120 protein-coding genes, 1 tRNA gene and 26 pseudogenes (3 of these 147 running past the window's edge) are annotated in these 111,314 nt (G+C 70.5%); 50 read left to right on the top strand and 97 right to left on the bottom strand.

The window, feature by feature from the left end:
• The 7 genes and pseudogenes from G5V59_RS34285 to G5V59_RS34250 all read right to left on the bottom strand — a co-directional run.
• Window positions 1-818: the 5' end (the start) of an Ig-like domain-containing protein gene (locus G5V59_RS34285; protein WP_278260241.1), read on the bottom strand. 871 nt of this gene lie to the left of the window's left edge; the window shows 818 of its 1,689 coding nt (coding positions 1-818); the start codon lies at window positions 816-818; its stop codon lies beyond the left edge, outside the window.
• Between the two features lie 366 nt (window positions 819-1,184).
• A complete protein-coding gene (locus tag G5V59_RS34280; protein ID WP_278259422.1) occupies window positions 1,185-1,595 on the bottom strand; it encodes a calcium-binding protein in 411 nt (136 codons plus the stop codon).
• On the bottom strand, window positions 1,592-2,335 hold the full coding sequence (locus tag G5V59_RS38360; RefSeq protein ID WP_341351101.1) for a class I SAM-dependent methyltransferase: 744 nt from the start codon (window positions 2,333-2,335) through the stop codon (window positions 1,592-1,594). The genes G5V59_RS34280 and G5V59_RS38360 overlap by 4 nt, the downstream gene beginning before the upstream one ends.
• A gap of 121 nt (window positions 2,336-2,456) precedes the next feature.
• Window positions 2,457-2,759 (bottom strand): annotated as a pseudogene (locus tag G5V59_RS34265) (class I SAM-dependent methyltransferase); the annotation flags it as partial.
• A 296-nt stretch (window positions 2,760-3,055) separates the two neighbouring features.
• Window positions 3,056-4,321: an FAD-binding protein gene (locus tag G5V59_RS34260; RefSeq protein WP_278259421.1), complete on the bottom strand. Its 1,266-nt coding sequence runs from the start codon at window positions 4,319-4,321 to the stop codon at window positions 3,056-3,058.
• 89 nt (window positions 4,322-4,410) lie between these two features.
• A pseudogene (locus G5V59_RS34255) lies at window positions 4,411-5,026 on the bottom strand (response regulator transcription factor).
• A complete protein-coding gene (locus G5V59_RS34250) occupies window positions 5,023-5,229 on the bottom strand; it encodes a hypothetical protein (RefSeq protein ID WP_278259420.1) in 207 nt (68 codons plus the stop codon). Before G5V59_RS34250 ends, G5V59_RS34255 begins: the two are co-directional and overlap by 4 nt.
• Before the next feature lie 71 nt (window positions 5,230-5,300).
• On the opposite strand from G5V59_RS34250, the gene G5V59_RS34245 reads away from it, so the two are divergent.
• Entirely contained in the window at window positions 5,301-5,531 is a 231-nt protein-coding gene (locus tag G5V59_RS34245; protein ID WP_278259419.1) for a hypothetical protein, read from the top strand.
• Between the two features lie 18 nt (window positions 5,532-5,549).
• Here G5V59_RS34245 and G5V59_RS34240 read toward each other — a convergent pair whose 3' ends face one another.
• The 10 genes and pseudogenes from G5V59_RS34240 to G5V59_RS34195 all read right to left on the bottom strand — a co-directional run bounded on the left by G5V59_RS34240 (window position 5,550) and on the right by G5V59_RS34195 (window position 14,240).
• The gene (locus G5V59_RS34240; RefSeq protein ID WP_278259418.1) at window positions 5,550-6,137 is read right to left on the bottom strand and encodes a hypothetical protein; all 588 of its coding nucleotides are present in this window, start codon (window positions 6,135-6,137) and stop codon (window positions 5,550-5,552) included.
• Window positions 6,138-6,147: 10 nt separating this feature from the next.
• Window positions 6,148-6,675, bottom strand: a complete 528-nt coding sequence (locus tag G5V59_RS34235) for an ABC transporter permease (protein ID WP_278259417.1) — start codon at window positions 6,673-6,675, stop codon at window positions 6,148-6,150.
• The gene (locus G5V59_RS34230) at window positions 6,618-6,899 is read right to left on the bottom strand and encodes a hypothetical protein (protein ID WP_278259416.1); all 282 of its coding nucleotides are present in this window, start codon (window positions 6,897-6,899) and stop codon (window positions 6,618-6,620) included. Before G5V59_RS34230 ends, G5V59_RS34235 begins: the two co-directional genes overlap by 58 nt.
• A gap of 30 nt (window positions 6,900-6,929) precedes the next feature.
• Window positions 6,930-7,724 (bottom strand): ABC transporter ATP-binding protein, encoded by a 795-nt coding sequence (locus G5V59_RS34225; protein ID WP_278259415.1) that lies wholly within the window; start codon window positions 7,722-7,724, stop codon window positions 6,930-6,932.
• Window positions 7,725-7,878: 154 nt separating this feature from the next.
• Window positions 7,879-8,760, bottom strand: coding sequence for an HAD family acid phosphatase (locus G5V59_RS34220; RefSeq protein ID WP_278259414.1), 882 nt, complete (start codon window positions 8,758-8,760; stop codon window positions 7,879-7,881).
• A gap of 1,333 nt (window positions 8,761-10,093) precedes the next feature.
• A complete protein-coding gene (locus tag G5V59_RS34215) occupies window positions 10,094-11,185 on the bottom strand; it encodes a hemolysin family protein (protein WP_278259413.1) in 1,092 nt (363 codons plus the stop codon).
• Complete coding sequence (gene ybeY, locus G5V59_RS34210) at window positions 11,089-11,769, bottom strand: rRNA maturation RNase YbeY (protein WP_278260239.1); 681 nt, start codon at window positions 11,767-11,769, stop codon at window positions 11,089-11,091. The genes G5V59_RS34215 and ybeY overlap by 97 nt, the downstream gene beginning before the upstream one ends.
• A 174-nt stretch (window positions 11,770-11,943) precedes the next feature.
• Window positions 11,944-12,916 (bottom strand): annotated as a pseudogene (locus G5V59_RS34205) (PhoH family protein); the annotation flags it as partial.
• Between the two features lie 101 nt (window positions 12,917-13,017).
• Window positions 13,018-13,770, bottom strand: a complete 753-nt coding sequence (locus G5V59_RS34200; protein WP_278259412.1) for a hypothetical protein — start codon at window positions 13,768-13,770, stop codon at window positions 13,018-13,020.
• 122 nt (window positions 13,771-13,892) lie between these two features.
• Window positions 13,893-14,240 (bottom strand): HIT domain-containing protein, encoded by a 348-nt coding sequence (locus G5V59_RS34195; protein WP_278259411.1) that lies wholly within the window; start codon window positions 14,238-14,240, stop codon window positions 13,893-13,895.
• Window positions 14,241-14,270: 30 nt separating this feature from the next.
• Between G5V59_RS34195 and G5V59_RS34190 the strand changes: the two genes are divergently transcribed.
• The 3 genes and pseudogenes from G5V59_RS34190 to G5V59_RS34180 all read left to right on the top strand — a co-directional run.
• Entirely contained in the window at window positions 14,271-14,897 is a 627-nt protein-coding gene (locus G5V59_RS34190; RefSeq protein ID WP_278259410.1) for a sigma-70 family RNA polymerase sigma factor, read from the top strand.
• Window positions 14,898-15,191: 294 nt separating this feature from the next.
• A complete protein-coding gene (locus G5V59_RS34185; protein WP_278259409.1) occupies window positions 15,192-16,679 on the top strand; it encodes a Gmad2 immunoglobulin-like domain-containing protein in 1,488 nt (495 codons plus the stop codon).
• 80 nt (window positions 16,680-16,759) lie between these two features.
• A pseudogene (locus G5V59_RS34180) lies at window positions 16,760-17,668 on the top strand (crosslink repair DNA glycosylase YcaQ family protein); the annotation flags it as partial.
• Between the two features lie 67 nt (window positions 17,669-17,735).
• Here G5V59_RS34180 and G5V59_RS38355 read toward each other — a convergent pair.
• The 4 genes and pseudogenes from G5V59_RS38355 to hrcA form a co-directional block, all read right to left on the bottom strand.
• Window positions 17,736-18,185 (bottom strand): RsmE family RNA methyltransferase, encoded by a 450-nt coding sequence (locus G5V59_RS38355; protein ID WP_341351100.1) that lies wholly within the window; start codon window positions 18,183-18,185, stop codon window positions 17,736-17,738.
• A 154-nt stretch (window positions 18,186-18,339) separates the two neighbouring features.
• Window positions 18,340-18,480 (bottom strand): annotated as a pseudogene (locus G5V59_RS38350) (RNA methyltransferase PUA domain-containing protein); the annotation flags it as partial.
• Between the two features lies 1 nt (window position 18,481).
• Window positions 18,482-19,659 (bottom strand): annotated as a pseudogene (gene dnaJ, locus G5V59_RS34170) (molecular chaperone DnaJ).
• Between the two features lie 18 nt (window positions 19,660-19,677).
• Window positions 19,678-20,686, bottom strand: a pseudogene (gene hrcA, locus G5V59_RS34165) (heat-inducible transcriptional repressor HrcA); the annotation flags it as partial.
• A 157-nt stretch (window positions 20,687-20,843) separates the two neighbouring features.
• On the opposite strand from hrcA, the gene G5V59_RS34160 reads away from it, so the two are divergent.
• Window positions 20,844-21,449, top strand: a complete 606-nt coding sequence (locus G5V59_RS34160) for a hypothetical protein (protein ID WP_278259408.1) — start codon at window positions 20,844-20,846, stop codon at window positions 21,447-21,449.
• On the opposite strand, the gene G5V59_RS34155 is transcribed toward G5V59_RS34160, so the two are convergent.
• Window positions 21,422-21,574, bottom strand: coding sequence for a hypothetical protein (locus G5V59_RS34155; protein WP_278259407.1), 153 nt, complete (start codon window positions 21,572-21,574; stop codon window positions 21,422-21,424). The genes G5V59_RS34160 and G5V59_RS34155 overlap by 28 nt on opposite strands.
• 106 nt (window positions 21,575-21,680) lie before the next feature.
• On the opposite strand from G5V59_RS34155, the pseudogene G5V59_RS38345 reads away from it, so the two are divergent.
• Window positions 21,681-22,883, top strand: a pseudogene (locus tag G5V59_RS38345) (DUF3097 family protein); the annotation flags it as partial.
• A gap of 103 nt (window positions 22,884-22,986) precedes the next feature.
• Entirely contained in the window at window positions 22,987-23,451 is a 465-nt protein-coding gene (locus G5V59_RS38340) for a DUF3097 family protein (RefSeq protein ID WP_341351361.1), read from the top strand.
• Here the strand turns inward: G5V59_RS38340 and G5V59_RS34140 are convergent.
• The 13 genes and pseudogenes from G5V59_RS34140 to G5V59_RS34075 form a co-directional block, all read right to left on the bottom strand.
• Entirely contained in the window at window positions 23,433-23,705 is a 273-nt protein-coding gene (locus G5V59_RS34140; RefSeq protein ID WP_278259406.1) for a hypothetical protein, read from the bottom strand. The genes G5V59_RS38340 and G5V59_RS34140 overlap by 19 nt on opposite strands.
• Window positions 23,702-24,109: a hypothetical protein gene (locus G5V59_RS34135; protein ID WP_278259405.1), complete on the bottom strand. Its 408-nt coding sequence runs from the start codon at window positions 24,107-24,109 to the stop codon at window positions 23,702-23,704. The genes G5V59_RS34140 and G5V59_RS34135 overlap by 4 nt, the downstream gene beginning before the upstream one ends.
• A 6-nt stretch (window positions 24,110-24,115) precedes the next feature.
• On the bottom strand, window positions 24,116-24,271 hold the full coding sequence (locus G5V59_RS34130; RefSeq protein WP_278259404.1) for a class I SAM-dependent methyltransferase: 156 nt from the start codon (window positions 24,269-24,271) through the stop codon (window positions 24,116-24,118).
• Complete coding sequence (locus G5V59_RS34125) at window positions 24,268-25,287, bottom strand: hypothetical protein (protein WP_278259403.1); 1,020 nt, start codon at window positions 25,285-25,287, stop codon at window positions 24,268-24,270. Before G5V59_RS34125 ends, G5V59_RS34130 begins: the two co-directional genes overlap by 4 nt.
• On the bottom strand, window positions 25,284-25,709 hold the full coding sequence (locus G5V59_RS34120; protein ID WP_278259402.1) for an adenylyltransferase/cytidyltransferase family protein: 426 nt from the start codon (window positions 25,707-25,709) through the stop codon (window positions 25,284-25,286). The genes G5V59_RS34125 and G5V59_RS34120 overlap by 4 nt, the downstream gene beginning before the upstream one ends.
• Before the next feature lie 57 nt (window positions 25,710-25,766).
• The gene (locus G5V59_RS34115) at window positions 25,767-26,144 is read right to left on the bottom strand and encodes a TM2 domain-containing protein (RefSeq protein WP_278259401.1); all 378 of its coding nucleotides are present in this window, start codon (window positions 26,142-26,144) and stop codon (window positions 25,767-25,769) included.
• A 24-nt stretch (window positions 26,145-26,168) separates the two neighbouring features.
• A pseudogene (hemW, locus tag G5V59_RS34110) lies at window positions 26,169-27,375 on the bottom strand (radical SAM family heme chaperone HemW).
• A gap of 29 nt (window positions 27,376-27,404) precedes the next feature.
• A complete protein-coding gene (locus G5V59_RS38335; protein WP_341351099.1) occupies window positions 27,405-28,658 on the bottom strand; it encodes a hypothetical protein in 1,254 nt (417 codons plus the stop codon).
• 216 nt (window positions 28,659-28,874) lie between these two features.
• Window positions 28,875-29,702 (bottom strand): AMP-binding protein, encoded by an 828-nt coding sequence (locus G5V59_RS34100; RefSeq protein WP_278260238.1) that lies wholly within the window; start codon window positions 29,700-29,702, stop codon window positions 28,875-28,877.
• Window positions 29,699-30,172 (bottom strand): AMP-binding protein, encoded by a 474-nt coding sequence (locus G5V59_RS34095; protein ID WP_278259399.1) that lies wholly within the window; start codon window positions 30,170-30,172, stop codon window positions 29,699-29,701. The genes G5V59_RS34100 and G5V59_RS34095 overlap by 4 nt, the downstream gene beginning before the upstream one ends.
• A 47-nt stretch (window positions 30,173-30,219) precedes the next feature.
• A pseudogene (locus tag G5V59_RS34090) lies at window positions 30,220-30,701 on the bottom strand (MOSC domain-containing protein).
• Between the two features lie 211 nt (window positions 30,702-30,912).
• Complete coding sequence (locus G5V59_RS34085; RefSeq protein ID WP_278260384.1) at window positions 30,913-31,158, bottom strand: hypothetical protein; 246 nt, start codon at window positions 31,156-31,158, stop codon at window positions 30,913-30,915.
• 206 nt (window positions 31,159-31,364) lie between these two features.
• Window positions 31,365-31,742: pseudogene (locus tag G5V59_RS34075) on the bottom strand (aminoglycoside phosphotransferase family protein); the annotation flags it as partial.
• Window positions 31,743-31,879: 137 nt separating this feature from the next.
• Here G5V59_RS34075 and G5V59_RS34070 point away from each other — a divergent pair.
• Complete coding sequence (locus G5V59_RS34070) at window positions 31,880-32,539, top strand: hypothetical protein (protein WP_278259398.1); 660 nt, start codon at window positions 31,880-31,882, stop codon at window positions 32,537-32,539.
• 9 nt (window positions 32,540-32,548) lie between these two features.
• On the opposite strand, the pseudogene lepA reads toward G5V59_RS34070, so the two are convergent.
• Window positions 32,549-34,429 (bottom strand): annotated as a pseudogene (lepA, locus tag G5V59_RS34065) (translation elongation factor 4).
• 146 nt (window positions 34,430-34,575) lie between these two features.
• On the opposite strand from lepA, the pseudogene G5V59_RS34060 reads away from it, so the two are divergent.
• The 3 genes and pseudogenes from G5V59_RS34060 to G5V59_RS34050 form a co-directional block, all read left to right on the top strand.
• A pseudogene (locus G5V59_RS34060) lies at window positions 34,576-34,791 on the top strand (PhoD-like phosphatase N-terminal domain-containing protein); the annotation flags it as partial.
• A gap of 136 nt (window positions 34,792-34,927) precedes the next feature.
• The gene (locus tag G5V59_RS34055) at window positions 34,928-35,704 is read left to right on the top strand and encodes an alkaline phosphatase D family protein (RefSeq protein WP_278259397.1); all 777 of its coding nucleotides are present in this window, start codon (window positions 34,928-34,930) and stop codon (window positions 35,702-35,704) included.
• A complete protein-coding gene (locus G5V59_RS34050; protein ID WP_278259396.1) occupies window positions 35,631-36,218 on the top strand; it encodes an alkaline phosphatase D family protein in 588 nt (195 codons plus the stop codon). Before G5V59_RS34055 ends, G5V59_RS34050 begins: the two co-directional genes overlap by 74 nt.
• Here the strand turns inward: G5V59_RS34050 and G5V59_RS34045 are convergent.
• Window positions 36,143-36,712, bottom strand: a complete 570-nt coding sequence (locus tag G5V59_RS34045; RefSeq protein WP_278259395.1) for a hypothetical protein — start codon at window positions 36,710-36,712, stop codon at window positions 36,143-36,145. The two genes, G5V59_RS34050 and G5V59_RS34045, sit on opposite strands and share 76 nt — an antisense overlap.
• Before the next feature lie 23 nt (window positions 36,713-36,735).
• Between G5V59_RS34045 and G5V59_RS34040 the strand changes: the two genes are divergently transcribed.
• Complete coding sequence (locus G5V59_RS34040) at window positions 36,736-37,686, top strand: hypothetical protein (protein WP_278259394.1); 951 nt, start codon at window positions 36,736-36,738, stop codon at window positions 37,684-37,686.
• 163 nt (window positions 37,687-37,849) lie between these two features.
• Window positions 37,850-38,110, top strand: coding sequence for a 30S ribosomal protein S20 (gene rpsT / locus G5V59_RS34035; RefSeq protein WP_278259393.1), 261 nt, complete (start codon window positions 37,850-37,852; stop codon window positions 38,108-38,110).
• Window positions 38,111-38,468: 358 nt separating this feature from the next.
• On the opposite strand, the gene G5V59_RS34030 is transcribed toward rpsT, so the two are convergent.
• From G5V59_RS34030 to G5V59_RS33990, 9 genes and pseudogenes are all read right to left on the bottom strand, one after another.
• On the bottom strand, window positions 38,469-39,170 hold the full coding sequence (locus tag G5V59_RS34030) for a hypothetical protein (RefSeq protein WP_278260236.1): 702 nt from the start codon (window positions 39,168-39,170) through the stop codon (window positions 38,469-38,471).
• A gap of 29 nt (window positions 39,171-39,199) precedes the next feature.
• The gene (locus G5V59_RS34025) at window positions 39,200-39,544 is read right to left on the bottom strand and encodes a hypothetical protein (RefSeq protein WP_278259392.1); all 345 of its coding nucleotides are present in this window, start codon (window positions 39,542-39,544) and stop codon (window positions 39,200-39,202) included.
• Between the two features lie 199 nt (window positions 39,545-39,743).
• Window positions 39,744-40,457, bottom strand: a pseudogene (locus G5V59_RS34020) (ComEC/Rec2 family competence protein); the annotation flags it as partial.
• Window positions 40,453-41,010: pseudogene (locus tag G5V59_RS34015) on the bottom strand (ComEC/Rec2 family competence protein); the annotation flags it as partial. The pseudogenes G5V59_RS34015 and G5V59_RS34020, both read right to left, overlap by 5 nt.
• Window positions 41,011-41,540: 530 nt before the next feature.
• Window positions 41,541-43,391 carry a DegV family protein gene (locus tag G5V59_RS34010; RefSeq protein WP_278260235.1) on the bottom strand — a complete coding sequence of 617 codons (1,851 nt, stop codon included), beginning with the start codon at window positions 43,389-43,391 and terminating at the stop codon, window positions 41,541-41,543.
• 99 nt (window positions 43,392-43,490) lie between these two features.
• Window positions 43,491-45,895: pseudogene (gene leuS / locus G5V59_RS34005) on the bottom strand (leucine--tRNA ligase); the annotation flags it as partial.
• Between the two features lie 43 nt (window positions 45,896-45,938).
• Complete coding sequence (locus tag G5V59_RS34000) at window positions 45,939-46,598, bottom strand: ATP-binding cassette domain-containing protein (protein WP_278259391.1); 660 nt, start codon at window positions 46,596-46,598, stop codon at window positions 45,939-45,941.
• 213 nt (window positions 46,599-46,811) lie between these two features.
• Complete coding sequence (locus tag G5V59_RS33995) at window positions 46,812-47,153, bottom strand: ABC transporter transmembrane domain-containing protein (RefSeq protein WP_278259390.1); 342 nt, start codon at window positions 47,151-47,153, stop codon at window positions 46,812-46,814.
• Window positions 47,150-47,575 (bottom strand): ABC transporter transmembrane domain-containing protein, encoded by a 426-nt coding sequence (locus G5V59_RS33990; protein ID WP_278259389.1) that lies wholly within the window; start codon window positions 47,573-47,575, stop codon window positions 47,150-47,152. Before G5V59_RS33990 ends, G5V59_RS33995 begins: the two co-directional genes overlap by 4 nt.
• Before the next feature lie 385 nt (window positions 47,576-47,960).
• Here G5V59_RS33990 and G5V59_RS33985 point away from each other — a divergent pair, with 385 nt between their 5' ends.
• From G5V59_RS33985 to G5V59_RS33975, 3 genes are read left to right on the top strand one after another with little or no spacing between them, the layout of a single operon-like run.
• Window positions 47,961-48,614: an SDR family oxidoreductase gene (locus G5V59_RS33985; protein ID WP_278259388.1), complete on the top strand. Its 654-nt coding sequence runs from the start codon at window positions 47,961-47,963 to the stop codon at window positions 48,612-48,614.
• Entirely contained in the window at window positions 48,566-48,838 is a 273-nt protein-coding gene (locus G5V59_RS33980; protein ID WP_278259387.1) for a hypothetical protein, read from the top strand. The genes G5V59_RS33985 and G5V59_RS33980 overlap by 49 nt, the downstream gene beginning before the upstream one ends.
• Window positions 48,754-49,593 (top strand): chromate transporter, encoded by an 840-nt coding sequence (locus G5V59_RS33975; RefSeq protein ID WP_341351360.1) that lies wholly within the window; start codon window positions 48,754-48,756, stop codon window positions 49,591-49,593. The genes G5V59_RS33980 and G5V59_RS33975 overlap by 85 nt, the downstream gene beginning before the upstream one ends.
• A 76-nt stretch (window positions 49,594-49,669) precedes the next feature.
• Here the strand turns inward: G5V59_RS33975 and G5V59_RS38330 are convergent, their stop codons facing one another.
• The 6 genes from G5V59_RS38330 to G5V59_RS33950 form a co-directional block, all read right to left on the bottom strand.
• The gene (locus G5V59_RS38330; RefSeq protein WP_341351098.1) at window positions 49,670-49,897 is read right to left on the bottom strand and encodes a hypothetical protein; all 228 of its coding nucleotides are present in this window, start codon (window positions 49,895-49,897) and stop codon (window positions 49,670-49,672) included.
• Between the two features lie 231 nt (window positions 49,898-50,128).
• Window positions 50,129-50,428 (bottom strand): GNAT family N-acetyltransferase, encoded by a 300-nt coding sequence (locus G5V59_RS33970; protein ID WP_278260233.1) that lies wholly within the window; start codon window positions 50,426-50,428, stop codon window positions 50,129-50,131.
• Between the two features lie 74 nt (window positions 50,429-50,502).
• On the bottom strand, window positions 50,503-50,664 hold the full coding sequence (locus tag G5V59_RS38325) for a hypothetical protein (protein ID WP_341351097.1): 162 nt from the start codon (window positions 50,662-50,664) through the stop codon (window positions 50,503-50,505).
• Between the two features lie 21 nt (window positions 50,665-50,685).
• Window positions 50,686-52,281: a peroxidase family protein gene (locus tag G5V59_RS33960; protein ID WP_341351359.1), complete on the bottom strand. Its 1,596-nt coding sequence runs from the start codon at window positions 52,279-52,281 to the stop codon at window positions 50,686-50,688.
• 189 nt (window positions 52,282-52,470) lie between these two features.
• The gene (locus G5V59_RS33955; RefSeq protein ID WP_278259386.1) at window positions 52,471-52,740 is read right to left on the bottom strand and encodes a hypothetical protein; all 270 of its coding nucleotides are present in this window, start codon (window positions 52,738-52,740) and stop codon (window positions 52,471-52,473) included.
• A 23-nt stretch (window positions 52,741-52,763) separates the two neighbouring features.
• Complete coding sequence (locus G5V59_RS33950; RefSeq protein WP_278260232.1) at window positions 52,764-53,159, bottom strand: Fur family transcriptional regulator; 396 nt, start codon at window positions 53,157-53,159, stop codon at window positions 52,764-52,766.
• Between the two features lie 122 nt (window positions 53,160-53,281).
• Between G5V59_RS33950 and G5V59_RS33945 the strand changes: the two genes are divergently transcribed.
• The 3 genes from G5V59_RS33945 (at window position 53,282) to G5V59_RS33935 (ending at window position 54,088) form a co-directional block, all read left to right on the top strand.
• Window positions 53,282-53,464 carry a hypothetical protein gene (locus G5V59_RS33945; RefSeq protein ID WP_278259385.1) on the top strand — a complete coding sequence of 61 codons (183 nt, stop codon included), beginning with the start codon at window positions 53,282-53,284 and terminating at the stop codon, window positions 53,462-53,464.
• Between the two features lie 29 nt (window positions 53,465-53,493).
• Window positions 53,494-53,850, top strand: coding sequence for a 1-acyl-sn-glycerol-3-phosphate acyltransferase (locus G5V59_RS33940; RefSeq protein ID WP_278259384.1), 357 nt, complete (start codon window positions 53,494-53,496; stop codon window positions 53,848-53,850).
• 91 nt (window positions 53,851-53,941) lie between these two features.
• On the top strand, window positions 53,942-54,088 hold the full coding sequence (locus G5V59_RS33935) for a hypothetical protein (protein ID WP_278259383.1): 147 nt from the start codon (window positions 53,942-53,944) through the stop codon (window positions 54,086-54,088).
• On the opposite strand, the gene G5V59_RS33930 is transcribed toward G5V59_RS33935, so the two are convergent.
• The 4 genes from G5V59_RS33930 to G5V59_RS33915 all read right to left on the bottom strand — a co-directional run bounded on the left by G5V59_RS33930 (window position 54,053) and on the right by G5V59_RS33915 (window position 57,874).
• Complete coding sequence (locus tag G5V59_RS33930; protein ID WP_278259382.1) at window positions 54,053-55,231, bottom strand: glycosyltransferase 87 family protein; 1,179 nt, start codon at window positions 55,229-55,231, stop codon at window positions 54,053-54,055. The two genes, G5V59_RS33935 and G5V59_RS33930, sit on opposite strands and share 36 nt — an antisense overlap.
• Before the next feature lie 79 nt (window positions 55,232-55,310).
• Window positions 55,311-56,570, bottom strand: coding sequence for a DUF692 family multinuclear iron-containing protein (locus G5V59_RS33925; RefSeq protein ID WP_278259381.1), 1,260 nt, complete (start codon window positions 56,568-56,570; stop codon window positions 55,311-55,313).
• A 9-nt stretch (window positions 56,571-56,579) separates the two neighbouring features.
• Complete coding sequence (locus G5V59_RS33920; protein ID WP_278259380.1) at window positions 56,580-56,723, bottom strand: hypothetical protein; 144 nt, start codon at window positions 56,721-56,723, stop codon at window positions 56,580-56,582.
• Between the two features lie 251 nt (window positions 56,724-56,974).
• A complete protein-coding gene (locus tag G5V59_RS33915; RefSeq protein WP_278259379.1) occupies window positions 56,975-57,874 on the bottom strand; it encodes an alpha/beta fold hydrolase in 900 nt (299 codons plus the stop codon).
• 119 nt (window positions 57,875-57,993) lie between these two features.
• Between G5V59_RS33915 and G5V59_RS33910 the strand changes: the two genes are divergently transcribed.
• The 5 genes from G5V59_RS33910 (at window position 57,994) to G5V59_RS33890 (ending at window position 60,224) form a co-directional block, all read left to right on the top strand.
• Window positions 57,994-58,440: a hypothetical protein gene (locus G5V59_RS33910; RefSeq protein ID WP_278259378.1), complete on the top strand. Its 447-nt coding sequence runs from the start codon at window positions 57,994-57,996 to the stop codon at window positions 58,438-58,440.
• A 154-nt stretch (window positions 58,441-58,594) separates the two neighbouring features.
• Complete coding sequence (locus G5V59_RS33905; RefSeq protein ID WP_278259377.1) at window positions 58,595-59,086, top strand: hypothetical protein; 492 nt, start codon at window positions 58,595-58,597, stop codon at window positions 59,084-59,086.
• Window positions 59,083-59,214, top strand: a complete 132-nt coding sequence (locus tag G5V59_RS33900) for a helix-turn-helix domain-containing protein (protein ID WP_278259376.1) — start codon at window positions 59,083-59,085, stop codon at window positions 59,212-59,214. The genes G5V59_RS33905 and G5V59_RS33900 overlap by 4 nt, the downstream gene beginning before the upstream one ends.
• Window positions 59,215-59,400: 186 nt before the next feature.
• Entirely contained in the window at window positions 59,401-59,742 is a 342-nt protein-coding gene (locus tag G5V59_RS33895; RefSeq protein ID WP_278259375.1) for a hypothetical protein, read from the top strand.
• On the top strand, window positions 59,655-60,224 hold the full coding sequence (locus tag G5V59_RS33890; protein WP_278259374.1) for an alpha/beta hydrolase: 570 nt from the start codon (window positions 59,655-59,657) through the stop codon (window positions 60,222-60,224). The genes G5V59_RS33895 and G5V59_RS33890 overlap by 88 nt, the downstream gene beginning before the upstream one ends.
• On the opposite strand, the gene G5V59_RS33885 is transcribed toward G5V59_RS33890, so the two are convergent.
• From G5V59_RS33885 to G5V59_RS38320, 4 genes and pseudogenes are all read right to left on the bottom strand, one after another.
• Complete coding sequence (locus G5V59_RS33885) at window positions 60,221-61,033, bottom strand: methyltransferase domain-containing protein (RefSeq protein WP_278259373.1); 813 nt, start codon at window positions 61,031-61,033, stop codon at window positions 60,221-60,223. The two genes, G5V59_RS33890 and G5V59_RS33885, sit on opposite strands and share 4 nt — an antisense overlap.
• 9 nt (window positions 61,034-61,042) lie before the next feature.
• Window positions 61,043-61,276, bottom strand: a complete 234-nt coding sequence (locus tag G5V59_RS33880; RefSeq protein ID WP_278259372.1) for a hypothetical protein — start codon at window positions 61,274-61,276, stop codon at window positions 61,043-61,045.
• 115 nt (window positions 61,277-61,391) lie between these two features.
• Window positions 61,392-61,802: an SDR family NAD(P)-dependent oxidoreductase gene (locus tag G5V59_RS33875; protein ID WP_278259371.1), complete on the bottom strand. Its 411-nt coding sequence runs from the start codon at window positions 61,800-61,802 to the stop codon at window positions 61,392-61,394.
• Between the two features lies 1 nt (window position 61,803).
• Window positions 61,804-62,973: pseudogene (locus G5V59_RS38320) on the bottom strand (acetyl-CoA C-acyltransferase).
• 90 nt (window positions 62,974-63,063) lie between these two features.
• On the opposite strand from G5V59_RS38320, the gene G5V59_RS33855 reads away from it, so the two are divergent.
• From G5V59_RS33855 to G5V59_RS33845, 3 genes are all read left to right on the top strand, one after another.
• Window positions 63,064-63,267 (top strand): hypothetical protein, encoded by a 204-nt coding sequence (locus G5V59_RS33855; protein WP_278259368.1) that lies wholly within the window; start codon window positions 63,064-63,066, stop codon window positions 63,265-63,267.
• A complete protein-coding gene (locus G5V59_RS33850; RefSeq protein WP_278259367.1) occupies window positions 63,264-63,506 on the top strand; it encodes a hypothetical protein in 243 nt (80 codons plus the stop codon). Before G5V59_RS33855 ends, G5V59_RS33850 begins: the two co-directional genes overlap by 4 nt.
• A 102-nt stretch (window positions 63,507-63,608) precedes the next feature.
• Window positions 63,609-63,860, top strand: a complete 252-nt coding sequence (locus G5V59_RS33845) for a hypothetical protein (protein ID WP_278259366.1) — start codon at window positions 63,609-63,611, stop codon at window positions 63,858-63,860.
• Between the two features lie 1,630 nt (window positions 63,861-65,490).
• On the opposite strand, the gene G5V59_RS33840 is transcribed toward G5V59_RS33845, so the two are convergent.
• The 3 genes from G5V59_RS33840 to G5V59_RS33830 form a co-directional block, all read right to left on the bottom strand.
• Complete coding sequence (locus tag G5V59_RS33840) at window positions 65,491-66,285, bottom strand: hypothetical protein (protein ID WP_278259365.1); 795 nt, start codon at window positions 66,283-66,285, stop codon at window positions 65,491-65,493.
• Between the two features lie 362 nt (window positions 66,286-66,647).
• Window positions 66,648-66,905, bottom strand: a complete 258-nt coding sequence (locus G5V59_RS33835) for a hypothetical protein (RefSeq protein WP_278259364.1) — start codon at window positions 66,903-66,905, stop codon at window positions 66,648-66,650.
• Complete coding sequence (locus G5V59_RS33830; protein ID WP_278259363.1) at window positions 66,902-67,108, bottom strand: hypothetical protein; 207 nt, start codon at window positions 67,106-67,108, stop codon at window positions 66,902-66,904. Before G5V59_RS33830 ends, G5V59_RS33835 begins: the two co-directional genes overlap by 4 nt.
• Window positions 67,109-67,687: 579 nt before the next feature.
• Here G5V59_RS33830 and G5V59_RS33825 point away from each other — a divergent pair.
• From G5V59_RS33825 to G5V59_RS33805, 5 genes are all read left to right on the top strand, one after another.
• Complete coding sequence (locus G5V59_RS33825) at window positions 67,688-67,987, top strand: hypothetical protein (protein WP_278259362.1); 300 nt, start codon at window positions 67,688-67,690, stop codon at window positions 67,985-67,987.
• 330 nt (window positions 67,988-68,317) lie between these two features.
• The gene (locus G5V59_RS33820; protein WP_278259361.1) at window positions 68,318-68,452 is read left to right on the top strand and encodes a hypothetical protein; all 135 of its coding nucleotides are present in this window, start codon (window positions 68,318-68,320) and stop codon (window positions 68,450-68,452) included.
• On the top strand, window positions 68,449-69,030 hold the full coding sequence (locus G5V59_RS33815; protein ID WP_278259360.1) for a hypothetical protein: 582 nt from the start codon (window positions 68,449-68,451) through the stop codon (window positions 69,028-69,030). The genes G5V59_RS33820 and G5V59_RS33815 overlap by 4 nt, the downstream gene beginning before the upstream one ends.
• Before the next feature lie 231 nt (window positions 69,031-69,261).
• Window positions 69,262-69,486 carry an endonuclease NucS domain-containing protein gene (locus G5V59_RS33810; protein ID WP_278259359.1) on the top strand — a complete coding sequence of 75 codons (225 nt, stop codon included), beginning with the start codon at window positions 69,262-69,264 and terminating at the stop codon, window positions 69,484-69,486.
• A 120-nt stretch (window positions 69,487-69,606) separates the two neighbouring features.
• Window positions 69,607-70,650: a hypothetical protein gene (locus G5V59_RS33805; protein ID WP_278259358.1), complete on the top strand. Its 1,044-nt coding sequence runs from the start codon at window positions 69,607-69,609 to the stop codon at window positions 70,648-70,650.
• Window positions 70,651-70,838: 188 nt separating this feature from the next.
• On the opposite strand, the gene G5V59_RS33800 is transcribed toward G5V59_RS33805, so the two are convergent.
• The 8 genes from G5V59_RS33800 to G5V59_RS33765 all read right to left on the bottom strand — a co-directional run bounded on the left by G5V59_RS33800 (window position 70,839) and on the right by G5V59_RS33765 (window position 77,039).
• Complete coding sequence (locus G5V59_RS33800; RefSeq protein WP_278259357.1) at window positions 70,839-71,015, bottom strand: hypothetical protein; 177 nt, start codon at window positions 71,013-71,015, stop codon at window positions 70,839-70,841.
• Window positions 71,016-71,071: 56 nt separating this feature from the next.
• Window positions 71,072-71,455 carry a hypothetical protein gene (locus G5V59_RS33795; protein ID WP_278259356.1) on the bottom strand — a complete coding sequence of 128 codons (384 nt, stop codon included), beginning with the start codon at window positions 71,453-71,455 and terminating at the stop codon, window positions 71,072-71,074.
• 52 nt (window positions 71,456-71,507) lie between these two features.
• Window positions 71,508-72,170, bottom strand: coding sequence for a serine/threonine-protein kinase (locus G5V59_RS33790; protein ID WP_278259355.1), 663 nt, complete (start codon window positions 72,168-72,170; stop codon window positions 71,508-71,510).
• Between the two features lie 439 nt (window positions 72,171-72,609).
• Complete coding sequence (locus G5V59_RS33785; protein ID WP_278259354.1) at window positions 72,610-72,849, bottom strand: hypothetical protein; 240 nt, start codon at window positions 72,847-72,849, stop codon at window positions 72,610-72,612.
• Window positions 72,850-72,962: 113 nt separating this feature from the next.
• On the bottom strand, window positions 72,963-74,159 hold the full coding sequence (locus G5V59_RS33780; protein WP_278259353.1) for an N-6 DNA methylase: 1,197 nt from the start codon (window positions 74,157-74,159) through the stop codon (window positions 72,963-72,965).
• Between the two features lie 556 nt (window positions 74,160-74,715).
• Entirely contained in the window at window positions 74,716-75,513 is a 798-nt protein-coding gene (locus G5V59_RS33775; RefSeq protein ID WP_278259352.1) for a carboxypeptidase regulatory-like domain-containing protein, read from the bottom strand.
• Window positions 75,431-75,871 (bottom strand): hypothetical protein, encoded by a 441-nt coding sequence (locus G5V59_RS33770; RefSeq protein WP_278259351.1) that lies wholly within the window; start codon window positions 75,869-75,871, stop codon window positions 75,431-75,433. Before G5V59_RS33770 ends, G5V59_RS33775 begins: the two co-directional genes overlap by 83 nt.
• Window positions 75,864-77,039 (bottom strand): DEAD/DEAH box helicase family protein, encoded by a 1,176-nt coding sequence (locus G5V59_RS33765; RefSeq protein ID WP_278259350.1) that lies wholly within the window; start codon window positions 77,037-77,039, stop codon window positions 75,864-75,866. Before G5V59_RS33765 ends, G5V59_RS33770 begins: the two co-directional genes overlap by 8 nt.
• A gap of 571 nt (window positions 77,040-77,610) precedes the next feature.
• On the opposite strand from G5V59_RS33765, the gene G5V59_RS33760 reads away from it, so the two are divergent.
• Both G5V59_RS33760 and G5V59_RS33755 read left to right on the top strand, forming a co-directional pair.
• Window positions 77,611-77,934: a hypothetical protein gene (locus tag G5V59_RS33760; protein WP_278259349.1), complete on the top strand. Its 324-nt coding sequence runs from the start codon at window positions 77,611-77,613 to the stop codon at window positions 77,932-77,934.
• Between the two features lie 296 nt (window positions 77,935-78,230).
• Window positions 78,231-78,548: a ribbon-helix-helix protein, CopG family gene (locus G5V59_RS33755; protein ID WP_278259348.1), complete on the top strand. Its 318-nt coding sequence runs from the start codon at window positions 78,231-78,233 to the stop codon at window positions 78,546-78,548.
• A 938-nt stretch (window positions 78,549-79,486) separates the two neighbouring features.
• On the opposite strand, the gene G5V59_RS33750 is transcribed toward G5V59_RS33755, so the two are convergent.
• Window positions 79,487-79,840 carry a hypothetical protein gene (locus G5V59_RS33750; protein ID WP_278259347.1) on the bottom strand — a complete coding sequence of 118 codons (354 nt, stop codon included), beginning with the start codon at window positions 79,838-79,840 and terminating at the stop codon, window positions 79,487-79,489.
• Here G5V59_RS33750 and G5V59_RS33745 point away from each other — a divergent pair.
• A complete protein-coding gene (locus tag G5V59_RS33745; protein ID WP_278259346.1) occupies window positions 79,830-80,219 on the top strand; it encodes a PIN domain-containing protein in 390 nt (129 codons plus the stop codon). The two genes, G5V59_RS33750 and G5V59_RS33745, sit on opposite strands and share 11 nt — an antisense overlap.
• On the opposite strand, the gene G5V59_RS33740 is transcribed toward G5V59_RS33745, so the two are convergent.
• The gene (locus G5V59_RS33740; protein WP_278259345.1) at window positions 80,179-81,099 is read right to left on the bottom strand and encodes a hypothetical protein; all 921 of its coding nucleotides are present in this window, start codon (window positions 81,097-81,099) and stop codon (window positions 80,179-80,181) included. The two genes, G5V59_RS33745 and G5V59_RS33740, sit on opposite strands and share 41 nt — an antisense overlap.
• 794 nt (window positions 81,100-81,893) lie before the next feature.
• Here G5V59_RS33740 and G5V59_RS33735 point away from each other — a divergent pair.
• Window positions 81,894-82,517: a site-specific integrase gene (locus tag G5V59_RS33735; protein ID WP_278259344.1), complete on the top strand. Its 624-nt coding sequence runs from the start codon at window positions 81,894-81,896 to the stop codon at window positions 82,515-82,517.
• 104 nt (window positions 82,518-82,621) lie between these two features.
• A complete protein-coding gene (locus G5V59_RS33730) occupies window positions 82,622-82,960 on the top strand; it encodes a hypothetical protein (RefSeq protein WP_278259343.1) in 339 nt (112 codons plus the stop codon).
• A gap of 174 nt (window positions 82,961-83,134) precedes the next feature.
• On the opposite strand, the gene G5V59_RS33725 is transcribed toward G5V59_RS33730, so the two are convergent.
• Complete coding sequence (locus G5V59_RS33725) at window positions 83,135-84,013, bottom strand: hypothetical protein (protein WP_278259342.1); 879 nt, start codon at window positions 84,011-84,013, stop codon at window positions 83,135-83,137.
• A 255-nt stretch (window positions 84,014-84,268) separates the two neighbouring features.
• Between G5V59_RS33725 and G5V59_RS33720 the strand changes: the two genes are divergently transcribed.
• Window positions 84,269-84,355, top strand: a complete 87-nt coding sequence (locus G5V59_RS33720; RefSeq protein WP_278260231.1) for a helix-turn-helix transcriptional regulator — start codon at window positions 84,269-84,271, stop codon at window positions 84,353-84,355.
• Window positions 84,356-84,519: 164 nt separating this feature from the next.
• On the opposite strand, the gene G5V59_RS33715 is transcribed toward G5V59_RS33720, so the two are convergent.
• A complete protein-coding gene (locus tag G5V59_RS33715; RefSeq protein WP_278259341.1) occupies window positions 84,520-85,179 on the bottom strand; it encodes a hypothetical protein in 660 nt (219 codons plus the stop codon).
• A 1,126-nt stretch (window positions 85,180-86,305) separates the two neighbouring features.
• Here G5V59_RS33715 and G5V59_RS33710 point away from each other — a divergent pair.
• A complete protein-coding gene (locus G5V59_RS33710; RefSeq protein ID WP_278259340.1) occupies window positions 86,306-86,467 on the top strand; it encodes a hypothetical protein in 162 nt (53 codons plus the stop codon).
• A gap of 347 nt (window positions 86,468-86,814) precedes the next feature.
• Here the strand turns inward: G5V59_RS33710 and G5V59_RS33705 are convergent, their stop codons facing one another.
• The 7 genes and pseudogenes from G5V59_RS33705 to G5V59_RS33675 all read right to left on the bottom strand — a co-directional run bounded on the left by G5V59_RS33705 (window position 86,815) and on the right by G5V59_RS33675 (window position 90,585).
• Window positions 86,815-87,093 (bottom strand): hypothetical protein, encoded by a 279-nt coding sequence (locus G5V59_RS33705; RefSeq protein WP_278259339.1) that lies wholly within the window; start codon window positions 87,091-87,093, stop codon window positions 86,815-86,817.
• Between the two features lie 655 nt (window positions 87,094-87,748).
• Window positions 87,749-87,824, bottom strand: a tRNA-Ala gene (locus G5V59_RS33700).
• Between the two features lie 102 nt (window positions 87,825-87,926).
• On the bottom strand, window positions 87,927-88,238 hold the full coding sequence (locus G5V59_RS33695) for a histidine phosphatase family protein (protein WP_278260230.1): 312 nt from the start codon (window positions 88,236-88,238) through the stop codon (window positions 87,927-87,929).
• Window positions 88,192-88,428 (bottom strand): histidine phosphatase family protein, encoded by a 237-nt coding sequence (locus G5V59_RS33690; RefSeq protein ID WP_278260229.1) that lies wholly within the window; start codon window positions 88,426-88,428, stop codon window positions 88,192-88,194. Before G5V59_RS33690 ends, G5V59_RS33695 begins: the two co-directional genes overlap by 47 nt.
• Window positions 88,429-88,528: 100 nt before the next feature.
• Window positions 88,529-88,708 (bottom strand): RsfS/YbeB/iojap family protein, encoded by a 180-nt coding sequence (locus G5V59_RS38315; RefSeq protein WP_341351358.1) that lies wholly within the window; start codon window positions 88,706-88,708, stop codon window positions 88,529-88,531.
• Between the two features lie 201 nt (window positions 88,709-88,909).
• Window positions 88,910-89,520 (bottom strand): annotated as a pseudogene (nadD, locus tag G5V59_RS33680) (nicotinate-nucleotide adenylyltransferase).
• Between the two features lie 699 nt (window positions 89,521-90,219).
• Entirely contained in the window at window positions 90,220-90,585 is a 366-nt protein-coding gene (locus G5V59_RS33675; RefSeq protein ID WP_278259338.1) for a hypothetical protein, read from the bottom strand.
• Between the two features lie 368 nt (window positions 90,586-90,953).
• Between G5V59_RS33675 and G5V59_RS33670 the strand changes: the two genes are divergently transcribed.
• Window positions 90,954-91,721: a hypothetical protein gene (locus G5V59_RS33670; protein WP_278259337.1), complete on the top strand. Its 768-nt coding sequence runs from the start codon at window positions 90,954-90,956 to the stop codon at window positions 91,719-91,721.
• On the opposite strand, the pseudogene G5V59_RS33665 reads toward G5V59_RS33670, so the two are convergent.
• From G5V59_RS33665 to G5V59_RS33615, 9 genes and pseudogenes are all read right to left on the bottom strand, one after another.
• A pseudogene (locus G5V59_RS33665) lies at window positions 91,696-92,950 on the bottom strand (glutamate-5-semialdehyde dehydrogenase). The gene G5V59_RS33670 and the pseudogene G5V59_RS33665 overlap by 26 nt on opposite strands.
• A 109-nt stretch (window positions 92,951-93,059) precedes the next feature.
• A complete protein-coding gene (locus G5V59_RS33660) occupies window positions 93,060-93,953 on the bottom strand; it encodes a hypothetical protein (RefSeq protein WP_278259336.1) in 894 nt (297 codons plus the stop codon).
• Window positions 93,954-93,973: 20 nt separating this feature from the next.
• Entirely contained in the window at window positions 93,974-94,141 is a 168-nt protein-coding gene (locus tag G5V59_RS33655; protein WP_278259335.1) for a hypothetical protein, read from the bottom strand.
• Between the two features lie 257 nt (window positions 94,142-94,398).
• Window positions 94,399-95,365 (bottom strand): annotated as a pseudogene (locus G5V59_RS33650) (electron transfer flavoprotein subunit alpha/FixB family protein).
• Between the two features lie 26 nt (window positions 95,366-95,391).
• A pseudogene (locus G5V59_RS38310) lies at window positions 95,392-96,193 on the bottom strand (electron transfer flavoprotein subunit beta/FixA family protein).
• A gap of 171 nt (window positions 96,194-96,364) precedes the next feature.
• Window positions 96,365-96,535: a hypothetical protein gene (locus G5V59_RS33630; RefSeq protein WP_278259334.1), complete on the bottom strand. Its 171-nt coding sequence runs from the start codon at window positions 96,533-96,535 to the stop codon at window positions 96,365-96,367.
• Complete coding sequence (locus tag G5V59_RS33625) at window positions 96,489-96,737, bottom strand: hypothetical protein (RefSeq protein WP_278259333.1); 249 nt, start codon at window positions 96,735-96,737, stop codon at window positions 96,489-96,491. The genes G5V59_RS33630 and G5V59_RS33625 overlap by 47 nt, the downstream gene beginning before the upstream one ends.
• A 3-nt stretch (window positions 96,738-96,740) precedes the next feature.
• Window positions 96,741-97,361, bottom strand: a complete 621-nt coding sequence (locus G5V59_RS33620) for an enoyl-CoA hydratase-related protein (RefSeq protein ID WP_278260228.1) — start codon at window positions 97,359-97,361, stop codon at window positions 96,741-96,743.
• 1 nt (window position 97,362) lies between these two features.
• Window positions 97,363-97,455, bottom strand: a pseudogene (locus G5V59_RS33615) (enoyl-CoA hydratase/isomerase family protein); the annotation flags it as partial.
• A gap of 196 nt (window positions 97,456-97,651) precedes the next feature.
• Here G5V59_RS33615 and G5V59_RS33610 point away from each other — a divergent pair.
• The 3 genes from G5V59_RS33610 to G5V59_RS33600 are packed head-to-tail and all read left to right on the top strand — an operon-like array spanning window position 97,652 to window position 101,281.
• Window positions 97,652-98,782, top strand: a complete 1,131-nt coding sequence (locus G5V59_RS33610; RefSeq protein ID WP_278259332.1) for an alpha-amylase family glycosyl hydrolase — start codon at window positions 97,652-97,654, stop codon at window positions 98,780-98,782.
• 23 nt (window positions 98,783-98,805) lie between these two features.
• Window positions 98,806-99,759: a hypothetical protein gene (locus tag G5V59_RS33605; protein ID WP_278259331.1), complete on the top strand. Its 954-nt coding sequence runs from the start codon at window positions 98,806-98,808 to the stop codon at window positions 99,757-99,759.
• A gap of 46 nt (window positions 99,760-99,805) precedes the next feature.
• A complete protein-coding gene (locus G5V59_RS33600) occupies window positions 99,806-101,281 on the top strand; it encodes a S28 family serine protease (RefSeq protein WP_278259330.1) in 1,476 nt (491 codons plus the stop codon).
• A gap of 46 nt (window positions 101,282-101,327) precedes the next feature.
• Here the strand turns inward: G5V59_RS33600 and G5V59_RS33595 are convergent, their stop codons facing one another.
• Complete coding sequence (locus tag G5V59_RS33595) at window positions 101,328-101,591, bottom strand: hypothetical protein (protein WP_278259329.1); 264 nt, start codon at window positions 101,589-101,591, stop codon at window positions 101,328-101,330.
• Window positions 101,592-102,187: 596 nt separating this feature from the next.
• Between G5V59_RS33595 and G5V59_RS33590 the strand changes: the two genes are divergently transcribed.
• Entirely contained in the window at window positions 102,188-102,556 is a 369-nt protein-coding gene (locus G5V59_RS33590; protein WP_278259328.1) for a hypothetical protein, read from the top strand.
• Between the two features lie 215 nt (window positions 102,557-102,771).
• Here G5V59_RS33590 and G5V59_RS33585 read toward each other — a convergent pair whose 3' ends face one another.
• Genes G5V59_RS33585 through G5V59_RS33565 form a run of 5 tightly spaced genes read right to left on the bottom strand, consistent with a single transcriptional unit; the run spans window position 102,772 to window position 105,388 of the window.
• Window positions 102,772-103,074, bottom strand: coding sequence for a hypothetical protein (locus G5V59_RS33585; protein WP_278259327.1), 303 nt, complete (start codon window positions 103,072-103,074; stop codon window positions 102,772-102,774).
• Window positions 103,075-103,088: 14 nt separating this feature from the next.
• Window positions 103,089-103,640 (bottom strand): glycogen/starch/alpha-glucan phosphorylase, encoded by a 552-nt coding sequence (locus G5V59_RS33580; protein WP_278260227.1) that lies wholly within the window; start codon window positions 103,638-103,640, stop codon window positions 103,089-103,091.
• Complete coding sequence (locus G5V59_RS33575; protein WP_278259326.1) at window positions 103,535-103,864, bottom strand: hypothetical protein; 330 nt, start codon at window positions 103,862-103,864, stop codon at window positions 103,535-103,537. The genes G5V59_RS33580 and G5V59_RS33575 overlap by 106 nt, the downstream gene beginning before the upstream one ends.
• The gene (locus G5V59_RS33570) at window positions 103,858-104,469 is read right to left on the bottom strand and encodes a hypothetical protein (RefSeq protein WP_278259325.1); all 612 of its coding nucleotides are present in this window, start codon (window positions 104,467-104,469) and stop codon (window positions 103,858-103,860) included. The genes G5V59_RS33575 and G5V59_RS33570 overlap by 7 nt, the downstream gene beginning before the upstream one ends.
• Window positions 104,390-105,388, bottom strand: a complete 999-nt coding sequence (locus G5V59_RS33565) for a DUF3417 domain-containing protein (RefSeq protein WP_341351096.1) — start codon at window positions 105,386-105,388, stop codon at window positions 104,390-104,392. The genes G5V59_RS33570 and G5V59_RS33565 overlap by 80 nt, the downstream gene beginning before the upstream one ends.
• 176 nt (window positions 105,389-105,564) lie before the next feature.
• Here G5V59_RS33565 and G5V59_RS33560 point away from each other — a divergent pair, with 176 nt between their 5' ends.
• Window positions 105,565-106,653, top strand: coding sequence for a hypothetical protein (locus G5V59_RS33560; protein ID WP_278259323.1), 1,089 nt, complete (start codon window positions 105,565-105,567; stop codon window positions 106,651-106,653).
• Between the two features lie 39 nt (window positions 106,654-106,692).
• A pseudogene (locus G5V59_RS33555) lies at window positions 106,693-107,301 on the top strand (maltotransferase domain-containing protein); the annotation flags it as partial.
• A 131-nt stretch (window positions 107,302-107,432) separates the two neighbouring features.
• Window positions 107,433-108,835: pseudogene (locus tag G5V59_RS33550) on the top strand (alpha-1,4-glucan--maltose-1-phosphate maltosyltransferase); the annotation flags it as partial.
• 53 nt (window positions 108,836-108,888) lie between these two features.
• A pseudogene (gene treS, locus G5V59_RS33545) lies at window positions 108,889-110,373 on the top strand (maltose alpha-D-glucosyltransferase); the annotation flags it as partial.
• Between the two features lie 210 nt (window positions 110,374-110,583).
• Window positions 110,584-111,314: pseudogene (locus G5V59_RS33540) on the top strand (hypothetical protein) (its annotated part continues 19 nt past the right edge of the window); the annotation flags it as partial.
• Window positions 111,306-111,314 carry the beginning of a hypothetical protein gene (locus G5V59_RS33535; protein WP_278259322.1) on the top strand. Its footprint extends 684 nt past the window's final position, so only the first 9 of its 693 coding nucleotides appear in the window; it begins with the start codon at window positions 111,306-111,308; its stop codon lies off the right edge, out of view. The pseudogene G5V59_RS33540 and the gene G5V59_RS33535, both read left to right, overlap by 28 nt.

The raw sequence follows: 111,314 nt of genomic DNA, 5'->3' as shown, positions 1-111,314 counted from the left end.
GTCGCCGAGGCGTCCTCGGCGACCGTCACCGTGTCGTCGTGCGCGACGGCGGCGTCCACGACGCAGGTGACCGCGACGCTGACCGTGGCGGTGGAGCCGCCCGGGGCGAGGGTGTAGGTGAAGGTCTCGGGGTCGGTGCCCGGCGGGGTGTTGCAGTAGTTCGCGTCCGGCACGTAGCTGAGCCCGGTGCCGCCGCCGGTCACGACGACGTCGCCGTGGGCGGGCTGGGTGATCTCGTCGACGGCGATCGCCCCGCCGTCGACGTCGGTGTCGTTGGCGAGCACGTCCAGCGGGGTGGCCGCGTCGTCCTCGTCGAGCAGGTAGGAGTCGTTCACCGCGACCGGCGGGTCGTCGACGCAGGTGACCGCGACCGAGACCGTGGCCGCGGGCTCCAGCGGGTCGAGGCGGTAGGTGAACGTGTCCGGGCTGGTGCCCGGAGGGGTGTTGCAGTAGTTCGCGTCGGGCGTGTAGCGCACCACGTCGGCGACGACCTGGGCCGTGCCGTGCAGCGGCTGGGTCGCGATCGCCGGGTGCAGCGCGTCGCCGTCGGCGTCGCTGTCGTTGGCGAGCACGTCGAGCGCGACGGCGGAGGCGTCCTCGGTGACCGTGACCGCGTCGTCCACCGCGACCGGGCCGTCAGGGACGCAGGTGATGTCGAGGGTGACGTGGCCGGTGTCGCGCAGGCCGGTGGGATCCTCCACGACGTAGTCGAATCCGCCCGAACCCGCGCCGCAGAGGTTCGCCGCCGGGGTGAACCGGACCGTGCTGCCCCCGACGATGCCGACCGCTCCACCGGTCGCGCCGGAGACCGCCACCACCCGGAGGGTGCCACCGTCCACGTCGGTGTCGTTGGCGGCCGGGCTGCCGGCACCGGTCGTGGGCACCTCCAGGCTGGGTGTCCTCGACGGCGGTGAGCAAGTCGTCGACCGCCACCGGGGCGTGCCGGGTCACCGGCGGCGTGGGCGGCTTCGGCGGGCGCGGGGCGAGGACGGTGCTCTCGCAGCCTCGGCGGACGTCGCTGCGGTCGGCGAAGACCCGGTCGCGGCCGAGGCCGCACACCAGCAGACTCGCTCCACGCGGCGGTGTCGATGCCCCGCAGCACGTCGTCGCCGGCATCCCCTGCGAGGGTGTCGCGGCCGGCGCCGCCGACGAGCACGTCGTCGCCGCTGCGGCCGCTCAGCCGGTCATTGCCGTCGCCGCCCTCGATCCGGTCGCTGCCGGGGCCGCCGAGGATCCGGTCGGCGCCCGCGTCGCCGTAGAGCCTGGTCGTTGCCGGAGCCGCCGCGGATGATGTCGTTGCCGCCGCGGCCGTAGATCTTGTCGTTGCCCGGACCGCCGCGCAGGACGTCGTTGCCGCCCTGGCCGTAGATCCGGTCGTTGCCGGGACCGCCGCAGATGACGTCGCGGCCGGGCGTGCCGACCAGCAGGTCGTTGCCGCGGGTCCCGACGATCGTGCACGCGGGCCCGTCAGCCGCCGTGCGGACGAGAGGGACGGAGCCCGCCCCCGTGGTGAGCGCGAGCAGGGCCACCGCGCCCCAGACTCGCCGTACGCAGGAACCAGCTTGCTCCGAGACCTCGACATCGACTTCCCTCACGCCACGACGTAAGAGCGCCTCACGACGCTCCTCCCCCGTCGGTCACTGTGGCAGGCGGAGGAGGAGCGCGGAGGCGAATGCCGAAAGTTTTGACTCAGAAGTCGTGGCGCAGCGGGTAGCCGCTCTCGCCGTCGACCGTCTTGGTCGCCAGCACGTGGTGCAGCCTGGATCTCGTTGCGCTCGAAGGCGATCCGCGACCCGGCCATGTAGAGCCCCCACACCCGCGCGGTGCCCTCGTCGGTCTCCGCGACGCAGGCGTCCCAGTTGTCGGCGAGGTTCTTCGACCAGCCCGCGAGCGTCTTGGCGTAGTGGAGCCGGAAGTTCTCGTGGTGCTGGACCTCGAGCCCGGCGTTCTCCACGGCCTCCACGATCGTGCCCGAGCCGGCAAAGCTCGCCGTCGGGGAAGACGTAGCGGTCGATGAAGGCGCCGGTGGAGCGGTCGACGTTGTCGTAGCGGGTGATGCAGTGGTTGAGCACCCGGCCCTGCGGCTTGAGCCTTGCCGTTGATGAAGGAGAAGTACGCCGGGTAGTTGGCGATCCCGATGTGCTCGGTGAGCCCGATCGAGCCTGACCGCGTCGAAGTCGCCCTCCTCCACGTCGCGGTAGTCGCTGTGCCGCACCTCGGCGAGGTGGTCCAGGCCCCGGCGCTTGATCTCCTCCTGGGCCCACGTCGCCTGCTCGCGCGACAGGGTCACGCCGAGCGCCTTGACGCCGTAGTGCTTCGCCGCGTGGCGGACCATGCCGCCCCAGCCGCAGCCGATGTCGAGCAGCCGGTCGCCCTCCTTGAGTCCGAGCCTTGCGGCAGATGAGGTCGTACTTGTGCTCCTGCGCCTCCTCCAGCGTCGCGTCCTCGGTCGGGAAGACCGCGCAGGTGTAGGTCATCGAGGGTCCGAGGACGTGCTCGTAGAAGGTGTTCGAGACGTCGTAGTGGTGGTGGATGGCGTCCGCGTCGCGCTCCTGCGAGTGCCGGCTCCACTTGCCGAACGGGATGCTCAGCGAGCGCAGCCCCTCGAGCCGGTGCCGCCAGGCCGGCAGGTGCTCCTGCGGCGGCGGGGGCGGCGGGACGAGGTGGCTCACACCGAGGGCGCGGATGATGCCGACCAGGCTCGGTGGCCTTCGGCACGCCGAAGTCGGTGTTGTCCTTGAGCAGCGAGAACGCCGCATAGGGGTCGCCCGGGTGGGCGCCGTGCAGCACCAGGTCACCGGCGACGTACGCCCGGGCCAGGCCGAGGTCGCCCGGCGCGGTCATGATGTAGGACAGGCCGCGCTCGCTGACGAGCTCCAGGCCGTACGGCTGGTCGAGCGCACCGGCCTCGCTGCCGTCGTAGGCCTTGAGCCACAGCGGGAGGCCGCCGGGGAACAGGGACGCGATCGTGGGGGCGATGCCCTTGCTGGTCATCGGCTCTTCACCGCCTTGTCGTAGAGGGTCGTCAGTCGGTCGTCGGGGTCGTGCTGCCGCTTCACTGCGGCCAGGTGCGTGGTGTTGTAGAGCGCGTCGAACGTCTCGCGGTCGTAGAACGCCTCGGAGTAGAGCGACTTGTGGCCGCCCAGGCTCGGTGACCTTCTGCTCGATCGCCCGGTTCTTCGGGGCATTCGGGGCGTCCGCGCCGACGTGGACGGTGCCCCAGAACCCGACGTTGACGTAGAGCCGGCCGGCCTCCAGCGGGTAGAGCGGCCAGGCCCGCGTCGCGACGAGCGGGCACAGCCAGACCGGCCGCATCCCGATCTCCTCGTCGAACCACTCCAGGAAGGCCGGCAGGTTCTCCACCGGCACCTCGATGTCCTGCACGACGCGCTCGCGCAGCGGCCGGCCGGCGCGGCGGTCCAGCCTGTCGGCGATGCCGAAGCGGCGGTCGAGGTGGAGCAGGCGCATGTAGACGTCCGAGCGCCGCAGCGACCGCGGCCAGAGGCGGCGGATCCTCGGGTTCTGCGCGCCGAAGGCGCCCGAGCACCAGAACCAGTCGGTGTCCCAGCGCCACAGGTAGTCGTAGGCGGTCAGCCGGTCCCGGTCGGTGCGCTGCAGCGAGCGGAAGTAGATGTCCTGGCCGGCGTAGTCGGAGGTGGGGCCGGGCTCGTCGGTCCACCGGGCCAGGGTCAGCACGTGCTCGCCGGGGCCGAAGGAGACGCCGTCGAGACCGTGCACCTCCTCGCCGTCGTGCTCGCTCGTCGCGGCGATGTCGGCCAGGGTCTTCACCATCGACTCGGCGTCGTCGAAGCGCAGGTGCCGCAGCGCGACGTACGACGGCACGCGCTGCAGGCTGATCCGCAGCCGCGTCGCGTAGCCGAGCGAGCCGTAGGAGTTGGGGAAGGCGTCGAACGAACTCGTCGCCCGGGCGGGTGGTGACCACCTCCCCGGCGCCGGTGAAGACGTCCATCTCCAGCACCGTCTCGTGCGGCAGGCCGAGCCGGAAGCTCGTCGACTCGATGCCCAGGCCGGTGACGGCACCGCCGAGGGTGATCGTGCGCAACTGCGGGACGACCGCGGGCACCAGGCCGTGCGGGAGGGTGGCGTCGACGAGGTCCTCGTAGGTGCACATGCCCTGCACCTCCGCGACCGGACCGTCGGGGCCGTCCGGCACCACCTCGATCACGCCGTCGAGCCCGGAGACGTCCAGGCCCGGCGTGCTGGTCGCGGCCCGCGCACGGAAGAGGTTCGTGGTGCGCTTCGCCAGTCGCACCGTCTCTCCCGCCGGGATCGCGGCGTACGACGACGCGAGTCGCGCCACTGCCTCGTTGTGCTGGTGCCAGCCTCGGTCTGCCACGATCCGCAACTTACTCCTGCTCGATGTCGGTTGTGTGTCGGGGCAACCCCGCGTCAGAGCCATCCATTCCCGTCGGCGACGAGGACCGCCTCGGCCCGGTTGCCCGCCCCGGTCTTGCCGATCGCGGCGGACAGGTGGTTGCGCACCGTGCCCTCGGAGAGGAACAGCCGAGCGGCCATCGCGGCGACCGAGGAGCCGTCACGGGCGGCGCGCAGCACGTCGGTCTCCCGCGCGGTCAGCGGCGACTCACCGCTGACGAGGGAGTCCGTGGCCAGGGTCGGGTCGACGACGCGCAGTCCCTGGTGGACCCGTCGTACGGCGTCGGCGAGCCTGGGGCGCGGGCGTGTCCTTCACCACGAATCCGGACGCGCCCGCCTGCAGGGCGCGGCGCAGGTATCCGGGACGGCCGAAGGTGGTCACGATGAGCACCCGGGTGCCCGGCGAGGCGGCGCGGATCTCCGCACAGGCCGCGATCCCGTCGAGGCCGGGCATCTCCACGTCGAGAAGGGCCACGTCCGGCGCCAGGTCGCGCGACACCGTGACGGCGTCCGTCCCGGTGCCGACCTCGGCGACCACGTCGAGGTCCGGCTCGAGGCCGAGCAGCGCCGACAGCGCGCCGCGCACCAGGGCCTGGTCGTCGGCGAGCAGCAGCCGGATGGGGGCGCTCACGGCCGCACCACCGTCAGCGACCAACCGGGCTCGAGGCGCCGCGTCACCAGACGCGCACCCAGCGCGTCGGCCCGCTCCTGCAGGCCCGTCAGGCCCGAGCCCGGGGGTCCGCCGGTGCTCGGACCACGGCCGTCGTCGCGCACCTCCGCACGGTCCGGGGCGAGGACCACTTCGCAGCGACGGGCGCCCGAGTGGCGGATCACGTTGGTCACTCCCTCCCGCACCGTCCACGCGAACAGGCTCGCGCAGGTCGCTCGGCACGTCGTCGGTGCTGTTGGGCAGGCTCGCCTCGATCTCGGCGGCCGCCAGTGCGGTCCTGGCCCGGGCGAGTCTCGCCGGGCAGGCTGAGGTCGCGATAGCCCTGCACCGCGCGTCGTACGTCGGCCAGGGCGTCGCGGCTGAGCCGCTCCAGGTCGGCCAGGCTCGGCCCGGGTCCGGTCGAGGTCGACGTCGATCAGCCGCCCGGCCAGACTCGGCCTTGATCGTGATGACCGTCAGCGAGTGACCGAGGATGTCGTGCAGGTCACGGGCCAGCCGGGTGCGCTCCTGCTCGGCGGCCGACTCGGCGTTGGTCTCGTGGGCACGCAGCGAACTCGATGTTGCGCGCCATCATCGAGCGCACCCCGAACACCGCGAGCGACGCCGCGACGACCGAGAACGCCAGCCACGGGCTGTGCTCCCAGCCCTCGACGGCGACGCCGGTGAGCAGCACCGCCGCGGCCAGCGCCAGCACCACCGGCACGAACACCACGAGCGGGTAGAGGATCACGAAGGTCACCGCGAGGTAGACCACGCTCGCCGTGCCGACCTGCCCCAGCGCCGCCACCATCACCGCGGCGAGGCCGACGAGCAGCGCGGTCCAGCCGAGCCGGACCGGCAGCGGCGGGGCGATGCGCAGCCGGGCCCGGCCGGTGCGCAGCGCGACCCACAGCCCGACGTACGACGCCGCGAAGGCCAGCGTCGCGAGCAGCCCCACCCACGCGTGCACCGCCGGCAGGTCCTGCCACGCGGCGCGGACCGGGTCGAGCAGGAAGACCAGCCAGACCGCGGCGAACAGCGGCCCGAGCCGCCCCAGGGGGCGTTGCGCGGGCAGCGGTCCGGGTGTGTCCACGAGCGTCACGTTAGACCCGCGCCGTGTCCTTGCTCATCCGCCAGGCGGCGCCCGCGACGAAGATCGCGAACCACGCGACGGCATTGACCACGGCGTACCAGGGCGACTCGTGGGTCAGCGGCCAGCGGGCGATCTCGGCGGGGCCGTACATCGGCGTCCAGTAGGCGATGTGACGCACCGCCGTCGCGTAGTTGTCGAGCGGGATGAACACCCCGCCGAGGAAGGACAGCAGGGCCAGGCCGGGGCCGAGGATCTGCATGGCGTTCTCCCCGGGCACGACGTAGCCGATGAAGACGCCGAGCGCGGCGAAGGTGAGCGTGCAGAACAGCGTGACCACCGCGCACTCGATCCACACGTCGGTCGGCATCTCCGCCTTGCCCTGGACCGCGCCGACCACGTTGACCGCCGTGATGGCCAGGGCACCCATGGCGAGGGCGACCAGGGCCTTGGTGAGGATGTAGACGACCGGGTTCAGCGGGGTCAGCCGGAGCCTGGCGGGACCAGCCCAGCGATCGTTCCAGGGCGACCATCGAGCCACCGGCCGCGGCGGTCAGCGCGGCGCCGTAGAGCGCCATCGAGGCCAGGATGTAGGCCGCGACGTTGCCGCTGCCGGCCTTCTCCTGCCAACCGGACTGACCGCCGAAGGCGAGCAGCATCGCGGCCGGGAAGATCAGCGTGAACACGATCGTGCGGCGGTTGCGCAGCATCCGGCGCAGACTCGATGCCGAGCACGGTGAGGTTGAAGCCGCCCATCGGCGGCACCCGGCGGGCGGTCGGGTCGTAGGCTGGTCATCACTGTTCTCCCGTCAGGCTGAGGAACGCCTCTTCGATGCCCTTGGCCGTGATCTCCAGGTCGCGGGCGTTGGTCTCGTTGAGCAGGTAGCGGGCCACGGCGTCGCTGTCCTTGGCCTGGACGATGACGACCTCGCCGCGAGCCTCGACGCTCTCGACTCCCCCGAGGCCGCCGATCCGCTCCAGCACGCTGCGATCCGCAGCGGGCAGGTGCGCCCGCAGGGTGCGGCCGCTCGCCAGCGCGCGGATCTCGGGCCCGGAGCCGTCGGCGACGACGGTGCCCTTGCTGACGAGGACGATCCGGTCGGCGTACTGGTCGGCCTCCTCGAGGTAGTGCGTCGCGAAGAGGACGGTCCGCCCGGTGTCGAGGTCGGCGCGGATCGCGGACCAGAAGGCGCGGCGGCCCTCGACGTCCATGCCGGTGGTCGGCTCGTCGAGGAGCAGCAGGGCCGGGTCGGAGAGCAGCGCCATCGCGAAGCGCAGCCGCTGCTGCTCACCACCGGAGCACTTGCCGACCTTGCGGCCGGCGATGCCGGTGATGCCCGCCTTCTCCAGCACCTCCTCGACGGGGCGCGTGTCCGCGAACAGGCTCGCGGTGTAAGCCACCGTCTCGCGGACCGTGATGTCCTTGAGCAGGCCGCCGGTCTGCATCACCGCCGACACCAGGCCGCGGGCGATGGCCTGGCGCGGCTCCATGCCGAGGACCTCGACGGTGCCGGTGGTCGGCTTGGTGAGGCCGAGCACCATGTCGATCGTCGTGGTCTTGCCGGCGCCGTTCGGCCCGAGGAAGGCCACGATCTCGCCGGGGTGCAGGCTCGAGGTCGATCCCGCGGACCGCCTGCACGCTGCCGAAGTCCTTGGTCACCCCCGCGAGGCGCACCGCAGGATTCGCATTCGTCGTCATGCGACCAGCGTGACGGCTCCTAGCCCGCGAACCCTCGCTCGCTCGTCACGACCGGGCCATGACATCTGTCATGGTCACCGTGCCGCGGGCGTCGCCCACGTGCACCGTCACTCCGGCGGCACCCGCCACGTCACGCAGCACCGCCTCGTCCGGCTCGGTGAGGTCCTGGGCGTCCCCCAGCACCACGCACGCGTCCACGCCGGACGAGCCGCCCGCGATCGCCATCGCGACCACGGCCTGCACCGCAGTCAGGCGCAGGGACGGCAGACTCGACCGTCGCGGCGGCGTACGTGCGGCCGTCGGTGTCGCGCACCGCCGCGCCCTCCGCGGCCGAGATGCGCGCACGAGTGGCGCGAGCGAGGGTGACGAGCTTCTTGTCCTCGGCGGAGAGGTCCGGCATGAGCCGATCATCCCAGAGCCTCTCCGCGCGCTCAGGACAGGCCGCCGTCGTAGTCGGGGAGCCTGGAAGCCGCGCTCGTAGTTCTCCCCGGCCATGTCGGTGGGCCGGTTGCCGATGTTCGCGGTGATCGTGTAGCCCTCGTCGGCGTACGCCGCCCGGCAGCGCTGCTTGGTGGTGGCCGCTCCGGACTCCCCGGAGATCCGGCCGCAGACCCCGTCGACCGTGTAGCCCGCTGCCTCGAGGTCGGCGCGGGCGCCTCGCGTGTCCGACCGGTACGTCGCGACGAGCACCGAGTAGCCCAGGGAACGGGCCTTCTCCGCCAGGGCGAGCACCTGCGGCGTCGCGGTGCCCTCGTCGTAGTAGGTCTCCAGCGAGGTGTTGTCGATGTCCAGCACGATCGCCAGGTCGCGCCCACCCTCGCTCGCGCGGGTGTCGAGGTAGTCGCTCGCGCCGTCGAGGGCACGGTCGACGTCGGCGAGCCACTGGGTCTTCGACGGCGGCGTCGCGGCCCGGGCGGGCGCGGCCACGGGCAGGACGGCCAGGAGGGCGGCGGGCAGGGCGAGGAGAGATCCCGAGAGCCTTGATCATGGGCGCATCCCACCACCCGCCGGTGAACCGGACACCGACGGTGCGCCAACACCCGGTGCGGCAGGATGGAGCCATGCCTGCCTACTGGATCAGCAACTACCGCGACGTCACCGACGAGGCGAAGATGGCGGCCTACGCCGAGTCTCGCCGGTCCTGCCCTCGTCGCGCACGGCGCCCGGTTCCTCGCCCGCGGCCTGCCGGAGCAGGTCTACGAGGCGGGGATCGAGCAGCGGGTCGTCGTCATCGAGTTCGAGAGCGTCGAGGCGGCCGTCGCCGCGCACGACTCCGCGGCCTACCGGGAGGCGCTGGACGCGCTCGGCGACGGCGCGGTGCGCGACATCCGGATCGTGCCGGGGGCCTGATGCGGCTCAAGCCGGGCCGCCCCGACATCGGGCGGTACGCCGAGCGGTTCGACGTACCGGAGGCGACCGGCTCCTTCGCCGTGACCTTCCTCGGCGTCAGCAGCCTGTTGCTCGACGACGGCGAGACGGCCCTGCTGACCGACGGGTTCTTCTCCAGGCCGTCGCTGCCGAAGGTCCTGCTACGGCCGATCGCGCCCGACGAGGCGCGCATCGACGCGGTGCTGGGGCGAGCCGGGATCGACCGGCTCGCCCTGGTGACGCCCGTGCACACCCACTTCGACCACGCGATGGACTCCGCGGCGGTCGCCGCCCGCACCGGCGCCGTCCTGGCCGGCGGCACCTCCACCGCGAACGTCGGGCACGGCGGCGGGCTCCCGGCCGACCGGGTCAGGGTCGTGACGCCCGGCGTGGCGGAGACCTTCGGCGCCTTCACGGTGACCTGGATCGAGTCCGAGCACTGCCCGCCGGACCGCTTCCCGGGGACGATCGACGCACCCGTCGTACCGCCGGTCAAGACGGGGGCCTACCGCTGCGGCGAGGCCTGGTCGATCCTCGTCGAGCACGCCTCCGGGCGCAGCGCCCTGGTCCAGGGCAGCGCCGGCTTCCGGGCCGGCTCGCTGGCCGGGCGGCAGGCCGACGTCGCCTACCTCGGCGTCGGCCAGGCTCGGCGTGCAGAGCGAGGACTACCTGCGCACCTACTGGGCCGAGACCGTCGAGACGGTGGGCGCCCGCGAGGTGGTGCTGACCCACTGGGACGACTTCTTCCGCCCCCTCGACCAGCCCCTGCGCGCGCTGCCGTACGCCGGGGACGACCTCGACGTCACGATGGGGGTCCTCGGCGACCTGGCCGCGGCGCAGGGCGTCGGCCTGCACCTCCCCACCGTGTGGCGGCGCGAGGACCCCTGGGCGCTCAGCCCTCGGTGACCGGCTGGTCGACCACCCGCGAGATCAGCACGGTGCCGATCTTGTTGCGGCGGCCGGCGGACTGCTCGGCCTCGAAGCGCAGGCCGTGGGCCTCCACGACCGAGCCGGGGATCGGGACCCGGCCGAGGTGCTTGGCGAGCAGGCCGCCGACCGAGTCGACGTCCTCCTCCTCGATGTCGAAGCCGAAGATCTCGTCCAGGTCGTCCACCGGGTAGCGCGAGGACACCCGGACCATGCCGTCGGCAGCACCGCCGATCTGCTCGACCTCGACCTCGGCCTCGTCGAACTCGTCGGTGATCTCGCCGACGATCTCCTCCAGCAGGTCCTCGATGGTGATCAGGCCGGCCGTGCCGCCGTACTCGTCGACGACGATGGCGACGTGCTGGCGCCGAGCCTGCATCTCGCGGAGCAGGTCGTCGACGGGCTTGGACTCGGGCACCCAGTGCACCGGCCGCATGACCTCCTCGACCTTCTGGGTGACCTCGATGTCGGGGTCCTCGAAGTCGCGTCGCACGACGTCCTTGAGATAGGCGAAGCCGCGCACGTCGTCGAGGTTCTCCCCGATCACCGGCATCCGGGAGAAGCCCGAGCGCAGGAACAGGGACTTGGTCTGGCGCAGGTTCTTGTGGGCCTCGATGTAGACCACGTCGCCGCGCGGGACCATCACCTCGCGCACGGTGGTGTCGCCGAGGTCGAAGACGGAGTGGATCATCTTCCGCTCGTCGGCCTCGATCAGGCTCGCTGGCCTCGGCGATGTCGACCAGGCTCGCGCAGGCTCGGTCTCGGTCTGGAAGGGCCCTTCGCGGAAGCCCCGACCGGGGGTGATCGCGTTGCCGACGGCGATGAGCAGCCGCGGCACCGGGCCGAGCACGGTCGTCAGCGCGGAGAGCGGCCATGCCGACCAGACCGCGACGCTCTCGGAGTGCTGGCGCCCGACGGTGCGCGGAGCGACGCCGATGACCACGAAGGAGACGACCAGCATCACGGCCAGGGACAGCCCGGCGCGGGCCCACCACGAGGCGTCGAGGTGGTCGTCGACGTAGAGCGTGACGACGACGATGGCAGCGATCTCGCACAACAGTCTGCAGCAGCAGCGCGGTGTTGAGGTGGCGGGGCGCGTCCTCCAGGACGGTCACCAGCCGTTTCGCGCCGCCGCGCCCCTCGGCGAGGAGCCTCCAGGGCGCGGGCGCGGGAGAAGCCCGCCAGGGCGGCATCCGCAGCGGCGAACAGCCCGGCGAGCACGACGAGGACGGCCGCTGCACCGAGCGGCCAGAGACTGTCGCCGATCATCGAGGGAGCGCGCGCCACTGCGCGAGGAGCCTGGTCCTGCAGACCGAACATCACCTTGTGCTCCTCGGGCTCCGCGTGGTCGTAGCCGAGCAGGTGCAGGATGCCGTGGGTCGTCAGCGACCCAGGCTCCGCCTGCGTGCCGTGGCCGGCGCTCTCGCCCTGCCGCTCGGCGACGGCGACGCAGAGCACCAGGTCACCGAGCACGCCCTCCTCGGGCTCCTCGTTGACCAGGCCGGGACGCAGGCTCGTCCATCGGGAAGGCCAGCACGTCGGTGGGGCCCTCCTTGTCCATCCACCGGGCGTTGAGACCCGGCGATGGTGTCCTCGTCGACGGCCTTGATGCACAGGCTCCGCGAGCGGGTGCACGCGCATCTGGTCCATCACGAAGCGCGACAGCCGGGCGAAGTGCTTCACGTCGAGGCCGCTGCCGGCCTCGTCGAGGATCTCGATGCTCACTCGGTGTCGTCCCCCTCGCCGGCCTTCGGCGCCTCGAACCGGCGCTGCTGGCGCAGGCTCGCGCTTGGCTTCCTTCTTGGCGTCGAAGTCGTCGTAGGCCGCCACGATCCGCGCGACCAGCCTTGTGCCGGACGACGTCGTGGCTGGTGAGCCGGACGAAGGCGAGGTCCTCGACGCCGTCGAGGATGTCCTCCACGATCCGCAGCCCCGAGGTGGTGCCCGAGGGCAGGTCCACCTGGGTGACGTCGCCGGTGACCACGATCTTGGAGCCGAAGCCGAGCCGGGTGAGGAACATCTTCATCTGCTCGGGCGTGGTGTTCTGCGCCTCGTCGAGGATGATGAAGGAGTCGTTGAGCGAGCGGCCGCGCATGTAGGCCAGCGGCGCCACCTCGATGGTGCCGGCGGCGAGCAGACTTCGGCACCGACTCGGGGTCGAGCATGTCGTGCAGGGCGTCGTAGAGCGGGCGCAGGTAGGGGTCGATCTTCTCGCTGAGCGTGCCGGGCAGGTAGCCCAGCCGCTCGCCGGCCTCGACCGCCGGGCGGGTGAGGATGATCCGGTTGACCTGCTTGGCCTGCAGCGCCTGCACGGCCTTCGCCATCGCGAGGTAGGTCTTGCCGGTGCCCGCCGGGCCGATCCCGAAGGTGATCGTGTGGTTGTCGATCGTCTCGACGTACCGCTTCTGGTTGAGCGTCTTGGGGCGGATCGAGCGGCCGCGGTTGCTGAGGATGTTGACCGAGAGCACCTCGGCGGGACGCTCGGAGGTCGCGGTCTGCGCGCGCAGCATCGCCTCGACGCGCTCGACGACCTCGGGCGTGATGCCCTGGCCGGTGCGCAGCAGGGCGACGAGGCTCCTCGATGAGGCTTCTCGGCGAGCTCCGACTCGTGCGGGTCGCCGCTGAGCGTGACGCGGTTGCCGCGCACGTGCACCTGGACACCGAACTGCTTCTCGATGATGCCGAGGTGCTCGTCGCCGGGCCCGAAGAGCGTGACCATGTCGATGCTGTTGGGCACCACGACGGTGTGGCGGGTGGAGCCGATGGGGGTGGGGGTGGAGTCGGTCATGGATGCCCGGTGCGGGCGGCCTTTCAGTACGACGAACGGTCGCCTCCATGCTACGGGAGCCGGCCCCACCCGCCCAGGCTCGTTTCCCCCTCGGCCGCCGCTCACCACTCCCAGCGCGCGCCGAGCGTCCCCGGCCCGAAGTCGGTCTGGCGGTGGTGGATGCTCCGCGCGCCGTCGAGCGGGACCTCCCACTCGTGGCGCAGGCCGGCCTCGGAGAAGAACAGCCACACCCGCGCCGGCACCCGGTCGGGATGGAAGCGCACCCAGACGACGGCCTCCTCGAGGCGCTGCTCGGCGGCGAAGGCGTACTCCTGGTCGAGGTCGGGCGGGGCGCCGTCGGTGTTGCGGATCTTCACCTCGGTCATCGCCGCCTCGCCCATCCGCAGCGGCCGCTCGAAGACGACCCACGTGGAGCGGATGCCGTGCTCGAGGTCCCGCACGTCCTCGACCCCGCACCCGGCGGCCGGCAGCACCACGGTGCGGTTCTCCTCGTCCTCGGCGGCAGGGCCGTGGAAGAGGGTGAAGCCGGTGACACCCTCGCGGTCGGCGACGACGAGCCTGGCGCAACCGCCCGCAGACGAGTCTCGCCGCGTTCGTTGACGTCGGCCGTGAGGTGGGCCGTCACCCGGAACACGTCGCCCTCGGTGACGGCCGGCTCGACCGTCGCGTAGCCCAGCAGCAGACTCGTCGAAGGGCACCGGATCGCCTGCCCGGCGCCGGCGCGGCCCGGGAAGCCGGTGCAGCAGGTCGTTCTCCTTGAGCCCGAGGATCGCCTCGATCTCACCGATCGCCTCGAGCGAGGGGCGCCGGTCGGGGGTGCGCTGGCCCGAGCGCCAGTACGACAGGGTGGTCAACGAGACCTTGTGCCCGCGACCCCGCAGCCGCTCGCGCAGGCTCGCTGAGGGCCATGCCCCGCCGGCGCATCGCCGCGGCGAGGGCGTCCCCGAAACCCGCCGGTGCCTCCCCCATGACCTGCTCAGCCGGGCGGCCAGGTCGACTCGCGGCCGGCGATCACGTGGCAGTGCGTGTGGAAGACGGTCTGCTGCGCGCCGGCACCGGTGTTGAAGACGAGCCGGTAGTCGTCGTACCCCTCGGCGGCGGCGACGGCGCGGGCCGTGATGGCGATCTCGGCCAGGTCGAGCGGGTCCGCGCTCGCCGTCGCGGCGGCGTTGGGCTCGTGGTGGCGGGGCACGACGAGGACGTGCAGCGGGGCCTGCGGGTTGATGTCGCGGAACGCGACGGTCCGCTCGCTGCTGTGGACGACGTCCGCGGGCACGTCCCCGGCGACGATCTTGCAGAACAGGCAGTCGGCGTCGGCGCTCACGTCGCCACCTTCCCAGATCGACCGGAACCGGTGTCAACCGTTCGGGTCACTGGGGCGTGGAACTACCGTGACGGTCCATGCGGTGCTCGGCGCTCCCCACCTCTCCCCCGGCGGTCCCGCCGCCGGGACGGCCGGGCCTGCGATGACCGACGCCGACACCGCCCTGGAGCACCTGTACGTCGCCCACTGGGACCAGACTCGTGCGCCTCTCGGTGCTCCTGGTGCGCGACCTGGGCCAGGCCGAGGAGGTGGTCCAGGACGCGTTCGTGGAGATGCACCGGCGCTGGGCGCAGGCTCGAGGACCCGGAGCGCGCGCCGGCGTACCTGCGCCGGACGGTGGTCAACCGCTCCCGCTCGGCACTGCGGCACCGCGGGGTGGTGCAGCGGCACCTGGCCCGGCAGCACCGGATCGACGAGGCGCCACCGGCCGACGAGCCGGTGCTCGCCGACAGCCGCCGGCGCGCGGTGCTCGACGCCCTGCAGCGCCTCCCCCGGCGCCAGCGCGAGGTCCTCGCGCTGCGCTACTACCTCGACCTCTCGGAGTCGGAGATCGCCGAGACCCTCGGCATCAGCAGGGGCGCGGTCAAGAGCCACGCGTCCCGCGGCAGTGCGGCCCTGCGCCCGCTGCTCGCCCCGCACCAGAAGGACGGCCTGTGATGTCCCACCCCGACGACGACCTGCGCCGGCTGCTCAGCGACGCGGTCGACGACCTGGCCCCGCACGACCGGCTCGGCGAGATCCGGCGGCGCACCGCTCCCCCGCGGCGGCGACGCCGGCCGCTCGTCGTGCTCTCCGCCGGCATCGCGACCGCCGCCGTGGTCGGCGGGATCGCCCTGGTGAGCACCCTCGGTCTGCGCGGCCACGACGAGCCCCCGGTGGCGACGGCTCCCCAGGAGGCGGTGGTCGGGACGTACTTCGTGCACCACGCGCAGGCTCTACCGCGAGTTCCAGGTGGTCGACGCCGGGCCCGACACCCAGCGCGCGCTCGCCGCCCTGCGCCGCCTCGAGACCGACGCCGGCCCGGAGGACCCCGACTACGCCACGGCCTGGCCCGACGGCGCCTTCCGCGAGGTCCGGGTCGACGGCGGCCGGATCGAGGTCCGGCTCGGGGTGGACACCGTGCCCGACCAGATCACTGGGCAGCAGGCGGTGCACACCGTGCAGGGGGTGCTGCAGTCGGTGGCGCCGGTCGTCTTCCGCGGCGCCGACGGCTCGTGGGCGGAGTACCGCCGCGACGACCGGGTGGTGGCGCCGGTCAACATCAGCGACCCCGTCGAGGGCCTCGTCGTCGCGGGGGTGCTCCCCGTCCGGGGCCGGGTCGCGCCGCACGATCCGCTGCGCACGGTGGCCTGGGAGCCTGCGCTCCGGTGGCACCACCGTCCAGGCCGGTACGACGCCCGTCGCCGACCTCACGTGGTCGATGGACCTCGACCTCGGCGGCCTGCGCCCGGGCCGCTACGTCATCAGGGTCTTCGGCGGCGACCGGCCAGCCGCCGCCGACACGCGGACCGTCACGGTCCGCTGACTCGCCGCGCCCTTCCGACAGGATCGCTCCCATGCCGACCCCCTCCGCCGTACCGCTGCGGGGCTGGCGCTCGCCCTCCTGGGCGCCGGGCTGCTCGCCGGCTGCGGCGACGACGACGAGCCCGCTCCCGCGGCGGGCAGCACCAGCGCGAGCCCGTCGGCGAGCGCACCGGAGCCCACGCCGGCGGACAAGCCGGCCGTGGTCCCCGTCTACTACGTCGGCGACACGCCGCAGGGCGACCGGCTGTTCCGGGAGTTCACCCAGGCCTCCGGCGTGGACCCGCTCGTCGCCGCGGCGGCCGCGGTCACCAGCGGCGACCCGGTGGACCCGGACTACCGCACGCTGTGGCCGAGCGGACGCCTCGCCGCGGTGAGCCGTACGACGACCGCGATCGTCGTCGACGTACCGGACCGGGCGTGGCTGGGCCGCGGCGCGCTCGACGCCGATCAGGCCACCCTGGCCGTGCAGCAGGCTCGTCTACACGCTCCAGGGCACTGCCGCGAAGCGCCTGCCGGTACGGGTCACCCTCCGCGGCAAGCCCGCCCCGACCCTGCTCGGCGTCGACGCCACCAAGGGGCTCACCGCACGCCCCGAGCCCGACGTCCTCGCCCTCGTCAACGTCACCGAGCCCGCCGAGGGCACCGCGGTCCGCGGCTCCTTCACCGCCACCGGACGGGCCAGGCTCCGCCGAGGCGACGGTGCCGTGGACGATCACCGACAGCACCGGCAAGGTCGTGCGGAAGGGCTTCGCGACCGCCGAGGGATGGGTGGACAGGCTCTACCCGTTCACGACGAAGATCGACCTCGGCGACCTCGCCCCCGGTCGCTACACCTTCACCGCGGCCACCGACGACCCGTCCGACGGAGAGGGCGACGGCCCGACCGAGGACACCAAGCGGATCACGGTCGAGTGAGGTTCACCCGCCGGCGGCTCAACCGCACGCTGCTGCTGCGCCAGCACCTGCTGGAGCGGGTGGACAGCACACCCGCCGCGATGGTCGCGCACCTGGTGGGCCTGCAGGCGCAGGAGTCGATGCCGCCGTACCTGTCCCTGGCGGCGCGGCTGCGCGCCTTCGACCCGCGCGAGGTCAGCGACGCGCTGGAGCAGCGCACGATGGCGCGGATCCTCAGCCTGCGCGACACCGTCCACCTGCACCTGCCCGGCGACGCGCTCACCGTGCCGGTCTGGGCGGCGCCGGTGCGCGACCGCGAGCCTGCGGATGAGCCAGACGATCGGCACGGCGCGCGAGGTGGACCGCGACGCGTTCGCCGACGCCGTGCGCACCGTGCTCGCCGACGGGCCGCTGCCCCAGCGTGCGCTCGGGGCGGCGCTGACCGAGCACTTCCCGGCGTACACCGCGGCGCAGGCTCGGCCAGGTGGCCCGGGTCGCCGAGATCCTGGTCCAGCCTGCCACCGCGCGGGTGCTGGAAGCCGGAGGGATCGACCGCGGTGGCCTACGACTTCGCCGAGCGCTGGCTGGGCGCGCCGCTGGGCACACCCGACGTACCGGACCTCGTGCGGCGCTACCTGCGCGCCTTCGGCCCGGCCACGGCCGCCGACGTGACGACCTGGTCCGGCATCACCCGCCTCGTGCCGGTGCTCAAGGCGATGGACGACCTCGTCCGGCACGAGGGCCCCGACGGCAAGCCGCTCTACGACGTCGAGGGCGCCCCGGTCGCGGAGGAGGACACGCCCGCGCCGGTCCGCCTGCTCGGCACCTACGACAACGTCTGGCTCTCCCACGCCGGCCGCGACCGGGTCACCGAGCCGGAGCGGCGCACCACCTGGATGGGCGTCAGCGGCGCCCGGGCGAACGCCCTCTTCGCCGACGGCTGGCTGGAGGGCCTGTGGCGGGTCGAGGACGGCAAGGTCGTGCTCGGCGAGATCCTGCGGCCGCTCTCGAGGAGGGAGAGGGGCGAGGCTCGACGAGGAGGTCGACCGGGTCGAGGCGCTGCTCGCCCGCTGAGCCTCAGCCGCCCCAGCGGGCCGTGCGGGAGAGCACTGCGGCGACGGCGGCCACCCCGGCGGTGGAGGTGCGCAGCACCTCGCTGCCCAGTCGTACGGCGACCGCGCCGGCCGCCACGAAGCCGGTCACCTCGTCCTCGGTGAGCCCACCCTCGGGGCCCACCACGACCAGGACCTCCCCGTCGTCGGGCAGCGCGAGCGCGCCCAGCGGCTCGGTGGCGTCCTCGTGCAGCACCAGGGCCACGTCGGCCTCCGCCACCAGCGCGGTGACCTCGGCGGTGCTGGCCAGCGGCACCACCTCGGGGTGCCAGGCCCGGCGCGACTGCTTGGCGGCCTCGCGCGCGGTGGCCTGCCACTTGGCGAGCGACCTCGCGGCACGCTCGCCCTTCCAGACCGCGACGCTGCGGGCAGCCGCCCACGGCACGATCCGCGCGACGCCGATCTCGGTGAGCACCTCGACCGCCAGGCTCGCCGCGCTCGCCCTTCGGCAGCGCCTGCACGACGGTGACCCGCGGGCGCGGCTCGGCGAGGTCCTCGACCGCCGTCGCCACCACGGTGAACGACCGCTTGCTCGTCTCGCTGACCTCGCCGGTCACCAGCCGGCCGGAGCCGTCGGTGAGCAGCAGCGCCTCCCCGACCCGCAGGCGTCGTACGACGACGGCGTGGTGGGCCTCGTCGCCCTCCACCCTCACCGCGTCACCCGGTGTCACACCGAGCAGCGACGGGACGAGGTGCTGCGGGAGGGTCATCTCAGTGGGCGGTGAACGCGTCGCGGAGCCGGCCGAAGACGGACTTGTGCGCCGGGCGCACGTCACCGGTCGGCTGCTCCTCGCCGCGGATCGCGGCCAGGCTCGCGCAGCAGCTCCTCCTGGCGCGGGTCCAGCCGGGTCGGGGTCTCGACGGCGATCGCGACGACGAGGTCGCCGCGCCCGCCGCGCAGGCCGGGCACGCCCCTGCCGCGCAGCACCACCTCGTGGCCCGACTGGGTGCCGGCCGGGATGGGCAGACTCGAAGGCGGTCTCCAGCCCGGCGTCCTCGGCGTCGGGCAGGTCCGCCTCCAGGGTCGGCATCTGGATCGTCGTGCCCAGCGCGCCCGCGGTCATCGGCACCGAGACCGTGCAGTGCAGGTCGTTGCCGTGCCGGGAGAACGTCGGGTGCGCGGCGACGTGGATCTCGACGTAGAGGTCGCCGGCGGGGCCTCCGCCGGGGCCGACCTCGCCCTGCTCGCTGAGCCTGGACGCGGGTGCCGGTGTCGACGCCCGCGGGGATCTTCACGGTCAGCGAGCGGCGCGAGCGGACCCGGCCGTCACCCGCGCACTCGCGGCAGGGGTCCGGGATGATCGAGCCGTAGCCGCGGCAGGCCGCGCACGGGCGCAGGGTGCGGATCTCGCCCAGGAAGGAGCGCTGCACGTGCGCGACCTCACCGGCGCCGCGACAGGTCTCGCAGGGCACCGGCTGGCTGCCCGGGGCCGCGCCGTCCCCGCCGCAGGTGGTGCAGCGCACGGCGGTGTCGACCTTGAGCTCGCGGGAGACGCCGAAGGCCGCCTCGGCGAGATCGACCTCCAGCCGGATGAGCGCGTCCTGGCCGCGTCGTACGCGGGGACGGGGGCCGCGGCCACCGGCGCCCCCGGGCCGCCCTGGCCGCCGAAGAAGGCGTCCATGATGTCGGTGAAGGAGAAGCCGGCACCCTGGCCGCCGCCGAAGCCACCGCCGAACGGGTCGCCGCCGCGGTCGTAGGAGGCGCGCTTCTGCGGGTCGGAGAGGATCTCGTAGGCCGCGGTGACCTGCTTGAACCGCTCCTGGCTCTCCTCGTCGGGGTTGACGTCGGGATGCAGCCTGCCGGGCCAGCCTTGCGGTAGGCCTTCTTGATGGTGTCGGCGTCCGCGTCGCGGGCCACACCGAGCAGACTCGTAGAGGTCTTGACTCACTTCTCTTCTTCTCAGGCTCTCGTCGAGGATGCGCGAGACGTAGCGCGCCACCGCGCGCACCGCCGCCATCGTTCCTGGGTAGTCCATCCGGGTGGGGCCGACGATCCCGAGCGACGCCAGGGCGTCGTCGGGGCCGTAGCCGGTCGCCACGACGCTCGTCGAGGACAGCGACTGATAGGGGCCCTCGGCGCCGATCCGCACCGTCACCGCGCCGCCCGTGGTCGCCTCGCCGAGCAGGCTTGAGCAGCACCACCTGCTCCTCCAGCGCCTCGAGCAGGGGGCGTACGGAGGTCTCGAAGGCTGTCGCCGAACCGGGCCAGGTTGGCGGTGCCGCCGACCATGATCCGCTCGTCGGAGCGGTGGTCGCTCATCGCCTCGACCAGGGCCTCGACGACCGCCTGGGTCGCGTCCGGGGCGTCCTCGCGGACGAGGTCGCCGAGCGCGGTGGCCGCGTCGCCGATGACCTCGCCGGTCGCGGCCAGGTTGACCCGTGAGCGCAGGGCCGCGAGGTCCTCCTCGGCCGACTCGGCGTCGGTACTCGACGTGCCGCTGCTCGACCCGGCCGGTGCTGAGGATGAGCACGAGCAGCAGCCGGGTCGGGGTGAGCGCGACGATCTCCACGTGCCGCACGGTGGAGCGCGAGAGCGTGGGGTACTGCACGACGGCGACCTGCCGGGTCAGCCTGCGCGAGCAGGCGGACCGAGCGGTGCACCACGTCGTCGAGGTCGACCGCGCCGTCGAGGAAGCTCGCGATCGCGCGCCGCTCGGCGACCGTCGTCGGCTTGACGGTGGAGAGCCGGTCGACGAAGAGCCGGTAGCCCTTGTCGGTCGGCACCCGGCCGGCGCTGGTGTGCGGCTGGGTGAGGTAGCCCTCGTCCTCCAGCGCCGCCATGTCGTTGCGGATGGTCGCGGGCGAGACGTTGAGGCTGTGCCGCTCGACCAGGGCCTTGGAGCCGACCGGCTCCTCGGTCGAGACGTAGTCCTCGACGATGGCGCGCAGCACGGCGAGCCGACGCTCCTCCTGCATGCCGCCTCCTCGCACCTCTGGCACTCCACTGACCGGAGTGCCAAGCCTACCCACCACTCCCCCGATCGGCAGGACCGGCGAGACACTGCTTTGCTCGGGTCGAGGAGTAGGTTAGGCTCACCTAAACAGGCTCGATCACTCGACCAAGGGAGACGGCATGTCCCTCGACCCCGGCATCCACGCCGGCCGCACCGACGTCCAGCGCCCGGCCGCCGCGGCCCGCAGCATCCTGGCCTGCCCGTCCGACGTACGGCTGGTGGTCGACGGGATCGACGACGTCACCGAGGGCCTCGCCGACGCGCACCTGGAGATGCAGGAGCAGGAGGGCCGCCCGGTCTTCTCCTGCCCCGCGGACGCCGCCCTGGCGATCGCCGCCACCGACGGGCGCGGCGCGCTGCTCACCCTGCACAGCGGGCTGGGCCGGCCCGGCTCCGCGGAGCGCGCGGCGACGCTGACCCTGTCCGGCCGGCTCGAGGCGGCCGGCCTCGAGGAGTGCGAGTGCTGCAGCGAGGTCCGGGTGCGGGTGCTGCTGCACCTCGACTTCGCCCTGCTCGCCCGGCCCGGCCACGGACCCGACGAGGCCCGGATCCGGGTGCCGCTGGCGGCGTTCACCGCGCCCGGGCTCGAGCTCAACCGCGGCTTCCTGCAGCGCTCGACCGAGCACGCCAACCAGTGCCACCAGGACGAGCCTGCGCCGCGCCATCGCCACCCGCACCGGCACCCGCCTCGGCGAGGTCATCGGGGTCCAGGCTCACCGGCCTGAGCGCCTCCGGCGTCCTCCTGCAGTGGGTCGACGTCAGCGGCTCGCACCAGGCCGAGCCTGCGCTTCCCGCGACCCGCACGGACCGCGCCCGAGCTCGGCGAGCCTGCTCCGCACCGAGCCTCCACGCCGGCCTCTGCTGAGTTGCATGGGCCGAGCCCCCTGGGCCGGGCGGCTCTCCGGAGCGGTCTCTGAGCCGACGCACCGGGCGCGTCGGCCCGTTACGGTGGGCGGATGCCGTTCACCGAGGTCGCCGACCGGGTCTGGGTCCGCCGCGAGCCGTCGTACGACGTCAACCTGATCGCCATCGGGGGCGAGCGCGGCATCGTCGTGGTCGACACCCTCGCCACCGCCGCGCAGGCGCGGGCCGCGATCGCGGCCATCGGCGACCTCGGCGCGGGCTCCGTGGTCGCGGTCGTCAACACCCACGACCACTTCGACCACGTGCTCGGCAACGCCACCTTCCGCGAGCGGTACGACGACCCGCCGGTCCACGCGACCGAGGAGGCCGCCGCGCGGACCGATCCCGCCGCTCCCCCGGCCGAGACGACCTTCTCCAGCGCGGCCGTGATCGACCTCGGCGACCGCCAGGTCGAGCTCGTCCACCCCGGCCGGGGCCACACCGCCGGCGACCTGGTCGTCCGGGTCCCCGACGCGGACGTGCTCCTGGTGGGCGACCTGGTCGAGGAGTCCGCGCCGCCGTCGATCGGCACCGACTCGTGGCCGCTGGAGTGGCCGCAGACCCTGGACCTGGTGCTCGGCCTCGCGACCGCGTCGACCGTCGTCGTACCGGGGCACGGGAAGGTGGTGGACCGCCAATTCGTGGAGCGGCAGTGCGACGACCTCCGTGCGGTGGCGGAGACCCTGCGCGAGCCTGGCGGCGCGCGGGGTGCCGGAGGCGGAGGCGCTGGCGTCGGCGCAGTGGCCCTTCCCCGACGAGGCACTGCACCACGCCATCCAGCGGGCCTACGCCACGCTCCCCCGGGCGCGCCGCCAGGCTCCCCCTCGCCTGAGCGTCGTACCGGACATCCTGGTCGTCGATCGGGCCGGATCACGACCAGAATGTGCGGTGCCACGTGTGTCAGGAGCCCTCGCACGACCGCGCCGCGCCTAGGCTGGTCCGTCGTGGATCGCTACGGGACCGACGTGCTGTCGGGAGACTGGAAGGCCCCGAAGCGGGGGCGCGCCGTGGAGACGCCGGCTGACCTCGGCCTGGTCGTCGAGGAGGTCACCACCGACTGGTGCGGTGAGATCGTGGCCGTGGACCGGGACCTGCACGTGCTGACCCTGGAGGACCGGCGCGGCAAGCGTCGCACCTTCCCGCTGGGGACGGGCTTCCTGCTGGAGGGCAAGCCCGTGGTCCTCACCGCGCCGATCACGCAGAAGGGCCCGGAGAAGCCGACCCGCACCGCCAGCGGCTCGATCGCCGTGCACGACGCGAAGGCGCGGGTCGCCCGGGCGAGCCGGATCTTCGTCGAGGGCCGGCACGACGCCGAGTCTGGTCGAGAAGGTCTGGGGCGACGACCTGCGGATCGAGGGCGTGGTGGTGGAGTACCTCGGCGGCGTCGACGACCTCGCCGACCACCTGCGCGACTTCAAGCCCGGCCCGAACCGCCGGGTCGGCGTGCTCGTCGACCACCTGGTCGCCGGCTCCAAGGAGAGCCGGATCGCCCAGGGCATCATGAAGTCTCCGGTGGGCAAGGACGTGCTGATCGTCGGGCACCCGTTCATCGACATCTGGCAGGCGGTCAAGCCCGAGCGGCTGGGGTTCGCCGCCTGGCCGAAGGTGCCCAAGGGCATCGACTGGAAGAGGGGCACCTGCCAGCGACTCGGCTGGCCGCACCGCGACCAGGCCGACATCGCCCGGGCGTGGAAGCACGTGCTCGGTGGTGTCCGCGGCTTCCAGGACCTCGACCCTGCCCTGCTCGGGCGGGTCGAGGAGCCTGATCGACTTCGTGACGAGTCCCTAGGTCCCGGCCGCAGGGCTCAGAGGCCCTGCTTGTAGCGGGCCAGCACCTCGTCGACCTTCGCCTGGTCGCGCGCCTCCAGCGGGATCAGCAGACTCGGCGACGACGTCGGTGAGACCCGGCGATGCGCCGGTTGAGCCTGGCGGTTCTCCTGCACCTCGGCCTCCAGGGCCGCGACCCGGTCCAGCAGGGTGCTGCGGCTGCCGCGGTTGCGGATCCGCTCCACGACCGGCGCGGGCAGGTGCTCGCGGGCCTGGGCGCGGATCCTGGTCCTGATCTCGTGGGTGCTCATCGGGTCCCCCTCGGGGTGTGGGTGGTACGAGCGGGCCAGGCGGCCCGGATCCGGCAGACGACGGGGTCGAAGGTGCCCAGCATGTCCTCGCCCGGTACGACGATCGCCTGCTCCACCACGCCTCCCGAGGCCTCGATGGCCGCACGCACCCGCTCCGGGTCGACCCGGCGGACCAACCCGTCCGGGGCGCCCGGCGTTCCGGCGGCCCCGTCGGGGGCGCCGTGGGCCGCCGAGAATTCCAGGAACAAGCTTTGCCGCCGCCGGGCCGCAGCGCCATCCGGGCGAGCGTCCAGAGCCTGGCCCTGAGCGGCCTCGTCGAGGCAGCCCAGCAGGTGCCGGGCGTAGAGGTGGCGCGGGTCGCGGGCCAGGCGCGCGCCGTGGCTCAGGGTGGATCGCAGGCTCACCGAGGATCAGCCTGCTCGGTGCGCACCGCGAGCCTGGGCACGCGCGGCCTTGCGGCGCACCTGTCCCACACCGCCACGGGAGAAGTCCAGCGCCTCGGTGCGGTGCCCCCGCTGGGCGAACCACAGGGCGTCGCGGCCGGTGCCGGTGCCGAGGTCGCTCACGCCGAGGTCACCGGTCCTGGGGCTCGACCCAGCGTGCGAACGCCGACGGCGCGGTGTCGACCGCGCGGGCACCAGGGCCGTTGAGGAAGCCGGTCCACAGGCCCATCTCGCTGCGGAAGCCGCGCAGCCAGCCGTCGAGGCGTCGTACGCCGGCGGCGGGGTCGGCGTAGCGGAAGGAGGGGTCGGGCGTGCGCCAGTCGGGGCCGTAGAGGAAGGCCAGCATCGCCTCCGGGTCGCGCGGCGCCGGGAAGGAGAAGCCGTGCAGACTCGATCGTCGAGAACGGCTCGATCGCGGAGCGCGGCAGGTCGCCGCTGCGATTGCCGAGCCTGGAAGAAGGTGCCCTCGACGTGGAAGGCCACGAAGACGTCGATGTGGCAGGTGCGGCCGTCGGAGAGCGGCAGCAGCAGACTTGATGTCCCCACCCGACATGCGCAGCAGGTTCCAGCCCTGGGCCCGCATGGCCCGGGTGATCCGGTAGGACTCGGCGATGATGTCGGCCGGCGAGCCTGTGGTCGGAGAGGTAGCACAGGTCGGTGTCGGAGTCGTGGGCCAGCATCCGGCCCTCGCGGAAGGCACCGAGCAGCGCGCCGTAGTTGAGGTAGGCGTTCACCCCGCCGTGCACGAGCAGGTCGTTGACCGCGCGCTGGGTGCCGGCCAGGATCTCCTCGCGCACCGTCTCGGCGGTCGCCTCGAAGGAGCGGGTCAGGTGACCGACCTTGTCCACGCACAGCCGGTTGCCGGCTCGGTCCACGACCGCGAGGTTGCCCTCGCCGTCGCCGAGGACAGCCTCGTCGTCGTAGAGGACCTGGTCGCCGGTGGTGTCGGCCACGCGCACCCGCCCCCGGCCGGAGAGGTAAGGGCGCAGCACGCCCGGCCACGGCACGAGCACCTCGGCGCCCTGCCGCACCCCGTCGCGCTCGGGAGTGAGGGACCACACGTAGTGCCCGTCGATCTCCACGAGGAAGGGGCGCGTCGTCGACGGCAGCAGCAGGCCGTCGTCGGAGACGACCGTCATGACGCCCCGCGGTGCGCGAGCGCCTTGCGCAGCGCGGTGGAGGAGGTCTGCAGGGTGTAGGGGAAGTAGGTGACCTCGACGCCGAGCGCCGCCATCTCCTGCTCCAGGCGCAGGCCCTTGGCGGTGCCTTCCCAGTCGTCACCCTTGAAGATCCGGTGGAATCCCACGTCGCGCCACGAGTCGGTCTTGCTCGGGGTCTCCTCGGCGTAGACCGCGTCGACGATGCCGATGGCCTCGACGATCTCCAGCCGCTCGGCGAGCGGGACGGTCGGCTGCACACCCTTGGTCTCCAGGCACACCTCGTCGGCGACGACGCCGGCGACCAGCACGTCGCACCACTGGCGCGCCTGGCGCAGGGCGTTGAGGTGACCGATGTGGAACAGGTCGAAAGCACCCGGCACGTAGCCGATCACGGGACCCATCGCAGCCTCCTTGGAGCGCGCCGACCGTCGACGCGAAAGGCTACTGTATCACTAGAGTTAAGTGCCTATGACATCGGGCGTCGTCTGCGCGTCGCCGAGGCGCACCGGCACGCTCAGCGCAGGGGGCGTCCCTGGGCGTCCCGCGGGTTGCCGACGAGCAGGACGATGCCGTCGATGAACGGCCAGATCGAGCCGATGCCGCACGTCACCAGGGTGACGAGCAGCCTGCGCGATCCCGGTGCCCTTGTCGCCGATGTAGAACCGGCCGATGCCGAAGGGCAGCAGGATCTGCAGGACCCCGGCGATCACCTTCTGCTTGTCGGAGTACGGGATCCCGGTGACCGGGTCCACGCCGAACGGCGCGGCCGGGCTGGCGCCGTACGGCGAGGGGGGCGGCGCCCCGTAGGGCTGGTACGGCGGCTGCTGGTCGGACATGGCCCCGAGCCTAGCCGCGCGCGCTCAGCCGAGCAGGGTGCGCACCACGCCGTCGGCCAGGAGCCGGCCGCGCGGGGTGAGCACCACCCGGTCGGTGCGCTCCTCGACCAGGCCGTCGGCGACCAGCCCCGGGAGCATCGAGGCGTCGTCGAGGACCGCGGCGTCCGGGCCGCTGCGCAGCCGGACCTCCAGCAGCACCCGCTCCACCCGCCGGGTCTCGGCGTCGAGCAGGCTCGCGGGCGTGGGCCGGGCTCTGCCCGGCGGCCAGCCGGCCGGCGTACGCCGCGGGGTGCTTGACGTTCCACCAGCGCACCCCACCGACGTGGGAGTGCGCGCCCGGCCCGATCCCCCACCAGCCGGCGCCCGACCAGTAGCCCAGGTTGTGCCGGCACCGGGCGGCGTCGTCGCGCGCCCAGTTGGAGACCTCGTACCACCCCAGGCCGGCTTCGCGCAGCCGCTCGTCGGCCTGGACGTACTTGTCGGCGAGGTCGTCGTCGTCGGGCATCGGCGACTCACCGCGGCGGACCCGGCGGGCCAGGGCGGTGCCGTCCTCCACGATGAGGGAGTACGCCGAGACGTGGTCCGGCGCGCAGGCGAGAGCGGCCTCCAACGTGGTCTCCCACTCCTCGGCGCTCTCCCCCGGCGTGCCGTAGATCAGGTCCAGGCTGATCTGCTCGAAGCCCGCCGCGCGGGCCGCCTCCACCACGCGCGGGACCCGCTCGGGGTCGTGGGTGCGGTCCAGCACGGCGAGCACGGAGGGGACCGCCGACTGCATCCCGAAGGAGATCCGGGTGTAGCCCGCCTCGCGCAGCGCGGTGAGCGAGGCGAGGTCGACGGAGTCCGGGTTGGCCTCCGTGGTCACCTCGGCGCCGGGCGCCAGGCCGAGCTCGTCGTCGATCGCGCGCAGCATCCGGCCCAGGTCGGCGGCGGGCAGCAGGGTGGGCGTGCCGCCGCCGAGGAAGACCGTGTCGACGGGCCGCTCCCGCTCACCGAGCACCCGGCGGGCCAGCCGGACCTCCGCGACTGCCTGGTCGGCGTACGACGCCCGGGAGACCCCGGGCCCGAGCTCCTGGGCCGTGTAGGTGTTGAAGTCGCAGTAGCCGCAGCGCACCGAGCAGAACGGGACGTGGACGTAGAACCCGAACGGGCCGTGCTCCACCTCGCCCAGCGCCACATCGGGGAGGGACCCGTCCGGCGGCGCGGGATCCCCCTCGGGCAATGCGGACGGCACGGGGCCATCCTCTCAGGTCGCCGCCCGGGTCAGACCGGCACGTTGAGCGTCACGGTGTAGCCCTCGTCGACCGAGCCGGTGACCTTGGCCAGCCTGGAGCGAGTAGCCGTCGCCGAAGATGCCGTCGGAGTCGAGCGAGAGCCTGCTTCAGGTTGGTCACGCTCTGCTCGTAGCCCTCGGTGGCGTAGACGTCGTCGCAGGTCTCCTCGGGCAGGGCGAGCCTGCGAGGTGCGCAGACTTCTCCTGGCCCGAGGTGGCCTTCGCCAGGCTCTCGTAGACCTCGAAGTGCATGTGCGGCCAGCGCCCGGAGTAGCACGCCGGGAAGATCGTGGTGAAGGCTCAGGCTCGCCGTTGGCATCGGCCTCCTGGACGCCGCGCAGGTAGTTCTCGTCCGCGATCGCGTCGTCGTACATCGAGTAGCGGCCCTCGCGGTCGCAGTGCCACAGGTAGACCGCGGCGCCGGCGAGCGGGGTGATCTCGTCGCCGTTGAGGTCGTAGACCTTGAGCCGACGGTCGCCGGGACCCCCGCCGCGACGCCGGAGGCATCGCCGAAGCCTGGAGGTGATGTCGCTGCGCACGACGCCCGACTCGCTCAGCACGTCGGGCCCGTTGCTGCCGTCGCCCGGGTAGGGGCCGGCCGTCTCCTCGGGGATCTCCCCCTCGGCGACCTGGACGCTGCTGTCGGCGCCCATGGCGCCACCGGCCGGCGGTGGCGTGCCGCTGCCCGGCTCCGCGGCGGCTGACGAGGCGTCCGCCGCCGTGCTCGTGGTGTCGCCGGAGCCGCAGGCGGTCAGCGCCGCCGCGGCGCCCACGCCGCCCAGGAGCCCGAGCAGCCCGCGACGCGCCATGATCCTCGGCAGGTCGTGGGACAGCCCGAGGTCGTGCTCTTCGGTCTCGTCAGCGTGCGTGTGGTGGCTCATGCCCCGAGTCTCGGGGCCGACCCTGTGCGCCTGCTGTGTCAGCCGTAGAAGGAGGCGATGAGGTCCTTGTTGTTGGCCTCGACCACGTTGCGCTTGACCTTGAGCGAGGGCGTCAGCTCGCCCGACTCGATGCTCAGGTCGTGGTCGAGGAGCCTTCCACTTCTTGACCGTCTCCCAGCGGTTGAGCCTGGGCGTTGAGCCTGCTCGACGTACGCGCCGATCATCGCCTGCACCGCCTCGTCGCGGACCAGGCTCGGTGTAGGTCTTGCCCGCCTTGCCGTTCTCCTCGGCCCAGCCCGCAATCGCGTCCGGGTCGACGGTGACCAGCGCGGAGACGAAGTTCCGCTCCGCGCCGAAGACCATGAACTGGCTGGCGTAGGGACAGATCGCCTTGAACTTGGCCTCGATGGCCGGCGGGGCGATGTACTTGCCGCCGGAGGTCTTGAAGAGCCTCCTTGATCCGGCCGGTGATCGTCAGGAAGCCGTCGGCGTCGAGCTCGCCCTTGTCACCGGTGCGCAGCCAGCCGTCGGCGGTGAGCGCCTCGGCGGTCGCGTCCTCGCGTTTGTGGTAGCCGGCCATCACGTGCGGGCCCTTGAGCCTGGACCTCGCCGCCCTCGCCGATGCGGACCTCGGTGCCCGGGAAGGGCTGGCCGACGGTGCCGAGCTTTGTAGGCGTCGGGGTGGTTGACGGTCGCGCCGGCGGCGTTCTCGGTCATCCCGTAGCCCTCGAGGATGAGGACGCCCGCGGCGTGGAACCACGCGGCGATGTCGGCGTTGAGCGCCGCGGAGCCGGAGATGAAGAACTTCACCCGGCCACCGAAGCGCTCGCGGACCTTGCTGAACACCAGGCTTGTCGAACAGGCCGTGCTGCAGGCGCAGCGGCAGCGGGACCGGCTTGCCGGCGAGCCTCCAGCGCGTCGACCTTGGTGCCGACCTCGAAGGCCTTCTTGAAGATCTTCTCCTTGGCGCCGCCCTCGGCCGCCTGCATGGTGACGATCCGGGCGTGCGCCTTCTCGAAGATGCGGGGCGCGGCGCCCATGAAGGTCGGCTTCACGATGCCCAGGTTGTCGACGATCTTGTCGACCCGGCCGTCGATCGCGGTCGCGAAGCCGCACGCGAGCCTGGGTGGAGAGCAGCACCTTGCCGAAGGAGTGCGCCATCGGCAGCCACAGGAACTGCAGGTCGTCCTCGTGCAGGATGTCCTGCGCCTTGATCGCCTCGCCCTCGAAGACCCACGCCTTGTGCAGCGTGCGCACGCCCTTGGGCTTGCCGGTGGTGCCGGAGGTGTAGATCAGGGTGGCCAGGCTGGTCGGGCTCGATGCCCTGGGCCACCTCGTCGACCGCGTCCGGCTTGTCCGCCAGGAGGGCGTCGCCGCGCTCGGCGAGACCTGGTCGAGCGAGATCACCCAGTCCCCGTCGGCCAGGGTGGGGTCGAAGGAGACGACCGTGCCGAGCGCGGGCGACTCGGTGCGGTGGTCGCGCAGGCTTCTGCAGCCTGGTCGGCGTCCTCGGCGAAGACGATGCGGCACTCGGAGTCGCCGACGATGTACGCCGTGTCCTCACCGCCCGTCGAGGGGTAGACCGTCGTCGTGGCTCCTCCGGCGCACATGACGGCGAGGTCGGCCAGGATCCACTCGTAGCGGGTCGAGGAGGCGATGCCGACGCGCTGCTCGGGCTCCAGGCCGAGCGCGAGCAGGCCGGCTGCCAGGCGTCGTACCCGGTCCCCGGCCTGGCGCCACGTCACGGACTCCCAGGCATCACCGCGGGGGAAGCGGAAGGCCTCCCGGCTCGCGCTCTGCTCCACCCGGTCGAGGAACTGCACGGCGCAGTTCTTCGGCAGGTTCTGGAGGAAGTTCGTGTCGTGATTGATGGGCATGACGCTCCTGCATGCTCGTCCGAGACCGGCGCTGACTGATCAGTAACCTAGATCACCGGCCCAGCGCTCGGTAGGGAAGCCTGCACTACGGGACGAAAGCGTCGACCTTCGCACGCACCTTGGCGGGCAGGCTCTCCACCACACGCAGGCTCCGGGAGCCGGCTGCGGTCGAGGTTCAGCGCGACGAACAGGTCACGCACGGTGACCCCGTGGCCCGGGCGGTGCACGACGACGATCTCGTCGCCCGCGGCGATGGTGCCCGGCCGGAGCACCCGCAAGTAGGGCCCCGGGCGCAGCGCCCGGGCGAACCTCTTCACCCACGCGGTCGTGTCGTAGCCGGTCTCCCCCATCCAGCCCTTGAAGTCGTTGCACGGCGTGCGCACGTGGGCCACCTCGAACAGGGCGGTGCCGATCTCGAGGCGGGTGCCGAGCTCCAGCGCGTTGAGGTCGATCCCCTCGGTGGTGAGGTTCTCGCCGAGCCTGGCCGTCGCGGATCGGGCGGCCCAGGCTCGGCCTCCCAGAAGTCCACGTCCTCACGGGCATAGGCGTAGACCGCTTGGTCCGGGCCGCCGTGGTGGAGGGTGTCGGAGACCTGGTCGCCGTCGATGCCGAGCACGTGGACCTCGACCGGGCCGGTGACCTGGCGCTTGTCGATGGACGTGTGGCCGATCTTGGCCCACTCCTTGTCCTGGGGACGACCGACGCTGACGCTGAGAACGGTGGGCACGAGGAGATTGTGCCTAGTCCTGCACGGCCTTGGCGACCGATATGCAGGCCGTCACGTGCTCCCGCTCCTCGGCGCTGAGCGCGCGTCCGGCCCGGACGGCGTCCTCGTGCGCCCAGTGCGCGTTGAGCACCGAGCGCACCACCACCCAGGCCCGGGCCCGGTCCTCGTCGAAGCCGGCGGCGTCGACGAGGGTGTGGAAGCGACGCCGGATCCCGTCCCGCACGGCGCCGGCGTACTCGTCGTACCGGTCGCGGAGCATCGGCTCCAGGCTCGTAGTGCGGGTCGCCGTTGGTGGGCTTCGGGTCGATCGCCAGCCACGCGGCCTCGCCGTGCCGCTCCCCCTGCAGGACGTTGGCGTAGTGCAGGTCGCCGTGCAGCACGGCCGTCGCCGGCTCCGCCGTCAGGCTCCCGGGCCAGGCCGAGCGCTTGCTCGACCAGTCGGCGCGGGACCGGCACCGTGGCGGCGTCGCGGCCCAGCGCCGCGGCCCACCGCTCGACGTACGACGCCTGCGTGCGCAGCTGCGGCAACGGCCGCACGTGCAGCAGCGGGTAGAGCCCCGCCACGACCTCGGCCGCCTCGACGTCCCACTGCTCGGTGAGGTCCGCGCGGTCCAGCCGCTCCAGCAGCATCGCCCGGCGGCCCGGGTCGGCGCGCAGCAGGCGCACCGCACCGCGTCCGTGCCAGTGCTGGAGCGCGAGGTGCTCGTGCTCGGACTCCTCGTCCGGCAGGCCGATCTTGAGCGCCGCGGGGGTGCCGTCGGCCGTCGTGACCGGCAGGACCAGCGAGCAGAAGCCGTGCCAGGCTCTCGGCGCCGGCCGTGAGGTCCCAGTCCTCCAGCACACCGCGGGTGATCGCCGGGAGGGAGTCCAGCCAGGCCGCCCACTCCGGGCCGAGGTGGCGCTGGGCGTCCAGCGCGGGCGGGACGGTCACGGGCACGCGTCCATCCCAGCACAGGGGTGGGCGACGTACCGTGCAGGTCATGCGGTCCGAGGACGTACGACGCGTCGAGTTCCGGCACCTTCGTGCGCCCGGCCGAGGAGACGGGCACCGGCCGGCCCCGGGTCGAGCACCTGCTGGGCTACGTCGTGCGCTCCTCCGCCGGGCTGGTGCTCCTCGACACCGGCATGGGCGACGCCGGCCCGGAGACCGAGGCGCACTACCGCCCCGACCGGGTCCCGTTGCCCGACGCCCTCGCCCGGGTCGGTGTGGACCTGGACGACGTCGCCGTGGTGGTCAACTGCCACCTGCACTTCGACCACATCGGCGGCAACCCGCTGCTCGCCGGCCGCCCGATCCTGGCCCAGCGCGGCGAGCCTGGACACCGCACGCGGGCCGGGCTACACCGTGCCGGAGCTCGTGGACTTCACCGGCGCCCGCTACGAGCCTGCTCGACGGGGAGGCCGAGGTCGCGACCGGGCTGCTCGTCGTGCCGACCCCGGGGCACGTGGACGGCCACCAGTCCCTCGTCGTCACCTGCGCCGACGGGACGGTGGTGCTGGCCGGCCAGGCCCACGACAGCGCCACGGAGTGGGCCGCGCACGCCGCCTCGGAGCGGCCGAGCCCCTGGATGCGCAGGATCTTGGACCTCGACCCGCGCCGGGTGCTCTTCGCCCACGACCGCACGGAGTGGCGGCCCTGAGCCGGCGCCCTACTTCTTCGGCTTGTCGCCCGCCGGGCCCGTGGTGGAGAGCGCGGCCACGAAGGCCTCCTGGGGGACCTCGACGCGGCCGACCATCTTCATCCGCTTCTTGCCCTCCTTCTGCTTCTCCAGCAGCCTTGCGCTTGCGGGTGATGTCGCCGCCGTAGCACTTGGCGAGGACGTCCTTGCGGATCGCGCGGATGTTCTCGCGGGCGATCACCCGCGCGCCGATGGCCGCCTGGATCGGCACCTCGAACTGCTGCCTGGGGATGAGTCTCCTTGAGCTTTGCCGGCCATCATCACGCCGTAGGAGTAGGCGGCGTCCTTGTGGACGATGGCGGAGAACGCGTCGACCGGCTCGCCCTGCAGCAGGATGTCGACCTTCACCAGGTCGGCGGCCTGGTCGCCGGAGAACTCGTAGTTGAGCGAGGCGTAGCCCTTGGTCTTGGACTTGAGCCTGGTCGAAGAAGTCGAAGGCGATCTCGCCCATCGGCAGCACGTAGCGCATCTCGACCCGGTCCTCGGAGAGGTAGTCCATGCCCTGCAGCGTGCCGCGCTTGTGCTGGCACAGGCTCCATGATCGTGCCGATGAAGTCGGCGGGCGCGAGGACGGTGGCGTCGACGATCGGCTCGCGGACCTCGGCGATCTTGCCGTCGGGGTACTCGCTGGGGTTGGTGACGGTGAGCTGGGTGCCGTCCTCCATGACGACCTCGTAGACCACGTTGGGCGCGGTCGAGATGAGGTCCAGGTTGAACTCGCGCTCCAGCCGCTCCCGGGTGATCTCCATGTGCAGCAGGCCGAGGAAGCCGCAGCGGAAGCCGAAGCCCAGCGCGCCGGAGGTCTCCGGCTCGAAGGTCAGCGCCGCGTCGTTGGTACTGCGCATTCTCCGGGGCGTCACGCAGGGTCGGGTAGTCGTCGCCGTCGATCGGGTAGAGGCCGGCGAAGACCATCGGGTTCGGGTGCTCGTAGCCGCCGAGGGGCTCCTCGGCCTGGCGGCCGTTGACGGTGACGGTGTCACCGACGCGCGACTGGCGCACGTCCTTCACCCCCGTGATGAGGTAGCCGGTCTCGCCCACACCGAGCTTCGCCGCCTTCATCGGCTCCGGGCTGATCACGCCCACCTCGAGCATCTCGTGCAGCGCGCCGGTCGACATCATCTTGATCTTGTCGCGGTGCGAGAGCCTCCCCGTCGACCACCCGGACGTAGGTCACCACGCCGCGGTAGGTGTCGTAGACGGAGTCGAAGATCAGGGCCCGGGCCGGGGCGGACGCATCGCCGACGGGCGCCGGGACCGACCTGACGATCTCGTTGAGCAGGGCCTCCACGCCGACGCCGGTCTTGGCGGAGGTGAGCAGGACGTCCTCGGGCTCGCAGCCGACGAGGTTGGCCAGGCTCCGCGGCGTACTTCTCCACGTTGGCGCTGGGCAGGTCGATCTTGTTGAGCACCGGGATGATGTGCAGGTCGGCGCCCATCGCGAGGTACAGGTTCGCCAGGGTCTGGGCCTCGATGCCCTGCGCGGCGTCGACGAGCAGGATCGCGGCCTCGCACGCCTGCAGCGAGCGGGACACCTCGTAGGTGAAGTCGACGTGGCCCGGGGTGTCGATCATGTTGAGGATGTAGGTGCCCGGCTCGGCGCCCGCCTCGTTGTCGGCGCTCACGGTCCACGGCATCCGCACCGCCTGGGACTTGATCGTGATGCCGCGCTCGCGCTCGATGTCCATCCGGTCGAGGTACTGCGCCTTGGCCTCGCGCTCGCCCACCACACCGGTCAGCCTGCAGCATCCGGTCGGCGAGGGTCGACTTGCCGTGGTCGATGTGCGCGATGATGCAGAAGTTGCGGATGATCGCGGGGTCGGTGTGACCGGGCTGCGGGACGGTGACAGACATGGTCGGGCCATTCTTCCAGGGCCGGACGGGTTCAAGAATTCGCCGCCCGCGGTTGGCCGGGCGTTCGCCGTACGACGACAGGCTGGCCAGCATGGACCCGGCCCTCCCCCCCGCACCCCGCTCCTGCCCGTCTCGACCGCCGCGGGATGCTCCGCGGCGCTGCGCTGACCGCAGGCCTGACCGCCCTCCCCGCACTCCCGGGAGCCGCGGCCGCCGCTCCCCTGCTCGTGCGCCGCGACCGTCCCGTGCTGCCCCTCGGGGTGCAGTCGGGCGACGTACGGCCGGGCGGCGCGGTGCTGTGGACCAAGGCCGACCGGCCCGCTCGGCTGGTCGCCGAGATCAGCCGCGACCCTTCCTTCCGCCGGGCGCGCACGGTGCGCGGGCCGGTCGTCACCGCTGCCACCGACTTCACCGGGCAGACTCGACCTGCACGGCCTGCCCACCGGCACCGACCTGCACTACCGGCTGCGTGCGGTCTCCCTCGACGACCACCGGGCCGTGAGCGAGCCGGTCGCGGGCCGGCTGCGGACTGCACCGGGGCGCGGCGACGACGTCCGCTTCCTGTGGTCGGGCGACATCGCCGGCCAGGGGTGGGGCGTCAACCCGACGTACGGCGGCTTCCGGATCGCGCACGCCATGCGGGCCCGCAACGCCGACTTCTTCCTGTGCAGCGGCGACAACGTCTACGCCGACGGCCCGGTCCAGTCCTCCGTCGCGCTCCCCGACGGCTCCACCTGGACCAACCTCGTCATCCCGGAGAAGACCAAGGTCGCCGAGACGCTGGCGGAGTACCGCGGGCAGTACCGCTACAACCTGCTCGCCGACAACTGGCGTGCCTTCCTCGCCGAGACCGCGCAGGTCGTGCAGTGGGACGACCACGAGGTGACGAACAACTGGTACCCCGGCGAGGTGCTCGACGACGCCCGCTACACCGAGAAGCGCGTCGACGTGCTCGCCGCCCGCGCCCGGCGGGCCTTCCACGACTACACCCCGGTCGCGCCGATCTCCCCCGACCCGGACGGCCGGGTCTACCGGGTCATCCACTACGGGCCGCACCTGGACCTGTTCGTGCTCGACATGCGCACCCACAAGGACCCGAACACGGCGAACACCGAGACCTCCCGCGACGGCGGCGTGCTGGGGCGGCGGCAGACCGCCTGGCTGATCGATGAGCCTGCAGCGCTCGCGGGCCACCTGGAAGGTGATCGCCAACGACCTGCCGCTCGGGCTCGTCGTACCGGACGGGCCGTTGCAGGAGGGGCTGGCCCAGGGTGACGACGGCGCCCCGCTCGGCCGCGAGGGTGACATCGCGCAGGTGCTCACCGCGCTGTCCCGCGCCGGGATCCGCAACCACGTGTGGCTGACCGCGGACGTGCACTACACGGCCGCCCACCACTACTCGCCCGACCGCGCGGCGTACCAGGACTTCGACCCGTTCTGGGAGTTCGTCTCCGGACCGCTCAACGCCGGCGCCTTCGGGCCCAACAAGGCTGGACGGCACGTTCGGCCCGGTCGCGGACTTCGTCGCCGCTCCCCCGGCGCCCAACGCCTCCCCGGCGGCGGGCTTCCAGTTCTTCGGCGAGGTCGAGGTGGACGGTACGAGCCGACGGCTCACGGTCACGCTGCGCGACGTCGAGGGCGCGGCGCTCTACACCCGGACGCTGGACCCGGCGCGGCGCTGAGGCGGCTCGGAGGGCGGCTCGGGAGGGCGGGTCAGAGGGCGGCGAGCATCCCCTCGGCGACCGCCTTGCCGGCGGCCTGGTCCGCGCCGGCGACGCCCACGAGGTAGTGCTCGCCGAGGGCGACGACCTGGCGGCCGCGCTCCTGCCAGTACGCCTCCCGGCCGATGCCCGGCGCCGGATCGAGCACGCCCCCACCGGCCTGGCGCCGGAGCCGGGCGAGGGTGGCGTCCCACCCGGTGGCGACCTCCACGGCGAGGACCACGCCGGCCTCGAAGGTGCAGGTCCTGCGCTGCGCCCGGGCGGGCCCGGCGACGGTGCCCTCGCCCGGGTCGGCACCGAGCAGGTCGGTCAGCCTGCTCGGTGTCGAGCAGGGTGCAGGGGTCGGGCAGGCTCGCCGGCCGGCGCGGCCTGCGAAGCCGGTGCCGTCGGTGCCGCGGCCTCGGTGCTCGGCGTCGTCGTGGACCCCGTGCTCGGCGCCCGCTCCGGATCGCTCAGGGCGTCGTCGTCCGACCTGCCGCAGCCGGCGAAGGACAGGGTGGTGAGGGCCAGGGAAGCGAGGGCGAGCCGCGGAAGCATGGCCGGAAGCGTAGTGGCGGCGCACGCCCGGCCCTGGTCCGCCATCATGTGCGCGTGCCTCCTCCCCGGATCCCCCACGGCCGCACCGCCCGGCGGGTGCAGTGGGCGCACCTGCCCCCACGGGTGCGGGCAGCGATCGAGAGGCGCCTGGGCGGAACGGTCGCCTCGGCGCAGTCGCAGGACGGCGGGTTCACGCCCGGGTTCGCCTCCGTCCTGACGCTCGAGGACGGCAGCCGGCACTTCGTGAAGGCGGCGTCGGGGACGGCGCAGCGGGCCTTCGCCGCGTCGTACCGCGACGAGGCGGTGCAGGCTCGCGGGCCTCCCGGCCGGCGTACCGACCCCGCAGGCTGCTGTGGACCGACGACGTCGAGGACTGGTTCGTGCTCGCCACCGAGCACGTCGAGGCGCGCGCCCCGCACCGCCCTTGGACCGACGACGACCTGGCCCTCGCCACGGAGCCTGACGCTCACCACGGCGGCCGCCCTCACCCCGGCTCCCACCGGAGCGACGAGCGCCGCCGAGGAGTTCGCCTCCTGGCCCGGTCTGTGGGACGTCATCGACCACCCGCGGGCCGCGGAGATCGGCGCCCTCGCGGCGGCCTGCACCGAGGTCGTCACGGGCGACACCCTCGCCCACACCGACGTCCGCGACGACAACATCCTGATCGTCGCCGACGGCGCCGGGGAGCGGGCGCTGCTCTGCGACTGGAACTGGCCTGTCCGCGGGCCCGCCTGGCTGGACTCCCTGCTGCTGCTCGTCGGCCCGCGCGGGGACGGTCTGGACGTGGAGGCCCACCTCGCGGCGCACCCGCTGCTGTCCGGCGTACCGAGTGAGGAGATCGACGTCGTGCTCGCGCTCGTGCTGGGCTACTTCACCGCCTCGGCCGCCCAGCGGGTGCCGCCCACCTCGCCGTACCTCCGGGCGGCGCAGGCCTGGCAGCGCGACGTGATCGACGACTGGCTGGCCGAGCGGCGCGGCTGGCGGACTGAGGCGCGCTGAGCCGGTCGGTGGGCACGATTTGGGAGCGGTGTTCGCCCGCTGTTAGCCTTGCTGGTCGCGTCATCCCTGTGCGCGCGCCTGCCCCCGCGGCGGGACGCACCCCGCACGACCGACGCGCTCCGGACCAGACCAGCATTCCTCCGACAGACAAGGCACAGCACCCGTGGCCAACATCAAGAGCCAGATCAAGCGCAACAAGCAGAACGAGAAGCGCCACGAGCGCAACAAGGCCGTCAAGTCCGGCCTGAAGACCGCGATCCGCAAGTTCAACGAGGCCGCCGAGGCCGGCGACAAGGACAACGCCGTCGCGCTCGCGCAGGACGCCACCAAGAAGCTCGACAAGGCTGCTTCGAAGGGCGTCATCCACAAGAACCAGGCTGCCAACCGCAAGTCGGCGATCACCAAGCGGGCCGCCGCTCTCTGAGCCGCCCGTCCTGGCTCCGGTCCGGAGCCATCACGTCGAGGGAGTCCCCGTCCGGGGGCTCCCTTCGTGATTTCCCCCGCTGCTACGAGCGGCGCAGGGCGGTGATCGTCAGGACCAGCCGCTCGAGGGCGTACGACGCGTCGCTCGCCGCCCCCTTGATGTCGGCATCCGCCTGGGCCACCGCGCGGATCGAGCGGGCGAGCCCGGCCTCGGTCCAGCCCCGGGCCTGGTCGCGCAGGGAGCGCAGGCTTCCACGGCGGGACGCCGACCTCGCGCGCCAGGTCGGCGTCGCGCATCCCTCGCGGCGCGCTCACCAGGCGGGCCAGCCCGCGGGCGCTGCCCGCGAACGCCGAGGTGATCAGCACCGCGGCGGTGCCCGCGTCCAGCGCCCAGCGCAGGCTCCTCCAGCGCCGCCCGGTCGCGGCCGGCGAAGGCCGCGTCGGCCACGGCGAAGGACTTCGCCTCCGCGCGGCCCCCGAAGTAGCGGCGGACCTGCTCCTCGCCGATCCGCTCCCCCGGGAAGTCGTTGGTCAGGCTGGGAGGCGGCGCCGGCGAGCGAGCGCAAGTCGCGCCCGACCGCCTCGATGAGGACGACGGCCGCCTCACGGTCGATCGTCGCGCCGTGGCGGCGCACCTCCCCTGCGACGAAGCCCGGGAAGTCCGAGGGCTTGAGCTCCTCGGACTTGTGCTCGGTCACCGGTCCTGAGCTTTGCGCAGGCTTGGTCAGCACGCCGCTGCCCTTCTGCCCGCCGCCGTGGACCAGGACCAGGGCAACGTCCTCGACGGGCGCTCCGGCATAGGCCACCAGGCCCTCGACCGACTCGTCGGGCAGGTTCTCCAGGTTGCGCACGACCACGCAGCGCACCGCGGAGAACAGCGACGGCGCGGCCATCTCCCCCAGCGAGGCCAGGGTCAGGTCGGCGGCGGAGGCATCGGAGAACTCCGCCTCCGCGTCGTGCTCACGCACCGCGGCCTTGACGTCCTCGACGGTGCGGGCGCCGAGGAACTCCTCCTTGCCGGTGACCAGGATGACCCGTCCCAACACGTCCGCGGCGCGCATGGGAGACACCTTCCCACACGGGTCCGACGTCACCGGCGGGTGGCGGTGGCGACCGAGCCGTCCGGTCGTCGTACGACGGCGAGATCTCCCTCCTCGTCGGTGCGGTGCACGTCCGCGCCGGCCCCGGCCAGCAGCCGGAGGAGGCCCTCCGCGGGGTGCCCGTAGTCGTTGTCCGCGCCCACCGACACCAGCGCCACCTCCGGGCGCAGCGAGGTCAGCCAGCGCTCGTCCTGGTGCCGGCTGCCGTGGTGCGGGACCTTGAGCACGTCGACGTCCAGGCCCGGCAGCAGCCGCGCCAGCCGCTCCTGACCGGGCGGCTCCACATCGCCGGTCAACAGCATGCGGAGGCCGCCCGCATCGACCACGAGCACCACGCTGGCGTCGTTGGCCGAGCCTGCCGTCGCCCGCGCCCGGCTGCTCGGGCAGGTCCGGGTGGAGGACCTGCAGGCTCGCCTGCCCCACCCGCCACACCGACCCGTACGACGCCGGGCGCACCGGCACGCCCACCGCCCCGGCGGCGTCGCGCACCACCGTCACCCCACCCGGCGGGTCGAGCACCGGGCTGGTGACGATCGATGCCACCCGCCGCCCGCGCAGCACCCCCGGCAACCCGTCGACGTGATCGGCGTGGAAGTGGGTGAGCACCAGCAACGGCACCTGCTCCACCCCGAGCCGGTCCAGGCAGGCGTCCACCGCGTCCGGGTCCGGCCCGGCATCCACGACCACCGCCGCGCCCGGCCCGGCCGCGACTGCCAGCGCGTCGCCCTGGCCCACGTCGCAGGCGACCAGCAGCCACCCCGGCGGCGGCCACCCGCGCAGCCCGCGCGGGAGCAGCCGGCCCGGGATCCCGAGCAGGACCGCGACCAGCACCACCGCGAGCGCGACCGCCACCGTCCGGTGCCGGACGAGGCGGGGCAGCCCGAGGGCGACGCCGGCGCACAGCAGCACCAGCAGCGTGATCGCCCACGGCCCGCTCCCCCAGCCCACCGCGGCACCGGGCAGGGCGGCACCGCGCTGGGCGACCTCGACGATCGCCGCGACGCACCAGCCGGCCGTCGTACCGATCAGGGAGGCGAGGGCCGGCCACACCAACCCGACCAGACCGGCGAGCAGGCCGAGCACGGTGGCCGGGCCGACCGCCGGGCCGGCGAGCAGGTTCGCGGGGACGGCCACCAGGCTGACCTGGTCGGACAGCACGGCGATCACCGGCGTGCAGGCGAGCCTGCGCGGCGGTCGGCACCGCCACCGCCTCCGCGAGGAGCCGGGGCAGCCCGCGCGCGAGAGCATCGCTCAGCGGTGGGCCGACCAGCACGATCCCGCCCGTGGCGAGCACCGACAGCGCGAACCCGGCCGAGGTCGCGAGCCCGGGATCGACCAGGACCAGCACGACCAGGGCCATGCCCAGTGCCCGCAGGCCCCGCCGCCGCCCGTCGGGGCCGAAGGCGAAGAGCCCGACCGTGCCCATCGCGGCGGCCCGGAGCACGCTCGGCTCCGTGCGGGCCAGCAGCACGAACCCGGCGATGCCGGCCGCGCCGACCAGCGCCAGCCAGCGGCCGCGCACGCCCACGGCCCGGGCGAGCAGCAGCAGCGCGCCCACCACCAGGGTGAGGTTGGTGCCGCTGACGGCGGTCAGGTGGGTCAGCCCGGTCGTGCGGAAGTCGGCCTCGAGCTCGTCCGGCAGGGCGGACTCGTCCCCGTCGACCAGCGCGGGGACGAGCCCCGCCTGTGCCGGTGGGCGTCCGGCGACCGCCGCGCGGATCGAGGCGCGCAGCGCACCGGAGGCCCGCCACCAGGGGTCGGGACCGCGGATCCGGACGGGCGCACGGGAGGACAGCAGCACGGCCGCGACGCCGTCGTCGTCCGCCGGCGCGAGCCGGCCGTCGGCGCGGACCCGTTCGCCGAGCGCGACGCCGCTCCAGACCGGGTCGCCCAGGACGACGATCGTCCCGCCGAGGCGGCGGCGGACTCCGCGCGTGGTCGACTCGGTGACGCGGAGCCGGACCGCGACCCGGTCACCCCACTGCCCCTTGACGGGTCGTGGGTCGGAGACGACGGTCGCCACCACCCGCGCCGTCGCGTGCTCGGCGCCACGCTCGTGCAGCGGGCTGGTCGTGACGGCCTGGTGGCGCAGGAGCGCCCCGACGAGGACGGCGGTGGCCACCAGGAGCGCGGCCAGCAGGAAGCGGGCCCGGCGGGTGGCGAGCACGGCGGTGGTCAGCACGAGCAGCCCGGCGAGCAGCCAGCCAGTGCGGGCCGGGAGGCCCGCGGCGAGGCCCGCCAACCAGGCGGCGGCCCCGAGGAGGGGCGCACGCAGGTCGTGACGGGGCGGGCGAGGCGGTGCGGGAGCGGGGCCGGCCACCGCTCACACCGTCACGTACGGCGTGAGGCGGGCCAGCGTCTTCTCCCCGATGCCATCGACCTCCAACAGGCTCCTCGACGCTGGTGAACCCGCCGCGCTGCTCGCGAAAGGCGATGATCGCCTGCGCGGTCACCGGGCCGACCTGCGGCAGCGTCTCCAGGCTCGGCCTGGCCGGCGGTGTTGAGGTTGACCAGCGGCCCACCGGACGCCGGCGCGGCCGATGCCCCCGACGGCCCCGGTCCCCCCGCAGGAGCGGCCGGCGGCGCGGGAGCGCCGACGACGATCTGCTCACCGTCGACGAGCACGCGGGCGAGGTTGAGACCGGTGGTCGCGACACCGGGACGCGCGCCGCCGGCGGTGCGCAGCGCGTCAGCGACGCGGGAGCCGGGGGCCAGCACGACGATCCCGGGGCGTCGTACCTTGCCGGCGACGTCCACCGTCACCGAGGCGCCCGAGGTCGGTGGGAGCGGGGTGGCGGTCGTGGCACCGCTGGTCAGCGCGGCGGGCCCGGCCTCTGCGGTGGTGACGAGCGGGGTCGACACCTCCCCCGCCACCGGTACGACGCCCGGTCCCGGGTCCGCGCGGACCACCCACCAGGCGGTGACGGCCAGTCCGAGCGCGACGACGACGGCGACCACGGCGACGTGCGCGGGCGCCAGCGACGGCAGGAGGTCACGGAGCCGGCCGGTTGAGGGCAGCACACGCCGTCGCGCGGCGTGCCGCCCCGGCACCGGGAGCGCCGGCGGGTCGGGCTCCTCTGCGCCCACGAGCGGAAGGGCCGCGGCGATGTGCGTGTGGTCGGCCCACCAGGCGTCCTCGGACCCCGGTGCGGCTGGCTCCTCGACCGGCGCCGTGCCGGCCGCGATCAGCGCGAGGCGGCGGGAGGCGGCGTCCTGAGGGGCCGGCAGGGAGCGGTCGGGGCGGGCGCGGCGAGGGTGCATGGCGGCACCGTAGGGAGGGAAGGTGGCGCGGCCGGGCGAAGCCGGGAACGGCTGTGGAGAGAGCGCCGGCGCGGGCGCGCTGTGGAGAGGAAGGGGACGTTCAGGTGTCGGACGGGGCAGGAAGGACGGGCGCGACGCAGATCGCGAGCATGCCCGGGCCGACGTGAGCGCCGAGGACCCCGCCGAGCTCGACGCAGCGCACCGGACTGCCGTCCCGGCCCGGGACCAGCCGTTCGCCGAGGCTCCTCGGCCAGGCGCTCGGCCATCGCCAGCGCCCGCTCCTCGGCCGCGAGGTGGGCGACGCAGACCTCGACCTGCTGCTCGCCCGCGGCCTCGACGGCCATCGCCTCCAGGCTGGGCGATCGCCTTGGCCGCGGTGCGGACCTTGGCCCGGGGCGCGATGACACCGTCGACGATGCCGAGCAGCGGCTTGACCGCGAGCACCCCGCCGAAGACGGCGGCGGCGGCGCCGACCCGGCCACCGCGGCGCAGGTACTCCAGGGTGTTGACGTAGAACAGCGAGGTCGCCGACGCCGAGCGCCCCCGCGCCGCGGCCGCTGCCTCTTCGAGGCTTCCACCGGCGGAGAGCACCGCATGGGCCGACTCGACGGCGTACCCCGTCGCGACGCCCACCTGCCGGGTGTCCACGCAGGTCACCGGCACCGGCGCGGTCCGCGAGGCCACGAGCGCCGACTCGAAGGTGCCGCTCACCTCCGCGGAGAGGTGCACGGACAGGATCGAGGTGGCGCCCTCGGCCGCCAGCCGCTCGTAGAGCTCGGAGAAGACCGCCGGCGCCGGCCGCGAGGTGCTCACCGCGCGCTTCTCGCGCAGGGCGGCCGCGACCCGCTCGGGGGTCGCCGCCTCCGAGCCCTCGTCGTGCACGTCGTCGTCGATCACCACCTGCAGCGGTACGACGCTCACGTCGCACGCCTCGTCCACCCCGGGCTGCAGGTGCGCCGTGGAGTCGGTGACGAGAGCGGTGGTCCCCACGACGGAGATCACACCACGATGTTGACGAGCCTTGGGAGCGCGGACGATCACCTTGCGGACCGCACGACCGTCGATCGCCTTCTGCACCGCGGGGTCGGCGAGCGCCAGCGCCTCCAGGTCTGCCTCGCTGATCTCCGGCGAGACCTCCAGGCGGCCACGCACCTTGCCCTGGATCTGGACCACGGCGGTGACCGCGTCGTCGACCAGCAGACTCCGGCTCCACGGACGGCCACGTCGCCTGCGCGACCGACGGCTCGTGGCCCAGGCGCTCCCACATCTCCTCGGCCGTGAACGGCGCGACCAGGGACAGCAGGATCGCGACGGTCTCGGCCGCCTCGCGCACCGCCGGGTCGGCCGGTCCGCAGCCCGAGTCGATCGCCTTGCGGGTGGCGTTCACGAGCTCCATCGTGCGCGCGATGACGACGTTGAAGCGGTAGGAGTCGAGCAAGCTGCGCGGCCTCGTGCACGGTCTTGTGGGTGACCTTGCGCAGCGCCAGGTCGCCGTCGGCGAACGACACCCCGGGCGCGGAGGTCACGTCGCCGGAGAGCCGCCAGGCGCGCTGCAGGAAGCGCGCGGAGCCGGCCGGGGAGACGTCCGCCCAGTCGACGTTGTCCTCCGGCGGGCTCGCGAAGACGAGCGTCAGCCGGATCGCGTCCACCCCGAACTCCGCCAGCCTGCGGGCCCAGCGCCACGCCGTTGCCGAGCGACTTGCTCATCTTGGCGCCGTTGTTGATCACCTTGCCCTGCGAGAGGTACGACGAGAACGGCTCGTCCCAGTCGATCAGCCCCAGGTCGCGCAGCACCTTGGTGAAGAAGCGGGCGTAGAGCAGGTGCAGCACCGCGTGCTCGTCGCCGCCGAGGTAGAAGTCGATCGGCCCCCACGCCTTGGCCAGCGCGGGGTCGAAGGCCTGGGTGTCGTCGTTCGGCGAGAGGTAGCGGAAGAAGTACCACGACGAGTCGACGAAGGTGTCCATCGTGTCGGTGTCGCGCTCGGCCGGGCCACCGCAGGTCGGGCAGGCCACCTCGACCCACTCGCGCGCCGCGCCCAGCGGCGAGGTGCCCTTCGGCTTGAGGTCCGCGCCGCGCAGGCTCGGGCAGGCTCGACGGGCAGGCTGGTCCTCGGGGACCGGCACCTCGCCGTCGACCGGGCAGTGGATGATCGGGATCGGCGCTCCCCAGTAGCGCTGGCGCGAGAGCAGCCAGTCACGCAGCCGGAAGTTGACGGTGCCCTGCCCGTGGCCGTTGGCCTCCAGGGCGGCGATCGCCTTCGAGACCTCGCCGGCCTTGTCGTAGGGCTGCTCGTCGTCGTAGACGGCGACGATGGGCAGGCCGAACTTCTCCGCGAACTCGCGGTCGCGCTCGTCGTGCGCGGGCACGGCCATGATGGCGCCGGTGCCGTAGTCGGCCAGCACGTAGTCGGCGGCCCAGACCGGGATCTGCTCCCCGGTCAGCGGGTTGGTCGCGGTCACGCCGAGGTCGACGCCGGTCTTGGGACGGTCGGTGGCGAGGCGGTCGATGTCGGAGGCCTTGCGGACGTCGGCGAGGTAGTCCTCCAGCGCCTGCGCCCGGTCCGGGGCGACCAGGCTGCTGGGCGAGCTTCGCGTCGGCCGCGACCACCATGAAGGTGGCACCGACCAGGGTGTCGGGCCGCGTGGTGAACACGGTGATGGGGTCGTGCCCGGCGATGTCGAAGGTGACCTGTGCGCCCTCGGAGCGGCCGATCCAGTTGCGCTGGGCGTTGACGACCTTGTCGATCCAGGTCGGCTGCAGGTCGTCCAGGGCGTCGTAGAGCTCCTGGGCGTACTGCGTGGTCCGGAAGTACCACTGGGTCAGGCTCGCGCTTGGTGACCTCCGCGCCGCAACGCTCGCAGGTGCCGTCGGCCAGCACCTGCTCGTTGGCCAGCACCGTCTGGTCGTTGGGGCACCAGTTGACCGGGGAGTTCTTGCGGTAGGCCAGGCCCTGCTCGCGGAACTTCAGGAAGAGCCACTGGGTCCACCGGTAGTACTCCGGGTCGGAGGTGTGCAGCCGGCGCGACCAGTCGAAGTCTGGTGCCGTAGCGCTTCATCGAGGCGAGCCTGGGTCTCGATGTTGGCATAGGTGTACGTCGCGGGGTGCTCGTCGTTCTTGATGGCGGCGTTCTCCGCCGGCAGGCCGAAGGAGTCCCAGCCCATCGGGTTGAGGACCTCGTAGCCGCGGAAGCGCCAGTAGCGGGCGAGCACGTCGTGCAGCGCGAAGACCTCGGCGTGCCCCATGTGCAGGTCGCCGCTGGGGTAGGGGAACATCGTCAGCGCGTAACGCTTCTCGCGCTCCCCGGCGAGCACGGCGGCGTCGTCGGCCCGGAAGACGTCGAGTCTCCTCCCAGACGGGAAGCCACTTCTCCTCGACGGCATGGACGTCGTAGTGGACCTCGGAGGGCGCGACCGTTTCACTCACGCGGTCAGGATATCCGTCCCGGGCGGTGCCTCAGGCCACGGCCTCACCGGTCTGGACGCGCCACAGCGCGGCGTACGCGCCGTCGCTCGCGACCAGGCTCGTCGTGGGTCCCCGCCTCGATCACGCGGCCGGCGTCGAGCACCCAGATCCGGTGCGCGTGGCGGACCGTGGAGAGCCGGTGCGCGACGACCAGGGTGGTGCACCTCTCCCCCGCCCGGCGCAGGGACTGCTGGATGGCGGCCTCGGTCTCGTTGTCGACCGCGCTGGTGGCCTCGTCGAGGACGAGCAGGGCCGGCTCGCGCAGCAGCGCACGGGCCAGCGCGATCCGCTGCCGCTGGCCGCCGGAGAGGGTGACGCCGCGCTCGCCCACCCAGGTGTCGTAACCCTCGGGCAGGCCGTCGACGAAGGACGCGACGGCTGCCGCCTCGGCGGCGGCGACGACCTGCTCGCGGGTCGCGCCGGGGCGGCCGTAGGCGATGTTGTCGGCCAGCGAGCCGGAGAAGAGGTAGATGTCCTGGGCGACGTAGCCCACCGAGCCGCGCAGCGAGTCCCAGTCGAGGTCGCGCACGTCGGTGCCGTCGAGCAGCACCGCCCCGGCACGTGGGTCGTCGAAGCGCAGCACGAGGCGCAGCAGCGAGGACTTGCCGGCACCGGTGGAGCCGACGATGGCGTGCGTCTCCCCGGCCGGTACGACGAGGTCCACGTCGTGCAGGACGTCCGGCCCGTCGGCGTACCCGGCCCGGACGCCGCGCAGGCTCGACCCGCCCGCGCACCGGTCGCTCCAGGGTGGCCGAGCCGGCGGGGACGGTGACCGGCTCGGCGAGGAGGGCCAGGATCCGTGCGGTCGAGGCGCGGCCGCGCTGGTAGAGGTCGAGCACCTCCGCGACGTCGGTCATCGGCCACAGCAGGCGCTGGGTCATGAAGACGAGCACGGAGTAGAGCCCGAGCCCAGGTCGCCGTCGAGGGTCTTCCAGCCGCCGAGCAGCAGGGTGCAGGTGAAGCCGGCGAGGATCGCCATCCGCACGATCGGGACGAAGGCGGCCGAGGAGCGGATCGCGCGCAGGTTGGTCTCGCGGTAGGCCGCGGACACCCGCTCGATGCGGTCGCGCTCGCGGTCCTCGGCGGTGAAGGACTTGATCGTCGCGATGCCGGCGAGGTTGGCGCTCAGCGCCCCGGAGAGGTCGGCGACCGACTCGCGCACCTTGGCGTAGAGCGGCTCCAGGCGGCGCTGGAAGACCAGGGAGCCGGCGATGATCACCGGGATCGGCAGGAAGGCCAGGACGAGCAGACTGCCAGGAGGCGACGGCGAACACGATGCCGACGAGCAGCACGTTGAGCGCGGTCTGCAGGATCGCGGGCAGGCCGATGTCGAGCATCCGCTCGAGTCTGGTTGACGTCGTCGTTGAGGGTCGCCAGCGTCGAGCCGGACGCCCGCGACTCGTGCCAGCCCAGGTGCAGGTGCTGAGCGTGGTCGTAGGCCTCGACCCGCAGGTCGTGCTCGACACCCTGGGCGAGCCCGCGCCAGAGCACCGCGGCGACGTACTCGGAAGCGGACTCGACGACCCAGACGGCGAAGTTGATCGCCGCCAGCCAGGCGAGTCTGGGCGTGCCGGGACTCCACGCCGAGCAGGTCCGCGGCGAAGGAGCCCGACCCGCGCACCACCACGTCGACGGCCGCACCGATCAGCAGACTCGGGGACGACGTCGGCCACCTTGTTGACCGTCGACATCACGATCGCGAGCACGAACCGGCCGCGGTAGCGCCGGTAGCGGGCCCACAGCGCGCCGAGCGGTCGTTCGGTCACCGGGTCCACGGGAGTCCTTACCTCGAGGGCGAAAGTTAGGCATACCTTAGAAGGCCGTGTCACCGGCCCGATGCCCGGGGCCGCTACCGTTCGCCCCATGACCGTCACCGACCTGTTCCGACTCGACGGCAAGGTCGCCGTCGTCACCGGCGCCGACTCCGGGCTGGGCGTCGACTTCGCCAAGGCCCTCGCCGAGGCCGGCGCCGACGTCGCCCTCGGCGCCCGCCGCGTCGAGCGCCTCGCCGACACCGCCGAGTCTCGTGGAGGCCGCGGGCCGCCGCGCGCTGTCCGTGCAGACCGACGTCGCCGACGCCGCGTCCTGCCAGGCGCTCGTCGACGCGGCCATGGCGGAGTTCGGCCGGGTCGACATCCTCGTCAACAACGCCGGTGTCGGGACCGCCGTGCCCGCCACGCGGGAGACGCCCGAGCAGTTCAGCCAGGTCATCGACATCAACCTCAACGGCGACTACTGGATGGCCCAGGCCTGCGGCCGGGTGATGCAACCGGGCTCCAGCATCATCAACATCTCCTCGGTCCTCGGCATCACCACCGCCGGGCTCCCCCAGGCCGCGTACGCCGCCTCCAAGGCCGGCGTCATCGGGCTGACCCGCGACCTGGCCCAGCAGTGGACCGGCCGCAAGGGCATCCGGGTCAACGCGATCGCGCCGGGCTTCTTCGCCTCCGAGATGACCGACACCTACCCGCCCGGCTACCTGGAGTCCCAGCAGGCCCGGATCCCCGCGGGCCGCAAGGGCGACCCGCGCGAGCCTGGCCGCGACGCTGGTGTTCCTGGCCTCCGACGCCGCCGGGTACGTCACCGGGCAGACCCTCGCGGTCGACGGCGGCATGACCATCACCTGAGCCGGTGCACCGCGTCCGTGACGTCGCCGCGGTCTTCCTGCGGCTCGGGCTGATCGCCTTCGGTGGCCCGGCCGCGCACACCGCGCTGATGCGCGAGGAGCCTGGTCCGGCGCCGGCACTGGGTCACCGACCAGCGCTTCGCGGACCTGATGGGCGCCACGAACCTCATCCCGGGGCCCAACTCCACCGAGCCTGGCGATCCACCTCGGCCACGAGCGGGCCGGCTGGCGCGGGCTGCTCGTCGCCGGGGTCGCGTTCATCGTGCCGGCGGCGGTGATGGTGACCCTGCTGGCCTGGGTGTACGTCGAGCAGGGCGACACCCCGGCCGTGGAGGGCCTCCTCTACGGCGTCGTCCCGGTCGTGGTCGCCGTCGTCGTCTGGGCGATCGTCGGCCTCGGCAGGACAGTGCTGTCCTCGTGGTGGCTCGCGCTGCTCGCGGGGATCGCCCTGGCGGCGTACCTGCTGGGGGTCAACGAGCTCGTGGTGCTCTTCGCCGGCGCGGCGCTCGTCGCGGCGGTCCGCGGCGTGCGTGACCTGACCCGGCGCGGGCCGGCGGCCCTCGCGCTGCCCCTGCTCGTCGCGGGCACCCAGCAGGACGGGCGGCTGACCGAGTCTCTTCCTCACCATGCTCAAGATCGGCGCCGTCCTCTACGGCAGCGGCTACGTGCTGCTGGCCTTCCTCGAGGGCGACTTCGTCGACCGGCTCGGCTGGGTCACCCACCAGCAGGTGCTGGACGCGATCTCCGTCGGGCAGGTGACGCCGGGCCCGGTGTTCACGACCGCGACCTTCCTCGGCTACGTCGTGGCCGGGCTCCCGGGCGCCTTCCTGGCGACGGTGGCGATCTTCCTGCCGTCGTTCGTGTTCGTCGGGCTGCTCACCCGGCTCACCGACTGGCTGCGCTCGCGGGCGTGGACCAGCGCCCTGCTCGACGGCGTCAACGCCACCGCGCTCGCGCTGATGGCCGGCGTCTCGCTCCAGGCTCGGACGGGCCGGGCTGGTCGATCCGCTCACGGTGGCCCTCTTCGGGCTGACCCTGCTCGCGCTGTGGCGCACGAAGGTCAACAGCGCCTGGCTGATCGCGGCCGGGGCGGCCGTGGGCGTGGCGCGCTACTTCACAGGGTGATGACTGGTGATCGAGATCCGGTTGAAGGCGTTCATCGTGATCGCCACCCAGGCGACGGCGCTGTAGGCCTCGTCGCCCAGGACGGCGCGGGCCTGGTCCTCGGCGTAGACGCGGTCGAGCGGATCGGGCAGCCGGGTGATCGACTCGGCCGCCTGCAGCGCCGCGCGCTCGCGCTCGTCGAAGAGCGCGGTCTCCTGCCAGGCGTCCAGCACCGCGATCCGTCGCTCGGACTCCCCCGCCTCGATGGCACGGCGGTGGTGCAGGTCCAGGCAGTAGGCGCACCCGTTGACCTGGGAGACACGCAGGTTGAGCAGACTCGACGAAGCGGCGGTCCAGGCCCGCGGCCTCCGCGGCCGCCCCCGCCTGGTCCGAGAGCGCCGCCGCCGCCTTGTACGCCGCCGGGACGGCCTTGTCGAGGAAGACGTGGCGTCGTGCGGGCGCGCTCATGCCGCCGGGTCGGTGATGTCGTCGTACTCGGGGTGCTTGGTGAGCCACTTCGCGACGTAGGGGCAGTGCGCGATGATCCGCTTGCCCCGGGCCCGGACGTCGGCGAGCGCGAACTCCACCACGTGCCCGGCGAGCCCCTGGCCGCCGTAGGAGTCGTCGACCTCGGTGTGCACGAAGTCGACGTGGACGTCGTCGGGCAGGCGGTACTGCGTGAAGCCCGCGAGCGTCTCGCCGTCGCGGATCTCGTAGCGGTGGTGCTCGGGCGCGTGCACGTAGGTGATGCCGGCGTCGGTCATGGCGCCATCCTGCCGCACGCCGGAAATGCGAGGAGGCCGCCCGGCGAACCGAGCGGCCTCCTGTGCGGTGCGGGTCAGCGCAGGTCGAAGCGGTCCAGGCTCCATGACCTTGACCCAGGCGGCGACGAAGTCCTGGGCGAACTTGTCCTTCGCGTCGTCGCTGGCGTAGACCTCGGCGAGCGCCCGCAGCCTGCGAGTTCGAGCCGAAGATCAGGTCGGCCGCGGTGGCGGTCCAACGGACCTCACCGGTGGCGGCGTCACGGATCTCGTAGCCGTGCTCCTCGGTCTCCGAGGCCTTCACGACCGCGCCGGGCGCGAGCAGGTTGGTGAAGAAGTCGGTGGACAGCACACCGGGCTTGTCGGTGAGCACGCCGGCAGTGGAGCCGCCGACGTTGGTGCCGAGGGTGCGCAGTCCGCCCAGCAGGACGGTCGACTCGGGAGCCGTCAGGTCCAGCATGTACGCACGGTCGAGCAGCAGCGTCTCCAGCGGCGGACTTCTCGCCCGGGCGGGCGTAGTTTCGGAAGCCGTCGGCGCGGGGCTCGAGGACCGCAAACGACTCGGCGTCGGTCTGCTCCTCGGTGGCGTCGGTGCGGCCCGGCGTGAACGGGACCGTCACGTCGTACCCACCGTCCTTGGCGGCCTTCTCGACGCCCGCCGAGCCGGCGAGCACGATGAGGTCGGCCAGCGAGATCTTCTTCTCACCCTGCGCGTCGAAGGCGGCCTTGACCTCCTCGAGCTTTGCCGAGGACCTTGGCGAGCCTGCTCGGGCTGGTTGACCTCCCAGTCCTTGAGCGGGGCGAACCGGATCCGGGCGCCGTTGGCACCGCCGCGCTTGTCCGTGGAGCGGAACGACGCCGCGGAGGCCCACGCGGTGGAGACCAGGCTCGGCGACGGTGAGACCGGAGTCCAGCACCTTCGCCTTGAGGTCGGCCACGTCGGCGTCGTCGACCAGCGGGTGGTCGACGGCCGGCACCGGGTCCTGCCACAGCCTGCGCCTCGGGCACCCACGGGCCGAGGTAGCGCTCGACCGGGCCCATGTCGCGGTGGAGCAGACTTGTACCAGGCCTTGGCGAAGGCCAGCGCGAACTCGTCGGGGTTCTCCAGGAACCGGCGCGAGATCTTCTCGTACTCCGGGTCGAAGCGCAGCGCGAGGTCGCTGGTCAGCATGGTCGGCTTGCGCTTCGGGGAGTCCGCGGCCGGGCCGGGGATGATCGCCTCGGCGTCCTTGGCGACCCACTGCTTGGCGCCGGCCGGGCTCTCGGTGAGCCTCCCACTCGTAGCCGAAGAGGATCTCGAAGAAGCGGTTGCTCCACTCGGTCGGCCGGTCGGTCCAGGTGACCTCCAGGCCGGAGGTGATCGCGTCGGCGCCCTTGCCGGTGCCGTACGACGACAGCCAGCCCAGGCCCTGCGCCTCCAGCGGCGCGCCCTCCGGCTCGGGGCCGACGAGCTCGGGGTTGCCCGCGCCGTGGGTCTTGCCGAAGGTGTGACCACCGGCGATGAGGGCGACGGTCTCCTCGTCGTTCATCGCCATGCGGGCGAAGGTGTCGCGGATGTCGCGGGCCGAGGCCAGCGGGTCCGGGTTGCCGTTGGGGCCTTCGGGGTTGACGTAGATCAGGCCCATCTGGACCGCGCCGAGCGGGTTCGAGAGGTCGCGCTCACCGGAGTAGCGCTCGTCGCCCAGCCAGGTGTCCTCGCTGCCCCAGTTGATCTCCTCGGGCTCCCACACGTCCTCGCGACCGAAGGCGAAGCCGAAGGTCTTGAAGCCCATCGACTCCAGGGCCACGTTGCCCGCGAGCACGAGCAGGTCGGCCCAGGAGATCTTCTGGCCGTACTTCTGCTTGACCGGCCACAGCAGGCGGCGGGCCTTGTCGAGGTTGCCGTTGTCGGGCCAGCCTGTTGAGCGGGGCGAAGCGCTGCGCGCCGTCGCCCGCGCCGCCGCGGCCGTCGTAGATGCGGTAGGTGCCGGCGGCGTGCCGAACCAGACGGATCATCAGGCCGCCGTAGTGACCGAAGTCGGCGGGCCACCAGTCCTGCGAGGTGGTCAGCACCTCGGTGACGTCGCGCTTGAGCGCCTCGACGTCGAGCCTTGGCGAACTCCTCCTTGTAGGAGAACGCCTCGCCCAGCGGGTTGCCGGCCGGGGCGTGCGCGTGCAGCACCGACAGGTCCAGCCTGGTTGGGCCACCAGTCCTGGTTGGTCCGGGGACGATGGGTCTTGGGCGTCGGCGACGACAGCGCCGGGTTCTCGCTCTCGCTGCCCTCCGGCGTCACGCCGTCGTGGGCGACGGGGCAGCCGGACTGGTTCTCGGACATGCTCAACCTTTCGAGGTGGTCGGTCAGGTGCGGACGGAACATTCGGGGCACAGGCCCCAGTAGATGACCTCGGCCTCGTCGATGACGAAGCCGTGGGAGTTCGAGGCGGTCAGGCAGGGGACGTGCCCGACGGCGCAGTCCACGTCGGCGATCGAGCCGCAGGAGCGGCACACGACGTGGTGGTGGTTGTCGCCGGTGCGCGTCTCATAGCGCGCCACGGAGCCGGCCGGCTTGATGCTGCGCACCAGCCCGGACTGGGTCAGCGTGTGCAGGGAGTCGTAGACCGCCTGGTGCGACACGTCCGGCAGGTGCGAGCGCGCCGCGGCGATCACCGTCTCCGTGTCGGCGTGGGGGTGGTCGTGCACGGCGGCCAGCACGGCCAGGCGCGGCCGGGTGACCCGGAGCGCAGCCTCCCGCAGCCTGCTGGGAGAAGTCGGGCCGGTGCATGACGACCATCCTGCCACTTTTCTTGAATGAGTCAAGACTGAACAGGCCGCGTGTCGCCCGGCTGAAAGCCGCACGGCGGGGTACCGGTCGCGGCATGGACACCGCAGCAGTCGCCATCTTCCTCGGCGCCGTCGTCGCCGTCTTCATCGTCGGCGGGCTCCTGTGGGCCTTCTTGGCCGACCGCAAGCGCAACGAGGACGTGGCCAACGACACCGAGCGCATGTTCCCCGACCCGACGGCGCCGCCCGCCGACCCCTCGGACCGCCACGGCGGCTGAGCCGTACGCCGTACCGCTACGGTCACCTCATGGCACATCCCATGAGGGTCCGGCGCACCGTCGCACGCGGACTGCTCCGCCTCACCCGCTGGCGCCTGGTCGGCCAGGTGCCCGAGAGCGGGATCCTGGTCGGCGCACCGCACACCTCGCAGTGGGACTGGGTCGCCATGCTCATGATCGCCTGGGCCCACGGGGTCCGGCCGCACGTGCTCGTCGCGGACCGCTACTTCAAGGGTCTCGTGGGCTGGGTGCTGCGCCACACCGGCGGCATCCCGCTCGACCGGTCGAGCCCCGGCGCGACCATCCGCGCCCTCCTCGTCGCGGCAGAGCAGGACGACGCCTTCCAGGCTCGTCATCGCCGCCGAGGGCACGCGGAGCAAGGGTGAGTTCTGGAAGGCGGGCTTCTACCGGATCTCCCAGCAGACCGGCCTGCCGATCAGCCTGGGCTTCGTCGACGGGCCGACCCGCACACTCGGGATGGGCCCGACCTTCCACCCGACCGGGGACGTGCGCGCCGACATGGACCGGGTGCGCGCGTTCTACGCCGACAAGCACGGAATCCGGCCCGAGAACCGCACCGAGCCGCGGCTACGCGAAGAGGCGGAGCCGCCGCCCGGCACCTGAGTCGCTGCTGCGCGCCGCGCGCAGTCCCCACGCCGCGGCCGCGACGAGCAGGACGAGCGCGGCCAGCACGTAGGCGTTGCCCGCGATCCCCTCCGCGAGGCTCCAGTCGTACTCCTTGCCGTCGCGGAACGGCGACCACCAGATCGCCCGCGAGAAGGCGATGGCCGCCACCAGGCCGGCGACCACACGCGCCCGCGGCATTTCGCTGAACCACAGCGCCACGACCGTGGGCACCAGCCACACCCAGTGGTGGTCCCAGGAGATCGGCGAGGCCAGCAGCATCCCGTACGACGCCGTGCACACCGCCAGCGGACGGGCGGCCGGCGAGGCCGAGCTCCACAGCAGCCGGGCGGCGAGCAGCGCGACCAGCGCCGCGAGCCCGGCGACCGCGAACCACAGCGCGGTCGGCGCCTCGTGCCCCAGCACCCGGCTGAGGATCCCGAGGACGGACTGGTTGCCGGCGTACTCCACGCCGCCGACCCGGCTCGGGTCCCACAGCACGTCGGTCCAGTACGCCCACGAGGCGCTGGGCGCGAGGGCCGCACCGAGCAGCACGGTCGCGGCGAAGGCCCCGACCGCGGTGCCGGCCGCGCGCCGGTAGCCCAGGACGAGCAGGAAGGCGACGAAGAAGAGCGGGGTGAGCTTGATGCCCGCGACGACGCCGACCATCCAGCCGGCGTACCGCCGCTCGGGGCGCAGCACGTCGGCGAGGATCGCGGCCATCAGGAAGAGGTTGACCTGGCCGAAGGAGAGCGTCGACCAGACCGGCTCGGAGAGCAGGGCGGCCGCGACGACGGCGGGCAGCACCCACGCGCCCGGCGCCGCCCCGCAGGCACGCAGGGTGGCGTCGAGGACCCAGGCCAGCACGAGCACGCACGCGACCGACCAGACGAGGGCGCTCACCCAGATCGGCAGCACCGCCAACGGGAGCATGAGCACGGCCGCGAAGGGCGGGTAGGTGAAGGGCAGGTCCGCGACGTGGAAGCGGACACCGTAGAGGTCGCCGCCGAAGAGTGCCCCGGCGCCGAGCTCGTAGACGCGCAGGTCGATGAACCAGTCCCAGCGCCACGCCAGCAGGGCGCACCAGAGGCCGACGCCGAGGGCGAGGGCGGCGATCAGGCGACGCGCGGTGCGGGTGTCCACCCGGCCGAGGCTAGGCGTGCCGGAGCCGCCCGGCGGTGCCGCGGACGGCGACGTACGCAGTCTTCATCGGGCGGTCACGTCACGGCCACCAGCGCGGCGGCCTCCAGCAGGGCGACCTCGCGCAACGGGCCTTCGCCCGCCCGCTCGGCGACCAGCCGCGCGAAGGCCGCGGCCTCGCCCTCGAAGCGCAGCCCGCGCGGGCGGTGCTGGTCCCAGAACTCCCGCACCAGCGCCGCCAGGTCGTCCGGATCGCCGATCGCGAACACCGTCGGCAGCAGGGTGAGCAGACTTGGTCAGCCGCCAGCCCTCGTGCAGCGTCGTGCACAGCGCGATCCCCGGGTCGGTGGCCTGGGCCCGCAGCCGCGCCACCTCCACCTCCGTGAGCCGGTCCAGGCTCCTCCCCCGCCGCGACCCGCCGCGCGAACGCCGGCTCGAGCACCATCCGCGCCTGCACCCGCTGGTACGACGCGGCGCTCATCGCACCGCCCCGAGCACTGCCTGCGCGCGTTCCAGCACGGCCGCGATGCCCGCGACGCCGACCTCCTCGCCCCACGACCCGAGCAGACTCGAAGGTGACCCCGCCGAGGTTCGGGCAGGCCGCGACCACCTGGTCGAGCAGCGCCCACACCTCCTCGGGCGGGGCACCGGAGTGCGCGTCGAGGTAGAAGCCGTCGAGCTCCATGCCGCCGGCCACGTGCACCTCGCGCACCGCGGACGACCCAGGCTCCGCCAGGTACGACGCTGCCGACATCGCGCCGTTGCGCACGTTCACCCACAGGTTGTGCAGGTCCAGCAGGACCCCGCCGCCCCACCGGGCGCTGAGGGCGTTGAGCACCTGCGGCTCGGTCAGCGGCTCCGCGGGCGTGGCGAAGTAGTAGACGTTGTTCTCCAGCAGGAAGGGCCGGCCGAAGCGCTGGCGCAGCGCCCGCACCCGGGGCCCGACCCGGTCGACGGTCTCCTCCTCCAGGGCGAGCGGCAGGGTGAGCCCGAGGCTGACCGGCGCACCCTCCTCCTCGACCGCGCAGTAGGCGAGGTGCTCGCTGAGCCAGGGCGGGTCGAGCCACTCCACCCATGCGGCCAGCTCGTCGACGTACCCCTCGTCGAGGGGGCCGGCGCTGCCGATCGACAACCCGATGCCGTGCAGCAGCACGGGCATCCGCGCCCGCACCCGCTCCAGGTAGCGGCGGTCCTCCGGCTCGGACACGAACCGCGTGGGCTCCCCCGCGCCGCGGTCGCGCCAGAGCGTGTCGGGGATGACCTCCAGGTAGTCGACCGGCAGCGCGCCGTCGAGGACGAGGTCGCGCCAGGCCGGCTGGTACAGAAGTCCGACGCCCAGCACGACCGGGCCTCAGAACCGCTCGACGCGGGCGACCTGCTGCAGCCGCTCGAAGACGACGCTGTCGATCGACAGCCGGTCCAGGCCGCTCAGGCAGGGCGCGCAGCCGCCGCCCTTCGGCGGGCGGATCGTGAGGGTCTCCTTGAGGATCTCCACGATCTCGTCGAACTTCGTGTCGGGCTCCAGCGCCAGCCTGACGTGACGCAGTCCCGCGCCCCGCAGCCTCCTTCTCCACCATGACGTGCTCCTTCTCATCCGTTGATGCCTCCCTGACACCAGGGTCGGCGAGGACCGGGCAGTCACGCATGAGCCGGAGGAGTCTTGCGGGCGGGCCGGTGCGGTGGCACCATGCCCGCCCGCGCGGACGGCTCGCCCCCTCCCGAGACGAGCCGTCCTGCTCCCCCCGATCAGAAGGGCGCCGGCAGGCTCAGGCTGCACCTCATCGCCGGCGGGTCCTCCGGGTCCAGCGCACGGCGGATGAGCAGGTTGACGTTCGGGTCGACAGCCATCGCGAGGTGGCCGGAGAAGTCGAACGCGCAACGGTCCTGGAGCACGATGTTGGTGACACCGGGCTGGTCGATCCTCCCGCTCGTGTACGGCGTCACGACCGTGTCGTAGCGCGACATGATGTTGGTGTAGGCGACTCCCGGGACCGCCACGCCGCCCCGCTGCAGGTCGTCGAGGAAGTCGTTGGGCGCGAGGAACTCCAGGCAGGACGCGCACTGCGACTGCACGAACTCGGTGACGCTCGGCAGGAACGGCATGGCCGCCTTGATCAGGACGGACAGACCGTTGAGGGTCGAGCCCTGGTAGTTGGTGCCGAAGCCGACGTAGTCCTTGACCTTGGCAGCGCCGCCTTCGTGCTTGAGGTAGTACGCCGAGACCGTGCTGCCCTCCGAGTGGCCGACCAGGTCGACCTCCGCGGCGCCGGTCGCGGCGCGGACCTTGTCGACGAAGGCGCCGACCTGCACGGCGCTGGCACGCATGGAGCCGAGGCCGCCGACGAGATCGCCGAAAGCGCCCTGGCCGTAGGTCGTAGAGAACACGCAGTAGCCCGCGTCCGCGAGCCTGGTGCCGTGGTAGAACCAGTTGGTCACTGCCTGGCCCCCCAGGCCGTGCAGCAGCACGACTGGCTGCGGGTGCGCGGCCGAGGGCCGGCAGGACCAGTCGTTCCACCCGCTCGTCGGCGCCGCCGCCTGGGCCGGGGCACTGGCCACCACCGGGGCCGCCAGGCCCACCGCGACGAGGCTCACCCCCAGCAGCCTGGTGATCCAGCGCGTACGGCGCGGACCTGTTGCTCGCTTCATTTCCTTCTCCTCCCTCGGGCGGCGTGTGGCGCCGCTCACAGGAATCCTGGACGAGCCGACCGGTCCCGACGAGTGGGCGCACTCTGGAATTCCCCGGGGCCCTTTGTGATCCTTCACAAATGGTTCTCTCCTTCGCCGGGCGCCCGGTCGGCGAGCCTGCTGCCCGCGCTGCGTCACCAGCTGGTCGAGTCGATCCTCGGCGACATCGCCGACCACGTGGCCATGTACGCCGAGTTCGCCGGACCTGCTCGGCGTCGACGTGCGGAGCGTGGTGCGGGAGAACCTCCAGGCTCTTCGAGTCCCGGGTGACCGGCGCGCCGCCCGGTACGGACCTGCTCGACCGGATCGCCGAGTCCGCCTACCGCCGGGCCGAGGAAGGCTTCCCCCTGGAGGCTGGTGCAGCGCGCCTACCTGACCGGCACCGCGAGCGCCTGGGACGCCGTCGCCGCCCTCGCTGGGCCCGACGACCTGGACTCCCTGCGCCGGATGGGGCACGCGGCGCTGGAGCACCTGACCGACGTGCTGCTGGTGGTGACCTCCTCCTACCTCGAGGAGCCTGCGGATGAGCGGTGACGAGGCGGAGAGCGTGCGGACCTCGCTCGTCGCGGCGCTGTTGTCGGGAACAGACGTCGGGCAGGTCGCCTCGTCGCTCGGCGTGAGCCTGCCGGAGCGCTACACCGTGGTCGCGCTCCGGATCGGCGCGGAGCCGCGGGAGGGCGAGTGGGACCGGCCGGCCGCGATCACCGCCCGCCGCCGGCTGCGCGCGTTGCGCGCCGAGCCTGGAGGACGACCGCGTCCACGTTCCCCTCTTCGAGTCTCGACCCCTACGGCGGCCTGGTGCTGCTCCCCCATCCCCGCGGTGACGAGCACGCCTGGGACGGAGCCGCCGTGGAGGCCCTCGTGGGCCGGCTGGCGAGCGCGGCCGACGCCGAGGTCTGGGCCGGCACGACGGCCGCGGGCGTCGCCGAGGTCCCGGCCGCGGCCCGGTTGGCGCGCGAGATCGTCGACCTGGTCCGTCGTACCGCTCGCGCGGCGGGGACCTACGCGATGGACGACGTGCTCCTCGACTACCAGGCTCTCGCGCCCGGGGCCGGTCGCCGACGCGCTCCGGGCCCGGCTCGCGCCGCTCAGCACTCGCCCGGACCTGGTCGCGACCCTGCACGCCCACCTCGCGACCGGGCAGAGCCGCACGCGCACGGCGGAGCCTGGTGAGCGTGCACCCCAACACCGTCGACTACCGGCTGCGCCGGGTCGCCGACCTGGTCGGTCTCGACCCGTGGACAGCCGACGGTCTCGCCCTGCTGCGGGCCGGGCTGCTCGGCCTCGAACCGGCCGGCTGACCGCAAGTGAGACCGCTGGGACGACTGCCCTGGACAGCGCGTCCAGAGCATGGGGAGATGGACCCACCATGAGCCTACGCGAACCAGCGCGAGTGGCGCGCCATCCAAGAGTTTCTGCCCGCCGACTACCGGATCACGCCCGGCACCGAGCCCGCCGAGGAGTGGTGGGAGGTCGAGGGGCACCGCGTGCACCTCGACACCTACCGCAACCCGGACGCCCCGGTGAAGGTGATCCTGCTGCACGGGGTCGGCACCAACGGCCGCCAGATGTCGCTGGTGCTCGGCCGTCCGCTCGCCGAGCGGGGGTACGAGACGATCGCGATCGACATGCCGACGTACGGCGTCACGGAGGTCGCGGACGGCGCACTGGTCACCTACGACGACTGGGTGCGGCTCGGCTCGGATTCTGGTGGACCGCGAGCCTGGCCGACGGTCGTCCGGTGGTGCTCTACGGGCTCTCCGCGGGCGGGATGGAGACCTACCACGTCGCCGCGGTCAACCGCCGGGTCAGCGGCATCATCGGGATGACCTTCCTGGACCAGCGCTCGCGCCAGGTGCGGGTGCAGACGGCCTTCGACCCGGTGACCGGATTCCTCGGCGCCCGGGTGATGGCCCTGCTCGCCCGCACTCCCCTGCGGCGACTGCGGCTGCCGATGCGCCTGGTCAGCAAGATGCGCACCCTCGTCAACGACAAGGCAGCCAAGCGCGCCTGCTACGCCGACAAGACCTCGGCCGGCAACAGCGCGAGCATCGCCTTCCTCGACTCCTACCTCAACTACGAGCCCGTCACCGAGCCGGGCGACTTCGACGTCTGCCCGGTGCTGCTGACCCAGCCGGCGGCCGACCGCTGGACGCCGCTGCACCTGTCCGAGCCGTTCCTCGCGCGGATCACGAAGGCGCCGGTGCGCACGGTCCTGCTGGAGAACGCCGGGCACTACCCGCTGGAGCAGCCCGGCCTGGACCAGCTCGTCGAGGCGGCCGCCGGCTTCGTCGCCGAGGTCGCCCGCTAGCCGGGACGGCGCGCGGTGACCTGCAGCCAGCGCATCGGCGCCTCGAACGACCCCTCGCCGTACCGTGCGGCCAGTCCGGCCCCCGCGATCGCGGTCGCCCGCTCGACGGTGAGGCCGGGGCAGCGCTCGATCTCGCCGCGCAACGGGGTGCCCTGGCAGTAGGCGATCGCGGCGTCGGCCGTCGTGCTGCGGCTGGTGCCGTCGACCTCCTCGACGTCGATGGCGGTGAGGCCCGCCTCGACGAGGTCGGCGACGACCCGGTCCGGTTCGAAGTACCCGTGCGGGGTGCGCCTCATGAACGCCAGGTCCGCCTCCGGCACCGCCGCGGCCAGCGCGTCGGTGACGGTCTCGGCGATCCCGTTGCGCTCGATCCGGTCCCAGGTGTTGAAGGCCAGCAGGCCGCCGGGGCGCAGGACGCGCCGCGCCTCGTCGTACCCCTGGACGCGGTCGGGGAAGAACATCACGCCGAACTGGCAGGCCACCGCGTCGAAGGACCCGTCCGGGAACGGCAGGTCGGTGGCGTCGGCGACCTGCCAGGTGACCCGCCCGGAGCCGCTGCGCTGCTCAGCGGCCCGCAGCATCGGGGCGTTCAGGTCCGTGGCGACCACCTGTACGCCGCCGGCGCGCTCCAGCAGCCGGGTGAGCACGCCGGTCCCGGCGGCCACCTCCAGCACGTCGACGGGCGCGGCGTCGAGCACCGCCGCGGCCAGCAGACGCGCCGGCTCGGCGAAGATCATCGGCACCATGAGCCGCTCGTAGACCTCCGGGATCGACCCGGTGAAGGCGGCGTCGCCGGCACCCGAGCTCATGCGGTCAGGCTAGACCGCCCACCGGCTCAGCGCAGTGCCTCGCATGCGATGCCGCCCGGGGTCAGCCCGCGCCCCCGCGCAGGCTGGGGGTACAACGCCTCGACGGGACCGGCCAGGCCCGCCTTGACCTGCACGCTGAGACTCGTCGGCGAGGATCTCGTAGGCCCCGGCCTCCAGCCCGTCGTACGCCGAGCGCACCACATCGGCAGGGTCGAGCTCCGGCGCGTCCACGCCCTTGGTCATGGGCGTGTCGGCGTACCCGAGATGGAGCCCCGCGACGTGGACGCCGAACGGCGCGAGGGCGATGCGCTGGGTGTTCGTGGCCTGCCACAGTGCGGCCTTGCTGGCGCTGTAGGCGTCACCGATCCCGATCCAGGCTCAGCACCGAGAGCACGTTGAGCAGGGTGCCTCCCGAGGCGCGAAGCGCCGGGGTGAAGGCATTGGTGACGACCAGCGGGCCCCAGAAGTTCGTCTCGAACAGATCCCGCGCGGCAGTCAGGTCCCCGAGCACGGTGGCGCCGTTCGCGGCGCCGGCGTTGTTGATCACCACCGACACGTCGTGCGCGACCTCGGCCGCTGCGGCGACCGAGGCGGCGGAGGTGACGTCGAGCACCAGCGGCACCACGCGGTCGTCGTCCCAGGGCTTCGGGGTGCGGGCGGCGGCGTACACCTTGGCGGCGCCGCGCTCCAGCGCCTGGTGCACGAAGTGGGTTCCGAGCCCACCGTTCGCCCCGGTCACGAGGACGACGGCACCGTCGATGGTCGGCATGTCAGATCCTCTCGATGATGGTGGCGTTGGCCGGGCCGCCGGCCTCGCACATCACCTGGAGCCCGAACCGGCCGTCGCGCTGCTCCAGGACGTCGAGCAGGCTGGTGGCGAGCCGGGCGCCGGACGCGCCGAGCGGGTGGCCGATGGCGATGGCACCGCCGTTGACGTTGACCTTGTCGAGGTCGGCACCGGTCTCGGCCTGCCAGGCGAGGACGACGGAGGCGAAGGCCTCGTTCACCTCGAAGGCGTCGATGTCGCCCAGCGACAGGCCGGCCCGGTCGAGCACCTTCCTGGTCGCCGGGATGATGCCGGTCAGCATCAGGACCGGGTCGTCACCGACGACGGCGAAGGAGTGCACGCGAGCCCGCGGTCGCAGGCCGAGGCGGGCGGCCGCCTCCTCGCTCGTGACGAGCACCGCGGCCGAGCCGTCGTTGACCGGGGAGCCTGTTGCCCGCGGTCACCCGCCAGTCGATCGTCGGGTACGCCGCCGCCCAGTCGTCGCTGTGGAACGCGGGCCGCAGACCGGCGAGGGTCTCGGCGGACGTGCCCGGGCGGATGGTCTCGTCGGTGCGCAGGTCGTTGACGAACGCGACCTGGCGGTCGAGCAGCCCGTCCTTCCACGCGCGGGCTGCCCGCTCGTGGGACATCGCGGAGTACTCGTCGAGCCTGAGCCCGCGACAGGTTCCACTTCTGCGCGATGAGACCCGGCGCTGATGCCCTGCGGCACGAGCCCCCCGCCGTAGCGGGCGCCGACCTGGGGGCCGAAGAAGTCCTTGCCCTGGAACTGCGAGCCGATCGGGATGCGGCTCATCGACTCGATGCCGGAGGCGACCGCCACGTCGTACGCACCGGCGATGACGCCCTGCGCGGCGAAGTGCAGGGCCTGCTGGCTGCTGCCGCACTGACGGTCCACCGTCACGCCGGGGACGCTCTCGGGGTAGCCGGCGGCGAGCAGCGCCCACCGAGCGGTGTTGCCGGACTGCTCGCCGACCTGCCCCACGGCGCCGCTGATGACGTCGTCGATCTGGCCCGGGTCGATGCCCGTGCGCTCGACCAGCGCCCGCAGCGCGACCGCGTGCAGGTCGACGGGGTGGATGTCGGCGTAGGCGCCCCCCGGCTTGCCCTTGGCCAGCGGTGTGCGGACGGCGTCGATGATGACTGCTGCGGACACGACGTGCTCCTTGGTCAGTTGGTTTTCGAACTCACCACATCGTGGCGCGGTCGGTTTGAAAACACAACCGTCTTCGCCGAGAATGTGACCATGCCGACAGCCCCTGCCGACCGCTCACCGCGGGACTGCACGATCGCCGACGCGCTCGAGGTCGTCGGCGACCGCTGGAGCCTGCTCGTGGTCCGCGAGGCTCTTCTACGCCCAGCGCCGCTTCACCGAGATCGCGCGCAACACCGGTGCTCCACGCGACATCCTCACCACCCGCCTGCGCAAGGCTCGTCGAGCACGGCGTGATCGCGCGGGAGCAGTACAGCCAACGCCCCCCCGCGCTACGAGTACCGGCTCACCGCCAAGGGCCGAGCCCTCTCCCCCGTCCTGCTGACCCTCAAGCAGTGGGGGCACGAGCACGTCCGCCGGGGCGAGGACCCGGTCCGCTTCGAGCACTCCTGCGGCCAGGAGTTCGTCGCCGAGCTCCACTGCGCGGCCTGCGGGGACGGCCTCCGCGAGGGTCAGGCCTGTCGCTCGAGCCGTAGGCGCCCTCAAAACGAGGCAGGGCCTCCTCTCACGAGGAAGCCCTGTCGTCTCGGTGGAGCCTGAGGGGACAACTATCGAACCCCTCCCCCGCCTTGCAGCGGATGCTCGATGGCAAGAAGTCGCAGGTAAGGATGCATTCGGCCGCTGTCGGCGACCCGGTGAGCCAACAGAAGCAAGTCCGCCTGTCGGACGCTCAGCGGGCGGAACTCGTCGAGCGACACCGCGCCGGCGCCTTCAAGAAGGAGCTCGCGCGGGAATATGGGATTTACGTCGAGACGGTGCGGGCGATCATCCGCCGCGCCGAAGTCACCATCGCTGGCGCCAGTCCGGCCGACGCTTCGCCGAGCGTCTAGGCGTCCGGCAAGAGCACGTCGATTTCATAGACGTCTGACCCGACGACATCTCCGGTGCCAAGGTCAACGTCAAAGCGGAAATGAGTTACTTCTCTACCCGAGGCAGCGATGCCGCGAACGAGCATGGCGAACCTGGCTAGCGCCGTAAGCCAAGTCTTTGAGTCCCCGGGATCGATGCGCGCGGGCAGCCGGGGATTTCGCCCAACGTAGTCGTCGCGACCCATGAGCCTTGCTCTCGACATCGGGGCCATTGTCGATGCGACAGTAGATCGAGATCCCCTGCACAACCACGGGGAGGTCGCCGGTGCTGCGGACGATCAGCGCAACAGCCTTCTCGACCTCTGTCCCCGAGGGTGACTCGGGGATACTGACCCAAGGGGACTACGAGCGCGCTCCCACCGTCCTCGATGACCGTTGCGCTCCGAACCTCAACTGCTGCCTCACGAACTGGGCGAAACGAACTGAAGGCGGCCTCGATCGCGGCAGCGAGGGTCTCTTCAGTGATAGCCCTCAGTTCTGAGGCATCGGCTCCTGCAGCCGCAGTCCCTCGGGACGCCTTCCAGCCTGCGGAGCATCTCGACTGTGTACTCATCGGGCTCCTTGTGGTCTACCAAATCGTGATGAGGGACGCACAGTAGGAGGAGGTTCGCGAACGACCGTCGCTCCTCGTTAGTCATCTCAGGGTTGTAGCGGGCCGACCCGATCTCTGCGCCCTCGATATGAGCGATGTGTACGTTCACGGAGGGCTGGCCCGGCTTGACAAAGACAATGCTCGGCGTTTCGCAATCGGGGAAGTAGCACGTCCCTCTTGCCATCTGAAATAGCGCGCTCTTGGTTCCCGATCGATAGCCATGGGGGTCGATCGGATCGACTGCTTCCTCCGAACTCACCTCTGAAGGCTACCGATCGAGCCCGACAAGGCCACTCCAGCCAATCCGACCTTGATCGCTGTCGTTCCAGCCGACGAGTTGCGTCACGCGGAGACCGGACTAGGCGGCACCGAGTCTGCTACCGCCCCTGGCTACACCAGTCCGTACTTCTGGGCTAGGCCAAGAACGTGCGGACACGGTTGAGGTTGGCCGCACGCTCGCGCGTTGGGCGGAAGCGGGTGAGTCTAGCACGCCGTCCTGCACCCGCCAATGAGCGACGAGCAAGTCCTTATCAGCCTGCAGCGCAGCGATGGCGGCCTGAAGCTCCTCTTGACTCCAAGATTCGCCACCGGGACCCGCTGCTGGCGCGCCTGCTTGCAGGGTGAGCAGTTGTCCCTCGATCTGATCGAACAGTGATTCGTGGACGTCCTTACCAGCGGGACTCATGGCACCAGGTTCATGTCGGTGGCCGCGGGTGTCAACCGCCCAAGTCGGCGCGTGATGCCCGGGCGTACCGGATCCACGCCGAGACGGTGCGGGCGATCATCCGGAGGGCTGAGCCTGCAGTCTTGACGGTCCGCCCTCAGCGCCAACACGAGGTCACGCGCTGGGCTTGGACAGACTGTTCTTGCCGACCGCAATCAGGGCGACCCCACCCCCGACGAACGCCGCTTTCTGCACCGTTTCTGCGCCAGCCGTCTTGAGTTCGTTGCGGATCTCGCAGTGCAGCGCGCCAGGGCGTGGCACCGAGGATCTCGCGATCAGCCTTTAGCAATACTCAAGGGCGCGTGGAACTCATCAATGCTGATGCCAATCGCGTTGAGCGATCCAAAGACCGAGCCGGCTGCTCGGGCATGCAGCAGGATGTTCTCGTTGGCGACACCGCCCGCGGCCGTCAGGCTGGTCCATGAGGTTGGACGTGGTTTCCAGAACGCGCGCCCGGCGATTCTCTCGCGCCTCGGCGACGCCTCTGCGGTGACCCTCCAGGCTTTCGGGTGCCGTGGCGAGGACGTAGTCGAGCTCGATGACCCGGAACTGGTCTTGCAACTCGAAGCAGCGAGCCAGAATGGCGAGTTCGCAGCGCCGCTTCTTGCTCGAGTCTCACGCATGGTCTTCTTGAGTTGGCCAGGGCGGTTGACGTCCTGCACCTTGTCGGCGAGGTCGCCGAGCGCGAGCAGTGCTGCGCGCTGCACCTCCAGGATCGTGCCAGATTCGCCGTCGACCTTGCTCCACAGCGTCTTCGGGTCACCCCCGTGCTCGCGGATCGTCATGGCTTCCTCGATGGCTTCGGCAGCCCGACCCATCTTGGCGAGAACAGCGTTGCGCTGGCCGCGTCGTACGTCATCGAGCCTTGGCGTCGATCTGGATGAGTAGCGCTTTGAGACTCCTGCGCTTCGGCTTGCTGGGCGAGCCTGGCTCATGAGGCCACCGACACCGGACAGGACTGCGGGATTCGTAAGCAGCGAGGCCGGCCTGTCCTCTACTTGGAGCCACTTTCCGATCTTGCCGGGGTCGCCCAGCATCGCGTGGCTAACGCCGTCGGTCTTGGTCTTCATGAGACCACCGGCATCCTTGAGTGCCTGGGTGGATTCGGGAGTGAGCCTTGAGGTACATCGCCGATTGCTCCGCAATACCGGAAGCCACCTCGGCAAGGTCGGACCCCGCCCTCAGCACTCCCCTGACTTTGCCCAGCGCGAACTCGCGGGCGTGCTCCAACAGCCCCGCGCCGTCGAGGAACCGCTCGATCGTGCCGCGATCACCGGAAACGACAGCGACCTCGCCGTCACTGACCAGACTCGATCTCGCTAGACACGATGTACGTCCCCCTTCGTCATCCCGAGCGTATCCGGGGTCGTCGGGCGGCCGAGGCGAAACAGAGGCCGGCGGCGACACTCTGCGCCTGCAGACGGAAGACTGATCACAACTCCCACCGGCGAGAACTCGCGTGCGCTACACCTCGGCTCGCACCGAACTTGTCAATGATCTTCTCGAGCCGCTCGATGCTCGACTCGTGCTTCGTCTGCCTGGCGTAGGCGAGCACGAGGTCGCGGTCGTACTCGCCGAGGGCGACGAGATCGTCGAGGGAACTGCGCACCATCCGTTCAGAGATGTCGTCAGTCCACCCTTTGTAGCCCTCGTACACGATGCCTTCGAGGATCTCGACAGACTTCGTCACTCAGGCTTGCCTCCATGACCTGGCCGGTGACGATGTTGTAGGCGCGGTTGATCTTGGCCCACGGCTCCATCTCGCCGGGGATCCACTCCACCAGCAGCACGACGCTGCTCTCTAGGTGGTGCAGACTTCTCCAGGGTCTTATGGCGCGGACACCATGCAAGGACGACCCCGCCGTCTTCGATGCGGCCGCTGCGCTCAGTCACAATGGTTTGCTTCGCCAGGCTCCGGGTGGTGGGTGGCGCCGTCCTTCTGCACCGAGAGGACGGTCAATCGCGCACCGTGACGTCGCGCGAGGACCAAGCCGAGTTGCTTTCCCGGACCAAGCGTGTCCTGCTCCGTGCCGCGCGGGAGATAGACGTAGCGATGCTTGAGCGCTTCGTCGACGCGATCTGACATGTTCTGATTCCTTCTCTCGCGATCCTGATCAAGAGACTAGATGGAACCGCCGACACTTCCCCGACCACAGCGTCACGCGGGTATCGCCGCGTGTCTCCCGACTGCCAGCAGTTCTGAGGCGCACACTTGGGCCGTGAGGCGAGGAGAGGAGGGCACGGTGTCCGATGACGATCAAGGTCACGCTCGATCGCGACGCTGCGCCCATCTCGCGCGAGGTCTTCTCGGCACTTTTGAGCAGTCGGTCGTCCACGACTACAAGCCCATCCAGAGGGCACTCAAGTCCGGCGTGATGCCATACCGCGAACTCGTGGGAATGGCACGCCAGGCGGAGATCCCCTACCCACTATTCTTCGCGCCCCTCGACGTGGTGAACGAGCAGGCTCCGCATGAAGACGGAGGCGCTCATGGTCGGGTTCAACAAGAAGACCGAGTTCGCCATGAACTCGCGGAGCCGAGTGCGAATCAACGTGATTGAACTCATCGTGAAGGACCTTCTCCGCAAGCAGGAGTACCTCAAGACCGACAAGGCACTTCCAAAGAACGCAATCGTCAACAGCCTCAAGCGCCTGGGCGCGTCCGCGCAGGAGGACGCCGGGAAGGCTCATGCGCCTCCTCAAGCCTTCGCCGACGGATCTGCGCGGGGCGAGGAACAAGAGCGACGCGCTCGCACCTTCTTGCAGTACTAGTGGCACGGGGCACTTTCGCCACCGTCACCTAGAAGCACCAGACGAGCGACGAGACGACCTTCCGGGAGTGGGAGATCACCGCAGAGATCCTCATGCCGGCCGCGGACTTCAACGGTGTCGATCTGAGCACGCTGGATGCGGTGCGCGAGACGTCCGACGAGTTCAAGGTGACCCCCAGCGCTGTGGTCACGCGAGCGCGGCGCCTCAGCCTGCTCGGCAAAGAGGAAGCAGACCGCTACCTCGAAGAGCCTCTGCGTTGCGTACGAAAGTGGAGACAACCCGCCTCGCAGCGGCCCGAGGGGGCTGAAGGCGCTACGAAGGCACAACGGGGTGGAGTGCTCGCGCCGGATGCTCGCGATCTACGACTCCCAGGGCATTTCCCGCGGTGACTTCTGTCGAGTGATGTTCTCCAACAAGTTCCGCGGGGCGCAGTCCATCAACGACTACCGAGCGCTGGTGGCATGAGCGAGACCAAGTACTTGGTGGACAACAACGCCATACTTCAGATCGGTGCCCATCGCGCTGCATCCACCTTCTTCAGCGAGCACTGCCGTGTGCCAGAGGAAGTCGCACATGAGGCGGGACCGCGCCGCGCCGAACGTCTGGCGCGACTGACCGTGCCGATGAGCGCTCGGATCCTCGAGGAGGTTGTCGCAGTAATGACGACGGTGCCGGTCGGCGACAAGACGCTCGTCGACCTCTACGGCAACAAGGGTCCTGCAGACCCGATACTCGTCGCGACGGCCCTCGTCCTGAACAACCCAGAGCGGCCGTCGCTCTTCGATGACGAGTGGGTCGTCGTCACTAACGACGGAGCCTGTGCGCGAGAAGGCGAACCAGTTCGGGATCAAGACAGCGACCTCGCCAGAGTTGGCCGCGCTCATCGATTCAGCGAAATCCGACTGACGCCAGTCTCGCGCCTGCCCGACGCTCATCAGGCGAAACTCGTCCAACGACACCGCAAAGACGCGTTCGAAGGAGTTGCACGGGCGTACGTACGCGTTCTCGCTCACCGTGACCGCCTCCTGACCCCCGATTCTTGAGTGCCAGAATCCGCGAAGCCCCTCCCGCCTCGCTCACCCGCAACGGGTGATGTTCCGACCACTCGCGGTCCGGAGAACCGGCGTCGGAGGTGTCAACAACCTCAGGAAGCGCAACAGCCTAGAGGCCGGTGGGGCTCCCACCTTGGTCTTCCAGGCTTTGCTGCATATCTCCCGGCTCTCTCCGCGACGTTCACGCGGACGGGGAACCGACTCGCCGGTTAGCCTCGATCCGTGTCTGAACCCCAGAAGGAGAGCGTCCTCCGAGACCACCTTGCCCAGAACCTTGACCTCATCGAGTCGGGTCTGCAACTGCTCAAGGTGGAGTACGCGGTCAAGAACCCTGACGGCGCCGACGGCTCAATCGACATCCTCGCTCGCGACACTTCGGGTGACTTCGTCGTGATCGAGTTCGAAGCGATCGAGTCAAGTGTCGCGACAGGCGTTGCAGGAGCCTGAGAAGTACGTCGGGCTCCTCGCGCAGGACCGCGGGCTTCGGGTCGATCAGCCTGCGGTGCATCCTTCTATCAACCACGTGGCATGAGACTCGCTGTGCCGTTTGCCCGCTTCGTCGGGCACGTGGACTTCCATGTCGAGGGGCGAGTGCTCGAGGTGGATTCAGCCGGCATGCCGGCCGAACCATCGCCAGTCGTCCTGCCCGCACTGAGCGGCGGGGTAAGGGCTTGCCCGATTCATCTCGATCTACTGTTCCGCGAAGCCGAAGAACGTGATGCAGCACTTCAAACGGCAAGCGACGTTCTGGACGATCTCGGCGTCCGCGACGTCGTCGCGATCTCGATGACGTACGCAGGTTCCAGCGGCTGGGTGATGTTTCCGTTCAGCGTGTACCTCGTCTTCGCTGAGTTCGACGACGCATTGCGCGACCACCTCCGAGAGCGCTTCCCCGTGGAGGCAGCGGACGAGCCCGAGGACGGCCGCTGGTGGTACGAGCAGGTCGTCCAAGGCGCGATCGTTGAGGCAGTCGACGTCGAGAAGAGCGTGGAGATCAGCACTCCCGACCGCTTCAAGACCGCGACGGAGTGGGAGATCGACGCCGTGAAGGGATACGGGCGTTTCGATGACTCGCTGGTCTGGTCCGACGATGCCGTCCTGGGAATGGTGTCGGGCTTCGACGGGAGGCTTCTCGACATCGCTAACTCGGCGGACCCGTCCGGCCCAAAGGGCGGCGTGGAGCAAGCCTGCGTACGGATCTCGATCAATGCCTTCGCGGTGCCGAAGGATGGCGGGTTGTTGTGGACGCGTGGCTCGATGAACGAGAGACCGAGCCAGAGACCGGCGTCCTCGTTTCTGTGTGCGCGCCGAGCGACGTCCTCTACGCCCTGGAACACCTGGCACGAACCGGAGAGCCCAGCCACATGCCGAGCCTCTTCATGCTCGCGCAATCCGACACGATCGAGCGCCTGGTCGGGGGCAGGCTGCATTGGGATGGGTCGACGCATGTGGAGACGGTCGACCAAACTCTGGGCGCCGTGGTCGGCAGACTTCATGGACTACGCATTCGCGCAGGCATCTGGCGACCTTGCGGACGTCGACGAGGAGCCTGTGCCACCTGCACGGCCTTACGTACCGAGTCATCGAGTCGACATCATCGGTCGGCTCTAACGCGCTCTCTGACGGCAAGCGGCTCTCCGCCTCGTCGGACGGCACCCTCGCCCGCCACAAGTTGGTCGCCGAGGACCTGGTCGACGACGCATCAGCCTTCGTTGCCGCCCACGCGGGCTACCTGAACGAACTGACCGAGATGTTTCGGAAGTACGTCTGGAGAGCCGAGTAGACCGAACGTCGCGATGCTAGGAGGCCGCGATGACCAACGGTGCAACGCCAGCCCGCACTCCGGCCGGGAGGCTCCGCACCGTGAAATCGGTGATCGACCATCGCAACTCGTCGATCGGAATCGACCGAAGCGCCTCCACAGCCTCTGCAGCGCCGGCGTCGGTCTTGATCTCTTGAAGGACCTGAACCAGCACGTCGCGGACGTGCCACCGGTTGTGGTGGGCTCCCAGACGAGCCAGCGTTCTGACGACTAGCCCAAGCATCTTCGCGTCCCGAGTCGCGCGCACGACGCGGCGCAGGAAGTTGGCGAGGGTGTCGCAGTACTCAAAGGAGAAAGCTTGTTCGTGGCGACGTGCTCAGCGAAGCGGCCGACCACTCGGCCGAAGGCGATCGCATCCCATTCCCACAGGCGCTTTGCAGAGGCTTGATCCATCCAGGGAAGAACTCGTACCAACGACACCATGTCTTCCTCGTTGGTCTCATCCAGCGTCTGTGCCCACTCAGCGACCTGGATCAGGTCTTCGTTGGTGGGACGGCTGAGGAGGCGGTCACGAAGTCGCTCTGCCTGCTCCTCGCGGGACTCCCACGACTCGTGCACATCTTTGGTGCCGACGGACCGCTCCAGGGCATCCACGAATTCCGCGACTGTCTGGTAACGGGACGCCGGCGTGTTCGCGATCGCTCGTTCAACCACAGGCCGAAGCACGCTGACGGGAACCTCGGCATTGACCGGCGTTTCCCCGGTGAGCAGGCTCCTGCAGGACCTTGCCGAGGCTGTAGATATCGGAGAGGTGATTCGCCGTTCGAGCCTGCTGCCACTGCTCGGGGGCGGTGTAGACCCACGAACCAAGTCCCTGCCGGTACGTCGAGGTCAGCGGGTCGGTGTCACGCTCGGCCTGCACTGCCAGCCCAAAGTCGGACACAGCCCAAACGTCCGTCCCGCTCTCTTCCGCGCTGAGCCGCAGAATGTTCGCAGGCTTCAGGTCACGGTGGTAGACGCCGTGCTCGTGGATGTAAGAGAGACCTGCACAGACCTGTCGCAAGATGTCGACGATCATCGGCGGCGTCAGCGTGGTGCCACGAGCGAAGTCCGACAGGCTGCCTTGCGCCAGGGGCATCGCGTACCAGACGTTCTGGTCCACGGTCTCCCCCTCCGCAAGGATCGACACCACATTCGGGTGCGACAGTCCCTGCATGATCCGGAGCTCACGTCGAAACCGCTGGATCACCTCGTCATCGACACCGTCGACATCACGAAGCACCTTCACGGCAACGGTGTCGTCGTTCTTCTTGTCCGTCGCCCGGTAGACGTCCGCGAAACCACCCTTGCCGATCTCCGGGTACTCCAAGAGAAACCGCCCGCCGAGCGTGCGACGCGCAGCCTCAGCCTGACGGCCGCCCGGCTTTGGTACGTCGCAGGCTGGATCCGCCCCACGCAGCAACCACGTCGAGGTCCCAGATCGGACCCTGGGCGATCTCGCCGATGGGGTCCGGAAAGTCGGGTCGTTGACGAAGCGCGGTCACCCGCGACAGGGAGACACCCAACTCTCCAGCAACTTCGCTTGAACCGCCGAGTCGCATCGCACCCTCCGAATGGTTGTGGTGACTTCACCATAAATGAAAGGTGAAGTCACCACAACCATTACTGACCTGAGCCTGCTCTCTCTTCGCGTGTCGAAGACCGCTGCCTCGAACGAGGCAAGCGCGCCGATGGCGGTGACCGGCAACTCGCGGAGATGACGGCGGATTGAGGCGAAGGAGGCGATCAGAGCCGACCAGGACTCGGGATCACCTGGCACAGGAACGTTGAGCCTTCTTGACACCATCGAAGTAGAGGCGCCGGCGGACCGCCCCGCGACTCTCCCGCTCGATCTCCGCTCGTCCCTGCTCGCTCTTCAGGAACATGAGGAGATACTCCTCGTCGAACGGCGCGTCCTCTGTCAACCGGAAGACGACATAGTCCGGGCTGACCCATCCGGCTTCGTCCTCACGCCGGCACAGAGCGATCGAGCCGACGTTGACGCGCATCGGGTTGTATACGAAGTCGCCGGGCTGAAGCCTCCCGATACCGACTGGTGTCCTTCGCCGTCTTGCCCTTGAACGGCGCCAGGCCGCCGGCGTTGCTCACTCCGACGTATCGCTCAGGGACCTGCCGCCCCGCACGCTCCCCAGACTCGACCACGCAGTTGGCGAGCGGAATGGCTTCGGACAGCGGATAGCGGCTCATCGAGCCTGTGCGCGTCGGCCAAGGCCTGGGTCAACTCGACCATCACCCCAAGACGCGCGTGGAGACCTTCGATCCGCTCCCCCGCAGCATCGGCGCCGGTCACCAGGGAAGCGTTGGGCCACGGGATGTCAAGGTCGAAGCCGCTCTCAACGATGGTGTCGTACTCGACCTCCCATGCGTACTCGTCGGCTGTTCCATCGACCAGCCACGCCTCCGCGCCCTTCAGCACGTCGGCCGTGATGGGGTTGGTCTTGCTATAAGAGCGCTTTCCAGGAGGCGAAGGAACCTGGTAGTAGCGGATGGTCTCGGTTCGTCCACCCTTCGAGAAGAAGATGACGTTCGTACGGGTGTCCGGCGCGGTCGGGAAGACACCGGTGGGCAGCCGCACGATGGCCGTGACCTTGAACTCGTTCACGAGGCGTCGCCGCACGGTCGAGAAGGCTGTTTCGGTGCGGTACAGGATGCCGTCCGGGAGGACGATTGCCGCGCGCCCTCCGTCCCGCAACTTGGCCATGCAGTGCTGCAGGAACAAGAGTTCGGTGGCGGCAGATTTGCTCGGGAAGTTCTGCTGGACCTGGGGGTTCTCGGTGCCACCGAACGGCGGGTTGGTCAGGATGACGCTGAACTGCTCGCTCGGGTTGATGTTGCGAGCGTCCTGCTCCAGGGTGTTTCGGCGAACGACCTGTGGATCTTCGACGCCATGCAGGATGAGGTTCATGGTTCCGACCAGGGCAGCGATCTCACCAGACTCTTGACCGTAGAAGGTGTTCGAGTTGAAGACATCGCGCTGCTCAGTGGTCTTCGTTGATGGCGCCATGTGCTCGGCCGAGCCGACGAGGAATCCCGCCGATCCGGAGCATGGGTCGTACACGGTGTCGCCGAGGGTCGGGTTGACGATTCGAACCATCGACTCGACGACGGGCCGAGGCGTGTAGAACTCGCCGGACCATCCCGCGTCGGCCGTCTGCGCCAGCAGCGACTCGTAGATGACGCTCATGGCGTGGTGGTTGTCGAGCGCGTGGAAGTCGATGGAGTCGACGATGTTGACGACTTCTTTCAGCGAATAGCCGGACTTCATGACCGTTCGGATCTCGCCGAAGATCGCAGCCACCCGCTCGGCGCGAGGACTGCCCGACAGCCCGCGTAGGTACGGCAGCAGACTTCTCGGTGACGAACTCGATCAAGGCGTCGCCGGTGAGGTCACGGTTGCGTGCCCAAGTGCCCCAGCGGAACTCACGCTTGATCAACGGACGGTAGGTGGTGCCGTCGATCTGTGCCACCGTCTCGCGGTTCTCTTCGAGCGAGTCGAACACCTTCAAGAAGAGGAGCCATGTGAGCCTGCTCGAGGTACTTGAGTGCGTTCTTGGTGTTGTCGTCAGCCCGCATCCGGTCAGATGCCGACTTGATCTTGGACTGCAGACTCGGAGAGGGTCATGCGTCAACTTCTGGCTCGAATAGCACGGACTGGACGGCCGCCAGGAAGCCTTGCGACCGCCTCTGCGCCACCCAGGAGCGACGTTACCCCCAGTACGCCTCCCCACTCGGCAACGAACGGCACGAGACCAAAGAGTTCCGCGCTGGAAACCTCGCCCACCCCGCCCAGACGGAACTTGTCCAAAACGGCGGCGACGAAGCCCTCCGGCAACGCCGGGTAGCGAACGCCCAACTTAGCCTGAGCCGCGGTTGCCCGTGCATCCAGGCTCAGGGGCGCTGCGTCGAAGGCAGCCATCCCGAGCAGATCGAACCCGTCCAGGTCCTGCCGGCCGAGCACCAGAGCGAGCAGACTCAGGCGTGACCTGGCGGATCGCGAGGTGCTCTTCCGACTCGCGACAATCCGGTCGGACCTGCCAGACAGCCCGCAGTGCGTCCAGCGTCGGCACCCGCTCACGCACGGTCGTCCGTACTCGATTCAAGTAGTCCGATGGGTTCAGGACGTTGCCGTTGCCCAGGTCGACTTCGATCTCGTCCGCGATGGCGACGTCAACCCCGGAGATTCGCAGGCGGCGCTCGCCCTGAGCAGGACGTCGGAGGTCGATGACCAGAGGCTGTGAATCGGTGTCGGTCGGATCAACCCGCAAGTGCCGGCGGGTGTAGCCGGTGGCCGCGACGAAGAGGTCGAGTACCGACGCCGGCATCTCGTCGACCCGAAAGCGACCGTCGTCGTCGGCGCGGCACTCCGTCAGCAACCGGCCGCCGAGGCGGACTGACACCGACGCACCCGCAATCAGGTCGCCCGTTTCCTCGTCCTGGACGATCCCGACCACCGAGTGGTTGCCGCTTGTGGGTCCGGCGACGACAGGCAGCGTCGGGAGGTCCCAGTCGTCGAACAAACGCGTTGCGTTCGTGTAGTCAATGATTCGGAAGAACGTCTTGCCGGTCGTCTCATCGAGTCGACTTCCTCGCCCGATGATCTGCTTGAAGGTCGTCACAGATCCGATCGCCTTCATGAAGACGATGTTGCGCACGGACGGCGCATTGACTCCGGTCGAGAGCAGGTCGACCGTCGTGACCACAACCGGCTCGGTGCTCGACGCGAGCCTGGAACTGCTCCAACAACGGCTGGGCGTCCCGTTCCTCGCTGACGATCCGCGCCGCGTACAGATTTCTGCCTGTTTCGGACCCCAGAAGCGCCTGCATCTCCGACCGCACCAGTTCGGCGTGCTCCATCGTGACGCAGAAGACCATCGTCTTGTCGAGCGCGCCGTACGTGCGGAGCAACCCTGCCAAGTGCTGGCACATGACCCGCGTTCGATCGGGGACGATGATGGCCCGCTCAAACTCGCGCATGTCGTACGTATCGCGGGGCGTCGCGCCCTCAGGCACGATGAGTCTCCGCACCTCGCTCGACCTCGTCACGGATCACCAGCCCGTCGTCGACGCTGGTGCTGACGCGCATGACCTTGTACGTCGCAAGAAAGCCATCGTCGATGCCCTTGCCGAGCGAGTACTCGTAAATCGGACGCGGCTGACCGTCGTCATCGAGGTTCTCTGCAGCGAAGTGAGCGTAGGTGTCAACCGAGTCGCTCTGCTTCGGGGTGGCAGTCATGCCGAGGTGGAAGGCACTGTCGAAGTGATCGAGTATCGCTGACCAGTCGCCGTAGCCACTGCGGTGGCACTCGTCGATAATCACAACGTCGAAGAAGTCTCGCGGATACTGCTCGTAGAGCCGCCCGCCGCCAGGTGCATCTGCGTAGAGCGACTGATAGATCGCGAAGTGGACATCGCGTTCCAACGGCACCGAACCGCCGACGACGGCACCGCGACGGTCACCCAAGCCGCCGAACTCGTTGTACGCCTGATCCCGGAGGCTGACCCGATCCGCGATGAACAAGACTCTCTTCGCATACCCGCTCGCCAACAGACTTTGTAGACGAAGTTGAACGCGATGAAAGTCTTCCCTGTCCCTGTCGCGAGCGACAGCAGTGCCCTGTGGTGACCTTGCAGAATCTGCTCGATCGCCGCGGTGACAGCGCGCTCTTGGTAGTACCGCATAGACGGGGCGCCTGGCAGGGCAAACGCAGGCTGCAGAAGTGGGTTGGACACCCGCTGCCCCGACGGCGAGGTCACAACCGGTCCCCGCCAGGTGGCTGTCGACCGCCACCGGGTGAGCAGACTCGTCAGGAGTCGGGAACTGGTCGAGCCGCCGCACCTCGCCTGTGCGCAGGTCCTGCTCGACGATCTCGTGACCGTTGCTTGAAAAGGCAAAGGGCGCGTTGACGTCGTACGCGTACGCGAGCGCCTGTTGGATCCCGGCTCCAGGCGCGTGGGTCTCGTCCTTCGCCTCAACTGCCGCCAGGATCGTGCCGCGGGGCTCTGCTCTCAGGACGTAGTCAACGAACTGCGGCTCGTCGCGAACCGTCTGCTCGCCGAGCAGGCGCAGGCGGCCTTTCTTGTACGTGTACTCCTCCTCAACCAGCCCGGCAGTCCAGCCCGCAGCAGTCAGCAGCGGATCGATCAGCTGCTCACGCGTCTCTCGCTCGTTCCTCGTCACGCCCTCAGTCTTTCAGTCTCGACCGACAGTCCGCTTCCGAACGCGCAGGGTTGACGACGCGAGCCCACTTGGCGTTCCTCCGGCATGGGACTCAGCGAAATCCAATTCGCCCAGAATTGTCGCAGGGCCGGAATGGCAGTTGATTGCTTATAGACGTTTCTTGTGATTTACTCGAATTTAAGTCAATGATTAAGTTGGGGAGCGAAGATGCACCCCAGGGAAAGCAACAACACCTAGCAACTATGATTCATTTCGACCCAGATTCACCCGGTTACCACCTGAAGTCCCGCTTAGAGCAGCCACTTACCTCGGCCTACGACCTGGCGCGCGAGCCTTCTCCCCGAACTGCCCGAGAACATAGTCGTGTGGCTCGACGACCGGAAAGTGGATACAGGCACCGGCGTGACTGGATACGCGAAGGCCGCGGGCGTCCTCGCACTCTCCATTGACGAGAGACTTTCCGGACAAGGTCGCCCAGTTCCATAACCTGCGCAGTGCCGTTCTCCACCAGACGTACCACTGGGTCCAAGGCCACACTCTCGAAGCATCGACAGCGGTGTACGAGACTGCATTGGACAACGCCGTGCTCGAAGGCGCAGCCACAGTGTTCGCGCACCAGCACTCCGGCACCACGCCATCATGGAGCAACTACACAACGATTCCGGATTCCATGCTCGAAGAGTGGCGGGCCGACCTCGAAAGTATGCCGATCCACCTCTACGCAACTGGCCCGACGGCCATGCGCGAGTGGTCGTCGACGAACGATGACCCCGACCTGGAATGGCGCTCGCTCCGGGTTGGAGCGTGGATCGTAAACCGATACCTAGCCAAGTCGCGCAAGCAGATCATCGATCTACGGCACATGTCTGCACGCGAGATCATTGCGGGCGTTTAATTTGTCCGATCTACCGGCCAGAATTGCGCACGCGTTGTTCATTTAACATCGGCCGTCGAGAGAATCTCCCCCTCTGTTGACCCGCCACATATAGCGCCATACTCTTCCGTCAGGCGCTATTTTGTTGACTTCTACCATCAACTATTCATAATGATGGGCGAAACCATCGGCGTCCTCGCAGCGCCGTGCTGGTTTCAGTCTCGTCCGTGTTCTGCGGCTTTCAGATCACCATCCCGGTGACCGGCCGCACTCCACGGAGGAGGTACGCCATGAGTGGCGAATCACCGCCCACGACGGTGGGCAACGGCAGCCAGGTCCGAACCCTGGCTGTGCGGATCTCCGACGACCTGCGAGCGCAACTGGACGTTCTCGCTCGGCTGACGAACCGCACGGTCACCGAAGAGATCCGACTGGCCATCGAGGCCTGGATCGCGAAGGCCAAGAGCGATCCGGACGTCCTCAAGCAGGCCGAAGCAGTGCGGGCTGAGATCGAGCGTGATGCCCAGACCCGCCGCAACGCCATCGCCGCCATCTTCGACGGCAGCGATGGCAAGACCGGTGGGACCAAGGCTCCCGCTTCCCGGTCGACTGGTACGAGCAAGCGCTGCCAGTGACCACCCGCGCGGTGGGACCTCAGGTTCGCAGCGATGCGGCACCTGGGGTCCCACTGCGTCTCCCCGACTTCGTGGTCGGACTCTCCAGCCAACCGGGCTGGAGAGCAACGCCTACGAAACGAGGTGACCAAGTGTCCAGCGCCATCTTCGTCCCCTGCGACGACCGTCAGCCGGTTGCCCTCCGGGAGTACAGGCTCTCTGGAGGACTACCAAGCGGCTGTCGGCGGCTACGTCGAAGCCATCTACGCCGGCGAGAACGAACTGTCGTTCTTCGCCAACGAGGAGGCCAAGGCTCATCGGCCTGGCCATGAACCGACGCGCCACCCTGTTGTGGCACGTGCAGGCTCTACCCGGTCTGGCCGAGCGACATCCTGAGTGGTGACGTGGTGCTGGTCGGGCCGGCGGGACCAGACGGCGAGACCATGGACGTCGATGCTCAGGTCCAGAGGCTCCTGTTTACGACCTCGACCTACGCGGTCGAGATGCGAGCCTGACGGATCGAGAAGTGGCGACGCGCCGCTCAGACGTTCGGCGACTTCTTCGCCGCCTGCGCCTGGGGTCTTGCCGTCGCGAGCGACGACCAGGCTGCGGGAATTCGCGTCGTTTCCGAGAAGTAGGCGAACCGCCGGAGGCAACTCCTGGCAAGGACTCCGCGCCTCTCCCCTAGTTGGGGATGAGGCGCGGAGTCATGCACACCGAACAGCGCCTGCGGGCCACCTGGCCCGCAGGCTTCGTGTGCCAGACGGCCGCCATGCCAGCCGCCCATGCATTTGCTGAACGATGTCGGTGAGCACCGACAAGATGGTCTCCATGCTCATCACGCCTCGCATCGGCGCAGACCGTACGGCTCTGCTCCAGCAGACTCCTCCAGATGGAGACTGACCTTCAGAATGTTCGCGGTCACGGGCACACGGCGGTTGATTTGTTCCAGGCGTACGTCAGCCTGGGCCAACAACGCGGTGCGCATGTTGCGGCACAGCCTGCGGGAGGCCGACCTGGATCGGCTGGTGCTTACCAGGCGCTACTGGACCATCCAGGCGATGGCCACCGGGCCAGTCGGCCTGGCGGGCAACCTGGTTGAGGTCGAGATCGACGACCGGATCAAGGTCTTTGAAGAAGCCCGCCGCACCACCGAGGCGGAGTGCAAGCGCTGGGATGAGCGCGGTCGCCTGGTCGTAGCCGATACCTCGTTCTTCCACCAGCACCCACGCAAGGCTCGACGAGGCCGACCTCTCGAAGGTGATTGGCAGCCGTGAGGCGCCGATCGCCTTGGTGGTCCCGATGGTGATCATCGATGAACTTGAGAAGCAGAAGAACGCCTCGCAGAAGGACCTCCGATGGCGCTCAGCGGTCACCCTGGCAGTAATCGAGCGGGTCGCCGGCCAGACCGGGACCGGACGACTGCGTGAGGCGGATTTCTCGGCCATCGATCGCGGCGAGATCCCGAGCGGCGAGCACTGGATCGATGTGCTGTTCGACCTGCCGGGGCACGTGCGACTGTCGATCAACGACGATGAGATCGTCGACCGTGCGCTGGCAGTTCAGTTGCTTTCAGCGAAGCCGGTGACGTTCCTGACGTACGACACCAATCAGGCGCTACGGGCGCGCTATGCAGGTCTCGATCGCGTCCTCAAGTTGCGCAGGGACAAGAGCGACTCGGCAGGCGACTAATAGGGGCTCGCCTCACGCCAGGCTTGAGCGCCTTCAGGCTCAGGCCGACGGCGATCCGCCAGTCATTCCCGTTAAGCCCATCCGCGCCAGCACGATCGGGAACATCTCGGGGCGCGTCAATCGGCTCGAAGGTGCCGTCGCCAGTACTCCCCCAGACCACCACCTCGCCGTCCGGATCCTCGCGCGCCTCAGCGAGCATGGATCGGATGTCTTCATGGCGCACGCTGCTGATGCCGGCTGTGACCCACGACGGCATGAGCACTACCTGCGGCCACGAAGCAGCCCCACATTCTTCGAGCCGCGTCCAGAGCGTCCGCCACCGGATCGTCACGTGACGGAGGCCATCAGCCCATACAGGCTTCTGGGGTCGGCCGACTTTGAAACTGGTCGTGACGAGGTCCGCGTCGACCTTGCCGCCGGCCTTGAATGCGGCCATCTGCGTCGCCAAGATCTGTCCGACCTGAGAGGCCGTGAGCGCAACCATCCAGTTCGCGAACCACCAGGGCTTTGTGGAGAGTTTGTCCACCCTCGAGAATCCAACCTCTGACACAGCCAGCCCCACCGCCGCCGTCGCGTCCTCAAGAGTGTCGGTCCAGCGCGGCATCGGGAAGACGTAGAACGGCTGCAGCCCGTGCGGCAGCGCCAGGTAGTGATCCAGTTGCTTCAGGTCGATCTTGACCCGATGGACGTCGCCCTTCTTGTTCAGCGTGGTCGTCTTCGCTCGAGCCTGCACCGCCTTACCGGGAACGGCGGGCAGGCTTCCGACGTAGATGTCCTCGCCGCGAGCGGGCCACCAGAGCGACGCCTTCGATCGGTACCGATAGGTCAGATAGATACTCGCCCAGTGCTCGAGGGTCTTCTCCGGGACTGACACCACCATGCGTGGCAACGTAGCGTGATGTGAATCGTGACGGACGCGATCGGCTGACGCCGAGCGCGTGGAGTGCACCGCATGAGCCGTTGCCGCTGGCCCGAGCGCAGTGAACGTGGCTGCTACGACGGAGGGCCAGTCGACGTCGAGTTGCTCGCGACGCCGACCCATGCCCAATTGGCCGAATTGCCGTCGGCGTATGTGTAGAGCGACGACCCGGACGTCAGCATCACGTTGTCAATCTTGATGCTGAGGCCAGCGGAAGTTCCGTTCAGCGCCGTTGCGCGGGTACGAGGTCCGCTTTCGCGACCCCACGACGCTCGACAACAACGGAGCTCCGAAGGGTCGCGGCAAGACCTTCCGCACATTGAAGGAAGCAAAGGCATACCAGGATGAGACGAGCCGCGCCATTCGGACGCGTACTTTCATCAACCCTGACCGCGGGCGCACGTCGTGGAAGGAGGTTAGCGAGCAGTGGCTCACAGACGTGACGCCAACTCTCCGCAACCGCTCCGTTGAGGGATACGACTGGCTCCTGCGCCGCTACCTCAGCCGATGGGACAACCTCGCTATCGGCGACATCACACGCGAGGACGTTCGCCGGCTGATCGAGGACCTACGACGCCCTCGCAAGAACAAGCCCAACGGACTGAGCCAGGAGACCGAGGACAAGGCCTTCACCGCGGCACGGCAGGTGTTCGACTACGCCGTCGAGGAACGCTTCATCGACACGTCGCCCGCCAGCGGCAAGCGCCGTCGACGCATCCGAACTGATGACGGCAACACCGGCGTAGGCTCGCGCCATGACAGCCGACAAGGCAGAGAGCATCATCAGCCACCTGCCCGAGGGTCGCTACCGACTATTTGGACTCGTTGCCTACTGGACCGCCTTTCGTCCTGGTGGTTCCGCTGGCCTCCGGGTGCGCAACATCGACCGCCTACGCAACCAGATCCAGGTTGACGAGACCGTCGAGGCGTTGCGCTCCGGCCTCCAGCCTGGCGTTCCCAAGACGAAGCGATCCCGGTGGCGCGTCGTGCCCGTCCCGAAGGACGTCATGGCCGCTCTATGGTCCTACATCGAGGACCGCAACCTCACCTCAGGCGACTACGTGTTCGCGGCGAACGGTCCTTACTTCGTCTACAAGATGTTCGAGCGTCGCCAGTGGCAAGCGGCATGCAAGGCAGCCGGGTACGAGAACGAGAGTCCCCGCTTCTACGACCTGCGGCACACCCGGATCACGATGTGGGTCCATCAGGGCGTCCCGCCCCACGTCGTCATGGCCTGGGCCGGGCACTCCAATATCAAGACGACGATGAACGTCTACACGCACGTCAACCCACAGGACTCAAGCGTCGAAGCGATCATCAAGCGGCTGTACGGGAGTTCGTCTGACCTGCACGAGTCGAGCAGCGAGGAATCGGCGTAGACTCGGCTACGCCAGCAGAGGGTCGGCACGCTCGGAATCGGCGCGCGTCGGCCCTCTCGACCACCGGCAGACCACGGGACGGGTCTGTCCATCACATCCCTTGGGTGATCACCTTTGCGATTACCTCGGCAGTGACGTCCTTCCCAACGCCGCCGAAGAACTCTGCGCCGCGCCGCAAGACGCCTTTGCGCTCGGCCTCTGGCTCGGCGTCTGCGGCGGCGGCGAAGGCAGACTGCCAGCCTCGCCGTCAGACCGTCGGGCGTGGGCCACGCGCCTACGGTCCTGCGGGCGTGCCCGGACACATTGGCTACGAGGCCGAACATCCCGCCCGGCATCGGGCCCGGTACGAAGAACTTTGGTTCCTCATGGCTCAGAGCCCGCAGGGCCTTCTGAACGACTTCTTCATCGAATCCGGTCTCGTCGCCGATGTCGCGCGAGCCTGACCGCCGGTCCATCATCGGAGTCAGTCAGCCGGACGATGGCTCTTAGAACGGGAAGGTCCCGCGCTTCCCATGTCGATACCATGCAAGCGAATGTAGAGCCTGTCTACCGAGCGAACTAAGGACCTCAGATCCGACCGAGCAGGTCCGCCTTCTTGGCAGCGAACTCGTCCTCCGTCAGAACCCCGGCATCTCGGAGCTCGCCGAGCTTTGCGCAGCCTGATCCACGACGTCGGTCCCAGAGGGCGCAGAGGCCAACCGCTGTTCTGCCCCCACCCCGTCAATGAAGGCCCGGGCCACTGGCTCTTGCACCTTGACCTCGATCACGGAAGCCGCTGAGTGAAAGGCGACGGTGCCGAGCGACTCCGCCGGGGCGAGCATGCCGAGCGCGCCGCTCGACTTCCACGTCACTGACTCGATCGCGGCTAGAGGCAGTTCATCGCTGCCGGTGCCCACCTGGTTGTTGTGGTGCACGAGAACGCGACGGTCGGTCAGTAGGAGCAGGACGCCCCGCATCCCGATCGTCCCTGCCGCCAGCAGCCGAACACCCTCGCCGGCCTGAAGACGATCTGGCAAGGACTCCAAGTCGCTCCAAGACCCCGCGAAGAAGTTGGGTCGCTCCTTAGCAAGCGCGATCAGATCAGAGGGCGGAGCGTCAGTCGTCGGCTGGCGCACGAGCGCATCGGCCAAGTCTTCGCGCTGCTCGGGTTTCGCCTCGGCGGCGTAGGGCAGTCGCGCCTTGGTCGGATCGATACCTGTCTGGCGATTGAAGGCAAGGGCGCGTTCCAAGATGCCGTGGAGCTCGCGGATCGCCTTCGCTTGCTTGCCCGGCTGGAACAAGATCGTCCACTGGCGACCGAGGACGCTCCATTGCGTGTTCTTCGGGACCTCAGCATCGCCGATCACAAGGTGGAGGTGTCCGGCGGTCAGGCCGCTGTCCTTGAACAGGATCTCGCGGATTGCCGCAATCGGGATCCGCCACTCCGCGCTGTCCAACGCAAGCCCACGGTCAAGTCCACGCAGGAGCCGACCTCCGGCACTCCACACCAGGCTCATCGCCCTCGACGCGAACGACGCCGTTGTGGCCTCTGAACTCACTCTCTGCATTCGCCATGCGCGAATGCTACTTATAGTCCGTCGACTCATAGTCGTCATTCGTAGACGTTGATCCGGTGCCCACGCCGAAGCCTCACAGCGCCGACAGGCGTCGTGCGTTCGGCGAGCGCGTCCGTGAACTGAGGAAGCCTCTCGGCCTCTCCCAGGAGGAGCCTCGGTCACCGAGCAGGACTCGACCGCACCTACGTCGGCGGCGTGGAGCGCGGCGAGCGGAACATCAGCCTGGACAACATCTGGGTACTGGCCGACGCGCTCGGAGTCCATCCCCGCGACCTGCTGTAATCACGGATTCCGAACCGTCACCGCCTTTACAAGTTCCAGAACTTCACGAAGCAGCGAGTTCGCGTCACCCGTGGTCAGCCTGGCCTTCGCCGGCGACGCCGTGCGAACTCCACCCACGACCGAATGACCGCTCGACGAACGCACGCTTGGCCTCCTTGAGCGCCTCAGCATCTTCGATGTCCGCGAAGAACGGTCCGATCGCTCGCAGTTCGAGCCTCCATACGCTTGCTGTTCCCAGCCCGGGATAGGAACGACGCTCCTAGCCGGAACGCCACAGCAGAAGCCGCGACGATCGTGATCGTCACACCCAACTTCAACGCGGTGTACTGCCATGAGATCTTCTCGTCCGCCCCGACGTTGTGCACCGTCGTGCCGATGACGGCGAGACCAGCAGCGAGCGCCAAGAAGCCGAGGACATTGGCGCCGACACCCCATCGCCATTGCTGATCAGAATACTCCTTGAACTTGCCAGCGAGGATGTCTGCAGAGGCCAGTCCGGCGACCTTCTCCGTCCCCTCCCTCAAGTCGTCAATCTGGGCATAGGCCGCGCGGGCGTCGTCGCGAATACGATCTACTTCGTCGAGGCTCGGCTGGGCCAACGCTTCCGGGGCCTCACCTTGCTCCTTCACGAAGGCCTTGAACTTGTCTTCGCGCTCTGTCTGTTTCGTCGTGAAAGCTTCGTTGTTCGTCGTCAGAGCCGTATCGAGGCGAGACTCGTCGGAGGTGATTTTCGCCGACAGGGCCGCTATCTCTGCACGAAGTCCTGAGACCGCTGTCTCGTGCTCGGTCTCCTGTTGTGCAAGGGCTGCGCGCAGGCTCAGCATTCGAGTCTCGCAAGGTTTCGATAGCGGCGGAGGCAGCGTCGCGATACTCAACGAACAAACGGTTGGCTGCCGCCGCCGCTCCTCCCTTGAGAGTCTGCGTCGGCCACATCCCCAACTGATGTAGCGCGGAGTCGGCATGCGAGGCGGCATTCAGCAGGTGTTGGACGTTGCCGTTTGAGACATAGTTGTTGGCCTCCTGAGTGACGTTAGGCAAATGGCTCTGAACAGCAGTCATCGCGGCAGTCGCGTACGGCGCCGTGTCACTCGGGTCGTCGTGAGCCCTGATCGCCGACGCGAGGTAGCGCAGCGCGTCCAAGGCTTCTGTCGCACCACTGTCGTCGCGCTTCTCAGCCTCCTTTAGTACCGCCTCCAGCGCAGCAAGCGCTGGCCAGATCGGGTGAGACTCAAAGGCCGACTTCTCCACGACAAATCCCTTCTGCGAATTTCAGGTGACCGTAGCGGCTGGGTCCGACAAAGGATCACACAACGGCGCCAACCAGACGTGCGGCGATCCTCTGCACACTGGTTCAGCCAGCACGTCAGCCGAGGAGCCGTTCATGACCAGCACGCCTGTCGGAGAGACCTACTACAATCCCGCCCAGGCTCGCGCGCCAGTGGGAGCGCCCGCTGCTGTTCGTCCGCCGGATGATCAACGAAGGCAAAGCTCGCCACGGACGAGCGCGGCCCGGTGTCCAACTCCGACCTCCGCGACTTCTACCGCACCCACGGCAACCCGGTGCAGTAGCCCAAGCCGCCCACAACTCCGGGCAGTTCCGTTCCTTCCTCGCGGGCAATTCAGGCGGGGCTGTAGCGGATTCGCGGGCTCCTCCCAGTCCCCCACATGCGGTGGCATCCGCGCGTCGGCCCCGCCTGTCCAATGCGAAACCAATCCCCTCGCTCGTTGGGGCCACGGCGGCGGGCAATCCCGCGCGGTCAGCCGAGCCAGCCGACGCATTCGGCCCGTAGACCCAGGAGCACGGATGCGTCGGCCCGTCGGGCCAGGGCAGCACTCTTCAGGCCGCAGAATCGGCATCAGCATCTCGAGTGCGTGTTTCCCAAAGCGGCGTGTCGCCACAAGATGTTGACCCATGAGGTTCACGCTGGGCTACATGTAGTGGCTCTGCGTATGGGGCCGGGCCACGACTCCCGAGAAAGTCTCACCGATGTCCTGCCTCCTGATCACCTACGACCTGAACAAGCCCGGACAGAACTACTCCGGCCTCTACGACGAGATCAAGGAGCCTGGGCGCCACGTGGTGGCACTACTTGGACTCGACGTGGCTGGTGAGTACCACGCTCACCGCTCAGCAGGCGTCCGAGAGAATCATGAAGCGCATCGACGACTCAGACAGCCTGCTAGTCCTCAACGTGTCAGGTGACGCCTACGCAGGCTGGCTCACCGAGAAGGCTTGGGACTGGATCCGCAAGAACATCTGACGGCTGATCGAGAGGAGCCAGCCTATAGGCCAGCCCCTCTCGCAGTCGTGTGTTCAGTTCTGCGGCTTGCGGGCTGGCAGCCGCCAGCGCGCTCGAACGGCCTCTATTCGGTCCAGTCCGTGCGCAGCCTCTGCCCATCGATCAGGACCGACCCCACAACATCGCCGCTCCTGGCCCGCTCGACGGTGACGCTCACCTTCACCGTGCGGGCCTCGCCGCGACGCGGTGAACGGTGATTTGCTTCGCACCCGGCTTCCACAGCGCGTCGAACTCCTCTGCCTCAACCCTCTTCGCGAGATCCAGGTTCGTCAGGAACCGGCGGGCAGTGGCGAGACTGACCTTCTTCTCGTCGGCAATCTCCGGCAGCGTCCTCCCGGCGGCCACGAGCGCAGCCACGGCCTCAGCCTCCGCGCGAGCGTCAGTCCCCGGCGACAGGTAAGGCAGCGAGCGGATCGTCTTGTTGGCGCGCTCCTTCACCAGGACCGCCAGGCTTCATCGTGAGCGCCTCGCGCAGGCACGTCGGCTCGGGCTTCGCAGGGTTGAGCGACTTCGCTGGCGACTCCTTCGGAGTCGGGGCAGCCTTCGCTGTACTGGCCTTTGCGGCAGGCCTCGCGGGAGCGGTGCGAGTCTTCGTGGTCGTGCTGGTCATGACGGCCTCCTGGTCTGCTGTGAGACCCGCCTTCCGGGCCTCGGTGAGAGCAGCAAACAGAGGAATCGAGCGAATGTTCAGACAGCATCGGGGGTGGGCGGAGGCGATCAGGTCGGGAACTCCGCGACCACCTGCAGAGACTAGGTCCGAGAATCTCTATCGGATTCGACGGTGATCGGTGTCGTCTCCCCGCTGCCGCCCCCTCCCGCGCCAGAACCCGAGGACCCACGCAGCCCCCATCACCAGCGCACGCGCATTCGGCGGACCCGACGGGCCGCCCGTGCCCCGTGCGCGCGCGTACGCCCGTCCTACGGGCCTCAGAGGGTGGAGGGACGGGGCAGGCCAGGCCCGAGCCTAGCGCACACGAATACCGGAGACCAGCCCCGACCCGTGGTCTGCGGCGCGGTCTCTGGGTTCGCGTCGCCAAATGCGAATCGGCGGCCTCCCCTGCGTCTCCGCAGTTCAGCCGCCGATTCTTGTCGGTGGAGCCTGGAGGGGACTCGAACCCCTGACCCTCTGCATGCCATGCAGATGCGCTACCAGCCTGCGCCACAGCCCCATTCAGTTGTGATCCCCGCGGAAGCGGAGCAACCTGCGGAATACTAGCCAACCCTTCCACCGGAGGTGAAATCCGGGGGTCGGTTCCGCCCTCGCAGCCGCCTCAGAGGTTGTACGCCGCCAGCGCCCACGCCCCCGACGAGCGCTGCTCCAGCACCACACGGCCGCAGTTGCCGAGGGCGCGCAGGTCCTGCGCGACGTGGAGCGGCCAGCCGAGGAAGGCGACCACGCCGGTGCGCGTGGCGGCGCCGTGGGAGACGGCGACACCGCACTCCCCCGGGCCGAGCGAGTCGGCGAGCGCGGTGAGGGCGGCCGTGAAGCGGTCGGCGACCTCGGCGGGGCTCTCGGCGCCCGGGAGATCGGACCAGTCACCGCGCCGGAACCGGGCGAAGGCACCGGGGTCGCGGGCCTCCAGGCTCGGCGTGCGTCAGCCCCTGGAGGTCGCCGAGGGCGAACTCCCGCAACCGCGCGTCGTACGACGCCTCGAGGCCGCAGGCCCTGGCGACCGTCTGTGCGGTGACCGCGGCACGGGCCAGGTCGCTGGAGACGACGGTGACCGGCTCGAGGGCGGCCACGAGCGGCGCGACGGCGCGGGCCTGCTCCAGACCGACCTCGTCGGTTCTCGGTGTCGAGCCTGGCCCTGGACGCGGTGGGCGGCGTTCCAGGCGGTGCGGCCGTGCCGGAGCAGGACGATCCGGCGGGGGCTCACGCGTCCGTGGAGGCCGGAGGCCCGGAGATCTCGGCGGGCGACTCGATGAGCGGGCAGTCGCGCCAGAGGCGCTCGAGGGCGTAGAACTCGCGCTCCTCGGCGTGCTGGACGTGGATGACGACGTCGCCGTAGTCGAGCAGCACCCAACGCCCGTCGCGGTGGCCCTCGCGGCGGATCGGCTTGGCGCCGAGCTCGCGGAGCTTTGTCCTCGACCTCCTCCACGATGGCGCGGACCTGGCGGTCGTTGCCGCCGGAGGCCAGCAGGAAGGCGTCGGTGATGGCGAGTTTGCTCGCTCACGTCGAAGGCCAGCCTGGTCGGTCGCGAGTTCTGTCGGAGGCGGCGAGAGCCGCCGCGCGGATCAGGCTCGACGGCGTGGTCAGTGGCGGTCATGGAACTCCGAATCAGTGGGATCAGTGCGGGCGTAGAGCCCGTGCTTGGTGATGTACTGCACGACGCCGTCGGGCACGAGGTACCAGACCGGCTGGCCGGCGCGTTGACGGTCCCGGCAGTCCGTGGAGGAGATCGCCAGGGCCGGCACCTCCACCATGGTCACACGGTCGTGCGGGATCTTCGCCAACGTCGCGGGGTCCATGTCGGCTCCCGGCCGCGTGCAGCCGACGAAGTGGGCCAGGCTCGAAGGCGTCCTCCGCGTCGCGCCAGCCTGAAGATGTCGGTGAGCGCGTCCGCGCCGGTGATGAAGTAGAAGTCGGCGTCGGGCCGCTGGGCGCGCAGGTCCCGCAGCGTGTCGACCGTGTACGTCGGGCCGGCCCGGTCGATGTCGACCCGGCTGACCGTGAACCGGGGGTTCGCGGCCGTCGCGATGACCGTCATCAGGTAGCGGTGCTCGGCCTGCGAGACGTCCCGGTCGGCCTTCTGCCAGGGCTGGCCGGTGGGCACGAAGACGACCTCGTCGAGGCCGAACCAGCCCTGCACCTCCGAGGCGGCGACGAGGTGACCGTGGTGGATCGGGTCGAACGTGCCGCCCATCACGCCGATGCGGGCGCGGCCGTCCGGACCCGGCACGGGATCGACCTGTGGTCGCGGCCGCCGCCGAACCAGACCAGGCCCAGCAGCAGGAAGAGGAGGAAGGCCAGCACGCCGCCGCCGATGAACCACGGGTTCACGGCGGGCTCGCCGTGCTCCTCGGCGGCGCTGACGACGGCGAGGGCGGTGAGGCTGATCTGGTCGAGCATGGCCGCATCGTATCCGAGTCAGTGGATCGCGAAGTCGACGCCCAGGAACAAGAGCGAGAAGCGGATCGATCGGCCGACGAAGACGGTCGGGACGAACGCCCACATCGGCATCTTCAGGATGCCCCCGATGGCCGCCATCGCGAGCAGCGGCGGGATGCCGACCGAGGCCGCGAGGAACATGATGGCGGCGGCGTACCAGGGACGGCCCTGCATGCGGCCCATCCACTTGTCGTAGGTGGCCTTGATCTTCGGCCCGGAGAGCCTTCTTCTGGGCCCACTTCGACTCCGAGCCGCGGCGGGCGGCCTCGTAGACGATGATCTTGCCGACGGTCGCACCGGCGCCGGCGGCGATGCCGAGCGAGATCGCGGTCGCCGTACCGCCCTGGGCGGCGCCGGCACCGAGGATGTAGACCTCGATCGGGAGGAACGGGAGCAGGGCGGACGCGATGCTGAAGGCGAACGTCGTCAGCCACAGGATCATGCCGCGGCAGCCTCACGCTCGGGGACCGGCAGCCCCAGCCTGCAGGAGCCAGCGCAGCGACACGCACTTGAGCACGAGCAGTCCCACGGCGATGATCGTGCCGAGCCAGACCCACCCGCTGACCAGGAGGATCACCGCGAAGGCGCCGGAGTTGGCTGCCTTGCCCACGCGGGACCAGTTCCACAGGTAGATCCGGCGGTCGATGACGTGGAAGTAGTTGGGGCTGCGGATCGGCCAGGCGAGGAACGCCAGCGAGAGGTACATGTCGATGACCATGAACTCGAAGAGGTAGATCGCGATCGGGATCCCGATCCACCTCATCGGCTCGTCGCTGATCCAGCCGCCGGGCTGGAGCCAGATCAGGCCGACGTACAGCACCCCGCAGCCTGAGCCGGTCGCACATCATGTCCACGACCGCGCCCATCCGGGTCTCGCAGTCGCGCCAGCGCGCCCACTCCCCGTCGATGCTGTCGCCGACCCAGTAGGTCACCAGGCCGATGACGATCCAGGTCAGGCTCTCGTCGTAGGCCGCCCAGACGGCGATCGCGAGCGTGATGACGGTGCGGACGAAGGTGATGATGGTGGCCCCGGTGAAGAGCCGTTCGACCGAGGGATCGGCGTAGATCCGGTCCGGGGAGCCTGCCATGCCGCGAAACCTACCGCGCGGTGGTGAGTGGCCCGACGACATCCCCCCAGGAGTACCGCGCATTCACCGGACGGCCACCTGCCGGCCCTAGCCTCGCGACGTGCTCTGGCTGGCCGTGGTGTTCGCGCTCGCGAGCGCGGCGACCACCGCCGTCTCGACCGCGAGCCAGCACCTGACGGCCTCCCGCAAGCCGTGGGTGGCCGTCCTGCTGGCGGTCGTGCTCGGCCCGGTCGGCTTCGTCCTCCACGTGCTCGCCCTCGACCACGGGCCGATCGGGCTCGTGCAGCCGATCGCGATCCTCGGCATCGTGCTCGCCGTCCCGCTGCGGGCGGCGCTGGCCCGCTCCCGGCCCGGACGTCGCGAGCTCGTCGCGGTGGCGGTCACCGCGCTGGCGATCGCCGCACTGCTGCTGGCGACCGACGCCCGGGAGAGCCCGCATCCCCCCGACTCCGCGCTGCTGCTGGCGGCGGTCGGCGCGTGCGCCGTCGCGGCGGCGCTGCTCATGGCGGTCGCCGCCGGGGTGCCGCACCCGACCGGGCGGGCGTTCCTGCTCGGGAGCGCCTCCGGGGTGCTCTTCGGGCTGATGTCGGTGCTCATCGAGGCCGACCGGCTGTACGTCGTGCTGGCGATCTGCGGCGTCGGCGGCGTCGCCGTCAACCAGGCTCGCCTACCGCGCCGCCCGGCTGTCGGCGTCGATGCCGGTGCTCAACGTCGTCAACTGCCTGCTGACGCTCGCCTTCGCGCGCTTCGTGCTCGGCGAGGTGCCGCACCCCGGGCCGGGCTCGACCGCGGTGACGGTGGCCGCCGTGACGGCGATGGCGTGGGGGCTGTGGCGGCTGGCGTCAGCGGACGTGGCCGTCGCCGATGACGACGTACTTGGTCGAGGTCATCTCGGGCAGCCCCATCGGGCCGCGGGCGTGCAGGCTTCTGGGTGCTGATGCCGATCTCGGCGCCGAAGCCGAACTCTCCCCCGTCGGTGAACCGCGTGGAGGCGTTGACCAGCACCGCGGCTGAGTCGACCTCGGCCACGAAGCGCCGCGCGGCGCCCTGGTCCTCGGTGACGATGGCGTCGGTGTGCCCGCTGGACCAGGCGCGGATGTGCTCCAGCGCCCCGTCCAGGTCCGGTACGACGCGCGCAGCGATGTCGAGCGAGAGGTACTCGGTCCCCCAGTCCTCGTCCGTGGCCGCGACCACGCCGTCGAAGCCCCCGAAGGCGTCGTCGCCGTGGACGGTCACCCCGGCCTCCTGCAGCGCGGCCACGACCCGCGGCAGGAACTCCGCGGCGACGTCGGCGTGCACGAGCAGCGACTCCGCGGCGTTGCACACGCTGGTGCGATGGGTCTTGGCGTTGAGGACGAGCGGCAGCGCCTTGTCGAGGTCGGCGGCCTTGTCGACGTAGACGTGGCAGTTGCCGACGCCGGTCTCGATGACCGGCACCGTGGACTCCTCGACGACGGACTGGATCAGGCCGGCGCCGCCGCGCGGGATGAGCACGTCGACGAGGCCGCGGGCGCGCATCAGGGCCTTGACGCTGTCGTGGCTGTCGCCGGGGACGAGCCTGCACGACGTCGGCGTCGAGGCCGGAGGCGACGACGGCGTCGCGCAGCACCGCGACGATGGCGGTGTTGCTGGAGCGCGCCGAGGAGCCTGCCGCGCAGCAGCACGGCGTTGCCGGACTTGAGGCAGATGCCCGCAGCGTCGGCGGTGACGTTGGGGCGCGCCTCGTAGATCATCCCGACGACGCCGAAGGGCACCCGGACCTGGCGCGACTCCAGCCCGTTGGCGAGCACGCCGCCACGGACCACCTCGCCGACGGGGTCGGCCAGACCGGCGACCTCGCGCAGGCCCTGGGCCATCCCCCTCCAGCCGCTCGGTGCTGAGCCGGAGCCGGTCGATGATGTTCGCCGGAGTGCCGCCCGCCTCGGCGCGGGCGACGTCCTCGGCGTTGGCCGCCAGGACCTCCTCGGCGCGGGCGAGCAGGGCGTCCGCCATCGCGTGCAGCGTGGCGTCCTTCTGCGCCCGGGTGGCCAGGGCCAGCCCCCGGCTGGCGACCCGCGCCCGCTGGGCGACCTCACGCACGGCGACCTCGGCACTCATGAGCCCAAGGATAGGGCTCAGGCGCAGGGACGGGACTTCGGCTCGATGCCCACCCGGTGGGTGGTCCGGCCGCTGGCCCACATCTTCGCCCACTGGTCGTTGTAGGCCTTCACCGTCTGCGCGCTGTGCAGACTCGAGGGTGACCTCGTCGCTGCTCAGGCCCGGCGGCGACCAGTTCTCCGAGCCGGTCCACACCAGCCGGTCGCCCCGGCCGCGGTAGGTGCCGTTGATCGTGACGTACTTGAGGTGGGAGTAGCAGGCTCGGGCCGTAGACCGTCTCGTCGGCGTCGGAGGTCGAGGGGCGCGGTCCCCACTGCCAGTCGGCGGCCTTCACCGGGATCTTGGCGCGGACCAGGATCCGCACGACCTCCTTGCTCATCAGCGAGCCGATCACGCGCACCTTGCAGCCACCGGCCTTGCGGGCGGCCAGCAGGCTCGCCAGCCGCTCGCCGCGGGTGGCGTACCAGGCGCGCATGTTGACGGTGATGACGGTGCGGCCGTTGCTGCCGAAGCCCTTCGGCGCCGCGCAGGTGACCGCGCGGAGCCGGACGTACGGCGCGTCGGTGATCGCCTTGCTCGTGGTCACCCGGCCCTGCACGCCGCCCGGCACCAGTCGCTGGAAGTAGGCGCTGACGGCGCTGCTGACGTAGTTGACCCGGCGCGGGGAGACCGCGCGGTCGTGCCGCATCTGGTCGAAGAGGCGCCACCAGGTCGTGAACAACGCGGTCTGGCCGGCGACGGCGACGGAGTCGTTCCACTGACCGTGCATGGCGGGCCCGCCGAGGTTGGAGGAGCCTGCTGATGAACAAGCTGCTTGGCCGTGCCGGAGCGGGTGAAGGAGTAGATCTTGAGGTGCATGTTGCCGGTCGAGGCGCTGTTGCGGCAGGCATCGCGGCACACGTAGAGGAAGGCTCGCCCGGTTCGGGTTCTTGCCGAGCGCGCGCTGCACCCGCGCCTCCAGCGGCCCGATCAGGTTGGCGTTGACGATGACCTGGACCCGCACCCCGCGCTTCTTGGCCGCGATCAGCCTTGTCGGCGCTCGTCTTCAGCCCGAGGTTGTACGTCGCGATCCGGATCGTCTCCCCCGCCGGGGTGTGGTCGATCGCGGCGTGGATGCGGCGCACGATGACGTTGCGCTGGGACAGCGGGCCGATCGGGTTGTTGAACGTGATGCCCAGGTACGGCGCCCACGGCACCGCCTTCTGCACGGGCTTCTGCACGGGCGCGGCGGCCTGCGTGGAAGGGGCGGAGAGCAGCGCGAGGACCGTCGCGAGGACCGCCACCAGGGCGATCGGGGCGGTCCGGACGATCCGGTTCAGTGCCAGCACCAAAGCAAGGTATATCGCTCTACTTACTTCCACCAAACGCCACGGCGAACGGGTGACACCGGAAGAGAGAACGCCGTGGCGACCAGCGGTCGCCACGGCGTTCTCGAGGAGCCTGAGAGGTCAGCCCTTGCGCTTCTCGACCTCCGCGGTCACGGCCGGGAGGACGGAGTGGAGGTCGCCCACGACGCCGAAGTCGACGAGCTCGAAGATCGGGGCCTCCTCGTCCTTGTTGACGGCCACGATGGTCTTCGAGGTCTGCATGCCGGCCCGGTGCTGGATGGCGCCGGAGATGCCGTTGGCGACGTACAGGCTGCGGGGAGACGACCTTGCCGGTCTGGCCGACCTGGAAGGTGTGCGGCTTCCAGCCGGAGTCGACGGCGGCACGCGAGGCGCCGACGGCCGCACCGAGCGCGTCCGCGAGCGCCTCGACCGCAGTGAAGTCACCGCCGGTGCCACGACCGCCGGAGACCACGATGGCGGCCTCGGTGGTCTCGGGGCGACCGGTCGCCTGCCGCGGCTGCGAGGCCACGATCTGGGCGGTCTTGGCGGCGTCGGAGATGGTCGGGGAGAACTGCTCGACCGCGCCGGCACCGTCGCCCTGCTCGGGCGCCGCGGCGTTGGGCTTGACCGCGATGATCGGCGTGCCCTTGACGACCTTGGCGTCGACGGTGAAGTTGCCGGCGAAGACCGACTGGGTGGTGACGACGGTGTCGCCCTCGACCTTGACGTCCACGGCGTCGGTGATCAGGCCCGAGGAGAGCCTTGATCGCGAGGCGGCCGGCGATCTCCTTGCCCTCGGCCGATGCCGGGATCAGGATCGCGGCCGGCGAGGCCTGCTCGGCGAGCCTGCTGGAGCACCTCGGCCTTGGGGGCCACGAGGTAGCCCTTGATCTCCGCGTCGTCGACGACGTAGACCTTGTCGGCGCCGTAGCCCTTGACCGCCTCGGCGGCAGCGTCGGCCTTGTCGGCACCGCCGATGAAGACGGCCGACGGGGAGCCGATCCGCTTGGCGATCGCGAGCAGACTCGTAGGTCGGCTTGCGCACCGCGCCGTCGACGTGGTCGACGAGAACCAGAACTTCAGACATGTCTCTTCGATTCCTCTCGGCGCTTCTCAGATGAACTTCTTGGACGCGAGGAACTCGACCAGCGCCGTGGCGCCCGAGCCGTCCTCGTCCTTGACGATCTCGCCGGCCGTGCGCGGCGGGCGGGCGGCAGTGGCCTCGACCGTGGTCCAGGCGGCGTCCAGGCCGACCTCACCGGCGTCGACGCCGATGTCGGACAGGCTCAGCGACTCCAGCGGCTTCTTCTTGGCCGCCATGATGCCCTTGAACGACGGGTAGCGAGCCTCGCCCGACTGGTCGGTCACCGACAGCACCAGCGGCAGCGTGCCGCCGATGACCTCGGTGGCGGTGTCGCCGTCGCGCTTGATCCGGATCTGGTCGCCCTGGGTCTCCACGACCGCGGCGAGCGTGACCTGCGGGAGGTTGAGCCGCTCGGCGAGCATCGCCGGGACCACGCTCATGCCACCGTCGGTCGACGCGAGGCCACCGACGATGAGACTCGGGGACACCGATCTTCTCGATGGCCTTGGCGAGCACCAGCGAGGTCGCGATCGCGTCGGAGCCGGCGATCGCGTCGTCGGAGACGTGGACGGCCTTGTCGGCGCCCATCTGCAGCGCCTTGCGGACGGCGGCCTCGGCCTCGGCCGGGCCGACGGTCAGCGCGGTGACGGTGATCTCCTCGTCCGCGCGCTTCTCCTTGATCTGGAGGGCCTGCTCGACGGCGTACTCGTCGAGCTCGGACAGCAGGCCGTCGACGCCGACGCGGTCGACGGTGTTGTCCGCCTCGAACTTGCGGTCACCCGTCGCGTCCGGGACGTACTTCACAAGGACGACAATGTTGGAGAGAGTCATGGTTGTGGCCGGACCGGCCCCTTCCTGTGCTTCGTGAGTCCCTGACCGCGGGGTCCGCGCAGGGAGCAACTTCTGCCACGTGAGGGCAACATTCGCAGGTTACCGCCCGGTCACCAGCAGCGGGAACCGCGTCTCAGTGGACTACCTCACACCCCTGTGCCCGGGACGGGCTCAGGGACGGATCAGCCGCTCGAGGATCCGGCCGGCGACCAGGTACACCACGCAGGCGATGCCGTAGTTGAACAGCGCCGTCTTCACCGCACCGTTCGGGTCGTCGAAGGCCTTGACCGGGTTGTCAAGGTCGAAGAAGCCGAGGTCGAAGGTGTTGGCCAGGTCCCGCACCAGCCTGGACCAGGCCGTTGTCCTCGTTGGCCTCCAGGGCGTAGGAGAAGGCCGCGGCGGCGAGGATCAGCGCCAGTGTCACGCACACGATCCACACCGTGCGAGCGAGGGTGTCGCGCGCCCGGGTCGCCGCCAGCGACCGGCCCGCGGTCTTCGTCTCGGCCTGCTTGTCAGCCTGGTCGGCCTTGTCGTCCGCCATCACCGATCACCGTCCCTCGAAGGTGGCCTTGCCCGGCCCGTTGTCGACGAAGGACTGCATGCCGGTCCTGCTGTCCTGGGTGGCGAAGACCGCCGAAAAGTGCTGCCGCTCGATCTGCAGCCCGGTCTCGAGGTCCGCCTCGAGACCGCGGTCGACCGACTCCTTGATCGCCCGCAGCGCGTACGGCGCCGCGGTGGCGAACCTCGCCGCCCAGGCGAGCGCCGCGTCGTACACCTCGGCGGCGGGCAGGACCCGGTCGGCCAGGCCGATCGCGAGCGCCTCGTCCGCCTTCACGAACCGGCCCGTGTAGAGCAGGTCCTTGGCCTTGGCCGGGCCGACCAGCCGCGGCAGCCGCTGGGTGCCGCCGGCGCCGGGGATGATGCCCAGCAGGACCTCCGGCTGGCCGAGCACGGCGTTCTCGGCGACGAACCGCACGTCGGCCGCCAGCGCCAGCTCGCAGCCACCGCCGAGGGCGTAGCCGTTGACGGCCGCGACGACGGGCTTGGGGATGCGGGCGACCGCGTTGACCGCGCCCTGCAGACTTCTCCACCCGGTCGACCATGTCGGTGTACGACATGGCGGCCATCTCCTTGACGTCGTTGCCGGCGGCGAAGACCTTCTCGCCACCCCACACCACGACCGCGCGGACGTCGGAGCGGTCGGTCGCCTCGTCCGCGGCGCGCCGGAGCTCGTCCTGCACCTGGATGCTGATGGCGTTCATCGCCTTGGCCCGGTCGAGCCGGATGGTCCCGACGCCGTCGGCTACCTCCAGGCGCACGAACTCGCTGGTCATCTGCTCCCTCTCACTGGTGGTCAGGGTGGGGCCCCGTCCCGCATTCTGCCGTCACCAGGGACGAAGGTCACCCGAACCCCCGACTTCCGTGGGTCGGCGTGACCGGACCCGGCATGATGGCCCGGTGACGCCCAGCCTCTGGAGAACGCTCGGAGAGCAGGCCGAGGTGTGGCCCGGACGCAACTGGCCGCTCGGTGCGACCTGGTCCCCGGAGTCGACGAACTTCGCCGTGCACGCCCCGAACGCCACCGGGGTGTGGCTGTGCGTCGCCCTCGACGGGCCGGGCGAGGCCGAGCGGCGCTACGCCCTGAGCGAGCAGTCCCTCGGCATCTGGCACGGCGCGCTGCCGGGGATCGCTCCCGGCACCCGCTACGGCTACCGCGTCGACGGTCCCGACGCGCCCGAGGAGGGGATGCGCTTCGACTCCTCCGTGCTGCTGCTCGACCCGTACGCGCTCGCGGTCTCCGGTGAGGCCGGCTCCGCCTGGAGCGTGGTCGTGGACCCGTCGTTCGACTGGCAGGGCGACAGCCCGATCCGGCGCCGCTTCCTCGACACGGTGATCTACGAGCCTGCACGTCAAGGGCTTCACGCAGTCTGCACGACCGGATCCCCGAGGAGGTGCGCGGCACCTACGCCGGCCTCGGCCACCCCGTCGTCACCGACTACCTGCGCGACCTCGGCGTCACCGCGGTCGAGCCTGCTGCCGGTGCACCAGTTCTTCTCGGAGCCCGCCCTCGTCGAGCGCGGCACGGTCAACTACTGGGGCTACAACTCGATCGGGTACTTCGCGCCGCACGCCGCCTACGCCGCGAGCGGGGACCGCGGCCAGCAGGTCGCCGAGTTCAAGGAGATGGTCCGCAGCCTGCACACCGCGGGCATCGAGGTGATCCTCGACGTCGTCTACAACCACACCGCCGAGGCGGGGCCCGACGGGCCGACGTACTCCTTCCGGGGGTACGACGACTGCGGCTTCTACCGGCGCATCCCGCCGGGCACCTCGCACGAGTTCGACGACACCTACTGGGACGTCACCGGCTGCGGCAACACCGTCAACACCGAGGACCCGCTGGCCCTGCGGCTGATCCTGGACTCGCTGCGCTACTGGGTCACCGAGATGCACGTCGACGGCTTCCGGTTCGACCTGATGTCGGCGTTGACCCGCACGGCCGGCACCAACGTCGTACCGGTCGACATGGCATGCCAGCCTGCTCACCGCCATCGGCCAGGACCCCGTGCTGCGGCACGTGAAGGCTGATCGCGGAGCCGTGGGACGTGTCCATGGACGGCTACCTCGTCGGGAAGATGCCGCCGCCGTGGGTGGAGTGGAACGACCAGTACCGCGACACCATCCGCGACTTCTGGCGCGGGCAGAGCGCCGGCACACAGACCGTGGCCACCCGGCTCGCCGGCTCCTCCGACCTCTACGCCGACGACGGGCGCTCGGCGTACAACTCGGTCAACTTCGTCACCGCCCACGACGGCTTCACGGTGCGGGACCTGGTCTCCTACGACGCCAAGCACAACGAGGCCAACGGCGAGGACAACCGCGACGGCACCGACAACAACCGCTCCTGGAACCACGGCGCCGAGGGCGAGACCGACGACCCGGAGATCCGCGCGCTCCGCCGGCGCCAGGCCGCGAACCTGATGGCCACGCTGTGCCTGTCCAACGGCGTGCCGATGCTCACCGCCGGCGACGAGCGCGGGCGCACCCAGGGCGGCAACAACAACGCCTACTGCCAGGACAACGAGATCTCCTGGGTCGACTGGCGTCCCGACGACGCCTGGCTCGACGTCTACGAGGTCACCAAGACCGCGCTGCGGCTGCGCCGCGAGCATCCCGCGCTGCGGCAGCGGCACTGGTTCGAGGGCCGGCCCACGATCATCGGCGGCCCCAAGGACCTGGCCTGGCTGCACCCGTCGGGGCGGGAGATGACCGACGAGGACTGGTACGACGCGGGGCTGCGCACCGTCGGCATGTTCGTCTCCGGCAAGCCGCTGCGCACTCCGGGCCCGCACGGAGAGCAGCAGATCGACTCCTCCTTCCTGCTGTGGTTCCACGCCGGCGCCGAGCCGGCGGAGGTCTACCTGCCCGACAACGACTGGGTCTCGGCGGGCGCGATCGTGCTGTCCACGGACCCGGGGCTGCCCGAGGGCAAGCGGGTGGAGGTCGGCGAGGTGCTGACCCTCGGCGCCCGCACGGTGGTGGTCATGGAGGAAGCCGCCGACTAGGGTCGCGGGCACCGCACAACTCCACACCTTTCTCGGGAGGTCACCCATGCCCCGCCTCAGGTCCGCCCTCGGCGTCCTGCTCACCACGGTCGTCGCGACGACCGGGCTCACCCTCAGCCCCGCGGTCTCCGCTCCCCCGTCGGCACCGGCCGCGCCCGCGCAGGCGCCTGCCGCCGCCGACATCCGCGACCAGGTCGCGGCGCTGCCCGGCGTCACCTCGGTGACCGAGGCGACCGCGCCCGCCGGCTACCGCTTCTTCAAGATCACCTTCCGCCAGCCGGTCGACCACCGGCACCCCAGGGCCGGCACCTTCGAGCAGCGGCTCTCGCTGCTGCACAAGGACACCGCGCGGCCGATGGTGATGTACACCAGCGGCTACAACCTCTCGGCCAACCCCAGCCGCAGCGAGCCGACGCAGATCGTCGACGGCAACCAGGCTGAGCATGGAGTACCGCTTCTTCGAGCCATCGATCCCCGCGAAGCCGGACTGGCCGAAGCAGGCTCACCATCTGGCAGGCCGCCTCCGACCAGCACCGGATCATCCAGTCCTTCAAGCGGCTCTACACGAAGAGCCTGGATCACCACCGGCGGCTCCAAGGGCGGCATGACCGCGACCTACCACCGCCGCTTCTTCCCGAACGACGTCGACGGCACCGTCCCCTACGTCGCCCCGAACGACGTCGACAACGACCGCGACGCCTACAACTCCTTCCTCGCCAACGTCGGCACCGACCCCGCCTGCCGGACCGCGCTGACCGCGGTGCAGCGCCGGATCCTAGGCCCCGACCGCGCCTGGTTCCTCGAGCGCACCCGACAGGACGCCGAAGCGACCGGTGACACCTGGCAGATCCTCGGCAGCCTCGACCGCGGCATGGAGACGGCCGTGATCGACCTGTACTTCACGTTCTGGCAGTACTCCCCGCAGTCGGCGTGCGCCGCGGTCCCGGGAGCCAGTGCGACGAACGAGCAGGTCTGGGACTGGACACAGGGCGTCGTACCGCTGACGAGTCTATCTGGACCAGGGCCTGCGCGGCACCCTCGCGTACTACTACCAGGCGGCCTACCAGACTCGGCTGGTACGAGGCCTACGAGGCGCCGCTCGCCGACCTGCTGCACTACCCCGGCGGCTGGGGCGGCGCGAACTTCGTGCCCGCCGAGCTCAAGCCGATCCGCTTCGACCGCCGCGCGATGCCCGACATCGACCGCTGGGTGCGCACCCGCTCCACGAACATGCTCTACGTCTACGGCGGCAACGACCCGTGGGGCGCCGAGCAGTTCACCTGCGGCAAGCGCGCCGAGCGGCGCGAGTGCTCCGTGCACGTGGTCGCCGGCGGCACCCACGGTGCCCGGATCGCCCAGGCTCCCCGAGGCCGAGCGACTGAGGGTCACCGCCCAGATCCTCGACTGGGCCGGGCTCGGAGCCTCAGACAAGGCGTCGAAGGCCGTCGCCGGTGACGGCCGGCCCGTGCGCAACGCCAGGCTCGACCGGACGCCGGACTACCTGCGGCCGCTGGGTCGCTGATCGCCTCGTCCCGCCCGGCCGGGTGGCCGGGCGGGACGAGGCCGCCTCACGAGTTCTTGCGCGTGGTCATGGCGAGCACGTGGATGCGCGGCACGCCGCCACACAGCCTGCCGGAAGTCGGTGTTGGTGTTCGGGAGCCCGACCTCGAGGAGCGGGCGGTCCCGGCGAGCAGGCTCGACGTCCAGACTCCATCACGTAGAGATTCGCTGCGCCCGATACGGCGGTAGCCGGCGAGCCGCTGACGTAACCCGGCATCGCCACCGGGGTGAGCGAGGTGGAGCCTTCCTTCGCCACCCTCCCAGCACAGCATTCCCGCCTATTGTGCGTAGCAACGGCGACAGAATATCTACGATCCCGCCTCAGGCCTGTTTGGCGTGATTAATTCGAACGGCGCACCCAAAACGCTCTACCGGCCAGACCCAGCGAAACATGGGAGAGGAACAAATGAGGCATACTTCCGCAGTCAGAGATGAACGGCACTTCTGTCCGGTTTGCGGATACAAGTCGAAGGATCTTCCTTGGGGCGAGGATGGGAAGACGCCAAGTTTTGATATATGTCCTTGCTGCGGCGTCGAATGGGGCTACACAGATTCGACAGCAGCAAGTATCGCAAGGCTTCCGAAAGCAATGGCTTTCGGAAGGGGCGCGATGGCAGGACAAATATGTGCAGACAGACGGACTTTCAACAGCGGTCCGCCTGCATCAAATCGGCATTGACCTTCCTGTGGAGACCTAGAGAACCTTAGGAGGGCCGAGAGTGCGCTGCAAGGCGCTCTTCTCAATCAGCATCTTCGTCAACTAGAACGCTATGGCACCGCGGGGCCCCCGCATCGAAGAAGGGAGAGATGGTTGGTCGGCGGTTGGTGCGTGAATGGGATCCGCTCACCGGAGCAACAAGAACCTGGCATGAAACACTCGATGGCGCAGGCAACATACGCATTGTTCGTCCCGAAACGGGAGGACCGAAGACTCATTACAGGCTTTGACGAACTCTGGAAACTACGGAGGGTCCTGGTGATGGATAGCGCCTCTCTGAGCGTCTCAGCGATCCGACAGCAATATCTAGGCGTTCTTGAGGGCGCAATCTCAAGGGAAGCAGCGGCTGACTGGGCTGCAGCGTGGATCACGAGAGCAGACCCGCCCCTCGTCGACCTGCCGCTTTGGGATGCAGTGAAAGATCTTGCAGGGATCGACCTGCGCGTGGCTCCGGAGGAGTACCTGCATACCGAATCCGACATCCGGGAGTGGCTCGGTCGCCTAGACGACCAGGTCTAGATCGGATCCACGGAGGGTGCGCTGCCACCGATACGAAAACGTCCCGAGATAGTCGCTGATCTTTTGGCGGCGACCCCACGACACGCGTCGATCATCGAAGCCACAGAGGTCCCAGGTCGTCCAAGCGGTGTTGGTTTCAGTCACCGCTTCGATGGCTGACCTGTCCTGGCTGGCCAGCCTTGGACCTCCTCCAACGAGACGCCTCCAAGGTTTGATCATGCTGTCGACCATAGGGTCACGCCAGCGCGACGACCCCCAGGCTCCGCCGTCGCAACCAGCAACCCGTGCTTCGGTACGACGCGCACGGTGTAGCCGAACGGACCGGGGCGGCCGAGACCGATGTCGCCGTCGAAGCGGTGCCGTCCGCCGTCGTACGACTCGACGAGGCGCAGGGGTGCGACGGCGGAGTCGACGAGGTCGTCCTCGGCGTCGACGCGGCCGTGGACGAGCCTGGACCTCGACGTCGTCGGGGGCGAGGTCGCCGAGGGCGACGTAGGAGTGGACGGAGAGGCCGGCACCGACCTCGGTGACGTCACCGACGCCGTGGGCCTCGACGTGCTCGACCCGCACGGCCGGCCACGAAGAACGCACCCGGGCCTTCCACTCGGCCAGCGAGCGGGCGCCGTCGGGGGTGGAGGCGAGCAGGCGGGAGTTGGCGGCGGCGGGGGCGTAGAGCCTGGGCGATGTAGTCGCGGACCATGCGGGTGGCGAGGACCTTGGGACCGAGGTTGGCCCAGGTGTGGCGCAGCATCTCCACCCAGCGCAGCGGGACGCCCTCGGAGTCGACGTCGTAGAAGCGGGGGGCGACCTCGTTCTCGATGAGGTCGTAGAGGGCGGCGGCCTCGAGGTCGTCGCGCTTGTCGGAGTAGTCCTCCAGGCCGTCGGCGGATGGGATCGGCCAGCCGAACTCCGGCTCGTACCACTCGTCCCACCAGCCGTCGAGGATCGAGAGGTTGAGCCCGCCGTTGAGGGAGGCCTTCATGCCGGAGGTGCCGCACGCCTCGTAGGGGCGCAGCGGGTTGTTGAGCCACACGTCGCAGCCGGGGTAGAGCGGCTGCGCGAGGGCGATGTCGTAGTTGGGCAGGAAGACGATGCGGTGGCGCACGTCCTCGGTGTCGGCGAAGCGCACCAGGCTCCTGGATCAGCCGCTTGCCGCCGTCGTCGGCGGGGTGCGCCTTGCCGGCGACGACGAGTCTGGACGGGCCGTTCGGGGTGGAGCAGGAGCGACTTGAGCCGCTCGGGATCGCGCAGCATCAGCGTCAGGCGCTTGTACGACGGCACGCGGCGGGCGAACCCGATCGTCAGCACGTCCGGGTCGAGGGCCTCGTCGATCCAGCCCAGGCTCGGCGGGTGCGGCACCGCGCTTCTCCCACGACTTGCGCAGCCGGCGGCGGGCGTCGGCGACCAGCCGCTCGCGCAGCGCCCGCTTCGTCCCCCACACGTCGGGTCCGGGGACCTTGTCGAAGGCGGCCCAGAAGGCCTCGGCGTCGTCGCCCTCGGGGTCGCCGCCCTGCGCGGCGCCCAGCGCCAGCACCTCCGGCGCGACCCAGGTGGGGGCGTGCACGCCGTTGGTGATCGAGGTGATCGGGACCTCGGCCTCGTCGAAGGCGGGCCACAGCCCGTTGAACATCCCGCGGCTGACGTGCCCGTGCAGACTGAGAGACGCCGTTGGCACGCTGCGCGAGCCGGAAGCCCATCACGGCCATGTTGAAGACGCCGGGGTCGCCGCCGTCGTAGTCCTCGGCGCCGAGGGCGAGCACCCGGTCGACGGGTACGCCGGGCGTGGCGCCCTGGTCGCCGAGGTGCTGCTCGACGAGCTCCCGCGGGAAGCGGTCAATGCCTGCGGGCACGGGCGTGTGCGTGGTGAAGACGGTCGACGTACGGCCGATCTCCAGGGCGGTCGCGAAGTCCACCTGGCCGTCGGCGGTCGACTCGCGGATCCGCTCCACGCCGAGGAAGCCGGCATGACCCTCGTTGGTGTGGAAGACCTCCGGCGCCGGGGCGCCGGTGATCCGGGAGTAGGCCCGCAGCGCGCGGACGCCGCCGACGCCGAGGAGCAGGCTCCTGACGCAGCCGGTGCTCGGTGTTGCCGCCGTAGAGCCGGTCGGTGACGAGGCGGTACTGCTCGGGGTTGGCCTCGAAGTCGGTGTCGAGCAGCAGCAGCGGCACCCGGCCGACCGAGGCCACCCAGACCTGCGCGAGCAGGTCGGGGCCACCGGGCAGGCGCAGGGAGACGGTGGCGCGCTCGCCGTCGGCCTCGCGCAGCAGCGAGATCGGCAGCCCGTCCGGGTCGAGCACGGGGTAGGACTCGACCTGCCAGGCCTCGCGGGACAGCGCCTGCTTGAAGTACCCGTGGCGGTAGAGCAGCCCGACGCCGACGATCGGCGCGCCGAGGTCGCTGGCCGCCTTGAGGTGGTCACCGGCGAGGATGCCGAGGCCGCCGGAGTACTGCGGCAGCACGGCGGTGATGCCGAACTCCGGGGAGAAGTAGGCGATCGAGGCGGGCCAGGTCTGCTCGGGCGCGGCGGCCGAGGCGCGCTGGTACCACCGCTCCCCCGTCAGGTACGACGCGAGGTCGGCCCGCACCTCGGCGACCCGGGCGACGTACGACGCGTCGGCGGCCAGGCTCCGCCCACCGCTCGGCCGAGACCTCGCCGAGCAGCCGGAGCGGGTCGTGGCCCACGGCCAGCCAGCCGGCGGGATCGATCTCCCGGAACAGGCTCCTGGGTCGGCGGGTGCCAGGACCAGCGCAGGTTGGCGGCGAGACTCACCGAGACCGGCGAGCGCGTCGGGCAGGACGGGGCGGACCGTGAACCTCCGGATCGCACGCATGGGGCTGACGTTATCGAAGCCACTTGAACGTTCCAATCCCGCCCGCGCCCAGAAGTCGGGACGACGTCCCGTAACCCCGGGCGCCGGACGCGGTTGTAGGGGGCAGCGGACGGGTGAGGCGGGTCATGGGGGCTTCCTCACCCGTCCTGGCTTTTTGCGGGCCTAGGCTGGCGGCGATGAGCACCCCACTGCGCCCCGTCGCCCACCACCAGCGCCATGTCGCCGATCTGCTCGCCCGTCCGGGCGCGTGGCCGACCGAGCGGGTGCCGCTCGACGAGGCCCGCGGGCGGGTGCTCGCCGCGGCGGTGCGGGCGGCCGAGCAGGCTGCCGTCCTTCGACAACTCCGGCATGGACGGCTACGCCGTCCGGGCGGCCGAGGTGGCCGGAGCCTCCGCCGAGCAGCCGGTACGGCTGCCGGTGACGGGCGACGTCCCGGCCGGTGCGCCCGTCGGCGACCTCGCTCCCGGCACCACCGTGCGGATCATGACCGGCGCGCCGGTCCCCGCGGCGCGGACGCGGTGGTCGAGGTCGAGGTGACCGACGGCGGCACCGAGACGGTCGCGATCAGCGCCGCCCGCGACGTGGGCAGGCTTCGTGCGCCCCGCCGGTGGCGACGTCGCGGTCGGCGACGAGGTGCTGTCGGCCGGAGCCGTGCTCGGCGCCGCCCAGGCTGGGCGTTCTGTCCGCGCTCGGCGTCCGCGAGGTCGAGGTGCGCCGCCGACCGCGCGTGCTCGTGGTCTCCACCGGCTCGGAGGCTCGCCGAGGAGCCGGAGCCCGGCTCGGGCCAGATCCGCGACGCCAACGGGGTGCTGCTCTCGGCCGCCGTCGAGGACGCCGGTGCGGTCGCCGTACGACGCCTGTGGGTCGCCGACGACGTCGGCGGCTTCCTCGCCCGCATCGACGACGAGTCTCTCCGGCGGGGACGTGGACCTGGTGCTGACCTCCGGCGGGGTGAGCGCGGGCGCCTACGAGGTGGTCAAGGACGCGCTCGGCCCGCGCGGCGTGGAGTTCGTCAAGGTCGCCATGCAGCCGGGGATGCCGCAGGGCTCGGGGCTGGTCTCCGGGGTGCCGGTGGTCTGCCTGCCGGGCAACCCGGTGAGCGCGCTGACCTCGTGGGAGGTCTTCGTGCGCCCGGCCCTGCGGGCGGCGTACGGGCACCCGCTGCCGTCGCGCCCGGTGGTCCGCGCCCGGCTCACCGAGGCGCTCACCGCGCTGCCCGCCAAGCGGCAGTGGCGCCGGGCCCGGCTGGACCGCGCGCGCGGTGAGGTGACGCCCTGGGGACCCGCCGGATCCGGCTTTCTCGGATGGTTCGCGGGAGCGGACGCACTGATCGACCTGACTCCGGGTACCGGGCCGCTGGCGCCGGGCGACACGGTCGACGTGTGGGACTTGGCCAACGGTTAGGACTCATCGATAGGTTCGGAGACATGGTCGGACGCATCCCCGTCATCGACGTTCAGCCGGTGCTCGACACCGGGCCTACCGAGGGACCGCTGCCGGCGAAGGCCAGTGCCGGCGAGCCGTTCCCGGTCAGCGCCACGGTGTTCCGCGAGGGCCACGACAGGTTCGGCGCCGAGGTCGTCCTCGTCGGCCCGGACGGCAAGCGGCGCCCACCGGTCCGGATGAGCGCGGTGACGGCGGTCGACCGGCACACCGTGGACCGCTACCAGGCCTGGGTGACGCCGGACGCGGTCGGGTCGTGGGCCTTCGAGGTGCATGCCTGGGCCGATCCGGTGGCCACCTGGCAGCACGCCGCGGGCATCAAGATCCGCGCAGGGATCGACACCGAGTCGATGTTCGCCGAGGGCGCGCTGCTGCTCGAGCGGGTGCTCGCCGGCGGCGTGGGCAAGGCCGAGAAGGCCACCGTCCAGGCGGCGCTCAAGGCCGCCCGCGACTCCGGTCGTCCCGCCGAGGCGCGGCTCGCGCAGGCTGGAGTCGCCCGACCTGGGAGCCGTGCTGCTCGCGCACCCGCTGCGCGACCTGCTGACGATCAGCGGCCCCTACCCCGTCTACGCCGACCGGGCCCGGGCCCGCTTCGCCAGGCTGGTACGAGTTCTTCCCCCGCTCGGAGGGTGCGACGTACGACAAGGCGACGGGTGCGGTCGTCTCCGGCACCTTCGCGACGGCGGCCGAGCGGCTGCCCGCGGTCGCGGCGATGGGCTTCGACGTGATCTACCTGCCGCCGATCCACCCGATCGGCGAGGTCAACCGCAAGGGCCCGAACAACGCGGTCCTCCCCGACGGCGAGCCGACCCCCGAGGACTGGACCGGCTCCCCGTGGGCGATCGGCAGCAAGCACGGCGGGCACGACGCGATCCACCCGGACCTGGGCACCTTCGCCGACTTCGACGCCTTCGTCGCCGCCGCCGCGGAGTCCGGCCTGGAGGTGGCGCTCGACCTGGCCCTGCAGTGCGCGCCCGACCACCCGTGGGTGAGCGCGCACCCGGAGTGGTTCACCACCCGCGCGGACGGCTCGATCGCCTACGCGGAGAACCCGCCCAAGAAGTACCAGGACATCTATCCCGTCAACTTCGACGACGACCCCGAGGGCATCGCCAACGAGGTGCTGCGGGTGGTGCGGCTGTGGATGTCCCACGGCGTGCGCACCTTCCGCGTCGACAACCCGCACACCAAGCCGGTCGCCTTCTGGCAGTGGCTGCTGGCGGAGGTACGACGCACCGACCCCGACGTCGTCTTCCTCTCCGAGGCCTTCACCAAGCCGCCGATGATGCAGACCCTCGGCGCCATCGGCTTCCACCAGTCCTACACGTACTTCACCTGGCGCACCGAGAAGGAGGAGATCGAGGACTACCTGCGCGAGGTCACCACCGAGTCGGCCCATCGCCTGCGCCCGAACTTCTTCGTCAACACCCCCGACATCCTCCACGAGTTCCTGCAGTACGGCGGACCCGCGGCCTTCAGGATCCGGGCCGCCCTCGCGGCGATGTCCTCGCCGCTGTGGGGCATGTACGCCGGCTACGAGCCTGGGCGAGCACGTCGCCGTGCGGCCGGGCAGCGAGGAGTACCTCGACTCGGAGAAGTACCAGATCCGCGTGCGGGACTGGGCCGCGGCGACCGCGCCCGGCACGGTCGGGGGCGACCTCACGGCGTACGTCAGCAGGCTGAACGCGATCCGCCGCGCGCACCCGGCGCTGCAGACTGCTGCGCAACCTCACCGTGCACCCGACGAGCGACGAGCACGTGTTGTGCTTCTCCAAGACCGCCGGCGCCGACCGGGTCGTCGTGGTGCTGAACCTCGACCCGCACCAGGCGCACGAGGCGATGGTCCACCTCGACCTGGCGGCGCTGGGCATGCTGCCCGGGGCGACGTACTCGGTGGAGGACGAGATCACCGGCAGCACGTGGACGTGGGGCGAGGACAACTACGTCCGGCTCACCCCCGCGGAGCCGGCGCACATCCTCGTCGTGAAGGGGGCCGACGCATGAGCGAGGTCATGACAGGCAGCAACAACCCGAGCGTGGTGCTGGGCGAGGAGCCGGAGTGGTTCCGCACGGCGGTGTTCTACGAGGTGCTGGTGCGCTCCTTCCGCGACGCCGACGCCGACGGCACCGGCGACTTCCGCGGGCTCACCGAGAAGCCTGGACTACCTGCAGTGGCTCGGAGTCGACTGCCTGTGGGTGCCGCCGTTCTTCACCTCGCCGCTGCGCGACGGGGGCTACGACGTCGCGGACTACACCGACATCCTCCCCGAGTGCGGGACGGTCGAGGACTTCCACGCCTTCCTCGACGCGGCGCACGAGCGCGGCATCCGGGTGATCATCGACTTCGTCATGAACCACACCAGTGACGCGCACCCGTGGTTCCAGGCCTCGCGCAACGACCCCGACGGCCCCTACGGCGACTTCTACGTGTGGTCCGACACCGACGACCTCTACCAGGACGCGCGGATCATCTTCGTCGACACCGAGCCCTCGAACTGGACCTGGGACCAGACCCGCGGCCAGTACTACTGGCACCGCTTCTTCCACCACCAGCCCGACCTCAACTTCGACAACCCGAAGGTGCAGGACGCGATGCTGGAGGCGATGGCCTTCTGGCTCGACATGGGCCTCGACGGCTTCCGGCTGGATGCGGTGCCCTACCTGTACGAGCGCCCGGGCACCAACGGCGAGAACCTGCCCGAGACGCACCAGATGCTCAAGAGGGTCCGCAAGTTCGTCGACGACAACTACCCCGGCCGGGTGCTGCTGTGCGAGGCGAACCAGTGGCCGACCGACGTGGTGGAGTACTTCGGCGACCCCGAGGTCGGTGGCGACGAGTGCCACATGGCCTTCCACTTCCCGGTGATGCCGCGCATCTTCATGGCCGTACGACGCGAGTCCCGCTTCCCGATCTCGGAGATCATGGAGCAGACCCCGGACATCCCCTCGGGCTGCCAGTGGGGCATCTTCCTGCGCAACCACGACGAGCCTGACCCTGGAGATGGTCACCGACGAGGACCGCGACTACATGTGGGGCGAGTACGCCAAGGACCCCCGCATGAAGGCCAACATCGGCATCCGCCGCCGGCTCGCGCCGCTGCTCGACAACGACACCAACCAGATCGAGTCTGTTCACCGCGCTGCTGCTCTCCCTGCCCGGCTCCCCCGTCCTCTACTACGGCGACGAGATCGGGATGGGCGACAACATCTGGCTCGGTGACCGCGACGGCGTCCGTACGCCGATGCAGTGGACCCCCGACCGCAACGCGGGCTTCTCCGCCGCGACCCCCGGCAAAGCTTGCACCTGCCGGCGATCCAGGACCCGGTCTACGGCTACCAGAGCGTCAACGTCGAGGCGCAGGCTGGAGAACCCCTCCTCGCTGCTGCACTGGACCCGCCGGATGATCCACATCCGCCGCCAGCACGACGCCTTCGGCCTGGGCACCTTCGAGGACCTGGGCGGGTCCAACCCGACGGTGCTGTCCTACGTGCGCGAGTCGCCCGACGGCTCCGACGTGATCCTGTGCGTCAACAACCTGTCCCGCTTCCCGCAGCCTGTCGAGCCTGGACCTGCGCCGCTTCGAGGGCCGGGTGCCGGTCGAGCCTGATCGGCGGCGTCCCGTTCCCCCGGATCGGCGAGCCTCCCGTATCTGCTGACGCTGAGTGGGCACGGCTTCTACTGGTTCCGGCTCACGGATCCCGACACCACCGGAAGGCCCGTCCTGTGATCGAGCAGGCTCCTCGCCCGCAGCCGCTGGTTCGGCGGCAAGGGGCGGACGTTCGCGGTCACCGGGACCACCGAGGTGGGCAGCCTCGGCACCTCCCCCGAGGTCGTGGTGCTCCTCGTCGAGGTCACCTACGACGAGGGCGACACCGAGACCTACCAGGTCCCCCTCGCCCTGTACGACGCGCCGCAGGACCGTCTCGAGCACGCCCTCGTCGGGACCTGGGCGGGCCGCACGGCCTACGACGCGGTGCGGGACCGGGACGCCATGGCGGCGTACCTCTCCGCGTTCGGCAGCCCGCCGGACGGGCCGCTCCGCTTCGTCCGGCTCGAGGGCTACGACCTGGACCTGGCGGCGCCCGCCAGCCTGTTCAGCGGGGAGCAGTCGAACTCGTCGGTGTTCTTCGGCGAGGACTCCGTGCTCAAGCCTGTTCCGCAAAGCCTGACCCCGGGAGAGAACCCCGACGTCACCACGCACCGTGCGCTCACCGAGGCCGGCTCCCCGCACATCGCCGCGCTCTACGGCTGGATCGAGCACGACGACCTCCAGACTCGGGATGCTCCAGCAGTTCCTGCGCACCGCCTCCGACGGCTGGGGCCAGGCCCTGGCCAGCGTGCGCGACCTGTTCGCCGAGGCCGACCTGCACGCAGAGGAGGTCGGCGGGGACTTCGCCGGCGAGGCCGCCCGCCTCGGCGAGGCCCTCGCCGACGTGCACGCCCAGGCTCCGCGAGGCCTTCCCCACCTCCACCATGTCGGCC

The sequence above is a fragment of the Nocardioides convexus genome, assembly GCF_011090295.1.
This window is presented reverse-complemented; position numbering and strand designations above follow the sequence as displayed.

Bases quoted from the DNA above. Each gene is read 5' to 3' on its own strand.
- G5V59_RS38360 (WP_341351101.1), bottom strand. From the start codon at position 2,335: ATGGTCCGCCACGCGGCGAAGCACTACGGCGTCAAGGCGCTCGGCGTG.
- ybeY (WP_278260239.1), bottom strand. From the start codon at position 11,769: ATGCGCGTGCACCCGCTCGCGGAGCCTGTGCATCAAGGCCGTCGACGA.
- G5V59_RS34160 (WP_278259408.1), top strand. From the start codon at position 20,844: ATGTCCCTCGACCCCGGCATCCACGCCGGCCGCACCGACGTCCAGCGC.
- G5V59_RS34140 (WP_278259406.1), bottom strand. From the start codon at position 23,705: ATGAGCACCCACGAGATCAGGACCAGGATCCGCGCCCAGGCCCGCGAG.
- G5V59_RS34125 (WP_278259403.1), bottom strand. From the start codon at position 25,287: ATGACGGTCGTCTCCGACGACGGCCTGCTGCTGCCGTCGACGACGCGC.
- G5V59_RS34120 (WP_278259402.1), bottom strand. From the start codon at position 25,709: ATGGGTCCCGTGATCGGCTACGTGCCGGGTGCTTTCGACCTGTTCCAC.
- G5V59_RS34115 (WP_278259401.1), bottom strand. From the start codon at position 26,144: ATGTCCGACCAGCAGCCGCCGTACCAGCCCTACGGGGCGCCGCCCCCC.
- G5V59_RS38335 (WP_341351099.1), bottom strand. From the start codon at position 28,658: ATGGTCTTCGGCGCGGAGCGGAACTTCGTCTCCGCGCTGGTCACCGTC.
- G5V59_RS34095 (WP_278259399.1), bottom strand. From the start codon at position 30,172: ATGCCCATCAATCACGACACGAACTTCCTCCAGAACCTGCCGAAGAAC.
- G5V59_RS34085 (WP_278260384.1), bottom strand. From the start codon at position 31,158: ATGCTCCGCGACCGGTACGACGAGTACGCCGGCGCCGTGCGGGACGGG.
- G5V59_RS34070 (WP_278259398.1), top strand. From the start codon at position 31,880: ATGCGGTCCGAGGACGTACGACGCGTCGAGTTCCGGCACCTTCGTGCG.
- G5V59_RS34030 (WP_278260236.1), bottom strand. From the start codon at position 39,170: ATGCGCGCCGCGGACGTGTTGGGACGGGTCATCCTGGTCACCGGCAAG.
- G5V59_RS33970 (WP_278260233.1), bottom strand. From the start codon at position 50,428: ATGACCGACGCCGGCATCACCTACGTGCACGCGCCCGAGCACCACCGC.
- G5V59_RS33955 (WP_278259386.1), bottom strand. From the start codon at position 52,740: ATGTCCGAGAACCAGTCCGGCTGCCCCGTCGCCCACGACGGCGTGACG.
- G5V59_RS33945 (WP_278259385.1), top strand. From the start codon at position 53,282: ATGGACACCGCAGCAGTCGCCATCTTCCTCGGCGCCGTCGTCGCCGTC.
- G5V59_RS33940 (WP_278259384.1), top strand. From the start codon at position 53,494: ATGGCACATCCCATGAGGGTCCGGCGCACCGTCGCACGCGGACTGCTC.
- G5V59_RS33935 (WP_278259383.1), top strand. From the start codon at position 53,942: ATGGGCCCGACCTTCCACCCGACCGGGGACGTGCGCGCCGACATGGAC.
- G5V59_RS33915 (WP_278259379.1), bottom strand. From the start codon at position 57,874: ATGAAGCGAGCAACAGGTCCGCGCCGTACGCGCTGGATCACCAGGCTG.
- G5V59_RS33910 (WP_278259378.1), top strand. From the start codon at position 57,994: ATGGTTCTCTCCTTCGCCGGGCGCCCGGTCGGCGAGCCTGCTGCCCGC.
- G5V59_RS33885 (WP_278259373.1), bottom strand. From the start codon at position 61,033: ATGAGCTCGGGTGCCGGCGACGCCGCCTTCACCGGGTCGATCCCGGAG.
- G5V59_RS33880 (WP_278259372.1), bottom strand. From the start codon at position 61,276: ATGACCAAGGGCGTGGACGCGCCGGAGCTCGACCCTGCCGATGTGGTG.
- G5V59_RS33875 (WP_278259371.1), bottom strand. From the start codon at position 61,802: ATGCCGACCATCGACGGTGCCGTCGTCCTCGTGACCGGGGCGAACGGT.
- G5V59_RS33855 (WP_278259368.1), top strand. From the start codon at position 63,064: ATGCCGACAGCCCCTGCCGACCGCTCACCGCGGGACTGCACGATCGCC.
- G5V59_RS33845 (WP_278259366.1), top strand. From the start codon at position 63,609: ATGCTCGATGGCAAGAAGTCGCAGGTAAGGATGCATTCGGCCGCTGTC.
- G5V59_RS33840 (WP_278259365.1), bottom strand. From the start codon at position 66,285: ATGAAGACCAAGACCGACGGCGTTAGCCACGCGATGCTGGGCGACCCC.
- G5V59_RS33825 (WP_278259362.1), top strand. From the start codon at position 67,688: ATGAAGACGGAGGCGCTCATGGTCGGGTTCAACAAGAAGACCGAGTTC.
- G5V59_RS33815 (WP_278259360.1), top strand. From the start codon at position 68,449: ATGAGCGAGACCAAGTACTTGGTGGACAACAACGCCATACTTCAGATC.
- G5V59_RS33785 (WP_278259354.1), bottom strand. From the start codon at position 72,849: ATGCGCGTCAACGTCGGCTCGATCGCTCTGTGCCGGCGTGAGGACGAA.
- G5V59_RS33745 (WP_278259346.1), top strand. From the start codon at position 79,830: ATGGTGATCATCGATGAACTTGAGAAGCAGAAGAACGCCTCGCAGAAG.
- G5V59_RS33750 (WP_278259347.1), bottom strand. From the start codon at position 79,840: ATGATCACCATCGGGACCACCAAGGCGATCGGCGCCTCACGGCTGCCA.
- G5V59_RS33740 (WP_278259345.1), bottom strand. From the start codon at position 81,099: ATGGTGGTGTCAGTCCCGGAGAAGACCCTCGAGCACTGGGCGAGTATC.
- G5V59_RS33735 (WP_278259344.1), top strand. From the start codon at position 81,894: ATGACAGCCGACAAGGCAGAGAGCATCATCAGCCACCTGCCCGAGGGT.
- G5V59_RS33725 (WP_278259342.1), bottom strand. From the start codon at position 84,013: ATGAGCCTGGTGTGGAGTGCCGGAGGTCGGCTCCTGCGTGGACTTGAC.
- G5V59_RS33715 (WP_278259341.1), bottom strand. From the start codon at position 85,179: ATGCTGAGCCTGCGCGCAGCCCTTGCACAACAGGAGACCGAGCACGAG.
- G5V59_RS33710 (WP_278259340.1), top strand. From the start codon at position 86,306: ATGGGGCCGGGCCACGACTCCCGAGAAAGTCTCACCGATGTCCTGCCT.
- G5V59_RS33605 (WP_278259331.1), top strand. From the start codon at position 98,806: ATGGACGGCTACCTCGTCGGGAAGATGCCGCCGCCGTGGGTGGAGTGG.
- G5V59_RS33600 (WP_278259330.1), top strand. From the start codon at position 99,806: ATGCCCCGCCTCAGGTCCGCCCTCGGCGTCCTGCTCACCACGGTCGTC.
- G5V59_RS33595 (WP_278259329.1), bottom strand. From the start codon at position 101,591: ATGCTGTGCTGGGAGGGTGGCGAAGGAAGGCTCCACCTCGCTCACCCC.
- G5V59_RS33590 (WP_278259328.1), top strand. From the start codon at position 102,188: ATGAAACACTCGATGGCGCAGGCAACATACGCATTGTTCGTCCCGAAA.
- G5V59_RS33565 (WP_341351096.1), bottom strand. From the start codon at position 105,388: ATGCGTGCGATCCGGAGGTTCACGGTCCGCCCCGTCCTGCCCGACGCG.
- G5V59_RS33560 (WP_278259323.1), top strand. From the start codon at position 105,565: ATGAGCACCCCACTGCGCCCCGTCGCCCACCACCAGCGCCATGTCGCC.